This window comes from Citrobacter braakii (assembly GCF_002075345.1).
Taxonomy (GTDB): domain Bacteria; phylum Pseudomonadota; class Gammaproteobacteria; order Enterobacterales; family Enterobacteriaceae; genus Citrobacter; species Citrobacter braakii.
The window spans coordinates 1-115,343 of record NZ_NAEW01000001.1 but is presented as its reverse complement, the minus strand read 5'-3'; the positions used below and the strand labels follow the sequence as shown (position 1 = coordinate 115,343).

Here is a 115,343-nt window from a genome sequence, read left to right as displayed (position 1 = left end):
CTGACCACTTTTAACAGAATACGTATAATTTTACGTACGTAAACTTTTTTTGTAGCCAGATTCACCCCTCAGGTAATCTTCAGTTGAAAAATGCCACCTACAGATCGTAGGTTCCTTACGTATACCCACCAAAACCAAACAAGGAACCTCCATGTCAGCAAAAACACCAAAGAGTGACTGGGATTTAACCGCAACAGAACGTCTCCTCAAGGAGAAGAAACGTCTGGGTATCAGCGATGACGAAATGGCGAAGATACTAGGACTGGACTCATATTTTTACTATGTCGTTGCTGATGAAAAGCCGGACTTTAAAGTTTACGAAATGTCTGGTGAGGTGCAGGCAGCTCTCGATAACGCAGGCTTTGATCTCTTTTACGTACTGACAGGTGAAAACAATGGCGAAAACTATGAAATAATGTTGAGTGCCTTTAGTTATGCCATTGCTGATTTACCCATTGATGAGCAGATGGAAATGCGCGAACTGATGGAGCCTGTATATGAAAAACTGATGAAAGCTACAAATGGTGGGAAGCATTCAACTCATCACTGATAAAGGAAATCGCATGCAAGATGATTATCACCTGCCAGCAATAACCCGACTTGAGCGCGAGGCCCGGCTTCTGGGTATCAAAAAAACAAAGCTGGCTATGGCTCTGGGGCTAAGTGAGCGTGAGTATAACGATATCAGCGACGGCTGGGAGGTGATGAGTATGAGTCGTCTGACTCCGTATGTTTACAGTTTGTTTACTTCGATGAGAATAGATCTGTTTTATGTGCCGACGGGTGTATGTGGTGAAGGGCTATGCGCTGATTGCCGAAAGGCATTAATTCAAATGTATTAGCTCAGACTTGACCTGACACAGCTATGGTACAAACCTAAATCTAATCTGACAGGCAGGTCTGTGCCAAAAGCGGAAGTTTCAATCGTACTTTCAAATGGCCAAATTCTGTGAATCACAACAGATTTCAAACAGGTGGATAATTTTTCTTCAATCATAAACTCACCTTCCTAATGTCGTTAGCTTCTGTTATAAAAAACTTAACATCTAATAGAATAACGAATTATTAAAAAGGTCATCGATGAAAAAAACACGCTCTTCATTAAACCTTGGCATCACTCATTCTCTATTGTTCTATATGGCAGTGCTCGTCATCATGCCTCAGAGAGCGCCTCTATATCCCATTGTTATTTGGTTGGGTATGATTATTCTCAGTGGGCTAATTGTACACAATTATTGGAATAAAAAGTCATCCAATCAACTGGCCGTTCGCCTACGAAAGAATTATAAAAAAACGCAAGATGCGGCATTATTGTCGGCATTGCTATTCTTATTAACATGTATTTCCTTTAAAGTCATTAATTATATCGACACCATCATTCCAAGTGCATTAGTTTTTATGACGGCATTGTGTATGATATACACTATATCATCTCACATACAATCGTTCGATAACAAAGAAAAAAACATAGCCACTAAAGTAAAGATAGGAATTAAATACTCATGGCTAATCGTATCATTAATTTCATATTATCTTGCACGCTCGCTAATCTCCAATATATTTGATATTCCTTTTGATACCACAATCAATAAACTCATGACGGCAGTCTCAGCATTGCTTTTTATTTTTATATTCTATTATACCATTTACTTTATTTGCATTGCTTATTTAATATTCATAGCCCCAAAAATAAAAAAAGTAAAAGCAACACCATCTGATGACATTAGCTATTCAATGTCAGTTTTCGCTCCATTATTTTTTATTGGTTATATTTCATATATTGCATTTAGTATACAGACGTTTTCCATCATTAAATTCGGATTCGGATTTGCCATGGAGTATGACACGCGCGATACTTTCTTTTGCAATAATAAGTATATGTGGCTCAGCGAAAATTCTAAAGCTCGCTTTATGTTTATCGCTGAAGGAAATTATCGTGCATTAATACCTCACCGTGATGACTTTAGAATATCACGCTTGACCTGTACAAATAGTGAACCATTCTATTTACTAGTTACTGTACAAGATAAAAAAGATTTTATGTTAGAAGCTTTGGAAAAACAGGCAGAGATGCTTACTAGTGATCTAAAGACGGCGATATCACAGAATGTTCGATGACGATCTGAATCACCAAATTCTCGGTAGCCAACTTCCGTTTCTCGCTCAAAGCCGACTGTCAGATTTGATTGAGTGCTGCCAGTGAAAACCGTCAGTATCCCTTGGTAATCACACTAATACAATTCGAAAATAGCTAAATGATCTTCCACCTGATGAGCGTTTCCGAATGCAGTTTTTTGCATCCCGAATCCAGTTCAATATGTGAATAACCATCAACGCAAAAGAGGCCACGAAAGGCCCGTGAGCAATGTCGTAAAAACCTTCATAAACTGTTCTCCCTTTGTACATACCTGTCCATTTCCAGCTTAACGTCCAGTGCCATCAACATACCCTCGACAACACCCTCGGCCCCCTGTAATCGCTTACCTATAGTGCCATCCGAGCATGAATGTTGTCTGGCCAGTGCTATGAACGTCTTTCCCAATACGTAGTAATCAACCAGTAAGTCATGCTGGTCTTCACTGTTTTTTTTCAGCCGCGCCATACATCCGCTAATCACCATCGCGTCATCATCGCTGCATTGTGGACGGGATTTTACTTTGTTTGGTATCAGCCCCTTAAAGCCAGCGGCAATTGATGACCATACAACATCCTCACGGTTATTGGCGGCCCATGCGCCCCATCGTTCCAGAACCTCCTGAATATCGCGCATTATCACCCCTTAATCACCGCCGGAATTATCAGCCCACGGCGGGCAAGCTCAATCACTGTAAGCACTATCGCTTTATTCATTAGCCGCCTGCGTTCTTCTTTTTCCAGGTGGCAGCCGTTGTCAATTTCGTAATGACATTCCGGGCAAAGCGCAGCGGTGGCGCAATCATCGGTTTTCAGTCCCATGCCCTTTAATTCATTGCGATGGGCGACCTGCGTCCCCCACCTGCCACACAAGACGTATTGTTCTATCTGTCCCACTGCGTCCAACCAATTTTTGCTGCGATAAATCGTCTTCATCCCGCAAACTCCAGAAGCTGCATCGCCACGTTTTCTGCTTCCTGCTGTGATCTGAATTTGTGGCGCAGAATGAAATTCCATAAGACGTTGAAGACGTCCTTATACAACTGCCGGAACGTATCTTTATCCATCCTGGCGAATGCAATAGATTTTGGAGTTCTGCGGCGGGTATTATCAGGAAGGATAACCTCATCATAGTAACCAGCCTGGACAGTCACCCAGGCGCGATAAGGTTCAAATGACTTGAGCAATGCAACGTCCCTTGTACGTAACTGCCCTTCCATCAGCAGAAACTCATCAGCAGCAGCGGATAATACTTCGCCATAACGTTGACCGGACATCTCAACGAGATACCCGACGAAGCGATTTACCAGTTGAAGTTCATCCGGTGATAATGAGCCACCAGCAGGTGTCCAGCAGTCGAAGCCAAGCTGTAGCAGTTTGAAAAAACGTTTGTGGAAGGCGTAATTGCGTACACGTTTAAAATCAGCGTGTATCCACTCGCCAATTTTCACGGAATGCAGAAATTCGCCACTCTCCGGCGTAGCCGGGAGCAGTACCCCGGATGAGGTGTGCTTGACCAGTTGTAATTGCGCCATCGGGTTCTCCGGTGGCGCGACAGGTTGCCAGTTGTTCAGGCTGGCACAGGGATTATAAGCTAACTACTGCGGATTTGTCAGTGTTGCCGGAAGCCCGATTTTCCTGAGAGTTTCGTTAAATAACTCCGTCAGGTCATCACGGCGGATCACCAGCCAGCCGTTACGTTCAACCCAGAATTTGAAACTCTGGAAGGTACACACCACGGAGTCATCCGGAACCTTTTCCGTGGATTTTATATTGCCGTGCTCGTCCAAGTGGATAACCAGCGTGCGGGAGTCACCGAAAATCATGTCATTTTTCTGCTGGCGGATCTCTTCCTCCATGCGGTTAAACTCCGCAATGTAGGCTTCCTTAAACGCAGCCGCTTTTTTTCCCGTAAAGCCCATCACCAGAAAGACAAAGCCGTCTTTGGTCATTTCGTAGGCTTCTGTTTCGCGTTCGTCAAAGCCAGCTTGAGTGGTTATTGCGACGGTCGAAAAGTTGGCCGTCGTAAACGCAGGAGAACAATCAAGGCTCCGAATTTTCTCCAGAACGTGTTTATGCTGTTTACCAAAGAAATTTGCGACTGAAACTGAAGTGGTTACAGGACGGTTGTCGTGAATGGTTATCTCAGGGATAACTGTAGAGATAGGGCTAGTCATGATGACCTCGTTGATTTTTTCGAAGTACCACTATCGGAGTGGTGCCGGGAGGTTCGAAACGGCTCAACGAGACCGCGGACTTATTTCCCTTTCGGGTGTTGTATTCGTCGCCCTCCCGACATTAATCGGGGTGTGTTCGCGTAATGCGCCCACAGAATGACAGGCATAAAAAATCCAACACTATCGGGGTTGGTTTTGGCCGCGTTGAGAAGAGGTTTCGACGCCTCGTCTGGGAATAATACATGCTTCATTGGTATTGTAAAGTAACTTGCTATTGAAAAAGTCGAGCTGAAGGCTATAGGCTATTTTTGCGGCAATTTTACCGCAATAATCTAAGGTGAATGTTGATGAAAAAAATCGCAGCGATGATCCTGATTCTGGCATTTGGGGCAATGTCAGTGAATGCAATTGCTTGCCCTAAAGGTACGCACCCACATGGCGGTACAGGTTCACATCATAAGGGTGGAACTTGTTATTAGATTTAACTCAGGCCATTTTAATGGCCTGCTTAAAGGAATTTTATTGTGAAAAAAATAATATATCTTTTGTTATTAGCATCATTTCATACCTTCGCAATGGGTGAAAATATTTACGATTACAAAAATTTAATCGGTTACACAGTAATTGCTGTTAGCAAAATTGACGGTAACTTCGATGGTTGCGACTACAGAAAACCTATAGTACTGGAAAATGACATGGTACTAAGATGTAGTTCACTTGATTTTGGATATGCTTACTATCCTATGGTAGTAGTTCTTAGTAAAGATATGGGCAAAGGGTATTCCATCAAAACTATAATTGATAATAAAGTATATGACATGGAACCCATTCTAAAAAGCAACAAGCGCCATTAATGGCGCTTGTTTTTCAACTCTTGACTTATTAACTTAGCCTCTGCATATATCTGTTCATACACTCTCTTTGATCCACCTGAATCATGACCATCCAAACACATCTGATTATACTTTCCCAGAACATCGTCATGAAACGACCTGATAGACGCAAGAATATATTTATATTCTATTTTTGTTCCTTTCAACGCGTTATCCATAAGGCACATTTCTTTGAACTTAGCGGCATCACCATAGATTGCATCTGTCATCAACTTGGCGGTATGAAAACGCTCAGATAATGGAGAATACTCCCAAAAAGGGTTATCCCTTAAGATATCGTCCATGATTATTGCCGTTTCAAATTTTTGAGGATAAGATTCCTGCCAGGATGACAATTCAGGCACTGAATTAAATGCTTTAGCTAAGGTTTCCTTTTCATCCTCCTTTTTATTATTAGGTTCAGGAGTATAATTAATTTCAGATGCATGATTATCCTGATATTCAGAAGCCGGGCTATTTACTCTTTTTTTATCAACTAATGTCCATCCATTCCCCATCATACAATCAGAATAAATTTGATTCTTTGTATTTTCAGCCATAATAGCATTGGTTGTATTAAATCCCTGAACAAAACCAGAACCAAAGGCTGAATTATAACCATATGATGGTTGAATTTGATTTGAAGACACTCCTTGAGACATAGCGGTACAGTTTGCATTATCAGCATAAAATTGCTGAGTTGATTTTTCTGGATTATACCAAACTTTTTGAGCACACCCTGTCAGGGTCAGAAACAAAGGAATCAATATTATTCTCATGATTTTCTTCCTTAATTAATAATATCTGTTTCAGAAAACCACCCGCATCTCGTAAGTGTCAAGTCACACATAAAAGACACTAATAAAAGACTTTTAAAAGCACCTATGATAAGACTATACTGTATACCTTGAAAGAAAGGAGGTAATCATGACCTATCAGATACTGACCACTATCGCAGCCAGCATAACCGACCTGAAGCGTAACCCTATGGGAACCGTAGCTGACGGGGAAGGAAACGCCGTGGCAATTCTGAACCGCAACGAACCCGCATTTTACTGTGTACCCCCTGAACTTTACGCCTACTATATTGAGCTTGCTGAAGATGCTGAGCTTAATGCTATTGCTGATGAACGCATGAAAGATCCGGACATTGTGAGCGTTAATCTCGATGACCTATGAACTCAAATTTGAGCGCCGTGCTAAAAAAGAATGGGATAAATTAGGTCATCCGGTTCGTGAGCAGTTTAAAAAGAAGCTGGCTGAACGTCTCGAAAACCCACATATCCCTTCAGCGAGGCTTCATGGACGTCCTAATCGCTACAAAATAAAACTCCGTTCATCTGGCTACAGACTGGTCTATGACGTTATAGACGACAAGCTGGTGTTACTGGTTATCGTTATTGGAAAAAGAGCGGGTAACGAAGTCTATGAGTTAGCAGACGAAAGGTAGAGACGTTGAATGTTTACTATAAAACGACATGTAGCCCGTCAGGGGCAGGGAAATCTGGTGGGTACAGAACCATTGTTCAGTACAAAACTGCGGATGAGTAAAAAATACCGCAACGAAGCATATGCAGCCATTCATGAAACGATGGAGGCTCTACATGAAATTGGTGCAGTGGACAAGCAAACCATGCGCCAGTTTGATGAATCATGCCTGTCCCCCATCATTCCCATGACGCCGGAAAAAATCAGGGCATTGCGTGAGCGCGAGCATCTGTCACAACCTGTTTTTGCCCGTTATCTCAATGTCAGCAAAAACCTGGTATCTTCATGGGAGCGTGGAGTAAAAAAACCGGGAGGTCCGGCCCTGCGTTTGTTAACTGTCGTTGAGAAGAATGGAATACAGGCCATTATGTAAGCTATATTAGCCCAGCCCCGGGTTAGCGCTCTTGCGACATAGGGCCAAACCTAATCTGACAGTCCACTTTGAACGAGGAGCGGATCTTATATACACATCCCCATTAACTTGAGTATGCTCCTCTGTGAATTTGTTTCGAAAACGATGTCGCTGATGTATTTCATTCCCTGTTTTTTATAGAATCCTTGAGCACGTTCATTTTGCTCAAGAACCTCCAGCCATAAGAATTTTTTCCCATTACTTCGGGCAAGATCTATGACTTTACTGAACATTAGTTGACCATAATGTTGATTCGTTTTGGTTGGGGCAAGGTAGAGTTTGTCAAGTAAAACACCGCTGATGTCTGTATTCGGGATAGTTGCTTGCCAGGTCAGCTTGGCAAAACCAATAGGCTGATCGATTTCAGCTATATACCAGCTAATGTTTTCGTCATTAATATTCCGCTCAATAACAGATAGTGAATATTCACCCTCCAAATAATTATCAAGTTCTGATTCTGACTTCCACATATGCTTAAAGTACGCAGGATAGATGCGGTAGCCAAGCTCATTTAGTAATCCTGAATCGGCTAATGTTGCTTGTCGTATGATTAAAGACATGGGATAGACCCTTTCTTTATGAGAGAAAATTGATAATAAATTTATAATATATACTGCCTGTTAAGTCTACCTGTCCGTCCTGACAGCCTTTACCCTAAAACCTTGAATACTTAACCAGGCACAATAAAAGTGACAATCTTCATGTATTGCATGATTTATCCTGGATTTGTCGGTCTGTGATACTATCCTGTTTTAACCACATACCCGTGTTCTTTGGCTATTTCTTCTGCCAGTAGCACATCAGCGACACATCCGTATATACAGGTGGTCTGTATAAAAAAACCTTCACTTTCTTCCCGCAACTGAGGAATTCGCATCAACATCCTGTCCACCAGATTATTGTGTTTTCGTACGCTAAAAATGGTGCCGGTAATAATCAGCCTGGCTTCCATGCCAGCATCCTGATATTCAATTTTCATATGACCTCCGTAGTCAGTGTATTATGCCGTGCTCCGACCGACACTCAGGGCAGTCACACGGTTTATTCATCTCCTCCCTGAGCATCTCCAGTCCGGCAACAAACGAATCAGGAACATATGGCATTCGTAAAATATCGCTGGCGGCAAGCATGGATGAGTCCGTTATCCCTGCCGGACCATCCAGATAAAACGAAAGCAGCCTGCTGATTCCATCACCTCCTGTCGTTGATGTCCGGCTCACTAGAGCAGCAATGACCAGCGGCACTCCGTTTTCAACACAAACGTCGTGAAGCTCCTTGATTATCTCCTGGATTTTTTCGACAACTTCTGGAGGGGTGTTGATATCTATCATTGCTGCAACTCCTGTAGTAATCGGGTCATTCGGTTCAGTGTTTTTTCATGCTTTTTCGCAGCAATGACACTTTTCCGAACCAGTTCCGCCTGGTGTAACGCACTCCTGAGTTTACGGATAACGCGGGAGACCTCCTTCGGCGTGGGAAGCCTGGTACATCCCGGATGGCTCTCAGTGAGTACCAGGGGGGCTTTATCATCGACCTGCACCGTATCACTTTCAGTACTGGCGTCGATAGCACTCGTTACATACGGCGTGATTGCTGATTCAGATTCTTTCGGCACGTATTCACGCTCCGGAACGGCTTCAGGTGCTGAGGTCGTTTCAGGTATGCAGTACCTGAATTTACCATCCCGTTTAACACGGCTCAGGCGGCCTTTTCCGGTCGCGTTTGCCAGTGTAGCGACAACCTTGCGGGAGGTGACATCAAACATCGTCGCAAGGTCTTCCGCAGTAAGCGGGCCATTTTCACGGATAGCGTCAGTCAGTTGCTGTTCACCGATTTTAACAGTCATCTCCTTCGATGCTTCCGGCTTCAGCGTTCTGCACTTAACCGTTGTCGTCCGGGCTGGTGCAATACCGGACAGCAACCAGTAACCGTTCAGAAATGTCACCGTACCGATTTCCTGCTGTTCGTTCAGCATTTCAAGCGCGTCGCGGGGTTCGATCTTCATCCTTGCGGCAATTTCTCGTGCGCTGGCTTTTTCCATCGCTTTCAGTACATCGAGTACAGTTTCCATAGAATTTTCTCCTGAAAAATTATTTGTGTTGCCTGACGTGTTGCCGCCAGCTTTCCCAGCCAAAAATTACCCAGCGACCGCCGTTCATCCGTAGCCGGTCAGTCACCCGTTCGCCAGCCAGTTTTTTAAGACTGTCAAAGTTCATGTTGGTCAGTATCCCTACTGACTTCATCGACGCAGTACGCCTGTCGACAATCTGGTTCAGGATGACAAACTCGTTTTTCGTATCACGCTGCATACCAACTTCGTCGAGCACCAGCAGGTCAACATCGCAAAGCCCGGCCAGAAATGTTTCCTCGGATTTTCCCGCGTCGTAACAGGCCCTGACGCCCAGCATCACGTCAGCCAGGGTGACAATCATCACGGTCTTTCCCCGGGCCAGCAGACGATTTCCGATAGCCGCTGCCAGGTGATTTTTCCCGGTTCCCGTCGAGCCGCTGAACACGAAACTGGTAAAATCATCACCGCACAGGTTTTCCGCGATGGATTTTGCCTGGCTCAGTGCGTGGCGCTGTCCGTCGTTCTCCACCCGGTAGTTCGCGAACGAACACCTGCGGTACAGGTCCCGAATCCCCGAACGACCGAAAATTTTCTCCGCTCTCGACTGGCGGTTCTGGCGCTCGATTTCCTCGCAGCGTTTCCGGCCTTCGGCAAGCTGCCATCTGCGCCACTCCTCCGGTGTCCGGTACGGCGCGGAAGCAGCAGCGGACTTTGGAGCAAGATTCCTGATACGGGCCAGAATCCCGGTATCTGCGATGTTTTTCATGGCCTGTCATCCCCTGAAACCTGGTGGAATTTCGCTGTCCGGCGGCGGTATGTCCTGAATTCGTGCCGGACTGTCGCGGCCACGGTTGCCTCCCCGGTCCTGGTCTTTCGCCAGCCAGCCGGTGATAAATTTTTTGATGCCACGTGCGGTTTTCCGCCGTCGCTGGTCGCTCAGTAGCCATCCCCGCTGGTTACGCAGCACCTGCCGGACGTCAACCGCCGGATACAGCGCCTCAAACTCGGAAACCAGTGATTCGGTCACGGCGAACTCAGAACCGTCGTTCAGCGGCAGCCGGATAAACTCAGGGTCATCGGGACGGGGCATTTCAGGCACACCAGCGCTCAGAGGCCGACGCTCAGGTCCGGCATGGGCTGGTCTGGTGCCGTCGTGCAAATTCAAACCGCATGACTCCAGATTTTCTTCCGACGGCGGGGGGCTGATTTTTTCAGCACCGCGCAAGAGGTTTTGATCTTTTAGATCTGTTTCTTTATCTGGATCTGTATCTTTATTAGTTCCCTGTTTGTTGGCGTCCTGTTCAAACACAGAACCAACACCTGTTGAACATGTGTTACTTTCGCTGGCAGATTGTGTTTCCTTCCTGTTCCTTCTGGAATGAACAGATGCTTTTCCTGCCGCTGACCTTTTCGCTAAGGTTTCCCTGACCGAAGCAAGATCATCTTCTATGCGCTTGTGAACCCATTCCGTGCCGTTATCAATGAAAAACTCTCTCAACGACTCTTCTACGGCTCCCCAGCGCTCGTTGCTGACCCGTGCAATTTTCGCCAGCCTGTTTTTCGGTATAGCTCTTCCGGTCTGCCAGTAATTGAACATCAGCAGCAAATAAGCCCCATGTTCTTCGGTAGACAGATGCATCGTGTCTGCAAGATAATCAGCGATATAAAGCTGCATGTATGGAAGTGCCGCCATAACGCCTCGTTACGCTCTTTTCCGGGCGGTTTGAAACCATGAATAAATACCCACTGTCACACCTCTCCTTTTGGTGCCGAACCTCCTGCTGGTGCTAGCCTGCTGATCTCCCAACCAACAGAACCAAAGGAGGTTCGACAGTGAATTTTTGTGTAATCTATTTCGCGAGCGAAGAGGAGTTCATTTCGTTCTGGCAAGTAACCCCCAACGCCACACCAACTCCCTCATATGAAAGATGGCTGGCTTCCTTCGACTCCCAGGTACGACAAGCTAAAATGCAAGGGTTTACCGTCGTTAAAGTAAAGGCCGATATTGATGACTTTCTCGCCTTCTGCCGTGAAAGAAATATCGCACCCGACGGTAGCGCCAGAAGAAGCTATGCAGTGTATAAGGCAGGTTTCGATTCTTGACATCATCAGTTCTGCGGACATTGGCTTTTCCTACCGTTTGAAACATCGATCATTCTTCTTCTCCTCTGAAAAAGAGTTCCAGGCCGCCCTGTTCGCGGCCTTTTTCTCCTACGGATTACCCCTGCCGTAACGTAGCAGGGCCATCGCGAGCGCGATCTGCCTGTCTGCCTCCGGTCCCGGACAGAACGGCACGCAACAAATCGTCAAATGCACGGTTCAGTTCTTCCCGGGCGCGAATGACAGCCCGGTATTCAATGGAATCTGCAAACTCCATTCTCAGGCGCAGAAGTGGGGGGATCTCTTCAGATATGGCGGGAAGCAAAAGCTGAATTTTGCGGCGCTGCTCCGGTGTTTCGCCGGACAGCCAGCGATGAAATATATTTTGCTGGTTACGCCAGCTTTCATGACGCTGCTCAACCGGATCGGTAATAAGTGTGAGGGGCAGCTCTTTCCCGCCCTGTCGAATGTATGTCGCTGCGATCGTGCTGGCGACATCCTCCTGGCTGGATTCAGCCGCCCATGCGAGCAGCGCACACCGGATGTTTTCGTGCCTGATTATCATAAATCAACCTCCCGGCGCCGATTTACGGTAGCCTGTATTTCAGGAGGAAGCCCGTCAGTAGGGTTGGGGTAAGTGGAGCTATCAATTTCATGTGGCGTAACTCGCCAGCCGGTACTCTTGCTCCATAAAAGCGTGTTTCTGCCAGTTAGTCTGGCCCTGCCATTCAATACGTGGCTTACCATCCCCTGGCTGGCACCAACTTTATTGCCGAAATCTCGCTGACTTAAGCCAGAATTCCTCAAATATTCACCAAGCTTCATTAAAGTGTTCCTCGTTGTTCTGAGACACAATCAATAACATAGTTATTTTTATATGTAAATAACGAAGCTATTTCAAAATGATTAGCAATACTATTAGAATGTTGGATATGAAGAGAAAAAACTTATCTGAACAAGACATTGAAGCTGCACGCAGGCTAAAAGAAATCTGGAACTCTCGTAAGGATTCGTTAGGACTTACTCAGGAGCGAGCTGCTGAAATGATGGGTTTTACAACTCAGGGGGCGGTCAGCCACTACCTGAATGCCCAGACACCGCTAAACCTTGAGACAGTCCTGAAGTTTTCAGCCTTGCTGAGGGTTTCCCCTGAAGATATCAGACCTGATATGACAGGTCTGATTAATGTCGCACGCAAATATACTCCCGAAACCTCAAGTGAAGAGGATGCTGGTCAGCCTGAAACTGATATACAAAGCAGGGCAATGGCTACGTCAGTGTACAGAATGAAAAAGCTGCTGGAACAAACTGGCTGGAGCCAGTTCGAGCTGGCCCAACGCATGGGTATTAATTCGCACGTGGTTCAACAATGGCTCATCGGAAAAGCAGCCCCCAATCCTGTAAACCTTGACAAGCTGACTGAAATTACAGGGTATCCATCCTACTGGTTTATGTTGCCCCCAGAAGAAACAGATCAGATTTCTACACCTGATGCAATGAGGATTGGCCCTACTCAAAGAGCGCTATTAAGAGTATTCAACGCTTTTCCTAAAGAAGAGCAGGAAAAAATTCTAAACGAAATAACTGAGAAAAAAGAAACAATGGAAGCACTCGTTGCTCGCTGGATCAAGGCTCAGAAAAATAATCAGTCTTAACAACGACACAACGACAAATGCCCCATTTGATCTCTAGCAGAGGTGAGAATAATTATCAATAATGGTTATTATTCTCACCCTATATTTTTTCTCAAAAACGACCTCAATCACACTTATACCCTACCTGCTACTTGCCACCATGCCTCTCACAATGTATCCCCCCTCTCTTTCTGTTGCCCACACAAAATAAAAATAACATTGATATTGACAATAAAAATAGCGATGTTATTTTTAACTTAGCAACCCACCCTAACGGATGGGACAGTCAGCAAAACTGGCGCGACAGGTAAATGTTCCGCCGACGGGCGTAAAACGGATGAAGAGGGCCACTCAATGAACGAGACAGAACTGAAACACGTTATAGCCATGCTTCTGGAGGATGCAAAACGCCTGCAACAGGTAGAACTAAATGCAGGCACTGAGGCCCGCATATGGTTGGCTAATAAAACACTTAATTCATTCAGAGAGTTAAGCGGTTTTGCAAGAGGGTCAGGTATCTCTACCGAACACCAACTTTCTTAGCTAGCGCCAGCATAAAAATGCTGGCATATGCAGCAAATAAGTAGCAACAGAACTCCGTAAATGTAAGAAGCTGCTGCTCTTGCAACCAATGGTTAGAAGAGTTGGGACAATCAGCCCCGGAAGCAACCGGGAACACAACGCGAAAGCGCATTACGCACAACCTCTAACCTCATAAGGTTTGTCGTTAAATCCAATGCGATAGTGCGCTTCCGGTTGCGACCAGGACCGTGACATTGCTGTGTGTTGTGTTGGCGGTATCAGCATTTCCCTTGCTGATACCGTCCTTTTTAAAACGAATTTTGTAGTGCGGTGAATGCGGCTATGCGCACGCGACTCAGTTAAGAAGAACCTCGTGTTGGTTGTGGGTGTTTTGTAGTCGGCGCTAACTGTTAACTGGTTAACGTCACCTGGAGGCACCAGGCACCGCACCACAAAGTTCGTTGACGGTTTAACGAAGGTGAGAAAGATGATGGATGCAATGCTTGCGAAAGAAAATGGGTGGCGTTATAGTTCCCAGGCACCTCATAAAACGGGTGCCGGGATTGGAACCCCGTTGACGACCATAGCGCATAACCGCGCCTTTGCGGTTTTTTTATGCGTTAAGCACGGCCACATTCGCATTATGGTGGGGCGTGCAGGGCAGCCGCAAGGCTGGCCGGTTCCTATGGTCGCCGGTAGTTCCAACCCTGTACGTCTCACCACCTATGAGTTTGGAACCTCACGTGGTGAGTTTATAAAACTGACCATAGAGGATGCCATCATGGCTACTATCCCTGCCCTTTCTCACCCTCAAGTGACCGTTGAAAATGGTCGCGCCGTCACTACGTCTGTTGCGGTTGCTGAATTTTTCGGCAAGCTGCACAAAAACGTCATTCAAAAAATCGAAATGCTGGAATGTTCCTCTCAATTCACTGAGCTTAATTTTAAGCCCAGTGAATACACAGACTCAACCGGACGCAAGCTCCCGATGTACCAGATCACCAAAAACGGCTTCGTTTTTCTGGTGATGGGCTTCACAGGCAAAAGAGCCGCCGCGTTCAAAGAGGCTTACATTGCCGAGTTCGACCGGATGGAAAACGAACTGCGCCTTTCGTCAGGCCGCTTAATCAAGGGGGACTCCCGCACTGTTGTTGTCCACTTTGATGAAGCCGGAAATGTTACATCTACCGAACGAGTATCAGATGATGCAGTGGTGACAACTATCAGTCAGTTTAAATTCTGGATGGAGAAAAACGGCTGGCTGGTTATTCATCGCGACGATATACGGAAGATGACCGTTGAGCAATTAGTTTCGTTGAAATAATGCAGAACGTCAGGAGGGTTGATTATGATTACCCATCACTATGGAACCGATAATATTCCCCGCAAGGATGTTAAACCAGGCGCATTTGTAAAATATAAAGACCGTACTTATCTCGCGTCAGCAAATGTCACTAAGGGATTGTACATTAATAATGTTTACGAGAAGACCCTGATTAGAAGCGATGAAATTGAGGTTTATCTCAATCAGTATGGTAAACCACTCATGCGTAATGGTGACATATGAAAATCAAATGCGCCTATCATCTTTGTAATAAAGAGTTCGAAGAAAAAGAAGGTATAAACAAGCCACTTACGTTTATGCGGGGTGTTATCTATACAACCGAAAACAGAAAATATTGTAGTGAACAATGCGCCGAGCATGACCAGATGGCACATGAACTTTAATTACTGACCAATATATTTAAACCATGAAAACATGCCAGCAATGGCAGGGCTTCACTCAACCTGAAAAAGGAAACGGAAATGAAAAATAAAATACCTGAAGAATCTGTATTACAGGAACTCAAAAAGCTCACTACCCGTATATTTCAGATATGTGTTGAAAATAATATGCCAGTTGTTATTGGTTACTCATACGAGTTAAGCAGAAACGAAGATGGCTATTCAACAAACAAATCCATAACAGCATATGCAGATGAAAAAAAAGGAGCATGGAACTCCACGATAGCAGCCGCAGTCATGATGCTCAGAATGAAGGAGGTCCCTAAAAAAGCTATCCACGCGATGGCAGAAATGGCCGCCGCCTGTGAATTAGTTCGGGCAATGTCTGAGGATTCAGATTCAGAGGAAAAAAGCCTGCATTAAATGCAGGCAATTCCCCGGTTTTACATCCCGGCGATGCTGAGGCAGGCGGCCAGCCTTACCAACAGAGATATACCCAGTGAGCATTCGTAGAGGGACGTTCACTGTCTTCAATAATTTTAATCTTAATTGGGGTTAAAAAACAATGAGTGACAAAAAAGAAGATTTTGCACTGTACTGCCCTGTTAAAAATGAAGAAGCCAGAAAAAGACTTGGAATAAAAGCGGGCTTCTTCTGGGTTACAGTAAAAAAACTGTCAGTAGCTGTTTCCCGTTGTATCGCAGCAATGGACGATAAGGGTTATGACGAGGACGACTTTAAAAAACCCGTTCGTGTCAATTTCCCCGTCGTTAACGATCTGCCCCCTGAAGGCGTATTTGATACTGAATTCTGCAACCGTTACGAAAAAGGCGGTGACGACGGAATTACTATGATGCAGATCCCCGGCGCAGTTCCTGCCGACCAGTTCCACGAAAAACCAGTGGAAACGCCCTATACCAGCACCGCCGACAATACAGACACTGAAGCTGGCGATAATGTTACTGGCGATACTGTTCCCCTCCCCGCTTACGCTTATAACGTCAACGGCGAACTGATGTCAGAAGTTGAGAAAGATATGACGCAATCTGTCTCAGGGAAAAGTTTTGCGGTGCGCTTCAGGGCGAACTGGAAGCAGCCACAGTGTGTGACTGATGTGGCAATCTGGCGACTCCAGGAGATCAATGCCGAATTAATGGACCCTGCCGGCTATATGGCCGATATCGAGCTGGCATTATCAGACAAAGAGATTGCCTCAAGGCTGGATAAGCTTGAAATGCGGGATGTTCATTGTTACGCCCGCGATATCGAAAAGGTATTTCCTGAAAATAAACGCCCTGGTATTCAGCACGTCAGGGAGTTCACCAAAGCCTGGCTTGATACTGATTACATCGACCGCGGCCTGCTGGTCAAAGAGTGGCAAAACGGCAATCGCGTATCGTGCATCATCAAACCGACAGCTAACGACGCTCCAGAACCACAGAAAACCAAAGTCGTTGAGGCGATCGAGTCTGCCCGTCCGTGCCGTAGCGAAAAACCAACATTCAGGACGATTAACTATGAACTCGCCTGTGGTTTCTATGAAGATTTGGATCTGAATAGCCTGCGGCCTGCAATGGATTTTGCAAAACGTATTATTGCCGAAGACCGTGAAGACTGGAAACGCATGTCGGCTACAGTGGACATTATTCCCGATATCAAAGAATTTGACCGTCAGACCATTATTGACCTGGTACGCAAAGCCCCCGCTGCCGTTCATAGCGGCAGTCCGGAGCTGCGCCGCGCCTGGTGTGAAAGTTTTCTTGCGGTTCATGGTGTTCGCGATCCGGACTGGTACGAATATGTACCAGACGAAGCACCAACAACCCATGAAGAAAATGCAGCAAGGCTTCGTCAGGCGGGCAAATGTCTGCGGGATATTGAGGCAGGGAGATTTCAGTGTGATGAAGAAAAACCGCAACCGGCAGGCGAACTGGCAGATGAACCAGCAACGCCTGAAGCAGTGGAACAGGACACAACTGAACATCATCCGGACCCGCTGCCGCTGGAGAATGAGCCACCTGTAAGCCAGACAGAAGCAGGCTACCAGAAAATACGGGCAGAACTGCACGAAGCACGTAAAAACATTCCACCCAAAAACCCGGTTGATGTTGGTAAACAACTTGCAGCCGCGCGCGGTGAATATGTCGAAGGCATCAGCGACCCGAACGATCCGAAGTGGGTGAAGACAGAGACAAGCCCGCGGACCAATAAACCGGAAATGGTAACGAAAGTGGCGGATGGTATTTTCGACGTTACTGCACTGCTGCAAGATTCATCAATTCATGGCGAAAAACGGGTAGTGGAAACCGCCGTCAGCGAACCAGAAATGCCGGAAACAGAGCCAGTACAGCAATACATCTGGCCGGAATACTTCGAGCCGGGCCGTTATGAAGGCGTTCCGAACGATATTTATCATGCGGCCAACGGTATCAGTTCAACAATGGTAAAAGATGCACGGGTAAGCCTGATGTATTACGAAGGTCGCCACGTATCTAAAACCATCAAAAAAGAACGTTCAAAAGTACTGGATATGGGGAATCTGGTGCATGCACTGGCCTTACAGCCTGAAATTCTGGATGAAGAGTTCAGTATTGAGCCTGAAATCCCGGAAGGTGCGCTCACGACGACAGCGACTATCCGCGCTGTTATTGATGATTACAATAACGGTCTGCCGGTGATTCTCAGCGCGGACGATATCAAAAGATACCTTGATGAATATAACGCCACCCTACCACAGCCTGTTCCATTAGGCGATGACGTTGCTCAGACGGGTGAAAGCTACATGTCGCTACCTCCTGAATTCCAGCGCGTGGAAGAAGGACAAAAAGTCACGGCAGCTAAAATGAAGGCCTGTATCAAAGAGTATAACGCCACCCTGCCGCCGCAGATGAAAACCAGCGGCAGCCGCGACACGCTTCTTGAACAACTGGCAATCATCAATCCTGATCTCGTTGCGCAGGAAGCACAGAAGCCCCAGCCGCTGAAAGTATCCGGCGCCAAAGCAGATTTGATTCAGGCAGTGAAATCAGTCAGCCCTGAAACGGTCTTCGTCGACGAGCTGCTTGAGGCATGGCGCGAAAACCCCGGAGACAAAATCCTGGTTACCCGCCAGCAATATGCAACCGCGCTGGCTATCCAGTCGGCTCTCTACGCTCATCCGGAGGCTGGAAAATTACTACAGAACCCCACACGTGCCGTCGAAGTCAGCTACTTCGGCATCGATGACGACACAGGGCTGGAAATCCGTGTTCGCCCGGACGTTGAACTCGAGTATGAAGGGCTGCGCATCGGCTTCGACCTGAAAACAATCAGCATGTGGGATGTAAAGGAAGATGCCCTGAAATCACGGCTTCACCGTGAAATAACGATGCGAGATTACCACCTCAGCGCCGGTATGTACTGCAACGTTGCCGACCTGGACAAATTCGCGTGGATCTTCGTGAACAAAGACGAGGGCTATCACTGGGTAGCCGTGGTATGGGCTTCTGAATCACTACTGGAACTCGGAAAACTTGAGTATCACCGGACCATTCGCGCTATCGCCAACGCTATGGATACAGACGAATGGCCTGCGCCAGTCACCGCTGACTACACCGACGAGCTGAACGATTACGACCTGCGCCGCCTCGATGCGCTGCGTGAAATGGCATAAGGGGAAACAAAAATGTCCACTTCAATAGCTACAACTGATAATCAGACACAGAAAATAGACAATGTTTCTATCCTGACAAATGGCGAACTGTTTAACCGCCTGCGTACGCTTTCAGAGGTCATGGCTAACAGCGGTAATTTTGTCCCTGCTCACTTTCGCGGTAAACCAGACTCCTGCATGGCGGTCGTGATGCAGGCTGCACGCTGGGGCATGGACCCGTTCGCTGTCGCACAGAAAACTTTTATCGTGGGAGACTCCGGCGTCCTGGGTTATGAGGCTCAACTGGTTAACGCTGTTGTTAACAGCATGGCCCCTACTAAAGATCGCATTCATTTTGAATGGTTTGGTGCCTGGGAAAATATCGTAGGGCGTTTCGTGGAGAAAACCAGCTCCAAAGGAAATAAATATATTGCTCCGGGCTGGAGTCTGAACGATGAAAAAGGAGTTGGCGTACGCGCTTATGCCACGCTGAAGGGTGAGAGTGAGCCACGAGAACTTATTCTGATGCTCTCTCAGGCTCAGGTACGAAATTCAACACTATGGGCATCAGATCCCCGTCAGCAACTGGCCTACCTTGCAGTGAAGCGCTGGGCTCGCCTGTACTGCCCTGACGTTATTCTTGGCGTTTACACACCAGATGAACTTGAAGAGCGACAAGAAAAGATTATCAATCCCGACCAGGGTACTCAAAACATCACCATGCAGGACATTAATTCTGAGAGTGTATCAACTACAGCTAGCACACAGGAAGCGGCTACCAAAGTTGAAGCCATGGCTGATGAGTTACGTAATCGCATTGATTCAGCAAATACACTGGAATCGGCAACCGCCGTCGGCAACAGCATAAACGAGGCTAAGCCTCTTCTTGGTACGGCCCTCCATACCGAACTAAAAAATAAGGCCACCCGCCGCTATCACATGGTTAAGCATCGTGATCTGGTTGAGACAGCTATTAATTCTCTTCCGCAACCAGATGCACCAGAAGCAACTGCATGTTTCAAAGCAGTTGAAAAGGCTCTCACAATGGCAAAGCGTCATTTAGGCGACAAACTCTACGATAAGTACCGCATCAATCTCAACGATATGAAACCAGAATACATCACTGCATAACGGAGACTGGCGGTCACTGGCCGCCTGAAATAACGATGAATAAATGGAAGCGAGCCGAAATACTGATTGTTCGCCAGTGTGCCGGAACAATACGGGTAGCAGATATTGGCCGACTGATTGGCAGAACAGACGGCGCTGTACGTGCAAAAGCACGGGAGTTACATATCAGTTTGCGCCTGCGAGGGGACTATCACCAGTCAGTTAAATATCCAGGTTGCAATGTCGAGATGGCGCGGGAACTGCATAACAAAGGTGCCCGTCGCCGGGATATTGCCGAAATGCTGGGAATGCCACTCGGCATGGTTAACCAGTATGTCTATTTCGACAGGAGGGTTGGCTAATGAGCAAGCCTAAAACTCATACTGGCGTCATCGTCACCAAAGACGGTGAAAAAACAGTAAAAATACGTGAGACAGCAACAACCTGGTGTGTCGGACCCCGCGAGACATACGACAAATTTACCGGGTGTCGTGTAGGCGCACCGCTCACAAAGCGCCGACTGAAGCTGGAAAGCATTAAACCAATTGAAGGCGGTGCAGCATGACCATAGTGAGCATTCCGGATGATTGGCAGACATGCGAAAAGTTATCCGATGATTCTTACGTTGATAACGCTCTACGTGAACTGGTTGAGGACACAACAGGTGATAACGGTGTGCGTGTTGTTCAGTCGGTAATCAGAGCATTGCGAGATAGCGGATTGATACGCACTTACCCCGATCTGTCACAACCAGTAGATCCGCAGATTTCCGAATATGAGCAAATCATGCTTCAGGCTGGTTGGGTTATGGTGCCCATCGAACCAACTGACGAAATGATAGCGGCGGCGATGGAATGTGATGATGTGGTTTTCGACAGTAAAGATCCAACCGCATTCTGTGTTCAGTATCGGGAAATATATTGCGCGATGGTGGATGTTGCACCAAAACCGGAGGGAAATAACAGATGAACTGGCCTGACTCATTTTTATATGTCGGATAGCGTGGGCATTTGCATATGCAATAACGCGCATCTGAATAATTAATTAACGGTAAAAACGCTTTTAAACACCGCTCACGCGGCGGGATTCGTGCAGCCTGAAAACAGGAAAACAGCGTGGAAAAAATATTGTGTTACGCCTTAAACCGCATCGTCGAACTGGAAAATATGCTGCTGCCGGCAATTCCGGAAACCATCTGGCCTGCTGAGGTGGAGCTTATTTTTTCCCGTACTGAAGGGGCCGGAGATTTGCCAGTACATCACCAGCACAGACTGAAGCACCACATTAACCGTATGTGGCTGGAACACCTGCCTGTCCCGTCAATTGTTACCGCCGCTGAGGTGTTGTGTAAGGAAATGGAGAAATACGCGTGAATAACGAAATCATTGTGGATAATTTTGCTGGTGGTGGTGGCGCCAGTACCGGAATAGAAATGGCGATCGGTCGCAGCGTTGATATTGCCATCAACCACGACCCGAATGCTATTGCAATGCATACAACTAATCACCCCGACACGCTACATTATTGTGAGTCGGTTTTTACCGTTAAACCCAAAATAGTGACCGCTGGCCGTCCCGTCGCGTTGGTGTGGCTCTCTCCTGATTGTCGCCATTTTTCCAAAGCGAAGGGTGCAAAACCTGTTGAGAAATCAATTCGCGGACTGGCATGGATCGAGCTTCGCTGGGGGCTGGAAGTAAAGCCACGGGTAATGATGCTGGAAAACGTGGGCGAGTTCAGAACGTGGGGGCCACTGCTTGCCGGGGAAATGCGTCCTGATCCTGAGCGTACCGGAGAAACTTTTGAGGCGTTTATCGGCATGTTAACTACTGGCATTCCGGTGGATCATCCTGCGCTGGCGGAATGCTGTGAGTTTCTGGAAATCGATATTCACAGTGATCAGGCAAAGCGACTGGTCAACGGTCTGGGGTATACCGTTGAATACCGGGAATTACGCGCCTGTGATTATGGCGCGCCGACCATCCGTAAGCGGTTCTTCATGGTGGCGCGTTGCGACGGTCAGCCGGTTGTATGGCCGGAACCAACCCACGGCGATCCGAAATCAGAAGCGGTGAAATCGGGTCGCCTGAAGCCCTGGAGAACGGCGGCAGAATGCATTGACTGGTCAATTCCGGCACCGTCAATTTTCGGGCGCAAAAAGCCGCTGGCTGAAAATACGCTCAGGCGTATAGCGCGGGGTATCCAGCGATTTGTCATCGACAGTGAACAGCCGTATATCGTGCCATTCATTGTGAAATGCAATCACACCAGCAGCAAGAGTGAATACGACTGTTTTCGCGGTCAGGGTTTACAGGAACCGCTACAGACAATCACAAAAAAACACGGTTATGCCGTGGCAGTCCCTCATCTTACAAAATTCCGTACCGGCGCTACGGGGCAAAATGTCACAGACCCCGCGCCCACCATCACCGCAGGCACATCGACGCGACCGGGTGGAAACGGTCATGCACTGGGTATTGTTGAGGCCGCATTAACACCTTTTCTGGCTGGTAATGGTGGCAGCGAGTACCAGGCAAAACCGAGACCGCTGGATAAACCCGCACATACCATTCTGAAGCAGTCCCGTGCCTGCCTGGTCGCCCCGGTCATTACCCGCCAGTTCGGGGCCAGTATCGGTCATCGGGCAGACGAACCGGGCGCCACTGTCACCGCTGGCGGTGGCGGGAAAAGCCAGTTAACGACCGCCACGCTTATTCAGATGGGCTATGGAGAACGTCCCGGCCAACAGCCTCGCGTACTCCAGCTCGGAAAACCGCTGGGCACGGTCACTGCTGGCGGCGGTAAGTTTGCTATCACCAGCGCATTCCTGGCGAAACATTACGGAGGGAATTATACGGGGCCGGGCGTGGGACTGGATGATCCAACGCACTCAATAACAACGGTCGATCATCACGCTGTTGTATCCGCGCACCTTATGGTCAATAACACAGGACATGCTGGCGGCGCTGCTGATTCACCTGCTCACACCGTCACAACGGGAAACCATCATGCTGTAGTCGCATCCCACCTGGTCAAATTGCGCGGCACCTGCCGGGATGGGCAGCGTACTGACGAGCCGATGCCGACGGTCACAGCAGGAGGCCTGCATGTAGGTAATATCGAGACCAGCCTTGCTGTCGATGAGTACGACGAAGAACGCGCACAACAGGTACTGTCGTTCCTGCGGAAATATTGCGGAGAAGACTGCACTGGTCTGGTCACTGTCAGCGGCGTGGTTTACCGCATCGTAGATATCGGAATGCGGATGCTGCAACCGCGCGAACTCTACCGCGCACAGGGATTTCCGGACTGGTACATCATTGAGCATGATTTTCGTGGTGTGAAATATGCGAAGGACAAGCAAGTAGCGCGCTGTGGTAATGCCGTGCCACCACAGTTTGCTGAGGCGCTGGTGCGTGCGAATCTGCCGGAATTGTGCGTCAACGGGGAGGTAATTGCAGCATGAAGAAGCCTGTCTGTATGTTCTGCGGCGCCCCGGCCACCCTGCTTTGTGACGGGATCATCGGCTGGGATGCCGATGAGGACAAACACGGGCTCATGACAAAATGTCGTGGCATGTTCACCTGCGACGCACCAGTATGCCGGAGCTGCGCTACATGGCATGGCAACATATTTTTCGATGGAAAGATCCGGATGATGGATACACGCGACCTTTGTCCGCTGTGTCAGAAGCTGCACAAAGCAGGTGAACACATACGCGTTGCAGAACACAGGAAGCATTCTGCACTACCGCAACCGTGTCTTACCAAAGAGCAGGCTGCGATTATTCGCGCCGCACATTGGGCTGGGTTCGCTAACAGCTATACCAGAAGCATAGAAATACTGAAAGGTGGCGGGCAGCAAACCTTTGATTTTTGAACCTGATTATTAGTAATCAACCCCGATCGCTCGTCACACAGTATAGTTGACGGCGGTCATGCAGTAAGGAGACATGACCAATGTATAAATTCACATTGTCACCTTTGGAAATAGCAGAAATTACTGGCTATCAGCGTTACACCCACCAGCAGCGACAACTGCGATGTCACGGAATCCCATTTACTACAGATGGGAAAAACAGACCGATTGTTTTACGCAAACACCTGACACCAAACACGACTGAATTACCAAAGGTTGACGAGTATGTTGAAACTGAACCCAACTTCGACGCCATTTATGGGAAGACCACGTAAGAATCCGAAAGATAACCAACTGCCCCCACGTGTTACCAGAAATAAGTACAGTTACGTCTGGAAACCGAAGGGAACTAAACTCAGCATAACATTGGGAAAAATTAGTGATACCACCATGTCTAAAATCTGGCAACGCTATGAAGAAGAAAAGGCAAAACGTCATGATGTGATGACGTTTGCGAAATTATGGTCGAAGTTTCTGGACAGCCCAACATTCACCGAACTGGCCATTAGGACTCAGGATGACTACCGGCAACACCAGAAAAAGTTACTGGCGGTATTTGGGAAGATGAAAGCTGACGATATCAAGATAGAACAGGTTCGTATTTATATGGACAAGCGCGGAGTGACCAGCAAGAACCAGGCCAACCAGGAGGTATCGAGCATGTCTCGCGTATTTGGGTGGGGTTTTGAGCGGGGTTATGTCCGTAATAACCCATGCAAAGGGATTAGGAAATTTACTCTGGTTGATCGTGATGTCTATATTCCCGATGAGGATTACCTGGCAATTTATGAACATGCTCGCGTAGAGGTTCAGGTTGCAATGGAAATATCGTATTTGTGCGCGGCGCGCGAGGGTGACGTGTTTGATTTAAAGATTCCAGATCTCCGAGCTGATGGTATTTTCATTGAGCAGAACAAAACAGGCAAAAAGCAGATCAAGAAATGGACGCCACGTTTGCAGGCAGCCATCTCCCTAGCGAGCAAGCATTTTGCGAACAAGTCCGCAGCCGGTTACGTTATTCCCTCGCCCAGCGGTGGAAAAATGAATAAGAAAACGTTCAACACCTGGTGGAATAACGCTAAGAAGGCCGCAGCCTTGAAACTTGGCAGGCCGATTCAAGGAACTTTCCACGATATAAAAGCTAAGGCAATTTCAGATTATGAGGGAAGCAGTAAAGAGAAGCAGCTATTCAGCGGCCACAAGACAGAAAGCCAGGTAGTAACTTACGACAGGAAAGTGAAGTTATCACCAACTTTAGACGTCCCACCATTAGCTAAGGGAGATTAAAAAGTAATGTAATACAAAGAAACTCAATCCCACTGACGTGGGTAATGCAAATTTTGGCTTTAGGTTAGCGGGGTTGCACCGCTGACTGAGTTGACCACTAGCCCCATGATGGCGGTTGATACTGTGTCAAAAAATGATAAAACCATGATGTGTAGATTTTTATTCATATGCTTCTCCTTTTCCTCGATGTTTGTTAGCGCTAGATTGTTTTTGATGCAATAAAACACGTATAAAACGGTGAGGACGAGTAGCCAAAAGAGACAGGTAGGTACGCTGCCAACTAACCCTAGCTGCGCTAGCCTAAAGCCAAAAAATTGTACAAAAAAGCGATCGGCAAATGAAAATATACCAAGTGAATATACCAACACTATACCAACACCCCAAAAGCACAAGGGCTTACATTTCTGTAAGCCCTTGTTTTATTTGGCGGAAGCGTAGAGATTCGAACTCTAGAACCCTTTCGGGTCGCCGGTTTTCAAGACCGGTGCCTTCAACCGCTCGGCCACGCTTCCAATGAGGCGCACTATAAACATCCCGAACGGACCTGTAAAGCACCAATGCGTTCGTTTGCCTGAAAAACAGCCAAAATATTGTTAATCGACTGAAATAACAACAGATTGACCGTTTATTCAGCACAAATACTGGCTACAGCGCTTAATGTTTTTTGATGAACATATCTTTGGTGTAGTAATTTCCCCGGTTATCTGGCGCAAATCCTCCCACCCACGGCTTCACAAGATGCGTGCGGACATAGTGGTAAACCGGAATCGCTGGCACATCCTCTCCTAAAAGGTCTTCAGCCTGCTGGTAGTATTTGCCTCGCTCCTCCAGCGAAGATGCTTTCGCCGCCTTGCGCATCGCGTCATCAAAAGCGGGATTGCTGTACCTGGTGGTATTCTCGCTATCGCCGGTACGGAAAATATTGAGGAAACTTGAGGCATCATCATAATCGGCGATCCATGCGTAGCGCACGACGTCAAAATTACCGGTGTGCATGGTATCCAGCATGGTTTTCCATTCCTGATTTTGCAGCTTGGCTTCAACGCCGAGGTTTTTCTTCCACATTGACGATGCGGCAATGGCAATACGCTGGTGCGTTTCGAAAGTGTTATAGAGCAGATTTAGGCTAAGCGGATGCTCAGGGCCAAAACCAGCTTCAGCCAGCAGTTTCTTAGCTTCGGCAATGCGTTTTTCGAGCGGCCACGCCGCATATTCCGGCGCATGCAGTTGCACTCCCCCTATTTCCGGCTGGCTGATAACCCACGCCGCGCGTTGCCCCTGCCCCATCACCTTTTGTGCGATGATGTCTTTATCTAACGCCATATTCAGCGCCCGGCGCACGCGCGGGTCATTAAACGGCGCTCGAGTCGTATTGAACTGATAGTAATAGGTTGAAAGCTGAGGTGAGACATGGAGTTCATCGCCCATCGTCTTTTTCAACTGCGCGAACTGATTGACCGGGACGCTATACACAATGTCGATTTCGCCGGCCTTATAGCGGTTAACGTCTGCGGACTCTGAACTGATGGGCAAATAAGTGACCTTATCAATGACGGTGTGCCGATCGTCCCAATAATGCGGGTTACGCACGGCAACGATGCGCTCATTGACTACCCACTGCGATAACTTGTACGCCCCGCTGCAGACAAAATGTTCTGGCCGGGTCCACTTATCACCAAAGCGGCCGATCAGCACTTTATCCAGCGGAACCAGTGACGGGTGCGCCAGCATCGCCAGAAACGCCGCCGTTGGTTGCGTCAGGGTAATTTCCAGCGTGCTATCATCCAGGGCTTTAACCCCGATAGAGGCGGGATCTTTTTTCCCTTGGGCAATATCGAGGGCGTTTGCTACATGCATATTGCCCAGATACGAGGAATAAGGTGAAGCTGTTTGCGGTGAGACCAGACGCTGCCAGCTCCAGACGACATCCTGTGCGGTAATGGCAGACCCATCTGACCAGGTTATGCCCGGACGTAAATGAAAGGTCCAGACGGTGTTGTCTTTGTTCTCCCAGGACGCGGCCAGCCGGGGTTCGATAGACCCATCCGACTTTACCGCCACCAGTCCGTCGAACATATCGCTGATTAAATTAAATTCAACGTTGCTTTCGACTTTATGCGGATCCAGCGACGCTGGCTCACTGCCATTGTTTCTGACCAGTTCCTGTTTTTCTGCAAGTATTGTTCCTGCGGGAACATTTGCCGCCATCGCCACGCCGTTGATAGACATCAAACAGACAGCCAACAGCGTAAACGTCAATATCTTCGATTTATGTTGAATCATTCCCTTTACCTTATTGCTCTGTTTTATGTAGACACCGCTGTCACTGTCAGAGAGAAACAGGAATAACGCAATATTTTTCAGTTACCTGCCAGATATCTAACAGGCATTTTTACACATATAGTGCTAACATCTGATTCGGGAGCTTTTGTTGAAATAATATGCTTAAGCCTGGCGGGTTAAAATGCGTAAAGATGGGTAAAACCGCTGTGTCATTCCCCTTGATTTCATTATCCTCCATCATTAATTACATCTGTCATAAGAGAGTGACTCATGGATCGTATTATTAGTTCTTCACGCGATCGTACATCGCTACTCAGCACGCATAAGGTGCTGCGCAATACCTATTTCCTGCTCAGCCTGACGCTGGCGTTTTCGGCGCTCACTGCGACTGCCAGTACCATACTGATGTTGCCCTCTCCGGGGCTTATCCTGACGCTGGTGGGTATGTATGGTCTGATGTTCCTGACCTATAAAACGGCGGATAAACCGGTTGGTATTCTGTCAGCTTTCGCTTTCACCGGCTTCCTGGGCTACATTCTGGGACCGATCCTGAACACATACCTGTCTGCGGGCATGGGTGATGTTATCGCCATGGCTTTGGGCGGTACGGCGCTGGTCTTCTTCAGTTGCTCAGCCTACGTGCTGACCACGCGGAAAGACATGTCCTTCCTCGGCGGTATGCTGATGGCAGGGATCGTGGTGGTGCTGATTGGTATGGTTGCGAATATCTTCCTGCAGTTGCCGGCTTTACATCTGGCGATCAGCGCGGTGTTTATTCTGATTTCTTCAGGCGCAATCCTGTTTGAAACCAGTAATATCATCCGTGGCGGTGAAACCAACTACATCCGTGCCACCGTCAGCCTGTACGTTTCGCTGTACAACATCTTCGTCAGCCTGCTGAGCATTCTGGGCTTCGCCAGCCGCGATTAAGCAGCATCACTGATACGAAAAAAGAGAATGCCAATGGCATTCTCTTTTTTTATACCTTATTGACCCCGGCAGATATAGGTAGGATAGCGCCGGTCCTGAATAAGCCACACAGCAGGTGAAAGTTCAGAGATCGTCAGGTAGTAGCGTGAGGTCGGATAGGCGAAACTCCCCCATTGGGCATTCGGCGTATTGTCATTGTGGCGAAGCCAGGTTTTGGTGTAGGTCAATACAATGACGTTGTCATCGTCCCGCTGCTCCCACGTAAAGTCTACATCCCTGTCAACGATAAAATTTTGCCCGCCAGCTCTTGCCGCACCTTTATAGGTGGTCAACCCTGTACCGTCCCGATGAAAATAGAACTGAGCAAGGGCATTTACCTTCACCTCACTTGCTTTCCCTTCATTGCGCGTAAAGTTAAATTCTGTGCTGCAGGCCAGCACATCGCTTTTTCCCGTCGCGCCGCAATAGTAAAATAGCGCCAGCGCGCCGCCGACCAGGGCTCCGCCCAGTCCAAAAAGAAGCCTTATTTTCATTTTCCAGCCCCGTTTTTATAGCGAATGGTCTTGCACAGACGTGTTTTATTGACCGGGCAGGCCCCGATAAACAGTTCATCAGCAGTTGCAAGCGAAAAACGGGCGCTGAAAAAATAAATAGCATACTCCTCGCGCTCGCAAGCCACGTCATTGGCCTCCAGTCGCTCTGCTAATTTTGATAGCACTAACGGCCGTCCATGATCTTCGATAACCCAGATACTACAACGCGCGATTTTTTCCTGGACCGGCTTTAATTTCGCCGGAACAGTTATCTCCTGCGGGCGGCTAACGTAAAAGATCGCTCCCAACGGCACGGCAATCAATGCCCCTATTCTGAACCACTTTTTCAGGGATACTCGCCGGGGCAGAACGTCTTGTTGCGCTGAGGGGGGGTGCGGATCAACGGCTTGAATTTTCTCTCCAGGCTGAAAAATCACATCAGCATCAAAACGGAAACCATAGCGCGGGACAGTGACGATCAATTCGTGCCCCTCTCCCAGAGACTGGAAGCTTTTACGCAGTTCGCTTACCGCTTTATTGAGATTATTTCCTGATGGCGTAAAGCCAAATTCTTCCCACACGCGAGCGATCAATTCCTCCCGGCTTAAGTCGCGTCCTCGGTGTTTAATGAATTCCTGTAAAAGACGAACGGCTGGCGCCGAAAGTGTTAATACAGACTCGGGTTGTCCAACAAGACTTATTGCATGTGCTTCAGGATCAAATAACAACGAATTATTGCATATAAAAAACATCTTTTATTCTCGGCTGTTACCGCATGCTTTTTATTCCCTGGTACGTCGATATGAAAACCGCCCCCTGACCTGCTTATTTTTTCATCAGAAGGAATTTTCCTCCCATCCTTGGCCGCGGTATTTTCGCTTAACTATACAACCTTAAAGCCAGAAAAGCAGGATAAAAAACTGTATATAACGAGTTAACTAATACAAATTTTCACAAATCGCTGTTCTGGTTAAAGTTTCCCTGCCCTGAAGCGATACGAAAGCAGACGGTGTCCTGGTGTTAACGCGCCGCCTTTAAACTCAGAGCAGGCAGACTGATTGTGAAACAGAAAAAAAGAGTGAGCATGACAACCGCCTTTTATGTCGCCGCGCTGTCATTGCCATTTTTCTCAGAAATGACAATGGCCAATATGAGCGTGTATCCCATGGAGCTGAATGTAGACAGATCCGGTGCGGCGCAAATTAAGGTGGCTTCAAAAACGGATGATATTCAGTTCATTCGGGTGAGGCAAAAGAAAATTCTTAATCCCGGAACAGCCCAGGAAAAAGAAATTGACGTCGCTTCGTGGAAAGAAGGTGGCGTGGTGGTTACGCCCGAGAAATTTGCTCTGGCTGCAGGAGCGATGCGCGTTGTTCGTCTGGTATCGCTTATACCTCCGAAAAAAGAGACCACCTGGCGTGTCTATTTTGAAGGGGTAAAACAACCTGACAGCATTATTCCAGGCAAGGCAGAAACCCCTGCAGCAATGGCGACATTAGGTGTCAATGTGATCTGGGGCGCACTGGTCCACATTGCTCCAGAAGAAAACGTAATTTCACTGTCGATTGACCCTCGCCGGGGAACGTTAAAAAACAACGGCACATTGCGTGTGCCGCTCAGAGAGATTGGTATTTGTGATGCTGTTTCATCGTGTAAATGGATAAAAGAAGACGCGACGATTTATCCGGACACTGAACGGAAATTAAAAACGCTCACTATGAAACAGGGTCAGAAATATAAGTTCCGCTACTTCAACTGGGTGAATAAAACCGCTGAAGAAGCTGATTTACCCGTCGTGCAATAACACGACGGCACAGTAAAAACCCACGTAGTTTGTTTAAAGAGCCAAGGTGCTCATTTGTAAATATGGAGATATCAATGCGTAACTATATTAAACCTCTGATGATTGTTGCCGCGATGGCCTCGTCCTTTAGCGCGCTGGCGATTCAAAAAGATATTACCGTCAACGCCAGCGTTGACTCACAGTTGGATATGACTCAGGCCGATAACACGCCACTGCCGGCCAGCATCGACATGCAGTACCTGCCAGGTCGTGGGCTGGAAAGCTACCGTCTGAACACCAAGGTGTGGTCTAACTCCGCCACCAGCAATGTCAAAGTGCGCCTCGTTAGCGCAGCTAAGCTCACCAATATGGATGGCGACGAGACTGTACCGATGACGGTGATTCTGGGTGATAAAACACTGTCTACCACCGATGCCGAATTTACCGGAACTGAACTGTTCCCAGGCAGCATTGAAAACGGTTCAGCGGTACTGCCACTGACCATTTCTCAGACCACCAAAGGCATTCTGAAAACCGGTCAGTACAGCGGCGTTGTCAGCCTGATGCTGACGCAGGCGACGACCACGGAAGGCGGTGCGTAACACCACAGTACATAAGGGATAACGTCAGAGGGTGCCCACCCTCTGACGTCAGGATGATGTCGAGGCTTGGTCATGGCGTTTCACAGAAATACTCTCCTCTTAGTTGCTTTATTACCCGCATCCATCCAACTCGCCTGCGCCGAGATGGCCGTCCCGGCAGGTTTCGAAGATCTGGCGAAAACGCAGCGTCTGTGGATAGAGGTTAACCTCTATGGCGAATCGCTTGGCCTTTTTGAAACGGATATCACACTTGAATCGGTAAGTTTTGTCGCACCCGAAACCGTGGTCGCGGCTATCAAACGTCAGTTTAATGACGCTCCTGCCCTCGTTGCCACCGTGTCCGCAGCTCTCGCCGTTCCACTTGCCCGTAACGGCAACCTGGCGTGCAGCAGCAATGGCTCCGCAACGGGATGTGATTACATTGATACCCATCGTGCGGCCATTATCTATGATGAGAATAACGCGCGCATTAGTCTGTTTTTGGACAAGAAATTTCTGCCTAAACAGACCACAGAAAACCAGTGGTATCAGTCTACGCAGGGCACTGAGAATGCGTTGATCCATCAACAGAATATCAATTTTGTTGCCGACAGGGATTACCAGTCAGCCACCGTTCAGGGCAATGGCGCGTTGGCCATGACGCAGGACGGCTACTTTAATCTCGACTGGACCTGGCTGGGGCAGCGTTCAAGGCATCAGCAGCAACAAGAAATAACCGTCAACAATGCCTGGTTTCGCCAGGATATCTGGCGTCAGTACTATATTCAGTTAGGCGAGATGGATACCCGCGATCTGTTCAGTAATGCTGGTGGGAATATCAACCTCAGCCAACTGCCGCTGGGCAAAATTCGCGGCCTGCGCACAGGCTCGACAAGGGCATGGATCAATCCGGTTCAGCAGTCAAAGGGTACCCCCATCACCGTGCTGCTTTCCCATGATGCGCGTATTGACGCCCGCCGGGGCAATCAGCTGCTGGCCAGTTTTTATCTCAATGCCGGGGCTCAGACCCTGGACACGCGATCGTTCCCCGATGGGAGCTATACCGTGACGCTGTCCGTCTATGAAAATAACCGGCTGACACGTACCGAGCAGATACCGTTTACCCGCACCGGTATTACGCCGTTTGACCGCGTCGAGTGGTTCCTGCAGGCGGGCGAAACCGACAATAACAATCAAAACGATGAACGTAGCGCGGTCGCACAGGCGGGTGTCCGCCTGCCTGTCACTCCAACGCTGGCACTCACCAGTGGCGCAGCGATAAAGAAAAACCAACGTTTTCTGGAAAATGCACTCGACTGGAGTCGTGGTTTCAATGCGGGTCCGATCGATGGCGTACTCTCGACCCGGTTTAGCTACCTTTACGGCAGCGAAGGACAACGCGGCAATATTCAGCAAATCAGCTATAACGACGGCTTTTCACTGAGCTTCTATCGCAACGCGTTATCAGCGGAAAACTGCAATACCCGAAGCGCGGGATATGACGCCGTAAATGGCTGTTATCGAAGCCTGTCGGTGATGTTCTCCATCCCTGTCGGCACCTGGTACGCCAGCCTGGGATATTCGGATAACCGCAACGAAGGACGGTACGTTTCTCGTCGGGAACTCCCGGACAGTGACGATCGCCACGATGCAGGCTTGCCCTGGGAGTCGGTTTATATGACCCGCTCACGCACTCGGGCCTGGCAGGGTGGCTTGAGTACGGCTTTCAGCACGCGCGGTCTGAACATCAACAGCAGTATTAACCTTTTCATGCGTAACGATGACTCGCGCGAAGGTAGGGATAAAGGCGGCTACCTGAGCGTGAGTCTGTCAATGGCGCATAACCGTCAGGGCAATGCGACAAGCTATACCTCTCTGGGCGCGACATGGCAGCACCAGCAGCATGATAAAAACCAGCTGAGCTATAACGTGGCGCACAGCTGGTATGCCGACGCACGTGGTGAAAATGAGTATGGACTGAGCGCATCAGGTATTAACAGCGATTCACTCAATACCTCTGCCTACACGCGCCAGGGCGGACGATATGGCAACGGGAGCCTGACAGTCAGCGATGCCTGGGATCGTCAGGATCGGCGCCATACCCTGAGCAGCAGCGGCAATTACAACTCCACGCTTGCGCTGTCGCGCACTGGTCTGTGGCTGGGCCGTTGGAGCGACGGACGTCCTGCTTCAGCCATCGCGGTTAACGTTGCCACACCGGAAGATTCCCAGGATCCGAGCATTGCCGTGTCGCTGGATAACGGCGGCAGTGCAGACATTCCAGGCAATAGCCGCGCCCTCTTCGCCGTGCCGGGCTATCAGCAGACTACGTTGACGATTAACGAATCGCTGGATGTCTCGCGGGGTGCCAGCAGTGAAATCACACAAGGTTCAGGCAGCAGAACGTTATTTATGGTGCCAGGCAAACTGCTCCGCCGGGACGTGCAAACCACGGCAAGCTACACCTGGCTCGGCCAGTTAACTGACGAGCAACATTCGCCGTTTATCGGCGGCGTGCCACTGAACGTTAACGGCTGGAGCGACCTTGGCAACGGCGGGTTTAGCGCTCAAAGCGACGCTCTGCTGCATAACCTCTACCTGGTGCGTCAGCAGCAGTTTTATCAGTGCGAGCTGAATGTAAAGACTATGCGCGACGTCGTGCGTTACGTCGGGCCGATCCCTTGCCGGGAATTAACCTTCTCTGCCCTGCCGGATACTGTCCAGCAACAGGCACAGCTGATGCTCGCCGGACGATCGGTACCAACGGGTCCAACTGCCATGAATGCAGACAACGTCACAAAAGGGAAATGATGTGAACAAGCACTTAATTATTTTACTTTTTTTAAGCCTGTGGGCGGGTCAGACTCAGGCAGCGGCCCCTGCCGGAAGAAACACCAGCGTCGATATCAGCTTCGATCGCATGGCCCCCCCCGCGCGCTTTGATATCTGGGTTCATGAACCGAGCGGCTATGATGTCGCCGATCCGCAAAAGTGGGGACGTAATACTCTGACGTGTCTGTCCCGTACCGACTCCACAGTTGGCGCCTGCATGACCGCCCCGGCCTGGTTCACGGCGAACCCGGGGACACCTTATGCCATCAATTTACGTTTTACGCATGCCCTTACCAGCAAAACGGTGGATCTTAAGGTCTATGGCGACCACTACATGTTTTTCAATAATAAAGTCTTTACCTATCCCAGTTTTATCACGGGAGGGACAGAGATTGTTGCAAACTGGACCAGAGAACCCTACTTCGATTTCTATATCGTGAAAAGCGAACTGGAAAAGCTCGCTCTGCCGGGTATCTGGACCGCAACGCTGAGGCAGAATCTGCGTCAATGGGATAGTGGCAATTGCGGCGGGAACTTCGCTGACCCCAATACCGGATGTCCAGGCTATCGCGCCATTGCTAGCTGGCAGGCCACGATGCGCATTGAGGTTGTCGATCCGGGTAATCAGCAGATTTATCTGCCGGCATTTCCGCACTCAACGCCTATCGTTAACCTCAACCTGACCAACTTCCCGGGGCGGCCGGGTGGCAGTGAAATCCAGGGTGAAAACACGCTGGATATGTGCCTGTACGACGGCAAAAACAGTACCAGTACCCGCACTTATCTTCGGTTTGAGGACGACGGACTCCCCTCAACGGACCGTGCTGAAGAGGCATTTTCAATCCGGCGACGCGGCGGAAGTCAGACCGATGCGCGGGATCGTCTCGACTATCAGGTCTTCGTCACTAATCCCGTCACGGGCGCAACCGAAACCGTCGCCAACGGTAAAACCTTAGTCTGGCAAGGCACCAACGATCCGCAGCATCTGCGTCAGGTCGTCCTGCCCGGCGGACGTGAGAGCGTACTGTGCGTACCAGCCCCTATTGTTCTGAAAACCCCAGCGTTTGCAGCCAGCAGTAAAAACGCCGGGGATTACACCGGCACGCTACGCATCATCTACACACCCAGTACGTTATAAAGAGGCCGCCGTGAATTACGTCATTCTTGATAATAATCGTTTTTATGCCGAAGGGTTGCGCTACGCCCTTCTGCGCCGTAACGCTCACACTCAAGTTGAGAGTGGCGCGTTACAGTGGCACCGTTCGCTGTTGGCCTGCGACACCCTCGTTGTGCGTTGCCGCTTTTCCGTCGCGAGGACGCATCTGGCACTGGTCGACATTCTGCTTCAACTGGAGGCCAGGCGCTGGGAGGGAACGGTTTATCTGGTGTGCAATGAAAAAGGCTGGGCACTGGCCACGCATTTACGAAAGCGTTTTGCCACGCTGACCTTACATATCATTGATGACAGAATTGCCGTCGTGGATGCGGCGTATCTGCTTGCTAAAGAGCCCCGTCGGGTACGCAGTCTGAATTGCTGCCTGACTGGCATGGAGTTCAATGTTCTCGACAGGCTGGTTAACGGTCAATCGGTAAAACATGTTGCGCAAATGACGCAGATTAGCGAAAAACAGGTTTCGACGTATAAATGCAACGCGCTGAAGAAGCTTAATGCCAACAATCTGCTACAGCTACTTCTGTAGGTCGAGGTTTCTCACGCCGCCCCTTATTTGCTAAACTAAGGGCGGTTTTTACTTTATCGACAGAGCACTATGTTCATTTTTGCAGGCCATGAAATTGAGACCGATAGCGAAGGCTATCTGAAAGACACCACGCAATGGAGCGAGCCGCTGGCGGAGAAAATCGCCGAAAACGAAGGTATCGTTCTCTCCCCCGAACACTGGGAAGTGGTGCGTTTCGTTCGCGAGTTTTATCTGGAGTTTAATACCTCCCCCGCTATCCGCATGCTGGTAAAAGCGATGGCCAACAAGTTTGGCGAAGAAAAAGGCAACAGCCGTTATCTCTATCGCCTGTTTCCGAAAGGCCCAGCTAAGCAGGCAACTAAAATTGCCGGCCTGCCGAAACCGGTGAAATGTATTTAATAGCGGATACTAAATCCCTTTAGCTCGTCGCCAGGGCGGTGCGGTTCGCTGAGAACCCGATCAACCCTGGCGCTGCGCGGTCCCCCGGCTTTCAACCACTTCATCAGTTGTTCCACCCGCTCGCTTTCACCACAGGCGACAACTTCTACGCTGCCGTCATCCATATTCTTCGCATAGCCGGTCAACCCCAGCCGTTGCGCTTCATGCTGGGTGGTGTAGCGAAATCCCACCCCCTGAACCCGGCCATAGACCCAGGCGATGATGCAGACTTTCGACATTGCGGTTCTCCTTATCAACATAAATGAAAGAACAGGTACCGATGGACAGATGACCGGCAATCTCCTGATCTGTCCATAGATTAGCAGGGGATAACAGAATAAGTTGTCGCACCTGTTCAGTGAGATTAAACCGTCGCTCGATAAGCAGAGGCCCCGCCATACCATCATGCAGTAGCGCCAGACGCTGATGATTGACCTCATCATCTGTGCTACTCTACGCGCCATTTTATTTTAATGGTTTCAGGTTGGTACTTTCATCCAACCCGCGTCACTGTTTGTGAGAGGTTGCTCCGCATGACTGAATCTACAATTCCACATTATCCTCGTTTAGTGTTAGCCAAGGGGCGCGAAAAATCATTACTTCGCCGCCATCCATGGGTATTTTCCGGTGCTGTCGCACGTATGGAAGGTAAAGCCAACCTCGGTGAAACCGTTGATATTGTTGACCACCAGGGGAAATGGTTAGCGCGCGGTGCGTTTTCTCCTGCGTCGCAGATCCGTGCGCGCGTCTGGACCTTCGATAAGTCTGAATCCATCGACATTGATTTCTTTACCCGTCGTCTGCAGAAGGCGCAGACATGGCGTGACTGGCTGGCGAAAAAGGACGGTCTGGACAGCTACCGTCTGATCGCCGGAGAATCCGACGGCCTGCCAGGTGTCACTATTGACCGCTTCGGCAACTTCCTCGTATTGCAGTTGCTCAGCGCGGGTGCTGAATACCAACGCGCCGCGCTGATTAATGCTCTGCAAATTGTTTTCCCGGACTGCGCTATTTATGACCGTAGCGATGTAGCCGTGCGTAAAAAAGAAGGTATGGCGCTGACCCAAGGGCCCGTCACGGGCGAATTGCCGCCTGCTCTGCTGCCTATCGAAGAGCACGGTATGAAGCTGCTGGTTGATATTCAGCACGGTCACAAAACCGGCTATTACCTCGATCAACGCGATAGCCGCCTGGCGACGCGTCGTTATGTGGAAAACCAGCGTGTCCTGAACTGTTTCTCCTATACCGGCGGCTTTGCGGTCTCAGCATTAATGGGCGGATGCCGTCAGGTGGTCAGCGTCGACACCTCTCAGGAAGCACTCGATATTGCCCGCCAGAACGTGGAACTGAACAAGCTGGATCTGAGTAAAGCCGAGTTCGTGCGAGATGATGTGTTCAAACTGCTGCGCGCCTATCGCGATCGCGGTGAGAAATTTGATGTCATCGTGATGGATCCGCCGAAATTTGTCGAAAATAAAAGCCAGTTGATGGGCGCCTGCCGCGGTTATAAGGACATCAATATGCTGGCTATTCAGTTGCTGAACCCAGGCGGCGTACTGCTGACATTTTCCTGCTCCGGGCTGATGACGACCGATTTATTTCAGAAAATCATCGCTGATGCCGCAATAGATGCTGGTCGTGATGTACAATTTATAGAGCAGTTCCGTCAGGCCGCCGATCATCCGGTGATCGCTACCTACCCGGAAGGGCTGTATCTGAAAGGGTTTGCCTGTCGCATCATGTAACTTGAAAAGTGGAATATTACCCTTACATAGAGGGTATCTATTTCCCGGGAGGTGACTATGATTGCCAGCAAATTCGGTATCGGCCAGCAGGTCCGCCATTCCCTGTTAGGTTACCTCGGAGTGGTCGTGGATATCGACCCGGAATATTCGCTTGATGAGCCGTCAGCCGATGAGTTGGCGGTTAACAGCGAACTTCGCGCCGCTCCCTGGTATCACGTGGTGATGGAAGACGATAATGGTCTGCCAGTGCATACGTATCTGGCCGAAGCGCAACTGAGTAGCGAGCTACAGGAAGAACATCCGGAGCAACCGTCAATGGATGAACTGGCGCGCACAATCCGTAAACAGCTTCAGGCTCCGCGCCTGCGTAATTGATACTAATACAGGCCCGATGGCGCTTCGCTTATCGGGCCTGTGCGTTTCATCCGGCGACAGTCAAACTTTACTTCGCCAGTCCCAGTCGCGGGATCTCAATCGCCGGGCAACGATCCATCACCACCGTCAGCCCCGCATCACGCGCCAGCACGGCCGCCTGCTCGTTAATTACGCCAAGCTGCATCCATAGCGTCTTCGCGCCAATGGCGATAGCCTCCTGAGCGACGCCCCACGCCGCTTCAGAATTACGGAAGACATCGACCATATCCACTTTCTCTGGCACATCCGCCAGCGTTGCATAGCCCTGCTGCCCCAGCAGCATTTTCCCGGCAACCTTCGGTGAAACGGGAATAACGTGATAGCCCTGGTCGAGTAAATACTTCATCACGCGATAGCTTGGGCGATCGGGTTTATCGCTTGCGCCAACCAGTGCAATCGTGCGGGTAGATGTCAAAATGCCAGCAATATCGGTCTCTTTCATCGTTTTCCTCCAGGCTGTTTAACAAAGTGTACGACAAACCTGGCCCCGCAACCATTCATCCCATACTGGCGTATGAGAGCTAAACTCAAAAATATGTCTATATGTTAGTAAACGTGATTATCGAAAAATTTAGATACATGTTTGCAGCTATTTTCTGGACAGGAGAAACCTATGAAAGCCGGCATTGTGACAGCCTTAATTGCCCTGTGTTTGCCGGTAACCGTTTTTGCTACCTCATTACGCCTGTCTAATGATATTGACCTTTTGGTGCTGGACGGAAAAAAAGTTTCCAGCTCATTACTGCGTGGCGCCGACAGTATCGAGCTGGAAAATGGTCGCCACCAGCTCGTATTTCGCGTAGAAAAAACCATTCGCTTGTCCAGCCACGAAGAACGTCTGTATATTTCGCCTCCGCTGGTCATCAGCTTTGATACGCAACTCGTCAGCCAGGTTAATTTCCACCTCCCGCGTCTGAACAATGAGCGGGATACAGCGCATTTTGATGACGTTCCACGTGTGGAATTGCTGGATGGGGACTCCATGCCTATCCCCGTCAAGCTGGATATTCTGTCAATCACATCCACAGCGAAAATAGTGAATTATGAAATGGAAACTGAACGCTATAACAAAGCGGCTAAACATGCGTCATTACCGCAGTTTGCTACGATGATGGCCGATGACAGCTCGCTGCTTTCCGGGGTATCTGAACTGGATCGCGTGCCGCCTCAGTCGCAAACGCTAACCGAACAGCGCTTAAAATATTGGTACCAACAGGCAGACGCACAAACGCGAAGTAACTTTTTGCAATGGGCTCAGAAACAGCCTCCTTCATGACATTTATGTTCGCATACGCATTTTTTTTGTCTTTCTCTTGCAGCGTCAAGAGCTTCCAGTACTCTGTAACCAGGTTAACTTGGGAGCTGTACTATGGAATTAACAACTCGCACATTGCCAGCGCGTAAGCATATTGCGCTGGTTGCACACGATCACTGTAAAAAGATGTTGATGAGCTGGGTGGAACGCCACCAGCCGTTGCTGGAAAAGCACGTTCTGTACGCCACAGGAACAACGGGAAACTTAATCCAACGCGCAACGGGAATGGACGTCAACGCCATGCTGAGCGGTCCGATGGGGGGTGACCAGCAGGTGGGTGCGCTGATTTCAGAAGGGAAAATTGATGTGCTGATTTTCTTCTGGGATCCGCTGAACGCCGTACCTCACGATCCTGATGTCAAAGCCCTGCTGCGTCTGGCGACGGTATGGAACATTCCGGTTGCCACCAACGTGTCGACCGCCGATTTTATTATCCAGTCGCCAAACTTCAACGATGCAACGGACATCTTGATCCCAGATTACGCCCGCTATCTGGCAGAGCGCCTCAAATAAACGCAGGGCAGGCGGCAATTGCCGCCTGCTATTCAGGGTTTTCTTGCTACCGGAACATCCAGTTGTTTAAGCTCATCCACAAAGCACGACGGTGTTTCTTTATTAAACAGCAGCCATACCCGATGCCGTGCACGCGTTAGAGCCACATACAGCAAGCGTCTCTCTTCAGCATCCGGGAAATCCTCCACCGCCGGAAGCAACGCCTCTTCCATAATCGACTCGCGGGCCGGGGCGGGAAAACCGTCATTCCCATCATGAAGCCCCACAACAATAACGTAATCTGCCTGCTGTCCCTTACTGGCATGGATAGTCATGAAATCCAGCTGTAGCTTAGGCCAACGGGTAGCTGCTTTCTCCAGACTGGCTGGTTTCAGGTGATGGTATCGCGCCAGCACCAGAATTCTCTCTTCTGCCTTCACAAATCCCGACAGCTTATCCAGTAGCAGATCCAACTGGCTTTCATCGAGCAACGTGACGGCTTTTTTATCGCCTGCCATCAGACTGTTGAGCGGTTTCGTAAGCTGATGAGGGTTTTGCTGGATAAACTGGTTTGCGACTTCACCAATGCGGCTATTAAAACGGTAAGTCGTATCCAGATTACAACGGTCGCCCTCGCCGAAGTTTTGCTGGAATGCGGTGGTCAACGAAAGCTGTGCTCCGCTGAACCGGTAAATTGCCTGCCAGTCATCCCCTACGGCGAACAGCGTAGTGTGTGAGTTTTGCTTGCGCAGTGCGGCTAACAGGGCGGCACGCTGAGGAGAAATGTCCTGAAATTCGTCGACCAGAATGTGTTTCCACGGACTGATAAACCGGCCTTTTTCCAGAATGACAATGGCCTGATGAATCAACCCGGAAAAATCGACGGCATTCTCATCCTTCAGGGCGCCCTTCCAGGCCTTGAGCAGGGGAGACATCAGCTTAATGCGTTTACTGAACAGATCGCGAATCTCCTCCGGAGCATTGGCGATCATCTCCGCCTGCGCTCCGCCATGCATACGCATCAGGCTAACCCAACGATCCAGCCGGGAAGCCAGCCGGCGCTGTAATTTTTCGTCATCCCAGAAGTTACCTTCGGGTACAGACCACTGCATCTCTTCTTCTAACCATTGCCGCCAGCCTTTGGCCTGTGCCTTTTTCTCACTGCACTGTTGACGCCAGGTCGTGATAAAAAGTTTGCTACGCGCGGCAACATCATTTTCCAGCTTGCTAACCGTCGGGACTTTTTTGCTCCCCTGCGAAATAATGTGCAACGCCAGTGAATGAAACGTCCTCGCAGTGATCTCTTCCGTATGCAGACGTTCACGGATGCGATCGTCCATCTCCTGGGCCGCTTTGCGTCCAAACGCCAGCAGCAGGATTTGTTCCGCCGCCGCTTCCCCTCGCGCAAGTAGCCAGCCCGCACGGGCGACCAATACGGATGTTTTGCCGCTTCCGGCCCCCGCAAGAACCAGTAATGATTGTTCGCCGTTCACCACCGCCCGCGCCTGGGCCGGATTCAGCGGCGAGGACTCAATTTGCTGGAAAAAATCGGCATGTTCTTCCAGCATGGCATCGGTATACGCCTGGTTGTGCTGCAAGCGACAAGCTTCAATGTCCTTCAACCATGCCTGGCATTGACGTAACGCCTCACGGCAATTTTCAAATTCTTCCAGCCGGTTGATCGGGAGCGGCAATGCGGCAAAGGCGCGGCGGATCTGCTGCTGTAGCCCTGACGTCTGCTCGCGCGTCAGCCATTTATTCTCACTGGTGCGGGTGGCGATCGCCTCCAACTGCTGCTGTAAAACTCCCGCAGCGACGTCGCTCATTTCCTGACTCCACTGCTGCCAGAGCGAATTCAAATGGTGATGGAAGCGCTGGGTTTCAGCCCATTCTGTGCCGTGAAGACGAACCACCTTATCATCCGGGAGCACAAACTCCAGCTCACCCCATACCAGGCCGCGTTTACAATGAATAGCCAGTAACTGATTGAAGGGAATAAGATACTCGTGACGATCGCCGGAAACCTTAATCCCGGCATTGAGAATAACGGCCCGATCGTAAGGGTGTTGTGCCAGACGTTTTCCAAGAGAAGTTGCTTTCAGTTCCATAAGACTCAAGCGGATCCACACGAAGAGGTTTGCTTATCAGTGTAACCGCCAGAGAAAACGTGCTCCAGCCCAAAAAAACGTTACAATTGCCGAATTCACAGAAAACCAGAGTTAACCGAGGGTTTATGCGTACTGTTCTGAATATTTTAAATTTTGTGCTCGGGGGATTCGCCACCACCTTAGCCTGGTTACTGGCTACGCTGGTCAGTATTGTGCTGATTTTTACTCTCCCCCTGACCCGCTCATGCTGGGAAATTACCCGACTCTCGCTGTTTCCCTACGGTAACGAAGCGATTCATGTCGATGAGCTTAATCCAGCGGGCAAAAACGTCCTGTTGAATACCGGAGGCACCGTGCTCAATATTTTCTGGCTGATTTTCTTCGGCTGGTGGTTGTGCCTGATGCACATTGTCTCCGGTATTGCCCAGTGCATTACGATTATTGGTATCCCGGTTGGCATTGCGAATTTCAAAATCGCGGCGATTGCACTGTGGCCGGTGGGTCGCCGGGTAGTGTCAGTTGAAGTTGCTCGCGCAGCGCGTGAAGCCAACGCGCGTCGTCGCTTCGAATAATCAGGACCGATGGCCTTTATGTTAAGTCCTCTGCTCAAACGCTATACCTGGAACAGCACCTGGCTGTACTACGTGCGGATTTTTATCGCGCTTTGCGGCACAACAGCGCTGCCCTGGTGGCTGGGTGACGTTAAGCTGACCATCCCGCTCACGCTGGGTATGGTCGCTGCCGCGCTTACTGACCTGGACGATCGTCTTGCAGGCCGCCTGCGCAATTTGATCATCACGCTGGTGTGCTTTTTCATTGCCTCGGCCTCGGTCGAACTGCTCTTCCCATGGCCATGGCTGTTTGCCCTTGGGTTAACGCTTTCCACCAGCGGCTTTATACTGCTGGGGGGATTAGGGCAGCGCTATGCAACCATCGCCTTTGGCGCGTTGCTGATCGCCATTTACACGATGCTCGGCACCTCGCTTTACGATCAGTGGTATCAGCAACCGATCCTGCTGCTCGCGGGCGCCATTTGGTACAACCTGTTAACCCTGACCGGACATCTTCTGTTCCCTATTCGCCCGTTGCAGGACAATCTGGCGCGTAGCTATGAACAGTTAGCGCACTATCTGGAACTGAAATCGCGTCTTTTTGATCCCGACATAGAAGATGAAAGCCAGGCGCCGTTGTATGATTTGGCTCTTGCGAATGGGCAACTGATGGCGACCCTAAACCAGACAAAGGTGTCACTGCTGACCCGCCTGCGCGGCGACCGCGGACAGCGAGGAACACGTCGCACGCTACATTACTATTTTGTGGCGCAGGATATTCACGAACGCGCAAGCTCCTCGCATATTCAGTACCAAACGCTTCGCGACCATTTCCGCCACAGCGACGTGATGTTCCGCTTCCAGCGCCTGATGTCGATGCAGGGGCAAGCGTGTTCGCAACTGTCTCGCTGTATTTTATTACGCACGCCTTATCAGCACGATCCGCACTTTGAGCGCGTCTTCACCCATATTGATGCTGCACTTGAGCGCATGCGCGCGAGTGGTGAGCCTGCCGACCTGCTCAACACGTTGGGATTTTTGCTGTCAAACCTGCGGGCCATTGATGCCCAGTTGGCTACCATTGAGTCTGAACAGGCTCAGGTACTTTCGCGCAATGAGTCTGAAAATCAGCTTGCCGATGACAGCCCGCATGGGTTCAGTGATATCTGGTTGCGTCTGAGCCGTAACTTCACGCCTGAGTCCGCCCTGTTTCGTCATGCTGTTCGCATGTCGCTGGTGCTATGCGTCGGCTATGCCATTATCCAGATAACCGGAATGAACCACGGGTACTGGATCCTGTTGACCAGTCTGTTTGTCTGCCAGCCAAACTACAACGCCACCCGACATCGTCTGGCACTAAGGATTATCGGCACATTAGTCGGGATCGCCATTGGGTTACCGATCCTGTGGTTTGTACCTTCTCTCGAAGGGCAATTGATCCTTCTGGTGATCACCGGCGTGTTGTTTTTTGCCTTTCGTAACGTCCAGTACGCGCATGCCACCATGTTTATCACGCTGCTGGTGCTGTTGTGCTTTAACCTGCTCGGTGAAGGTTTTGAAGTTGCACTTCCGCGCGTCATCGATACGTTGATCGGCTGTGCCATCGCCTGGGCTGCTGTCAGCTTTATCTGGCCAGACTGGCGTTTTCGGAATCTGCCGCGAGTGATTGAACGGGCCACTGACGCTAACTGTCGTTATCTTGATGCTATTCTCGAACAATATCATCAGGGGCGTGATAATCGTCTGGCATACCGTATCGCCCGCCGTGACGCGCACAATCGTGATGCGGAACTTGCTTCGGTGGTGTCGAACATGTCGAGTGAACCGGATGTCACGGCCCAAACACGCGAAACGGCGTTCCGCTTGCTGTGTCTTAACCATACGTTTACCAGCTATATTTCCGCCCTCGGCGCACATCGCGAGCAGTTAACCAATCCTGACGTTCTGGCATTGCTGGATGATGCCGTCTGCTATGTAGATGATGCGCTTCACCATCAACCTGCTGATGAGCAGCGCGTATACCAGGCGCTGGAAGATCTGAAGCAGCGAATTCAGCATCTCGAGCCACGTCCGGACAGTAAAGAGCCGCTGGTCGTACAGCAAGTTGGGTTACTGATTGCCCTGCTCCCGGAGATTCGGCGATTACAGCAACAAATTGCTGTGCTGCCATCTAATACCCCGGTTCCGGCGTAAGAGAACTCACCCACTCCACCAGCTCCTGGCGACGCGTCGCCGGGAGCGCGGCTTCATGCACCCCGTCAACCGCTCCTTCAAGGGCATAGAGTATTTTTACCGTTAAGGCAGGGTTATTTTGCCGAAGTTTCAACCAGCACATCTGAGCTCCCAACGATCGCAATGTCCCCTCATCCTTAATTCCTGCTTCATTTAGCAAGGTCTCCAGATGAAACGTCATATTCGGTAATTCCCGCAGGCGATGTTGTGCAAAGCGACTCTGTTTTTCCTTAACGGCTGCATCGAGTGAAAATTGTGATAGCGACACTAACTGCTGCTGGTTCTGCCACAGGGTATCGTTCACCTGGTAATAATTGAGTACAACCGGACGTCCGCGCTTGATAAATGTTAGCCAGACAGGAGAATTTTTTACACAGTACTGGGCGCTCTGCTCACAGGCGCGAAGATATAACTCACCGCTGGCTACCATGGCAAAGACCGTATCACCAACCGTCAGACTATAGCCGCCAAACAGTGAGCGGTAGTGAATTGTTCCCAGAGAAGCCAGATATTCTTGTGATTTATAGATTCTTGCATAAGACTTTTCTTTCATAAAAATCCTTTTAAATCATAACGTAAGCAAATAATTTGCAGTAGCAGATCCGTTAATGACGAAAATAGGCAACTTATGCGTATGGGGCAAGATGAATTTTATTTTTCCCGTGATGATGACTAAAAATTGCGAACCTGTTTCCGAAAATAAGGTTGATCTTTATTGATGGCAGGGTTACTGTATATCCATACAGTAACTCACAGGGCTGGATTGATTATGTACACTTCAGGTTATGCAAATCGTTCTTCGTCGTTCTCTTCCGCATCGAGCAGCATTGCGCGCGTTTCAGCAGAGAACGCTACCGCTGGGCTTATCAGTGAAGTGGTCTATCGCGAGGACCAGCCCATGATGACGCAGCTCCTGCTGCTTCCCCTGCTGCAACAATTAGGGCAACAATCACGCTGGCAGCTGTGGCTGACGCCTCAGCAAAAATTAAGCCGTGAGTGGGTGCAGTCAGCCGGGCTTCCATTGACCAAAGTCATGCAAATCAGCCAGCTCTCCCCCTGCAATACGCTGGAATCGATGGTTCGTGCGCTGCGCACGGGTAACTACAGCGTCGTCATCGGCTGGTTGACAGAAGAATTAACCGAAGATGAACATGCCGAGCTGGTAAAAGCGGCAGATGAAGGTAATGCGATGGGGTTTATCATGCGTCCTGTTCGCGCTCAGTCACTTGCGGGGAGACAGCATTCCGGGCTAAAAATTCACTCGAATTTGTATCATTGAGTAAAATTAGGATTTATCCTGGAATTTTTTTTCATGTTTTAATTTGCCATTGAGCTGTAACGCGTTTTCCGGCTGAGGGCCTGTCTGAAGCGGTTTTCAGGAAATCTTCAGTACATTTATTCATCTATAAATGTTAAATATTGTGTATACAAGCCTTTTTTTTTCATATGCCTGACGGACTTCACACTTGTAAGTTTTCAACTACGTTGTAGACTTTACATCGCCAGGGGTGCTCGGCATAAGCCGCAGATATCGGTAGAGTAACTATTGAACTGGTCCCCGGGTGAAGGATTTAACCGTGTTATCTCTCTTCGGAGATATTCATGGCGAATTTTGGATGATAACGAGGCGCAAAAAATGAAAAAGACAGCTATCGCAATTGCAGTGGCACTGGCTGGTTTCGCTACCGTGGCGCAGGCCGCTCCGAAAGATAACACCTGGTACACTGGTGCTAAACTGGGCTGGTCTCAGTACCATGATATTGGTAACAACCAGATCAACAACGCTGGTCCTACCCACGAAAGCCAACTGGGTGCTGGTGCGTTCGGTGGTTATCAGGTTAACCCGTACGTTGGTTTTGAAATGGGTTACGACTGGTTAGGTCGTATGCCGTACAAAGGCTACACCGACGCTACCCATCAAAACGGCGCTTTCAAAGCTCAGGGCGTTCAGCTGACCGCTAAACTGGGTTACCCAATCACTGACGATCTGGACGTTTATACCCGTCTGGGTGGTATGGTTTGGCGTGCAGACGCTAAAAACAACGAAGGCTTCAAAGACCACGACACTGGTGTTTCCCCAGTATTCGCTGGTGGCGTAGAGTATGCAATTACTCCTGAAATCGCTACCCGTCTGGAATACCAGTGGACCAACAACATCGGTGACGCGAACACCGTTGGCGGTCGTCCGGATAACGGTCTGTTGAGCGTTGGTGTTTCCTACCGTTTCGGTCAGCAGGAAGAAGCAGCTCCAGTAGTTGCTGCTCCGGCTCCGGCTCCGGAAGTACAGACCAAACACTTCACTCTGAAGTCTGACGTTCTGTTCAACTTCAACAAAGCAACTCTGAAACCAGAAGGCCAGCAGGCTCTGGATCAGATGTACAGCCAGCTGAGCAACCTGGATCCGAAAGACGGTTCCGTAGTGGTTCTGGGCTTCACTGACCGCATCGGTTCTGACGCTTACAACCAGGGTCTGTCCGAGAAACGTGCTCAGTCCGTTGTTGATTACCTGATCTCTAAAGGTATTCCTTCTGACAAAATCTCTGCACGTGGCATGGGCGAATCCAACCCAGTTACTGGCAACACTTGTGACAACGTGAAAGCTCGCGCTGCACTGATCGACTGCCTGGCTCCGGATCGTCGTGTTGAGATCGAAGTTAAAGGTATCAAAGACGTTGTAACTCAGCCTCAGGCTTAAGTTATCGTCTTATGAAAAAACCCCGCTTTGCGGGGTTTTTTTTCACTTTTTATCAATCAAAGCAGGCCTGTACACAACACATTTAGCCATTCTGTGGTTATTCTTTTCCCAGCAGCGCCTGTAAATCCTGCTTCAAGGTCGACATTTTATTCGCGTACTTCTCTTTATGCTCTGCGTCTTCAATCAGTTGCACAATGGTTTCAGAAAGCGTTTTGCCGCGCCGCTGCGCAAGCCCCGCTAAGCGCTGCCAGACCATAAATTCCAGATCGATAGATTTCTTTCGCGTATGCTGATGCTCCGCGTTAAAGTGCCGCTTACGCCTCGCCCGTATGGTTTGTTTCATACGATTTAGCAGCGCAGAGTTCATGTGTTCTTCAATCCAGGTATTGACCCGAACCGGTTCATTTTCGAGGGTTAGCAACAAATCAACGGCTTCTTCGGCAGCGCTGGCCTCTACGTAACGGGTGATTAATTCCCCCTCACGATGCTTCTTCACCAGATACTTCCATTTCCAGCCGCTTTCAAGGTTTTCAAGTTGTTGATATTTCATTGCGATCTCAATGTTACCGTGTAACTCTTATCAGAATATCAGCTTTTTCAGCATCTGAAGAAAAGAATATCCAGCCTGTGAACTGTCGCGCGTCATCGCATTCGTTTCACAGCGCTTTCCACGTGTGCAGTGATGATGGTTACGGTATAATCTCGTTTTTTACAACAGACTAAAAAACATCAACTTTGACCATTACGAAACTTGCATGGCGTGATCTGGTTCCTGACACCGATAGTTATCAGGAAGTATTTGCACAGCCGCACGTCACTGACGACACCGATACCTTACTTAGTGATACTCAGCCACGTTTACAATTTGCGCTGGAGCAGCTTCTTCAGCACTGGACGACGTCTTCGTTCATGCTGGTAAAAGCGCCGGAGGAGCTTGAGTACATCAACCTTATTGCACAGGCCGCGCGGCCTCTGCACTCGGATGCCGGAAGTCTCACCGGAGGTCATTATGATATCTCCGGTCACACTATCCGCTATCGTGCAGCTGAGACAGCAGAAGACAATTTTGCGACATTAACCCAGGTAGTCTGCGCTGACTGGGTTGAAGCCGAACAACTGTTTGGCTGTCTGCGTCAGTTCAACGGCGAAATTACCCTACAGCCAGGCCTTGTGCATCAGGCCAACGGTGGTGTGCTGGTTATTTCGTTGCGCACGCTACTGGCCCAACCGCTGCTGTGGATGCGCCTGAAAGCCATTGTCAGCCACGAGCGTTTTGACTGGGTAGCTTTTGATGAGTCTCGCCCGCTGCCCGTCTCCGTTCCACCTATGCCGCTTAAACTCAAAGTGGTATTAGTCGGTGAACGTGAATCACTGGCAGACTTCCAGGACATGGAGCCGGAGCTGGCTGAGCAGGCTATTTATAGCGAGTTTGAAGATAATCTGCAGATAGTGGATGCCGAAACCATGACGCAGTGGTGTCAGTGGGTAACACATACCGCTACGCGCAACAATTTGCCCTACCCGGCCCCTGATGCCTGGCAAGTGCTGATCCGTGAAGCCGTTCGTTATACCGGCGAACAGGATACATTGCCGCTTAACCCGCTGTGGATCACCCGTCAGTTCAAAGAAGTGGCCCCGTTATGCGAGGGCGAAACCTGCAACGCTGAGCAGTTCAGCCTGATGCTAACCCAGCGTGAATGGCGGGAAGGTTTCCTCGCCGAACGAATGCAGGATGAGATCCTGCAGGAACAGATCCTGATCGAGACGGAAGGCGAGCGTATTGGCCAAATCAACGCCCTGTCGGTGATTGAATTTCCTGGTCACCCCCGCGCGTTTGGTGAGCCTTCTCGTATCAGCTGTGTGGTTCATATTGGCGACGGCGAATTTACGGATATTGAGCGCAAAGCCGAGCTTGGCGGAAATATTCATGCGAAGGGTATGATGATTATGCAGGCGTTCCTGATGTCGGAACTCCAGCTTGAACAGCAAATCCCCTTCTCTGCCTCGCTGACCTTTGAGCAATCCTACAGTGAAGTGGACGGCGACAGCGCGTCCATGGCAGAACTTTGCGCATTGATTAGCGCCCTCGCCGACGTTCCTGTTAATCAAAGCATCGCCATTACCGGTTCTGTCGATCAGTTTGGTCGGGCACAACCTGTTGGTGGTCTGAACGAGAAAATTGAAGGCTTCTTCGCCATCTGTCAGCAGCGTGAGCTGACAGGCACACAGGGCGTTATCATTCCTTCAGCGAATGTCAGACACCTGAGCCTGCAGCCCGCTCTGCTACAGGCCGTAGAAGAAGAAAAATTCACTATCTGGGCGGTGGACGACGTGACCGATGCGCTGCCACTGTTATTAAATCTGGTGTGGGATGGTGAAGGCCAGACAACGCTGATGCAAACTATCCAGGAGCGTATTGCTACGGCAACGCAGCAGGAAGGTCGTCACCGTTTTCCCTGGCCGCTACGTTGGCTGAACTGGATTATTCCGAACTGATCGGACTTGTTCAGCGTACACGTGTTAGCTATCCTGCGTGCTTCAATAAAATAAGGCTTACAGAGAACATGGTAGATAAACGCGAATCCTATACAAAAGAAGACCTTCTTGCCTCTGGTCGCGGTGAGCTGTTTGGCGCAAAAGGGCCACAACTGCCTGCACCAAGCATGCTGATGATGGACCGTGTCATCAAGATGACCGAAACCGGCGGCAACTTTGACAAAGGTTATGTTGAAGCTGAACTGGATATCAACCCGGACCTGTGGTTCTTCGGATGCCACTTTATCGGCGATCCGGTGATGCCGGGCTGCCTGGGTCTGGATGCCATGTGGCAGCTGGTTGGATTCTATCTCGGCTGGCTGGGCGGCGAAGGTAAAGGCCGCGCGCTGGGCGTAGGCGAAGTTAAATTCACCGGCCAGGTTCTGCCGACTGCGAAAAAAGTGACTTACCGCATTCACTTCAAACGCATCGTTAATCGTCGCCTGATCATGGGCCTGGCTGATGGTGAAGTGCTGGTTGATGGTCGTCTGATCTATACCGCAAACGATCTGAAAGTGGGTCTGTTCCAGGACACTTCCGCGTTCTAATCAAGGTCAGCTTAGCAGCCAGACATTAACGTCTATTCGTCTTGTCTGGTGGGCAAAAAGGCGAAACCTCCGCTCTGCGGAGGTTTCTTTTATCTAAAGAGACAGAATCAGGCCATTAAAACCCTATCCCCCATGGCTTCTCGCCAGCCTCCCAGCCAGTATGACCTCTGATTCAGCGTCTGATAGGGACACATTTCTTTTGAGCGTCCGGCAATGCCGGCCTGATATCCACGTTGATGTGCCCGTTCCAGGCGATCTCGTTTTTGTCTCTTCATGCCTCGTTTCCCTCATCTTTTGGGTCTGGTGGAAAAGAAAACAGTGATTACTAAGTGTGCAATCACACTAAAACGAATACCCCTAAACATCAGGCTCGTCAATGCGCAAAATTCACGCCAGTGTCATATTTGTGAGCTACCCGCAAAATCATTTGTACAAAAATAGTCTGTCAGAACAGCTATCTCCACGGCTAAAAAAATAAAAAAAACCGCCCCGGGCAATAAACCAGGGGCGGCATAATTTACAATTATTTAAGCTTAAGGGATGCGTTTCAGCTCTTGAGCCATTGCCGTCGCTTCCTGGCTCCAGGCGTTGGCCAGAACCTTCACCATCTCATCGTAGCCGTCTTTATTCTGTACAGCTTCGATGTGGAATGGACGCTTGATCAACTGCCCCTGGTGATTCAGCAGCCATTCACCGCTCACGATGACCTTACCATCGTACCGACCGTGGAAGCCGGTCACGGTAACGTTCAACGTGTCCTGAGTGCTTCCCAGCGGCTGCGAAGCGACAACCCAGCCAGGCAACTGCATACTGAGGTTCGTAACCAGGGTATTGCGCAATTGCTGATCTAATGGGCTGGCCCAGAGATTATTATTCGCTATCACATATTGCACATCGCTGGTCTGGTAAACCACCCCATTACCCGCCAGATAGTCCGGGACCGCAATCTGTTCAACCCACAGCAGACGGTTACCCTGGTTAGCTGAGCTCTGTACGCCCCCTTGCGCGATAGGGAGCTGGTAATAGCTTTTATTTTCTCCGCTGGAGCTGCATGACGTCAGCCAGACCGCCATCATCGCCACTAGCCACTTTTTCATTGTTTCGCCCTCTTCGGCTCTGGATCTTTTTTGTCCTTCGCTTCAAATACCAGCGCATTGCTCTTATCGTTCAACGTTTTCAGTACCGGTTGCAGTTCTCGCAGCACCTGATCAAGACGCTGCATATCCGCCACCATCTTGTTGTAGGCGGCGGACCCCGGCTGGAAGCCCTGCATACTACGGTTCAGTTCGCGCAGCGTGTTCTGCATATCCGCCGGAAGATCCTGCATCGACTGACTGGACGTGATCTTATTCATGTTGTCCAGCGTGGTTTGCAGATGCTTCATCGTACGCTGGCTTTCCGACAACGTATTGGTCGCCTGCTCAATCATCGGGTTCAACGGCAGATTGTTAATCTTATCCAGCGCTTCCATCAGTCGCTGCTGGATCTGCGCCAGACCACCGCTCACGGTCGGAATAATTTGATAACCGTTAAATTCGCGCACACCGGTAATCGGCGGTTCTTTCGGGTAGAAGTCGAGATCGACATACAGAGCGCCAGTCACCAGGTTCCCGGTTTTCAGCGATGCCCGTAATCCGCGTTTAAGCAATTCAGCCAGATGAGCGCCAACATCAGTATCTTCTCCCAGCTGTGCCTTCAGACGTTCTGGTTCGATACGTACCAGCACCGGAATACGGTAATCATTGTTGAAGACCTGACGCATATTCGGTGAGAAGAAAGGTACTTTGCTTACCGTACCCAAACGGATGCCACGGAATTCCAGTGGCGCGCCAGGCTGCAGGCCACGAATTGAATCTTTAAAGAACATCAGGTAATCAATATGATCGGTATACAGTGAATCCTGAATACTTTTTTGGTCGTCATAAAGATTAAACGCAGACTGCTGTGCGACCGGTTCGCCTTGTTCCAGCCCTTCTGGCACATCAAAACTTACGCCACCGCCAAACAGCGTGGAGAGAGAGCCCATTTCCACGCGCATACCTGCCGAAGTAAGATCCACGGCGATCCCACTGTCCTTCCAGAAACGCACATTGCTGGTCACCAGACGATCGTTAGGCGCATTGATAAATAGCTGGTAGCTAATCGTACGCTTTTGCGCATCAAATGTGCTGGTTTCAACCGAACCTACACGATAACCACGGAACAGAACCGGGTCGCCCGGGCTCAACTGACCGGCTTTTTTGCTGTCCAGAATCACACGGATCCCTTTCGCATCTGGCGGCGCCAGCGGCGGTGAATCCAGCAGTTGGTAATTTTCCAGCTTGCTGCCTTTATTGCCAGGCTGCAGTTCAATATAAGCCCCGGACAATAGCGTGCCGAGCCCACTGATACCTTCACGTCCAACCTGCGGCTTCACCACCCAAAAGACAGAATCTTTATGCAGCAGCTTTTCCATTCCGGAGTTAAGACGAGCTTTAATTTCCACATGGGTCAAATCATCAGTCAGGGTTGCGCTCTCGACGATACCGACATCCACGCTGCGGCTCTTAATCGTCGTTTTGCCCCCTTCAATACCTTCGGCATTGGTGGTAATCAGCGTGACTTGTGGCCCCTGATGACTGTAGTGATAAAACAGGACCCACGCGCCAATGAGGGCAGTGACTATAGGGAATATCCACACGGGCGACCAGTTTTTTACCTTTTGCACTTTGGCTTCCCCACTTTTAGATTCCATGCTGTCAGGACTCCTCATGATCTGGTTCACGGTCCCACGACAGACGGGGATCAAATGTCATCGCAGAAAACATTGTCATAATGACGACTAAAGCAAACATCAAAGCACCCATTGCAGGATAAATGTTCATTAACCCTCCCATGCGCACCAGCGCAGAGAGTACGGCAATTACAAAAACGTCGATCATTGACCAGCGACCGACAAATTCTACAACCTCGTAAATTAAATGCATTCGTTCACTGTCGCGTTTGCCGTGCCCTTTGGCATCCCAACACAGCCAGGCAATGGCGATCATTTTCAACGTCGGCACCATAATACTGGCGATAAAGATAACCGCAGCCACCGGGTAAGAGCCTTCGCTCCAGATTAAAACCACGCCCTCGAGTATCGTTGAAGGCAGCTTTGACCCGAGCAGATCGGTGATCATGATCGGCAGAATATTGGCAGGAAGATAAAGCATGATCGACGTAAACAGTAATGCCAATGTCCATTGCAGACTGTTTTTACGCCGCACATAACCTTTCGTCTGACAGCGTGGGCATACCAGCTCGTCTGCCGGAAGAATAGCGGTGCAGCAGGAACAGGAACGCAATCCTTGTCGGATGCCGGGCACACCAGGCTTTAATTCCTGCTTAATGGCTGGCATAGGGGCAATATCATCCCACAGCCAACGGCGATCCACACACTGAAAAGCCCGCAACTGGAGCATACAAAACATGCACCACGGGATGAAGCTGCTGCCCACGCCGATATCGCCGTAGGCCATCAGCTTAACAAAGCTCACCAGCACGCCCGCGAGGAAAATTTCTGCCATTCCCCAGCTTTTTAACTGAAACAAAATACGCGCCAGCCATGTTTTAAGCCGCTCAGGCATATGAACCCGATTCACCAACAGCAAAATGGTCAACAAGCAAAAAGCGGGAACCAACTGAACGAATAAGATAAAGAAGGTACCGAGGCTGGCGTAATCTTCCGAAAAGAGAACGCTGGGGATTTGCAGCAGCGTCACTTCGCTGCTCACCCCCGCAACATTCATATTCACAAAGGGAAAGAGGTTTGACAAAAGCAGCATAAATATTGCTGCTAACACATAGGCGGTAGGACGCTGCCGTGGCGCGTCCCACTCAACCGTTAACGTAGTGCCACATCGTGGACATGCCGCTTTCTGACCATGCTCAAGGCGAGGTAACGCCACCAGCATGTCACACTGCGAGCACAGAATATGCTTCGCGGCATGGTGATGTTCGCACATATGTGCTCCTTTAAATTATGCGCCGTTCTTCAAAGACTCAAGATACTCCCAGCGCTCAAAGGCTTGCTCAAGTTCTTGTTCAGCTTCGTTCAGATTAGCTAATACCTGTTGCGTTTGCTCATGCGGCTGACTGAAAAAAGCGGCGTCAGCTACCTGAGCTTGTAATGCTTCCAGTTTAGCTTCCAGTTCTTCAAGCAGCGCGGGGAGCAGCTCCAGTTCGCGCTGCAGTTTATAGCTTAGTTTGCTCGTGCTGCGTTTGACAATTTCTGCTTTAGGAGCAACGGTTTCCTCTGTTTTTTTCGCAACTGGCTGTTTAAACGCCACATACTGCGATTGCTGGCTGCGGGCATCATGATAACCGCCGACATAACGACCAATTTTACCGCCGCCTTCGAAGATCCAGCATTCGGTGACGGTATTATCCACAAACTGACGGTCGTGGCTCACCAGCAGCACGGTGCCCTGGTAGCTATCAATCAGCTCTTCAAGCAGTTCCAGCGTTTCGACGTCCAGATCGTTCGTTGGTTCATCGAGAATCAAAAGATTACTGGGTTTGAGAAAAAGACGCGCCAGCAGTAGGCGATTGCGTTCCCCACCAGAGAGCGCACGTACTGGCGTCATCGCCCGTTTCGGATGGAACAGGAAATCCTGGAGATAGCCCAGCACATGGCGAGGTTTACCGTTAACCAGCACCTCTTGCTTACCCTCAGCAAGGTTGTCCATCACGGTTTTATCCGGATCCAGTTCGGCGCGGTGCTGATCGAAATACGCCACTTCCAGCTTCGTGCCGACGTGAATGCGTCCGCTGTCAGCCTGAAGCTGACCTAACATCAGCTTCAGCAGCGTTGTTTTACCGCAGCCGTTAGGTCCAATTAGCGCAATCTTGTCGCTACGTTGCACCTGCGCGGAGAAATCTTTTACCAGTTGCTTTCCATCAACCTGGTAATCAACATTCTCCATTTCGAAGACAATCTTGCCAGAACGGCTCGCCTCTTCGACCTGCATCTTCGCCGTGCCCATCACTTCGCGACGTTCGCCACGCTCGCGACGCATGGCTTTCAGTGCCCGCACGCGGCCTTCATTACGGGTACGACGCGCTTTGATGCCCTGACGGATCCAGACTTCTTCCTGAGCCAGCTTGCGATCAAATTCCGCGTTTTGGAGATCTTCCACCCGCAGCGCTTCTTCTTTATCCAGCAGATACTGATCGTAGTTCCCCGGATAGGTCACCAGCTTGCCGCGGTCGAGATCGACAATACGCGTCGCCATATTGCGAATAAATGAACGGTCGTGGGAAATGAAAATAATTGTCCCATTGAAGGATTTCAGGAACCCTTCCAGCCAGTCGATAGTTTCAATATCCAGGTGGTTAGTTGGTTCATCCAGCAGCAGTACGCGCGGGTTGCTCACTAACGCGCGGCCCAGCGCCGCCTTACGCAGCCAGCCGCCCGAAAGCGAAGAAAGCGCGGCGTTAGGATCCAGTCCCAGTTGTGCCAGCACTTCATTAATGCGGCTTTCGAGCTGCCACAGATTATGGTGATCGAGCATTTCCTGAACCCGCGCCATTTCATTCAGGTTTCTGTCGCTGGGATCGGTCATCACCAGGCGCGAAATATCGTGATAACGCTTCAGATATTCAGCCTGTTCCTCAATACCTTCGGCAACGAAGTCATAGACGCTGCCCTCAACATTACGCGGCGGATCCTGCTGCAGACGCGCCACAACCAGGTCCTGCTCATAAATAATACGCCCGTCGTCAAGACCCTGTTCACGGTTGAGGATCTTCATCAGCGTCGACTTACCTGCGCCATTGCGGCCAACCAGACAGACGCGTTCGTTATCTTCGATATGCAGTTCTGCATTATCAAGAAGCGGCGCATCGCTGAACGACAGCCATGCACCATGCATACTGATCAATGACATTTATTTATCCTTTCAGGCTGCGGTAATCAGCCAGCAATTGTGGATCTGGCGGTTACGGGCAAAATCCTGGGAAAGCGTTTTTTGGGTGATTTCTTGTGCTTTTAATCCCAGTTCAGCCAGACCGTCGAGATCCATACGGAACCCACGCTTGTTGTTGGAGAACATGATCGTGCCGTCTTTACGCAGCAGACGTTTCAGATCTTTCATCAGCGCCAGATGATCGCGCTGTACATCAAACGAGTCTTCCATACGTTTTGAGTTAGAGAACGTCGGCGGATCGATGAAAATCAGATCAAACTGTTCATTGGCATCGCGCAGCCAGCCCAGGCAATCGGCCTGAATTAAACGGTGAGCGCGACCACTCAGGCCGTTCAGGCGCAGGTTACGCTCAGCCCACTCCAGGTAGGTACGCGACATATCAACCGTCGTGGTGCTACGCGCACCGCCCAACCCGGCATGAACGCTGGCACTGCCGGTGTAGGAGAACAGGTTAAGGAAATCCTTACCTTTACTCATCTGGCCCAGCATGCGGCGCGCAATACGGTGATCGAGGAACAAACCGGTATCAAGATAGTCTGTCAGGTTGACCCACAGGCGCGCGTTGTACTCGCTTACCTCAATGAATTCACCCTTCTCATTCATCTTCTGATACTGGTTCTTCCCTTTCTGGCGCTCACGGGTTTTCAGCACCAGTTTATTTGGCGCGATTTCCAGGACCGACAGCGTTGCGGCAATGATATCGAACAAGCGTTGACGTGCTTTTTGCGCATCGACCGTCTTCGGCGGAGCGTATTCCTGAACCACGACCCACTCACCATAACGGTCCACTGCAACGTTGTATTCCGGCAGGTCAGCATCATACAGGCGATAGCATTCAATTCCTTCCTGACGCGCCCATTTTTCCAGCTTCTTGATATTCTTGCGCAGGCGGTTGGCATAATCTTCCGCGACCGTGGCTGGCTTGCTGTCCGCAGTGGTCTCTGCAACGTGATAGTTTTTCTGTACGCAATCCAGCGGACCGTTTTTCGCTTTGAACTGCTTATCAGCACGCAATTGCAGGCTGCTGAGCAAATCCGGAGAGGCGCTGAACAGCGACAAATTCCAGCCGCCAAACTGGTTTTTCATCGTACGGCCCAGCAAGCTATGCAGGGCAATCAGCGCCGGTTCGCTATCCAGACGTTCGCCGTAGGGCGGGTTACTGATCACCGTACCATACGGTCCCTTCGGCAGTGGATTACTCAGTTTGGCGACATCTTTAACGTCAAATGTCATCAGATCGGCAATACCTGCGCGACGGGCGTTACTACGCGCTTTTTCAATCACGCGCGCATCGTTGTCGGAGCCATAGAAGTGCGAAGTATAGTCAGCAAGCCCCTTACGCGCACGCACCTGAGCTTCGGCTTTAACCTCTTGCCAGACGGCTTCATCGTGCTGTGCCCAACCGCTAAAGCCCCAGTACCCGCGATGCAGGCCCGGCGCGCGATCGGTTGCCCACATCGCCGCTTCAATCAGCAGCGTGCCGGAGCCGCACATCGGATCGAGTAACGGTGTGCCCGGCTGCCAGCCAGAACGCATAACAATAGCGGCGGCCAGCGTCTCTTTAATCGGCGCCTGACCCGCGCGATCGCGATAACCGCGCTGATGCAAACCGTCACCGCTCAGATCAAGTGCAATGCTGGCGGTATCTTTGTTCAACCAGACATTGATTCGCAGATCCGGAGATTCACGATCCACATTCGGACGCGGCAGATTTTTGCGGGTAAAGGCATCGACAATCGCATCCTTGACCTTCAGCGCGCCGTACTGGCTGTTACGAATGGTCTCGTTCAGGCCGCTAAAATGGACGGCAAACGTAGCACCAGGATTAAATATCTCTGTCCAGTCGATTGCCTGAACGCCGAGGTACAGATCAAGATCGCTGTAGACCTTGCACTCTCCCATCGGCAGGATAATGCGCGAGGCCAGGCGGCTCCACATCAGGCTCTGGTAAACAAGCCGCGTGTCGCCCTTAAAATGGACCCCACCCTGAACGACCTGACACTCCAGCGCGCCGAGGTTTTCCAGTTCAGTTTTTAACAGCTCTTCCAGCCCGCGGGCCGTACTGGCAAACAGAGAATTCATAATGTCACTTTTACTCCTAGAAAATTGCTGCGCATTATAGCTAATATGGGCTGTATGTCATAAAGTTGAAGGCTTATTTTCGTTCAAGGGGCTGTGCAGTGGTAACGTTGACCCGACTTTTTATTCATCCGGTTAAATCAATGCGTGGAATTGGACTCACGCACGCCCTGGCAGACGTGAGCGGTCTCGCCTTGGATCGTATATTTATGATTACCGAACCCGACGGGACGTTCATTACCGCCCGACAGTTCCCGCAAATGGTCCGCTTTACCCCTTCCCCTTTCCACGATGGACTTCATCTCACGGCTCCAGACGGCAGCAGCGCGCTCGTGCGATTCGCAGACTTCGCCACCCAGGATGCGCCGACAGAAGTGTGGGGAAACCATTTTACCGCGCGTATTGCACCAGCGGCTATCAACCTGTGGCTGAGCGGCTTTTTCTCCCGTGACGTGCAGTTGCGCTGGGTGGGTCCGCAACTGACACGCCGGGTGAAGCGCCACGCTGATGTTCCTTTGTCCTTCGCCGATGGTTATCCCTACCTGCTGGCCAACGAAGCATCTCTGCGCGATGTGCAACAGCGCTGTCCGGCAAGCGTCAAAATGGAACAGTTTCGCCCCAATCTGGTGGTTGCGGGGGCTGATGCCTGGGCAGAAGACACCTGGAAAGTGATTCGCATTGGCGACGTCATTTTTGATGTGGCAAAACCCTGTAGCCGCTGCATTTTCACTACCGTTAGTCCAGAAAAAGGCCAGAAACATCCGTCTGGCGAGCCGCTCGCCACGCTGCAAACCTTCCGGACAGCGGTGGATAACGGCGACGTTGATTTCGGCCAGAATCTTATCGCACGCAACAGTGGCGTTATTCGCGTCGGCGATGAGGTAGAAATTTTGGCAACCGGTCCCGCCAGAGCTTACGGTGCGGCGGAGCCAGATGATACCGCACTGGAACAACAACCCGATGCCACGGTACTTATTGACTGGCAGGGACAGACCTTTCGCGGAAATAATCAGCAGGTATTGCTTGAACAGCTGGAAAACCAGGGTATCAGGGTGCCCTATTCATGCCGGGCAGGAATTTGCGGATGCTGTCGAATTCGACTGTTGGAAGGCGAAGTTAGTCCGCTGAAAAAATCAGCGATTGGGGATGACGGGACGATTCTGTGCTGCAGTTGCGTTCCCAAAACGACAATCAGGCTGGAGAGTTAAACCGCCTGCTCAAGGCTGAAACTGTCGGCAATAACCTGCGGTTTCAGTCTGTCATTCATTATTTTAATCGCGTCGCCAAGCTGCATTGTGCGCCCGGCAATAACCACACCAGGTTGTGCAAGCAGACAAAGCGCGGCATTTTCACCCGGTTCAACCACTAACAGGTTTACCTGTTCATCCGTATCGCTTAAATCCACACAAGCAGCATCCCCCACGACTGGCGACCAGTTAATACCGTGTGCGACAAAGTGCCAGCTTTTTGGCATTTGCGGTTTAAGGTAACGAATCGCCACCAGCGCATTAAGCACCAGTTCCGCCTTTTGCTCTTTGGCTAAATCCAGGTAGCGACATTTTTCTTCAAAGGAAAAATAAAGCGCGGCGTCATCAACACAAAAACCCGACGGAGAAAATGCATCCGGAGTGAGCATTTTACGAGCAAAACGCGAACGGAATAACATGCCATTGGCTAAATCGAGCATCATACGATCGTGCTCTTCATCATAATACCAGCGCCAGTTATCGTCGGGTTTAATTCGCATCAGTTTCTCTCCTTTCCTTAATCATCACCATTACGACAGTATCCTTTTGCCGCTTCGTTTATTGCCTTAATAATAAAAGCTCAGAATGTTTAAATAAGCAACAGTAAAGGAATATAAAACAACCAGGGCCAGAAATAAAGCCCTGGATTGTGATTAAGGTAGCATTCAGATATTGGTGACGATTTCTTTAATCAACGGCGGGCCTTTAAAAATAAAGCCCGAATAAATCTGTACCAGAGAAGCACCGGCAGCTATTTTCTCACGCGCCGCGATTACTGAGTCGATACCTCCAACCCCAATAATCGGCAGCTGACCTTTTAATTCCTGAGACAACTGGCGAATAATTTCTGTACTTTTTAATTGTAACGGTCGACCGCTCAGGCCGCCCATTTGATCGCAATTTTTCATTCCCTGAACGAGAGAACGATCGAGAGTGGTGTTAGTCGCAATTACGCCATCAATATTATGACGAACTAAACTGTCAGCAACCTGGATCAGTTCTTCCACAGAAAGATCCGGTGCGATCTTAACCGCCACTGGAACATATTTATGGTGGATCGCTTGCAGATCATTTTGCTTATTTTTAATTGCCGTCAGAAGATCATCCAGCGCCTCACCATATTGCAGCGTACGTAATCCCGGCGTATTCGGTGAAGAGATATTAATCGCGATATAACCAGCATAAGCATAGACTTTTTCCATACAAATCAGATAGTCATCTTTGCCGTTCTCTACCGGAGTATCTTTATTCTTACCAATATTAATCCCCAGAATACCGTCAAAATGCGATTTTTTGACGTTCTCAACCAGGTTATCAACCCCCAGGTTATTAAACCCCATGCGGTTGATCAAACCTTCTGCATCGACCAGACGAAACAGACGTGGTTTATCATTACCCGGCTGAGGACGCGGCGTCACGGTACCAATCTCAATGGAACCAAATCCCATCGCGCCGAGCGCATCAATGCACTCCCCGTCTTTATCCAGTCCGGCAGCAAGCCCGAGTGGATTTTTAAACGTCAGCCCCATACAGGTAACCGGTTTTGCGGGTACTTTCTGGCGGACAAGCGCTTCGAGCGGCGTGCCGGTAATGCGACGTAATTGCTGGAATGTCAATTCATGAGCGCGCTCTGGATCGAGCTGGAAAAGGGCTTTACGAACGAAGGGGTAGTACATGAACTCTCCTGGATTCCCGGTGTGCAAACCGGGGGCGTATTATGTGCGATCGCGAGCAAAAAGGGAATTGACCTGCGGCAATAAATAGCAATCGTTTTCCTGCTTCCTCCTTTTTATTCATTTTTCAACTTTTCTATCCCGTATAAATCATTTCGATAAACAAAGTCTCTCTGCCAGACTGCACAAATTGTTATCAATGTTAATCAAAAGCAAACAATTGGTTATAAGGGGAGAATAAAATTATGCGCGTCATCACTCTGGCGGGAAGCCCACGCTTTCCCTCTCGCTCCAGCGCATTGCTGGAATATGCCCGAGAAAAATTGAACGGCCAGGATGTCGAAGTCTTTCACTGGAACCTGCACAACTTTGCCCCGGAAGACCTGATCTATGCCCGTTTTGACAGTCCGGCGCTGAAGACATTTATCGAACAACTACAGGATGCAGACGGGCTGATTGTCGCAACGCCGGTCTACAAAGCCGCTTACTCTGGCGCACTGAAAACGCTGCTCGATCTACTCCCCGAGCGGGCGCTGGAAGGAAAAGTGGTTTTGCCGCTGGCGACCGGCGGCAGCGTGGCGCATTTACTGGCCGTCGATTACGCGCTGAAACCGGTGCTGAGCGCGTTAAAGGCTCAGGAGATCCTGCACGGCGTGTTTGCCGATGATTCGCAGGTCATCGATTATCAGCATAAACCGCAGTTTACGCCCAACCTGCAGCAGCGCCTGGACAGTGCGCTCGACACTTTCTGGCTGGCGTTGCATCGTCGCGATCTCCAACTCCCGCAACTGAACGCCCTGCGAGGTGCCGCCCATGCTTAATCTGCTCAAGCGTCACACCTCATGGCTGGCATTTACCGGGCTGCTGTCACTGTCATCCTTGGTGCATGCCGCAGAATCGGCTCCGGATGCTCTGCGCATTGGGTATCAGAAAGGAAGCGTCAGTATGGTGCTGGCAAAAAGTCATCAGCTACTGGAGAAACGCTACCCACAGACCAAAATCTCGTGGATTGAGTTCCCGGCTGGACCGCAAATGTTGGAAGCACTCAATATCGGCAGTATCGATCTCGGCAGTACTGGTGACATTCCGCCAATTTTCGCCCAGGCCGCCGGAGCCGATCTGGTTTATGTGGGCGTCGAACCACCCAAACCGAAAGCCGAAGTGATTCTGGTGCCGAAAAATAGCCCGATCCAGAGCGTTGCGCAGCTCAAAGGGCATAAAGTCGCCTTCCAGAAAGGTTCCAGCGCCCACAATTTACTGCTCCGGGCGCTGCAACAGGCAGGGTTGAAATTTACCGATATTCAACCGACTTATCTGACCCCCGCCGATGCGCGAGCGGCCTTCCAGCAAGGAAACGTCGATGCGTGGGCTATCTGGGATCCCTACTATTCGGCCGCATTACTGCAAGGTGATGTGCGCGTGCTGAAAGACGGCTCAGACCTCAAGCAGACCGGTTCGTTTTATCTCGCTGCACGTCCTTATGCCGAAAAAAATAGCGCTTTTGTTCTTGGCGTACTGGATACCTTTAGCCAGGCGGATGCGTTAACTCTCAGCCAACGCCAGCAAAGTATTACTCTGCTGGCTAAAACCATGGGCCTGCCCGAGCCGGTAATTGCGTCTTATCTGGATCACCGTCCGCCAACCACCATTACGCCCGTCAGCGCCTCTGTTGCCGCCCTACAACAACAAACCGCGGATCTGTTTTATGACAACCGTCTGGTGCCGAAAAAAATCGATATTCGCCAGCGTATCTGGCAACCCACTCAGCAGGCAGGAGAAAAATTATGAGTCTGAACATGTTCTGGTTTTTACCCACCCACGGTGACGGTCATTATCTGGGGACGGAAGAAGGTTCGCGCCCGGTCGATCACGGTTATTTGCAACAAATTGCGCAAACAGCCGATCGCCTGGGATTTAGCGGCGTTCTGATCCCAACCGGTCGCTCCTGTGAAGATGCCTGGCTGGTCGCCGCGTCGATGATCCCGGTCACCCAGCGATTAAAGTTTCTGGTCGCGCTTCGTCCAAGCGTAACCTCGCCGACGGTCGCCGCCCGCCAGGCTGCGACGCTCGACAGACTCTCTAACGGCCGGGCGTTATTCAACCTGGTAACAGGCAGCGATCCACAAGAGCTGGCGGGTGACGGCGTGTTCCTTGATCACACCGAGCGCTATGAAGCCTCTGCTGAATTCACTCAGGTCTGGCGGCGTTTGCTGCAAGGTGAAACCGTGGATTTCAACGGCAAACACATTCATGTCCGCGGCGCGAAACTGTTTTTCCCTCCTGTACAACAACCCCGGCCACCGCTTTATTTCGGCGGTTCGTCTGATGTTGCACAAGATCTTGCTGCCGAGCAGGTTGATCTCTATCTGACCTGGGGCGAGCCACCTGAACAGGTGAAAGAGAAGATTGAACAGGTGCGGGCCAAAGCGGTGGCGCTCGGGCGCAAGATCCGCTTTGGTATTCGTCTGCATGTGATCGTCCGGGAGACAACGCAAGAGGCGTGGCAGGCAGCGGATCGTCTGATAGCCCATCTGGATGACGACACCATTGCCAAAGCCCAGGCCGCCTTCTCAAGAACGGATTCGGTTGGTCAGCAGCGAATGGCTGCACTGCACAACGGTAAACGCGACAAACTAGAAATCAGCCCGAACTTGTGGGCAGGAGTAGGACTGGTGCGCGGTGGCGCGGGTACCGCGCTGGTCGGAGATGGTCCGACGGTCGCGGCGCGTATCAACGAGTATGCCGCACTGGGAATCGACAGTTTTGTGTTGTCCGGGTATCCACATCTGGAAGAGGCATACAAGGTTGGCGAGCTGCTGTTCCCACATCTGGATGTCGCTATACCAGAAATTCCACAGCCGCAGCGCCAGCATCAACAAGGTGAAGCGGTGGCAAACGAATTTATCCCACGCAAAATCGCGCAAAGCTAAGGAGCCTGCTGATGGCAACGCCGAAAAACAGGTGGTTACTGCGCCTCGCACCCTGGTTTTTACCGGTTGGGTTGGTCGCGCTATGGCAGCTCGCATCATCAATGGGCTGGTTGTCCACCCGCATCCTGCCCTCTCCGGAGGGCGTTGTCGAAGCCTTCTGGACGCTTTCCGCCAGCGGCGAGCTTTGGCAGCATCTGGCGATCAGCTCCTGGCGCGCGCTGGTAGGCTTCTCCATCGGCGGATCGATTGGCCTGACGCTGGGACTGATTAGCGGTCTTTCGCGGTGGGGAGAACGCCTGCTGGATACTTCGGTGCAGATGCTGCGTAACGTGCCGCATCTGGCGCTGATCCCACTGGTGATTTTGTGGTTCGGCATTGATGAATCCGCCAAGATCTTTCTCGTCGCGCTGGGCACGCTTTTTCCGATTTACATCAACACCTGGCATGGGATCCGCAATATCGATCGCGGTCTGGTAGAGATGGCTCGCAGCTATGGGCTGTCTGGATTTTCACTGTTCATTCATGTGATCCTCCCCGGCGCCCTGCCCTCGATTATGGTTGGCGTGCGTTTTGCTCTCGGGCTGATGTGGTTGACGCTTATTGTCGCGGAAACCATTTCAGCCAATGCCGGCATTGGTTACCTGGCAATGAACGCCCGCGAATTTCTGCAAACCGATGTGGTCGTGGTGGCCATTATTCTCTACGCCCTGCTCGGCAAACTTGCCGACGTCAGCGCCCAATGGCTGGAGCGGATCTGGCTGCGCTGGAACCCGGCTTACCATGTGAAGGAGGCTACCGTATGAATACCGCTCGCCTAAACCAAGGCACGCCGCTTTTACTGAGTGCCGTGACGAAACAATACGCCGCCAATACGGTGCTCAATCAGTTAGATTTGCACATTCAGGCCGGACAGTTTGTTGCCGTGGTTGGCCGCAGCGGAGGAGGTAAAAGCACGTTGCTGCGTCTGCTGGCTGGGCTGGAGTCTCCCACCTCAGGTGCATTACTTGCCGGAACCACCCCGCTGGCAGAAATTCAGGAGGATACGCGAATGATGTTTCAGGATGCGCGTCTGCTACCCTGGAAGACGGTTATCGATAATGTGGGTCTGGGTCTGAAAGGTCACTGGCGCGATGCGGCCCGGGACGCGCTGGCCGCAGTTGGGCTGGAGAATCGTGCTCAGGAATGGCCTGCTGCCCTGTCCGGTGGACAAAAACAGCGCGTGGCCCTGGCGCGGGCATTAATTCATCGTCCCGGTCTGCTGTTGCTGGATGAACCCCTCGGTGCGCTGGATGCCTTAACCCGCCTTGAAATGCAGGAGCTGATTGTCTCTTTATGGCAAGAGCACGGCTTTACCGTACTGCTGGTCACCCATGACGTCAGTGAAGCGGTGGCAATGGCCGATCGCGTGTTGCTTATTGAAGATGGAAAAATCGGACTGGATTTAACGGTGGATATTGCGCGACCACGCCGGATTGGTTCGGTGCGTCTGGCCGAGCTGGAAGCAGAAGTGTTAAACCGGGTAATGCAGCGTAGCGAAACGGAACAGCCGATCCGCCGGCATGGATAAGCATTCAGAAAAATCAGGCCCAGTAAGCGCAAGCGCCACCGGGCCTTTTGCCGGATAGCGGCGTTACCGCCTATTCCGGCTTACAAAACGACAGGTCAACGTTTCAGGCTAACGCTTTGGTTACCTTCTCGAACAGATCGCCGGAGAGATTCTCCAGACCTTTCAGCTGTTCCAGCGCCGCGCGCATCTGCGTCTGACGTTTTGCATCATACCGTTTTAAGCGAATCAGCGGCTCAATCAGACGTGACGCCACCTGCGGGTTACGGCTATTGAGTTCAGTCAGCATGTCGACCAGGAACTGATAGCCGCTGCCATCTTCCGCATGGAATGCCGCCGGGTTGCTGCCCGCAAAGGCGCCAATCAGAGATCGGATTCGGTTCGGGTTACTCATACTGAAGGAACGGTGCTTCAGTAAGCCACGTACCGTTTCCAGCACGTTTCTGGCCGGGCTGGTGGATTGCAGGATAAACCATTTGTCCATCACCAGACCGTCATGATGCCACTTATCGTCATACTCCTGCATTAGCGTGTCGCGGCAAGGCAGTTGCGCCGCGACTGCCGCGGACAGCGCCGCCAGCGCATCGGTCATATTGTTTGCTTCACGGTACTGCTTGCTGACCAGCGTGTCGGCCAGATGGGTTTCACCAAAGGCCAGGAAACGCAGGCAGGCATTACGTAGCGTACGCTTGCCAATATCGGCATGCTCAACGCGGTACTCATCAAGATGATTAGCGTTATAGATGGCGAGGAATTCATCCGCCAGTTCGGCCGCCAGCGTGCGAGTTAACGCTTCACGTACTTCCGTTATCGCCACCGGATCGATGATGTCGAACAGTTCAGCAATTTCATTCACCGAAGGCAGCGTCAGAATCTCTGCCGCCAGCGCCGGATCGATTTTCTCATCCAGCAAAATCGCCCGGAATGCATCGGCCACGTGTACCGGCAGCGACAGCGGCTGTCCCTGCTGATGGCGGGCTACGTTGAGCTTAATATAGGTCGCCAGCAAGCTTTGCGCCGCGTCCCAACGAGAGAAATCGTTACGCGCATGACGCATCAGGAAGGTCAGCTGCTGATCGCTCCATTTGTATTCCAGTTTTACCGGTGCGGAGAATTCGCACAGCAGTGCCGGAACCGGCTGGAAGTAGACATTATCAAAGACAAACGTCTGCTCAGCCTGGGTGACATTGAGTACAGAATTCACCGGGTGCCCGCCTTTTTGCAGCGGGATCACTTTCCCTTCGTTGTCATACAACTCGAGGGCGAAAGGAATATGCAGCGGCTGTTTTTCGGCCTGATCCGGCGTGGCCGGCGTGCGCTGGCTGATAGTCAGCGTGTACTGCTCAGTGGATGGATTGTAGTCATCACGCACGGTCAGAATCGGCGTACCGGACTGACTGTACCAGCGGCGGAAATGCGATAGATCGACGTTGGACGCATCTTCCATCGCCTGCACGAAATCATCACAGGTTGCAGCGCTGCCGTCATGACGCTCAAAGTACAACTGCATCCCTTTCTGGAAGTTAGCCTCACCGAGCAGGGTGTGGATCATACGAATAACTTCAGCGCCCTTTTCGTACACGGTCAGGGTATAGAAGTTGTTCATTTCAATGACCATATCCGGACGGATAGGATGCGCCATTGGGCTGGCATCTTCGGCAAACTGCAGGCCGCGCATGGTACGCACATTGCTGATCCGGTTTACCGCGCGTGAGCCGAGATCGGAACTGAACTCCTGATCGCGGAACACGGTTAGCCCCTCTTTCAGGCTCAACTGGAACCAGTCGCGACAGGTCACGCGGTTGCCGGTCCAGTTGTGGAAATATTCGTGACCGATGACGCGCTCAATATCGAGGTAATCTTTGTCGGTGGCGGTATCGGTACGTGCCAGCACATATTTGGAGTTAAAGATGTTCAGACCTTTATTCTCCATCGCCCCCATGTTGAAGAAATCGACCGCGACAATCATATAAATGTCGAGGTCATATTCGAGGCCAAAGCGCTCTTCATCCCATTTCATGGAGTTTTTCAGCGAGGTCATCGCCCACGGCGCGCGGTCCAGGTTGCCGCGATCGACGTACAGTTCCAGCGCCACTTCACGCCCGGAACGAGTGGTAAAGGTGTCGCGCAGGACGTCGAAATCACCAGCTACCAGCGCAAACAGATAACACGGTTTCGGGAACGGATCCTGCCACTGTACCCAGTGACGACCATTTTCCAGTTCCCCCTGCGCCACACGGTTACCGTTGGAGAGCAGGAACGGATATTGGGTTTTATCGGCGATAATTTTGGTGGTAAAACGCGCCAGGACATCCGGCCTGTCGAGATACCAGGTAATATGGCGGAACCCTTCCGCTTCACACTGGGTGCACAGCGCGTCGCCGGACTTGTACAGTCCTTCCAGCGCGGTATTGGCCGCCGGGCTAATTTCATTCACGATACGCAGCGTAAAACGTTCCGGCAGTTGACTGATGACCAGAGCGCCCTCTTCTTCTTTATACTCTGCCCACGGCTCGTCGTTCACGTGGATCGACACCAGGGTCAGATCTTCACCATTCAGGCGCAGGGGCGCATCGGACGCGCCATGACGGACAGCCTGGCTCACGGCGGTGACCACGGTTTTTTCAGCATCCAGGTCAAAGGTCAAGTCAATATCAGTAATCTGGTAATCCGGCGCACGATAGTCGTGACGGTATTTGGCTTGTGGCTGTTGTGTCATAAAAAACCTTTAGCATCTTTGGTAGAGTCTCGGCTTCAGTCTATTCCTGTTGCGTAAATCGCGCTACGCAGAATGTTCATCTTTTCAGGCACAAACACCCTTTTTGCTACATTTTTATAACACGCGGCACGAATTGCCCTCGACCAGAAAGACAGCTTATGGTGTGATCGGGGTTCAATAAATCGCTAAACAAGGTATACTCCAGCGGTTTTCTTAGTTGTTTATTGTACTAAACGCTCCCGTGAGAGGATGCTACTGCGCACCTATGACACAATTCGCTTCTCCTGTTCTGCACTCGCTGCTGGATACAGACGCTTATAAGTTGCATATGCAGCAAGCCGTTTTTCACCACTACTATGATGTACAAGTAGCGGCTGAATTTCGTTGCCGTGGCGATGACCTGCTCGGTATTTATGCCGATTCTATTCGTGAGCAGGTGAATGCTATGCAACACCTGCGACTGCAGGAGGACGAGTACCAGTGGCTCTCCGGCCTGCCTTTCTTTAAAGCTGATTACCTCACCTGGTTACGTGATTTCCGCTATAACCCGGAACAGGTTTGCGTCACCAATGATAACGGTAAGCTGAACATCCGCTTAACCGGGCCGTGGCGTGAAGTGATCATGTGGGAAGTCCCGCTGCTAGCGGTTATCAGCGAGATGGTACACCGTTACCGTTCGCCCGAATCAGGCGTCCCGCAGGCACTCAATGAGCTGGAAAGCAAACTAGTAGAATTCTCTGCTTTAACGAAAGATGTCGATATGTCCCGCTTCCATCTGATGGATTTCGGTACGCGTCGTCGTTTTTCACGTGAAGTACAGCAGGCTATTGTTAAACGCCTGCAGCGAGAGCCCTGGTTTGTCGGCACCAGTAACTACGATCTGGCCCGCCGCCTGTCATTAACCCCAATGGGCACGCAGGCGCATGAGTGGTTCCAGGCTCATCAGCAAATCAGCCCTGAGCTTGCCACCAGCCAGCGCGTTGCCCTGGCCGCCTGGTTAAATGAATATCCTGACCAACTCGGCATTGCGCTGACCGATTGCATCACCATGGATGCGTTTTTACGCGACTTTGGCGTCGAGTTTGCGACCCGCTATCAGGGTTTACGCCATGACTCAGGCGACCCGGTGGAATGGGGTGAAAAAGCCATCGCCCATTATGAAAAACTGGGCATTGATCCGCTGAGCAAAACGCTGGTGTTTTCAGATAACCTCGATTTGAAAAAAGCGATTGAGCTCTACCGCCACTTCTCTTCTCGTGTGCAGTTGAGTTTTGGTATTGGCACACGTTTAACCTGTGATATTCCCCAGGTTAAGCCGCTCAATATTGTAATCAAGCTGGTGGAATGTAACGGCAAACCTGTGGCGAAGTTATCTGATAGCCCGGGTAAAACCATCTGCCACGATAAAGCGTTCGTGCGCGCGCTACGCAAAGCCTTCGATTTGCCGCATATTAAAAAAGCCAGTTAAACCTTCCAGGGAGCCAGTTTGGCTCCCTTTTCACGCTAATTTCCGAAATCTTTCACTCCAGCTACGAATTCTGCTTGTCTGATTGCAGATGCCAGGTAACATAGGTATCCCCCCATTACGGGTGGACATGTGTTTATATATCCGACTATTAACAGAGAGAATATTATGAGCGTTGTGCCTGTAGCCGACGTACTCCAGGGCCGCGTAGCCGTTGACAGCGAAGTCACCGTGCGCGGATGGGTGCGTACCCGCCGAGATTCAAAAGCTGGCATCTCCTTCCTCGCCGTTTATGACGGTTCCTGCTTTGATCCTGTACAGGCCGTCATCAATAATTCTCTGCCCAATTACAATCAGGACGTACTGCGCCTGACGACGGGTTGTTCAGTTATCGTAACGGGTAAAGTCGTTGCATCTCCTGGACAAGGACAGAGCTTTGAAATTCAGGCCACTGAGGTTGAAGTAGCCGGCTGGGTTGAAGATCCTGATACCTATCCAATGGCGGCTAAGCGTCACAGCATTGAGTATCTGCGTGAAGTGGCGCACATGCGCCCACGTACCAACATGATTGGTGCCGTCGCGCGTGTACGTCATACGCTGGCGCAAGCGCTGCATCGCTTCTTCCACGAGCAGGGTTTCTTTTGGGTATCGACTCCGCTGATCACCGCTTCCGATACGGAAGGTGCCGGTGAAATGTTCCGCGTGTCTACGCTGGATCTGGAAAACCTGCCGCGTAACGATCAGGGCAAAGTCGATTTCGACAAAGACTTCTTTGGTAAAGAAGCCTTCCTGACCGTTTCCGGTCAGCTGAACGGCGAAACCTACGCCTGTGCTCTGTCCAAAATTTATACCTTTGGCCCGACGTTCCGTGCAGAAAACTCTAATACCAGTCGTCACCTGGCAGAGTTCTGGATGCTGGAACCGGAAGTGGCTTTCGCCGACCTGAACGATGTTGCAGGCCTGGCTGAAGCGATGCTGAAGTACGCGTTCAAAGCCGTACTGGCTGAGCGTGCGGATGATATGAAATTCTTCGCCGAACGTGTCGACAAAGACGCGATTTCACGCCTGGAACGTTTCATTGAGGCTGACTTCGCGCAGGTGGATTACACCGACGCGGTAAGCATTCTGGAAAAATGCGGCAAACAGTTCGAAAACCCGGTTTACTGGGGTGTGGATCTGTCTTCTGAGCACGAACGTTACCTTGCTGAAGAGCACTTTAAAGCGCCGGTCGTCGTTAAAAACTACCCGAAAGATATCAAAGCGTTTTATATGCGCCTTAACGAAGACGGTAAAACCGTTGCAGCAATGGACGTACTGGCTCCAGGAATCGGTGAAATCATCGGTGGTTCTCAGCGTGAAGAGCGTCTGGACGTACTGGATGCCCGTATGCTGGAAATGGGTCTGAACAAAGAAGATTACTGGTGGTATCGCGACCTGCGTCGCTACGGTACCGTTCCACATTCCGGCTTCGGTTTGGGCTTTGAGCGTTTGATCGCTTACGTGACCGGCGTGCAGAACGTCCGTGACGTTATTCCGTTCCCGCGTACCCCGCGTAACGCCACGTTCTAACCCTGCATTTTTGATACAAAAGCCAGCATTGCTGGCTTTTTTTGTCACCGCTTCACGTTTTGGAATCCCCCTCCCGCGTTTAACACAACCCTTCGCCTTCCCCCTTCCTGTTACGTAATATTTCACCGCAACATATTTGAACAAAAAATAATCATCATTTTTATTGTGGATTAGCATTTCCTGATTAAATAGTACATTTTCTGACCATTTGCACAGCATTCCAGACGTCCAGAAATAGCCATCTGTAAAGCAGGAACTTTATGGCAGAACAGATAAAAAAGGAGGTTATCTAAATTAAATATAAGAAAATCATATAAATAGAAATAGAAGCGGTGATTTTTAGCGTACGCACATCTGAAATTTGAAGTTGTTCACAAAGTTGCACAAAAATAACATTTTGTTACACATTTTTTCTTTTTGAAACTAAATCTTTATATTTGTAGCACTTTGACGGTAGCGAAACGATAGTTTGAATGGAAAGATGCCTGTCAGACACATAAAGACACCAAACTCTCATCAATAGTTCCGTAAATTTTTATTGACGGAAATTATTGGCGGCAGTGGCAGGTGTCATATAAAAACCGATGAGGGTAATAAATAATGATGAAGCGCAATATTCTGGCAGTGGTTATCCCTGCTCTGCTGGTAGCCGGGGCAGCTAACGCTGCAGAAGTTTATAACAAAGATGGCAACAAGCTGGATGTATACGGTAAAACCGTAGGTCTGCACTATTTTTCTGATAACGCTGGCAACGATGGCGATCAGACTTATGCCCGTCTTGGTTTCAAAGGGGAAACTCAGATTAATTCCGATCTGTCCGGTTACGGTCAGTGGGAATACAACTTTGCCGGTAACAACTCTGAAGGCGGCAGCGACGCTCAGAACGGTAACAAAACCCGTCTGGCATTTGCTGGTCTGAAATATGCCGATCTGGGCTCTTTCGACTACGGTCGTAACTACGGTATCGTTTACGATGCCCTGGGTTACACCGATATGCTGCCAGAATTTGGTGGTGATACCGCGTACAGCGACAACTTCTTCGTTGGCCGTGTGGGTGGTGTTGCGACCTACCGTAACTCTAACTTCTTCGGTCTGGTTGACGGCCTGAACTTCGGTATCCAGTATCTGGGTAAAAACGAGCGTGATGGCAATACCGGTCGTTCTAACGGCGACGGCGTTGGCGGTTCTGTAAGCTACGAAATGGATGGCTTCGGGATCGTTGGTGCTTACGGTGCGGCTGACCGTACCAACGCGCAGGAAAACTCTTTCTACGCTAACGGCGGCAAAAAAGCTGAGCAGTGGGCAACCGGCCTGAAGTACGATGCTAACAACATCTACCTGGCGGCGAACTACGGTGAAACCCGTAACGCAACCCGCCTCTCCACTACCCAGAATGGCGTGACCACCAGCGGCTTCGCCAACAAAACGCAAGATTTCTTTGTTGTCGCTCAGTACCAGTTCGATTTCGGTCTGCGCCCGTCCATCTCCTACAACAAATCTAAAGCGAAAGACGTAGAAGGTGTAGGCAACGAAGATCTGGTGAACTACATTGAAGTAGGCGCAACCTACTACTTCAACAAAAACATGTCCACCTATGTTGACTACCAGATCAACCAGATCGATTCTGACAACAAACTGGGTGTGAACTCTGACGACACCGTAGCACTCGGTATCGTTTACCAGTTCTAATAGCAGACCTCTTTGTTAAATGCCTTAAAAACAGGACTTCGGTCCTGTTTTTTTATCTCTGCTAGCGGATTCTTGCGTCTTAAAAAAACACCTCGGCTTTTCGTCAGTAACGGTTGGCATTTTGTAAATCTACCGTTAACCTGATAGCGGACTTCCCTTCTGTAATCACTATGGAACCTCGTCATGTTTGAGAACATTACTGCCGCTCCTGCCGACCCCATTTTGGGTCTGGCTGATTTGTTTCGTGCCGATGACCGCCCAGGAAAAATAAACCTTGGGATCGGTGTATATAAAGATGAGACAGGTAAAACGCCGGTACTGACCAGCGTTAAAAAAGCCGAGCAATATATACTGGAAAATGAAACCACCAAAAATTACCTTGGCATCGACGGTATTCCAGAGTTTGGTCGCTGCACTCAGGAATTACTGTTTGGTAAAGAAAGTTCGCTTATCAACGACAAACGTGCGCGTACAGCACAGACTCCTGGCGGCACTGGCGCACTGCGTGTGGCCGCTGATTTTCTGGCAAAAAACACCTCAGCTAAACGCGTATGGGTGAGCAATCCAAGCTGGCCAAACCATAAGAGCGTCTTTAACTCTGCCGGTCTGGAAGTTCGTGAATACAACTATTACGATGCCGCGAACCACTCATTAGACTTTGATGCGCTGCTGGCAAGCCTCAGCGAAGCGCAGGCTGGCGACGTAGTGTTATTCCACGGCTGCTGCCATAACCCAACCGGTATCGATCCTACGCTGGAGCAGTGGCAAACGCTGGCTCAGCTTTCTGTCGAAAAAGGTTGGTTGCCGCTGTTTGACTTCGCATACCAGGGCTTTGCCCGCGGTCTGGAAGAAGATGCAGAAGGTCTGCGCGCATTCGCTGCGCTGCACAAAGAGCTGATCGTCGCCAGCTCCTACTCCAAGAACTTTGGTCTGTACAATGAGCGCGTAGGCGCCTGTACGCTGGTTGCAGCCGATGCTGAAACCGTCGACCGCGCGTTTAGCCAGATGAAATCCGTCATTCGTGCCAACTATTCCAACCCACCAGCACACGGTGCGTCGGTTGTGGCAACCATCCTGAGCAACGATGCCCTGCGCGCTATCTGGGAGCAGGAACTGACTGATATGCGTCAACGCATCCAACGCATGCGTTTGCTGTTTGTGAATACGCTGCAGGAGAAAGGTGCGAACCGCGACTTCAGCTTTATCATCAAACAGAACGGCATGTTCTCATTCAGCGGCCTGACCAAAGAGCAGGTTCTGCGTCTGCGTGAAGAGTTTGGTGTCTATGCCGTCGCTTCCGGACGTGTGAACGTAGCAGGAATGACGCCAGATAATATGGCGCCGCTGTGCGAAGCGATTGTCGCAGTACTGTAATCTATCGCGTACTAAAAAGGCCGCAATAGCGGCCTTTTTCATTTATCTGCGGTGTTACCAGACTGGCATTTCATCCTGCAGGAACGGATTATGTAGCCGTTCGTTGCCCAACGTCGAAAGTGGGCCGTGACCCGGAATAAACGTCACGTCATCGCCCAACGGCAACAGTTTACGTTTAATCGAATCAATCAATTGACTATGATCTCCGCGAGGAAAATCGCTGCGCCCAACGCCGCCTTTGAAAATCACGTCACCAGAAATCAGTAGCTTTGATTGTTCATCAAAGAAGACCACATGTCCCGGCGTGTGACCCGGGCAATGCAGTACCTGCAACGTCACGTTACCCACGCTTACCCGGTCGCCTTCATTCAACCAGCGATCGGGCGTCAGCGGCTCACAATCGCCCAGGCCAAACATGCGACTCTGAGCAGGAAGTCCTTGTAACCAGAACTCATCTTCTTTTTCCGGACCAATAACCGGTACACCATAATGCTGTGCCAGTTCAGCCGCCGCACCTACGTGATCAAGATGACCATGGGTGAGCAGGATCTGCATTAGCGTCAGGCCACTGGCATCGACTTCCTGTTTGATTTTCTCAGCATCGCCGCCGGGATCGACCAGCGCAGCCAGACGGGTTTGCTCACACCAGATTAACGAGCAGTTCTGGGCGAATGCAGTGACCGGAATAATACGATAGTTCATACGGCTCCTGTTTCATTAAGCTTATGGATCACCAATGACGCGCCGGTCCGGTGTCAATATGCACAAAGTTACTGCGTGGGTAGTATCCTACACCACCTGCGCGCATAGATAACGCAGCTTTGCGAATATTACTTAATGCGATGCCTTCAATATGGAAATCCATGGCCTGCCCTTTCGTGTGGTAGCTTTTCTTTGCCACACCGCGGCTGTGCGCACGTAATTCATTATTGGTATCAATAGAGCGGTAACCAGAAATAAGCTGTACGGGTTTACGCGTGCCCAGCAGGCCCTGCAGACGGAAGAGTTGATCGAACAATCCCGGATCGATGGATTTCACTTTATTCGCACGAAAATCACGGAAAAAGTGATTAAGTTTAGCTAATTCGTCCTGAATATAGCCCCTGCCATCAAAAAACTCTGCTTTTATTGACTCACCGGTATGCAGGTTATTCAGAGTCAAAATGCGCGGACGTGGGGTGGAGAGTGTAGCAAACGCAGGCGTAGGCAGGATGGCAGCGCCGAGGGCAATGCCACCAAGCGCCAGCAGTTTGCGGCGATTAGCGTCAAATTTGTCCATGGTTTTAAGGTCTACAAGGTCAATGTTATCGTATGTATGCTCTAGCGCACGCGGGAAACCTTATCTGGCTAAGTAGTCCACGTCAAGGCTCCCAACCCCAGGAAATACGGGGCTTGCAGCCATTTCGCCCCGTTTCCAGCATAACTTACGACAATTATTTTCCTCGAACTGCTTCATTTATCTGATTAATTGTTCAGCTTTTGACACAATTTGTGCACTGGATCGCGCTGTCTGATCGTAATTGTAAATATCTGTACGATACTGCGTGCGACCATCCGGGCCAACAAATGCGGTCAGATAGTAGAGGTTGACGGGGATATTCTGGCGAATATTCACGTACCTTGTATCCCCTTGCTTCAGGGCATCCGAGATGCGCGTATCATTCCACCCCGCATCCTGTAGCAGCATATTCGCCAGCTCAGATGCCTTGTTCACGCGCACGCAGCCGGAGCTTAACGCCCGCGAATCCTTCTGGAACAGAGTGTGGTTCGGCGTATCGTGCAGATAAATAGCATCCGAACTCGGCATATTGAATTTATAGCGTCCGAGCGAGTTACGCGCTCCCGGAGCCTGCTGGAAGCGGAACGGCAGATTGGAGGCGGTGATGGTGGCCCAGTCAACCTGCCACGGATCTATCGTCTCTTTGCTGTTCCAGCCGCGCATTACGGTATAGCCGTGACGCTCAAGATACCCTGGGTCATTCCAAACCTTAGGCAGAATATCCTTCCGGGCCAGCGTCGGAGGCACGTTCCACGGCGGGTTAACGACCACGTTATTCAGCGCACTGCTCATCATCGGCGTTTTACGATCGGGACGTCCGACGATAACGCGCGAGGCCAGCACCTGATTGCCGTTTTGATAATACACCAGCGAGTAGGCAGGAATATTCACCATGATACCGGTAGACAGCGTACCCGGCAGCAGGCGCAAGCGCTGAATATTTAACGCCAGCACGCCCGCACGTTGAGCGGGCGTCACGTTCAGCCAGTCACGCGTGGCTGGGCCAATCGCGCCATCGGCCCCAAGCCCCTGCCACGTCTGAAAACGCTTAACCGCGTCAACAAGTTCACGATCGTAAGCGCTACGGCCTTCTTTAGCAGCCGTACTGACAACAGACTCCAGCATCCCGGTGCGGCGCAAAATTTCACGCAGCGCAGGGATATCCTTACTCCACTCCCCCGGACGCAGCGTCGCGGTACTGGTCAGTTGCGGCCAGGGCCGCGTATCGCCCACCAGCTTGAGCAGCGATTCATGCATGGCTGCGTACTGCGGATGTTGCGGTGCCAGGCTGGCGACAAACGAAGTCAGTTGACCGTTATCCAGCGCGACTTGCCATTGGTTGATCACGGAAATCGGCGGCGTCGTCAGCGCATAGGGCTTATCGCTATAGAGCCAGCGATTGCCTTTGACGGGGATGTTGGCAATAAAGTGCAGATACCCCATCATCGCATCTGAGAGCACGATATCTCGCGCCTGACCGGTTACTGCTGGGTCAGTCAGTAGAGCAACCCAGGTGGTGAACTGCGGCTGAAAGCCGGCAATCGCCACTTCAGCTAACTGTTGCTGAAAGGCTTTTACCGCATCACGATTTTCCCACATCGGTTTCATTTCGCGTGCGGCATACAGCAGTTCCAGTTGGCTCATATAAACCGGTGTGAAGCCCGCTGGAAGTTGAGATTGTAATTCGGCGCGGGCTTTATCAACTGACACGCCCTCGGGCAGTGGTTGAATACCTGCCATGATAGCCGTCGCGGAAGATTGAGCCTGCGGCTGCGATAACGCTGTTGGCTGTTCACTGACGGTCGCTGAGCTATCGCCAGGGATCATTTCAGGCTCATCGGCCTGCGCATTGAACAGTGGAGCGAATGTTACGGCCAGGCACAAACTAATTGCCGACAGCCGACGACCACACATTTTATTAAGCAACATCCCTTGCCCCCTGTTTTTTTATCATACTTTGAGTAGCCAGGCCGTATGTCTTCCCCTTATTTTGGCGGGGCCGAACCTGTAAAACGCCAATACAAGCTGAAGTATGACGAGCAAGCCTGTGACGCGTTAGGCTTACCTTTAGTATATAAACATGAAAAAATTTTTGCCTAACCTAATGTAAAGAAGTTTAAAGAAATTACACCAGTTATTGAGAATTTCCGGAAAAAAAGAAGGCGGCCATTTAGCCGCCTTTTATTTAGCTTGCCTGCGAGGAGGCATCTTCGGTGCCTGGCAGCGGCTCAGGTAACTGAGGCGCAAACCCGCGCAGACCTACCACGTGAACGTGTTCGGTGTTCTGGAAGACTTTACGCACCAGTTTGTAGGTGGTGCCTTTCTCCGGGCTAATGTTTTCTGGGGCTGCGATAATCAGTTGCATTTGCAGACGCTCGCACAGTTCAAACAGAGTCGCGATAGAGCGTGCATCAAGTCGCGCAGCTTCATCCAGGAACAGCAGACGGCAAGGAGAAATATCTTTCCCGCGCAGTCTACGCCCTTCGTCTTCCCAGCTTTGCACAACCATCACCAGAATAGACATCCCGGTCCCGATCGCTTCACCGGTTGACAGCGCGCCAGATTCAGCACGCAGCCAGCCGTCAGAGCCACGGTTAACCTCAACTTCCATTTCCAGATAGTTACGGTAATCCAGCAGCTCTTCACCAATGGTTTGCGGCGTACGTTGCCCCATATCAATCTGCGGATTCAGACGCTGATACAACTTCGCCAGCGCTTCAGAGAAGGTCAGACGATTGCTGTTAAACAGATCCTGGTGCTGCTCATGCTGTTCGGAAAGTACGTCCAGCAAGGTAGCATGCGTCTCGCGTACGTTGACGTTCAGACGAACGCTGTTTACCTGGCCAAACGACACGCTTTGCAGCCCCTGGTTCAGCACGCGAATACGGTTCTGTTCGCGCTGAATGGTCTTACGAATGATATTCGCCACGCTGCGAGAGCTGATCGCCAGTTTCTGTTCGCGGGACGTTAATTCTTCCGTCAGACGGCTCAGCTCAATCTCCATCTGTTCGATCGCTTCAACCGGATCGTCGGTACGGATAATATCCTGGCGAATACGTTCACGCAGATGCTGATAAACCGCAACAAAGAACTGAATTTTACGCTCTGGGCGTTTTGGATCTTCAGACATGCGCAGTACATCGCGCAGGTGTTCGTTATCCGCAACCGCCAGGCGCAGCGCACCAAGCGCCTTATCCGACATCGAGCGCAGTTCATCACCGGAAAGATACGCCAGCTCCCGACGGTGCAGGCGGCGTTCAACGCCGTTATCTTTCACCATCCGCATCACCGCACACCATCCGGCTTTCGCGGTAACCACCTGCTCGCGCATTTCAAAATAATCACGTTCCAGCTTGCGCAGCCTGCGGGTCAGGTTTTCCATCTCCGCTTCGCAGAAGGTCAGCGCTTTTTCCAGTTGGTTACGGCGGGCACGGTTATTGCTGAGCTGCGCATGCAGTTCATCACGACGAATACGCGCGCGCTCTTCGGCACCGCTGTCCGCACGAACGCCAATATCCTGCAGTTCACGTTGTAAATCGTTAAGCAGCTCTTTTTTGGTGTCATAGGAGCTTTTCAGCGACGCCATGACCTGGTTGTACTGGCTTAACTGTGCGGCGTGACTGCGTAGCGCTTCACGGGCGCGGGTACGTTCGGCTTCCGCCTGTTCCAGGCGCTCACGCAGTTTTTCGTTCAGATCGCTGTTGCCGCTAAGCATTTCAGCAGAGTCGGAATAGCTAAAGTGCGCCCGGCGCTGCACCACTTCGGTCAGAGCAAAAGCTTGCTGACGCGCATCGCGCTGCATCTGCTGGGAATACGCGTAGTCTTCCTTCAGTTGTTCAAACTGCTCAGGGTCATTTTGCAGGACCGAAACAATCGGTTCCAGTTTGGCTAACTGGTTGCCATGTTGCTGTACAAAACGCGCCGCTTCCTGGGCTTCATCCAGGCGCTCACGAATTTCGTCCACGCGATCGGCCAGCGTGTCATCCGCCAGCAGATTCAAACGCGGGAGAAGGCGGTTAAGAGCAGAGACCCCCTCTTTCGCCTGCTCAAACTGCATACGGCTTTGCTGATTATCATTTTCATGATTGGTCAGCGCACGTTCCAGTTCAACGCGACGGCCATTCAGTTGGCGAATTTCCGCTTCCGGATCGGCTTCAAACGCCACCGACAAATGACTGCCAATGAAACGACTGAACGCCTGATGCAGACGCTGGGTTTTCTGGACGTCAAAGGAGAGCGTTGCGAAACGTTCAGACAGCCCTTCACGCTCGGCATGCAGGGTTTCGATACGGCTTTCGCGCGCTGCACGGCCAAAAATCGGCACCGTCGGGAAGCGGGAATAACGCCACTGACGCTCGGCGGTTTTCACCACTACCGCTTTTTCCAGCTCATCAACGCTGAAAACGCTGTCATCAAACGACTGCGGATCCCCTTCGATGAAATAGAGATCTTCCGGACAATCCGTCAGCCCTTCAAGCTGCTCGGTAATCAGCGTCAGATCCGGCACCACGATGGCATGACGCGAAGGACCGTACAGCGCAGAGAAGTACGGCGCATCTTCAAGGCTAACGTCGTCATAGATTTCTGACAGCAGAACGCCGCCGAAGCGCTCCGCCAGCGCGTTCAGACGCTGATCTTCCGCCCCGCCCGGCTGACTTAAACGTTCAATTTCTTCATCAACTGCATTTTTGCGCGCACCGACTTCATCACGCTCAACAATGGCTTCACGCTCGCGCTCCAGCAGTTGTTGCAGATACTCGGTCACATCCTGGCTTGAGGTAAACTCTTCGCCACACTGCTCGCTAAGCTGATTCAGGCTATTCTGCGCGGCCAGCCATACAGGCGCACGTTTCATCAGATGCTGGATACGAGACTGTAGCTGTTCCTGCTCCTGACGCAACGTCATACGCTGTTCGCTGGCAGAAGAGACGCTGTCCGACAAGGCGGCGATGCGTGCTTCCAGCTCCTGGTGCAGCGCTTCCAGCTCATCGATATCGAACTGTTTACCCTGACGCTTGCAGAATTCAGCCAGCAGACGCTCGGCGTCTTGCTGTTCGCGCAAACGCTGCTCCAGCTCGCTAAGTCGCATACGCAACGGCTGAACCTGTTCCGCCAGGTGGCGCTGTTCAACGCCTTCCCGTAGCAGTTCACGCGCCACGCTCCAGGCTTCACCACGCGCCAGCGGGCCATTGATAGCCGCCACCAGCTGATAAGCCTGTTCGAACTGGCTGTGCGCGGTTTGCGCCACGCTCATTTTTTGTTCCAGCGTCAGCAGTTTTTCAGTGGCTTCCTGCTCTTTAGCCTGGAAGGTTTCCAGCCATTCAGCAGCGCTGTCGGCGGTCAGATCCGGTAAGTGGCAGAGCTCTTTCGCCCGATTCAGCGCCTGGATCGCCTGGGTATATTGGATGGCTCGCGTTTGCTGGACGTCCAGCGCTTGCTGATAATCGGCAAGCTGGCTTTTCAGCTCATCCACTTCCAGTTCCGCGGCTTCTGCGCGGGCTTCGTTTTCATCCTGGCGGTCAACGGCTTCCGCGACCACCTCATTTTGTTCTTCGAGACGGACCTGCAGTTCTTCGAGATCCGCTTCGTAGCGTTCAATTTTTTCCTGCTGACGCAGCGCGGTTTGCACCAGATTCAGGTGATCGCTCGCGGCCTGGTAATCAGCTTCCAGATCGCCTTCCGCGCCGTTATGCTCGCCCAGTTCGCGCGCCATATCCACGTGCTTATACTGCTCCGCGGCCAGCTGCTTACGTGAAGTATGCAGCTCACGACGATATTCCAGCGCTTTATCAAGATGGATACGACGTTCGTTGGCGTGACGCATATAATCCGCGGCCACATAGTTGGTCGCTTCGCTGATCAAATGCTTAAACAGATCGCGGTCAGACTGAGTTACGCGAATCGCTTCCAGCGTCATGCGGTTTTCACGCAGCGCAGCTTCCATATCCTGGAAGGCTTTACGTACGCCGCTGTTTTCCGGCAGCAGGTAGTCACGCAGTGAACGGGTAATGGCACTGGAGATCCCGCCGTACAGCGAGGCTTCAATCAGACGATAGAATTTACTACGGTCAGACGCGGAACGCAGACGACGGGCGATGATGCCCAGATCGAACATCAGTGAGTGATAATCGGTGATTGAGTTGAACTGTTTAAACTGCACACCTTCCATCTCATCAAGCTTCTCTTTCAGCTCAGAGAGGGACAGCACGCGCGCCTGGCGTTCATTCAGCGTTTCCGTCACCAGTTGGGTTGGCTGCACCGACATCGGCAGCCCCTGAATGGCAAACGGTTTGATATCCACTTTACGATCGCGACCAGCAACCTGTTGCAAACGCACCCCCACGACCACGCGCTGATGGCGCGAGTTGAGGACGTCGAGCATTGAGTAACAGACGCCCGCTTTCAACTTACCGTGCAGGCCCTTATCACGTGAACCACTGGTTGCACCGGCTTCGGTGGTGTTACGGAAATGCAGCAGGGTTAAGTCCGGGATGAGCGCTGTAACAAATGCCGCCATGGTGGTGGACTTACCCGCACCGTTACCGCCGGACAGCGTGGTAACCAGTTCATCAAGGTCGAATGTACGGGCAAAAAAACCATTCCAGTTAATCAGCGTAAGTGAGCGAAATTTACCGCGTTCAATCATTATTCTTCTTCTCCACTGTCCGGCTGATTCTCTTCGGGCTCATCGTTGAGCTGCAGGCGGTTCTCGACCGGCATCGCTTCGCCATCACGAATTAAGCGACGCTGCGCTTCGCGCGGATCGTCACCGCTGCGCACATCCGCGCCAAAGCGGAAGACTGATTCCGTAATACGGAATTTGCTGCTGTCGTGACCCATAAACCACACCATGCCTAAACGGCGCAGACGGTTTAGCGAAGAACGAACTTTTTCCTGTAGCTTCTGGCGATCAACATCCGAACCGGTTGAACGGTTGTTCACCAGTTTCAGCAGCTTCGCTTCATCAGCCAGCGTTAGCAGCTCGTCGTACAACTCTTGCTGGGTAAAAATCCCTTCGTTCGCCAGGCGTTCCGGGCTGAGATAGAGATAGCAAAGAATTTTACCGACCATCATGTCCAGTTCAGACAGGACCGAACGGGGAATGAGCGTCGTTGAACGCGGGCGAAGGTAGAAGAACCCTTCCGGCGCACGGATCAATTCCACGTTATAGCGGCTGTAAAACTCTTCAAAATATTCCTGAAAATCCATCAGGAAGGCATGATTATCCAGTTCATCCAGACCGATATGGCGGCCCGAACGTAAGGCGCTGTCCAGCGCCGGAAATAACGGATTCGCCAGCGCCTGCGCCAGCTTTACCGGCATCACTTGTTCAATATTTGTCAATGACATGCGCCTGTACCTTGGCTCCGTAATCATTAATCGGCTGCCATTTGGCTGGCAGTCCGGTGAAGTCTGCTTGCGCTACGCCAAGGCGTACCGCCTGATCGATAACTATGCGCGCGACGTCGAAATGACGCGCACGTGGGTATTGCGCCAGATACTCGCGCACGACCAAACCGAGATCCAGTGGTGTTTGTCTGGATTTGTAGATAGCCAGCTGTTCTTCGATGATCGCCGCCAGCTGTTCACGGATCTCGTTAAATTCTTCATATTCCAGATCTTCCGGAAGCTCGCCGGTGACCTCTTCGTCACGCAGCACCATCTCTTCGTCACGCATATCCAGCAGACGATCGGCGTTGGCATAGGTTAGCGCCCACGGATCGTCAAAGTATGTCTGCACGGACTGGCGCAGACGCTGGGCAAAGACGCGGTTTTTATCCATATCGATCGCGGTACGGATAAACTTATGCACGTGACGATCGTAGCCGATCCATAAATCAATGGACTGCTGACCCCAACTGATAATGCGGTCGAGCTTACTTTGTAAGTCAAACACCAACCGATCGACGAAATGCAAATCGTCATGCGTCATCGTGGCGTCCTGGATGTGTAACAGGTGAGCCTGTAGCTTATCCCCCGCCGCTTCCAGCGTATCCTGCAGTTCACGCAGCGTACCAGACGTTTCAGAGAGCAGCAGTTCACAGCTGGAGATCGCCGCCCGCCAGTCTTTATTAAGCAACTGTGCGATGTCGTCTTTTACCTGCTGTTGCTGTTCATCCATGATGCGCTGGGTCAGATCGATACTGTCGAAAATCTCCGCCACCGAGTATTTCAATGGCGCGTAGACGTTGCGATGCCAGTGGAACTCATCGCCACCTTCCGCTGCCGCATCCGCCGCGCGCTTTAGTTCACCAGCAACAATCGACAGCTGCATTGAAAGACGTAGCGTAGAGAATTCACGCTGACGAATGTAGTAATCCGTGATGCCAATTCCCAATGGCGTTAAACGATATATAGCGTTGCCTTCCGCCTGCTCGCTGGTAAAGCGGTTCAGCAGACGTTGACGCACCATATCGTTGATCGCGTTGTTGGCGCGTACGCCGATGGTTTCGCTGGTTTGCTCAAACGCATCACTCACATGGCGGAACGCATCCACCAGCTCACCTTCACTCATCTCGCCGTCAAGTCGCTCACCGTTCAGGGTCGCGACCGCCAGCAGGAACGAAAGTCTGTCTACCGGCAGAGAGATGGAGAAGTCATTTTTTCTGGCCCAGGCAACCAGTTCGGGGACTGTCTGGGAAAATTCACTCATAAATTATCCTTGCATCTGCGGCTCGGGCCGAACTTTTAATCGCGGTGACATGAATATAGCGCCCAAGGCTGATATACGGTTCCTGGCGGCAATAGCGCGTTTCTAACTCAAGTAACATTTCAAAGTCGTCATGCTGTTTATGTTTATCTCGCAGATAATCATGAAACACGCGGACGCCCGTTTTACCGGTTATCTGCCAACCGATCTCGTCCAGCCACTGGTAGACCTGCCCCGGATCGCGCGGGTAGTCCGGTGAAAGCGTGCGCTTTTTACGTTTCGGCATCCCCACCTGCACATAGTCAAAGTTCCCTGCGACCATGTTATGCATCAACAGACCGTTAGCATTGTAGAACATTAACGACAGCGCGCCGCCAGGACGCAATACTGACCACAGAGTCTGCAACACGTTGACCGGATCTGTCACCCACTCCAGCACAGCATGAAACAATATCAGATCAACCGGGCTTTCCAAATGCGAAGCAACATCCTGAGCAGCGCATTGTATAAAATGCATGTTCCCGCTCACACCTTTTGCCTCTGCCGCCTGTTGCGCTCGGGCGATCATCTCGCCAGACAGATCGCATAATGTGACGAAATGTCCTCGTTCCGCCATTTTGATGGCCGTTTGCCCTTCACCACCACCGGCATCCAGAATGTGCAGTTTTTGCTCACCGAACGTTTCCAGTAATCGATCCAGATCCTGCCAAAGGATAGCCTGTCTTAAATGACCTTTGGTGGTGCCGTAAATGTTACGGGAAAACTTCTCTGCAATGTCATCAAAATTGCGATCCCGCATCGGGCTCTCCGCATACTGGCTTTAGGGTGACTAAGTAAAACCGCTATTTTGTCACACCCACGCCGAGAATGAACCTTCCTGGTGTAATATCCCTGCAGATCCCCTGCTGTATGGTTAAAAAAGGAACCAAAAAGGATGCTTTTTACGCTGAAGAAAGTGATTGGCGGTATGATGCTGCCGCTGCCACTGATGCTAATTATGATGGGTATTGGCCTGGCGCTGGTCTGGTTCAGTCGCTTTCAAAAAACAGGGAAAGTGTGTATTAGCCTGAGTTGGCTGGCACTGTTACTCCTTAGTTTACAGCCCGTCGCCGACAGACTGTTGAAACCGATTGAGGACAGTTATCCAACGTGGCAAGGTTCGCAAAAAGTGGAATATATTGTGGTGCTGGGCGGAGGGTATACCTGGAATCCGCAGTGGGCGCCGAGTTCAAATCTGATCAGCAACAGCCTTCCACGTCTGAATGAAGGTATTCGCCTATGGCGCGCAAACCCGGGATCGAAGCTCATCTTTACCGGCGCTGCCGCAAAGACGAATAACGTCAGTACCGCAGAAGCTGGCGCCCGAGTAGCGCAGTCGCTGGGGGTGCCAGCCGATGAAATCATCACCCTGGATCACCCCAAAGATACCGAAGAAGAAGCCGCGGCGGTAAAGAAGGCCATCGGCAATGCGCCGTTCCTGCTGGTAACCTCTGCCTCCCACTTACCGCGGGCGATGATCTTCTTCCAGCAGGCCGGCTTGCATCCGCTGCCAGCGCCAGCCAATCAGTTAGCGATTGATTCACCGCTTAATCCGTGGGAGCGCGCTATACCCTCCCCCGTTTGGTTGATGCACAGCGATCGCGTTGGTTACGAAACCCTGGGACGCATCTGGCAGTGGCTGAAGGGATCGGAACATTGACAGGAATGCTGCCTGATAAGGTGTTCACATGTTTATCATGCGAGCCACGGCAGCAATGATTTCGTTGCCAGGTCAAAGTTGGAACGATTAAAGCGTCCGGTGTTGACCAGTTGCGTCACTTCATCCCATAACACGTACAACCAGCGCCGCCAGATGAATGACTCCGCCACTGGCGCGCGCTGCAGGTATTGCCAAAGCAGGCTTTCCGCCAGCGCATTATCCATCAGGCGGAACAGTTCATATTCCCTTGGCGCCCACAGCATCAACCCCGGTCCCACCATAGCCAGAAGCTGATCGCTACGGGCATCTTTGAGCATGCTACGTAAACTGAAATTACCGTGGATCAGCACGCAGTTATCATTGAATCCTTCAAATAAGGCAGGCAAACACTCACGCGTGCGAAACAGGATCCGCTTGTCCTGCATCGTTAGTCCGGTATTGTTGAACTGATTTAACGTGGTCCACAGCACCTCAACCCGCTGACGATACCAGGATGGCCAGATATTCTCTTGCGTGTTATCCACCATTCCCACGCAACCAGCACTATCCTGCCGATGCCATGACAGCAGACCTTCTACGATCTGATCTTTTAAATGTTCCCAGCGTTCGGGCGTTCGGGCAGGCGCTTCCACCGGCACTCCACGTAAACGCTCAAGCAGTAGCACATCAGGACCGGGATGTTCCTCGTGGGTTAAGACCCCATAAATGACGGGCATACGCACCGTACCACTGCGCGCCAGCATGGAGGTTTTCCATGCCAACTGCTGCGCCATACCCGGCGTGGTGAAACTTCTCGCCATCAGTGGCATCGGATTTCCCTGGCTGTCGTACAGTGACCACAGGGCCGTATCCACTTTTTCATTCACGCATTCTATACGACTGAGTTTTTCACCCAACAGATGACTGAGTTCGGCACGCAACTGTTCCATTTCGGATTGCCCTCATAAATGCTACTGCTTTCATAATGAGCGTCGTGCAGACAGATGTCACCCGGATGAGATCAATTGATGAAAAGAAAAGTGGCGGGAAAGCGTAACGATATGACACTCCTCCCAAAAATTGGCGTCCTCAGGGGAGTGTCGTGAGAAAAACTAACGCATTTCGGCGCGAACGCGCTCAAGATCTTCGGCAGTGTCTACGCCGGTACCGGGTACTTCTTTTGCGACGGCAACATGAATTTTTTCGCCGTACCACAGCACACGTAGTTGCTCCAGCATTTCAATATGCTCAAGCGGGCTGGGCTGCCAGTTAACATAACGGCGGATAAAACCGGCGCGATAGCCGTAAATACCCAGATGTCGCAAGAAGGTGTCACCCACCGTTTCCAGGCTTTTAGCGAAACGGTCGCGATCCCACGGAATGGTCGCGCGTGAAAAATAGAGTGCATAACCTTCGGCGTCCAGAACGACTTTCACCGCATTCGGATTAAATGCCTCTTCCGCACTGTGAATCGGGGCAGCAAGGGTCGCCATACCGACCTGGCGCTGCGCCAGATTCTCAGCGACCTGGCGAATAATGACCGCCGGGATCATCGGCTCATCACCCTGTACGTTCACAATAACGGTATCATCGCTAAAGCCACATTTCTCGACGACTTCCGCCAGACGCTCCGTACCGGACTGGTGATCGGCGCGGGTCATGCATACTTCACCACCCACCGCTTCTACCGCGCGAGCGACATCTTCGTGATCGGTCGCAACAATAATATGTTCAGCGCCAGATTCACGCGCACGCTCCAGCACATGCACGATCATCGGCTTGCCATTGATATCCAGCAGCGGCTTGCCCGGCAAACGTGTGGACGCATAACGCGCAGGAATAATGACCACAAAACTCATGATTTACTCTCATCAGCAGTCAGAACGCGAGCTTCGGTTTCCAGTAACACGGGAATGCCATCACGCAGTGGGAAAGCAAGGTTATCCAGTTTACAAATCAGTTCCTGTTTTTCCTGGTTAAACCAGAGTTTGCCATTGCATACCGGGCAGGCAATGATTTCAAGCAGACGATGATCCATAGTTCCTCCAGATGGACCGGATTGTGAATCCGTAAATATTAACATAATCGCTTACCGTGCTGGGTCTATTTCCCAACCATGGCGTGCATCAGCAAATAAACCTTCAGGATAGCGTCCCAGCGTCACACGTGTTGCCTGCTGCCAGCGGGCAAAATCATCAATCGCCTGAAACAATCCTTTTTGCAGAGTAACCCCAGGTTTGACGCCATCCTGTAACCAGAGCGAAATCACTTCCAGTACGCCCGTTTTGCGGTGCATTTTGGCATCCATCCGCCCAACTAACTGTCCGCGATGCAGTAGCGGCAGGACGAAATAACCATACTGACGTTTCGGTGCTGGCGTGTAACATTCGAGCCGATAGCTAAAATCGAATAGCTGCTCTGCCCGTTTACGATCCCAGACCACCGGATCAAAGGGTGATAATACTGCGCTATGCGTCGCCGTTAATTTACCCGTCAATGCCTGCTCCAGCAGCGGCTGAAGGTGGCTATGCAGCCACAGGGTTCCTAACCCTTCGACATCGACAGGAATAATCTGTTGCTGCTGTGCACGTACGTTGCACCAGTTTTTTAGCGCCGGACGCTTCAGGCGATAGTAGTCTGCCAGCCATTGTTCGCGAAAAATCCCCAGACTGCGGGCGCTGTTATCCAGCATGAGGCTTTCAGCTTCTTCCTGTGAAAGCCGGTCGCGTTCATCATCCCAGTGCGGCATGACGCGATGGGTTAAATCATACACTCGCTGGAAATTACGCCGTTCCACCACCATCACTTTCCCGGCGGTGAACAGGCCTTCAAGATGACGCTTATGCGGTTTCCATGCCCACCAGCCGCTGGCCCCCTTGCGCAGATGCTCAAAATCGGCAGAGCGTACTGGTCCGTTATGCTGGATGTGCTGGAGCAGTTGCTCAATCTCATGCGCATGTTCTTTCATCCACTCCGCTTTATATTTCCAGCCCATTTTCTCCGGGGCCAGCATGCGGTGACGTATCAGCATAAAGTCGCTACGCGGCAAAAAGCAGGCCTCGTGCGCCCAGTATTCCATCAGTTCGCCCCGATGCAACGCGTCATCCAGCCACTGGGGCGAATAATCACCCAAACGACTAAACAGCACCAGGTAAGGGCTGCGCGCCACAATATTGATGGTATCGATTTGCAGTAACGACATGCGCGAAATGGTAGCAAGAATATCTGCTGGGGTTGCCCGACGGCGTGTTTTTTTCAGCAGCCCTTGAGCGGCAAGGTGAAGATGACGGGCATCCGTCAAAGAAAGACGCGGCAACGACATTTATGGCCTCATAAATGATTCGCTGCCGCAGCGTGAATCAGTTAGCGAGTCAGCGAGATTAAGCTATCCAGCAACATATCAGGCCGATCGCCTGACAAATGAGCGTCAACAGGTAAATACCACCAGTTTTCATCGGCAAATGCACGGCACTTAACCGCATCTTTTTCCGTCATCACCAGCGTTTGCCCGGCGTCTGCAAACGCACTGACGTCACTGTAGGTCAGAGACTGATGGTCTGCCAGCGCAATACTTTTTTGCACGCTGGCACCGCATGCTTCCAGCGTGGCAAAAAAACGCGGTGGATGGCCAATGCCCGCCATGGCGACAATATTGGACAGCTGCGACACATCGCGGCGTTCACCCGTACGTAAATTAACGGCCAGCCCCGGTTCAAGTCGCATAGGGATTTCCCCTGGCTGCGCAACGCCACCGTTAACGATAGTCGCATCCACCGATTTAAGCCGGCCTGCGCGTTCCCGCATGGGACCCGCGGGAAGCCACCAGCCATTGCCAAACCGACGTTCTCCGTCAATAACCACGATTTCAACATCTCGCGCCAGACGGTAGTGCTGTAGCCCATCGTCCGTCACAATCATCTGCACATCGTGTTGGGCCAAAATGGCTTTGACCGCATCCGATCTTACCGGGGATACCGCTACGGGCACGCCGGTACGTTGGGCGATCAGCACAGGTTCATCACCCGCTTCTGCCGTAGTGGTATCTGCGGTCAGTAACAGCGGGTAAGCAGCCGCTTTCCCGCCATAACCACGCGACACCACGCCCACGCGAATCCCACGTTGACGCAGTTGTTCAACCAGCCAAATCACCACTGGTGTTTTGCCATTGCCGCCCGCGGTCAGGTTTCCGACCACCACAACCGGGACTGGTGCACGCCACGCGCGTTTAATCCCAAGCTTGTAACATAAGCGGATCCCCCCGCTCACCAGGCCATACAGCCAGGAGAGCGGGAGTAACAGTCGCCACAGCGGCGACTCACCAGACCAGATTCGAGCGATCATTGACCGAATTGCATTTTATGTAATTGTGCATACACCCCACGCTGCTCAATCAGCTCGCTATGGGTTCCACGCTCAACAATAATACCGTCTTCCACCACGATGATTTCATCCGCCTGTTCAATGGTAGAAAGGCGGTGAGCAATCACCAGGGAGGTACGGTTTTTCTGAAGCTCATCCAGAGCAGCCTGAATCGCGCGTTCAGACTCGGTATCGAGTGCCGACGTTGCTTCATCAAGGATCAGAATCGGACTGTCACGCAACAAGGCGCGGGCAATAGCGATACGCTGGCGCTGACCACCAGATAGCAGGACGCCGTTTTCGCCAATCACCGTATCCAGGCCATTGTCCATCTTATTGATGAAATCCATGGCGTAAGCCATTTTCGCCGCTTTTTCGATCTGCTCACGGCTGTACAAATCGGTACGCGCGTAGGCGATGTTGTTGGCAACCGTATCGTTAAACAGGTGCACATTCTGCGAAACCAACGCGACCTGATCGCGCAAGGATGCCAGGGTATATTCACGTAGATCGTGTCCGTCCATTAGAATCTGCCCTTCATCAATATCATAGAAGCGCGTGATCAAGCTGGCGATGGTGGATTTCCCTGAACCCGAACGGCCAACCAGGGCAACGGTTTTCCCCGCTGGAATATTCAGGTTGATGTTGCGCAGCGCAGGTACTTCACGTCCCGGATAGGTGAATGTCACGTTGCGGAACTCGAGATTGCCGGTAGCGCGTTCGATTTCGCGTGTACCTTCATCTTTTTCCTGCTCGCTATCCAGAATCGTAAATAAGGTCTGGCAGGCCGCCATACCGCGCTGGAACTGCGCGTTGACGTTGGTCAGCGATTTCAACGGACGCATCAGCGCGATCATTGAGGAGAAGACAACCGTAATTGTCCCTGCAGTCAGGTTTTCCATTACGCTTGGGAAGCTGGCTGCATACAACACGAAGGCCAGAGCCAGAGACGCAATCAGCTGGATGATAGGATCGGAGATAGAAGAGGCGGAAACCATCTTCATGCCCTGCAAACGCATCTTATTGCTGACTTTATCAAAGCGCTTAGTTTCGACTTCCTGACCACCAAAAATCAGAACTTCTTTGTGGCCTTTCAGCATCTGCTCAGCACTGGTCGTAACCTGACCCATAGTGTTTTGCATATTTTTACTGATGCTACGAAAGCGCTTGGAAACCACACGGATTGCCACTGATACAATCGGTGCCAGCACAATCAGGATCAATGACAGCTGCCAGCTGTAATAAAACATCATGATAAACAGGCCAATAATTGAGGCCCCTTCACGTACCACCGTGATCAGCGCGCCGGAGGACGATGACGCGACCTGCTCTGAATCATAGGTAATACGTGACAATAGCGTACCTGTAGACTGTTTATCAAAAAAGGAGACCGGCATGCCCATCATATGGCCAAACAGGCGGCGACGCATGGTCATGACCACTTTGCCTGATACCCATGAGATGCAATAGCTGGAGACATAGCTGGTTAAGCCACGAACTATCATCAGTCCAATGACCACCAGCGGCATCCACAGCAGCACCGAGCGATCCGTTTTACCAAAACCATCATCCAGTAATGGCTTAAGGAGCGATAACATGAAGGTATCGCTGGCCGCGTTAAGGACTAACGCTATACCCGCCACGATCAGACCCGATTTAAAAGGCGCTATGGTTGGCCATAGTCGGCGAAACGTCTGCCACGTAGAGAGATCTTTATCGTTATGCATTCAAAAAACCAGCATTTGTTAGAATAGCCGCATATTCTACCCGTTATCCTCCGACACGCCAAACCACTGATGATACCAACGAGGTAAAATCTGATCCCGCAAGCTGTTTATTCGCCAGTTTTTTTGATAAAAATCCAGCGTAATCTGCCCCTGGTGTGGTGTATCCAGCCATTGATAATTTTGTTGCCGATAACGTTGCTTCACTTTCCTGGACGGGAGACGCCAGGCATTGTAACGGGATGCGGAGGCTAGCGCGGCCTGCCCGCCGACCCGCTGAATCAGCGCCTGCGATGATGAGGTATTGCTACCATGATGTGGAACCTGTATCACCGTAGACTGCAGATGCTGCCAGTAGTGACTTAGCATTTTTTGTTCAGCGGGAGACTCAATATCTCCGGTCAGCAGAATACTCTGATGCCCGTCATCGACCTTAACCACGCAGGAGTGGTTATTTCCCAGATCTTTATTTCCACGCACGGGCCAATGCGCACTAAAGGTTAACCCTTGCCATTGCCAGCGCTCCCCGCGTAAACACGGGAGATGCCCTTCCCAACCTAATGGGCTTCTTATCCATAGCGACGGCCAGGTTTGCTGCAGCGAGCGCAACCCGCCCCGGTGATCCATATGCTCGTGGCTTAAAATAACGCCTTCTGGCTCCAGGTTGTGCCAGCGTAACCAGGGAATAATCAGCTGTTGCGCGCTATCGCCTTCAGGCCATGCCAGACCGGTATCGTAAAGAATCGCTTTCCCATTGCGCGCAATTACCATCGCCAGCCCCTGCCCGACGTCCAGCATATGCACTTGCCAGACATCAGTACGTGGCGTTCGCCAGAACGGGGCGCTCAGTAAAAGGAGCACAGTGACGCAAACTACCGGTATAGTTCGCCACGCGTTCAGCCGATATGCGATGAGCAGGAGTCCGGGTACAAATGCAAGCCATTGCCAACGTGCATCAATATTGATCCACCCTTCAGGCAGGCTCCTGAGCCCCCAAAATAATAGCGCGAGGGAGCGATCCGCTAAATACCATAGATTCGACTCAATCATCGCCAGCCCGGTTAAATGCACGATCATGCCTGCTAATATCAACGGTACGGAAATAAACGTAACCAGCGGTACAGCAAACAAATTCGCCAGAAATGAGGTCAGGCTAAAACCGTGAAACATCGCGATTTGCACAGGCAGAAGCAGGAGCATAATTCCCAATTGCAAATGAGCAAGCGCCAGAAATTGGCGTCCAACGCGCGACAGCGGCCAATCCGGCATCGGAACCCATTGATACCAGAACAGCAGCGCCGCAACGGCAAAAGCAGACAACCACAGACTTTGTGAAAGAACGGCGACAGGATCCACCACCAGAATGGCTGCCAGACAGCAGATCCACACCGACCATCCACTCCACTGCCTGCCGCTGAGTTTTAGCCCTCCCCAGACCAGTAGCGCAACAACCGTACGTAATGCCGGGGGCTGTAGCCCCGTTAACCAGGCATAGAATGTTGCGCAGACGATCCCGCCAACTAACGGAACCTGCCAGCAAATCCATCTGGTTGGCATAAAAAATTGCCCCGCGCGAATTAATCCTGCTGCCAGAAGTGCGGCAAATGCAATATGCAGCCCGGAGATAGCCATCAAATGGGCCGTACCGGTATCACGCATAATGGTTTTCACCGCTTGTGATACGGACAAGCGCTCCCCCATTCCCAGGCCCAGTATAACCTGCTGCCAGGGATAGTCGGCGAGCGCGCTTTTCAACGAGGAGAGATACCGCGAACGCAAACTGCATTGTTGTGTGATAACCGAAGCCTGCAAAAATCTTCCCGTCAGCAGCTGGTGCTGCGCCAATGCGTAACGCTGGCTATCAAACCCGCCCTCGTTCAATTGACCGTGTATAACACGAACCTTCAACGTCATCGCCCATGTCTGGCCCGCACAAACGTTGCCGGGTAGGTACTGCCCATACAGAGTAATTCCGATGGCAGGAAATACTCGCTTCCCCTGCAGATGCGTGATCTGGCCGTAGTGCGTTGTCATATTATCGGTTCCGGTTATCCGCACGATGGCCTGCTGGCTTTTTGCAGGCAGCGTATTACCGGCCCACAGCGCATCTTTCGCAGCCTGAACTCCCCAAAGAAAAAATAGCAGGGTTAATCCGGCGAAACGTACAGGGCTGTGAGAAATAAGACAGAGCAGAATTGCCAGACCAAATATAACGCCGATGCACAGCATGTCAGGTAACGCAGGTAATAGCATAAGCGGGAGAATGCCGAATAATGCACTCGTACTAACCGTTGTTATTTTCATCAGTCACCTCCCTGTAGCAGGAAGTGTGCAGTAATGTTCGACGGTTGTCTGGTGCCAATTTAGCGTTATACGGTATGCATTCCGCTAACATTTAGCGGCGCTTGTAACGTGCAAATTAACTGGGATGGAGATTCCAGGATGGGCTGGCAGAAATGAAAAAAGCACCCATGCGGGTGCTTTTCTCGGCGTTAAGTCTCGCTAAAAACTTAACCGTAAATATTGGCGCGATCGCGCAGTTCTTTACCTGGTTTAAAGTGCGGAACGTATTTTCCTTCCAGGTCCACTTTATCGCCGGTCTTCGGATTACGTCCGGTGCGCGGTGCGCGGTAATGCAAAGAGAAACTGCCGAAACCGCGGATTTCAATACGCTCGCCCTGCGCAAGAGTCGAGGCCATATGTTCCAGCATCTCTTTAACTGCATCTTCAACCGCTTTCGCGGGAATATGAGGTTGCTGGGTTGCAAGTCTTTCAATCAATTCTGACTTGGTCATGATTCCTCCGGTTCCTTAAAGGCATAATTAGCTGCTGCATTGATTAAGGGCGGCCTTAGCCGCCCTTTGTCATTGATTACAGGACGAATCCTGTAATCTGTCAAGCTACTCGTCACCCTTTGTGCTGTTAACAGCACAAAGGATTTGGGAGCACTCGATATTACTCGCCTTTAGCTGCTTTGAAAGCTTCAGCCATTGCGTTGTTAGAGAAGTTAGCATCTTCCTGTTTGTTAACAGTTGCGATTGCATCTTTCTCATCAGCTTCGTCTTTAGCACGAACAGACAGGCTGATTGCGCGGTTCTTACGATCAACGCCGGTGAATTTAGCTTCAACGTCGTCGCCTACGCTCAGAACCAGAGTTGCATCTTCAACGCGGTCGCGGGAAGCTTCAGAAGCGCGCAGGTAACCTTCAACGCCGTCAGCCAGTTCTACGGTTGCGCCTTTAGCATCAACTGCAGTGACTTTACCGTTTACGATTGCGCCTTTCTTGTTCAGTGCAACCCAGTTATTGAACGGATCTTCTGCGAGCTGTTTAACGCCCAGAGAGATACGCTCACGTTCTGCGTCAACCTGCAGAACAACAGCTGCGATTTCGTCGCCTTTTTTGTATTCACGAACTGCTTCTTCGCCTGCAACGTTCCAGGAGATGTCAGACAGGTGAACCAGGCCGTCGATGCCGCCGTCCAGGCCGATGAAGATACCGAAGTCAGTGATAGACTTGATTTTACCTTCAACACGGTCGCCCTTGTTGTGGGTTTCCGCGAACTGCTGCCATGGGTTGTTTTTGCACTGCTTCAGACCCAGGGAGATACGACGACGTTCTTCGTCGATATCCAGAACCATAACTTCCACTACATCGCCAACGTTAACAACTTTGGACGGGTGGATGTTTTTGTTGGTCCAATCCATTTCGGAAACGTGAACCAGGCCTTCAACGCCTTCTTCGATTTCAACGAAGCAGCCGTAGTCGGTCAGGTTGGTCACGCGACCAGTCAGTTTGGTACCTTCCGGATAACGCTTAGCGATAGCTACCCATGGATCTTCGCCCAGCTGTTTCAGGCCCAGAGATACACGAGTACGCTCGCGGTCGAACTTCAGCACTTTAACAGTGATTTCGTCGCCAACGTTTACGATTTCGCTCGGATGCTTAACGCGTTTCCATGCCATGTCGGTGATGTGCAGCAGGCCGTCAACGCCACCCAGATCAACGAATGCACCGTAGTCAGTGAGGTTCTTAACGATACCTTTAACTTCCATGCCTTCCTGCAGGTTTTCCAGCAGCTGATCGCGTTCTGCGCTGTTTTCGGATTCGATAACGGCACGACGGGAAACAACAACGTTGTTACGCTTCTGATCCAGCTTGATTACTTTGAATTCAAGCTCTTTGCCTTCCAGGTGCAGCGTGTCGCGGACCGGACGAACGTCTACCAGGGAACCCGGCAGGAACGCGCGAATACCATTCAGCTCAACAGTGAAGCCACCCTTGACTTTGCCATTGATAACACCAGTAACGGTTGCAGCTTCTTCGTAAGCTTTTTCCAGCGTGATCCAAGCTTCGTGACGTTTAGCTTTTTCACGGGACAGCAGGGTTTCACCGAAGCCGTCTTCTACTGCATCCAGAGCAACGTCAACTTCGTCACCAACCTGGATTTCCAACTCGCCCTGGGCGTTTTTGAACTGCTCTGCCGGAATGGCGGACTCAGATTTCAGACCAGCGTCAACCAGTACTACGTCTTTGTCGATAGCAACAACAACACCACGAACGATGGAACCCGGACGGGTTTCGATTTCTTTTAAGGATTCTTCAAACAGTTGAGCAAAAGATTCAGTCATGTTTAATCTTCAGGTTTCATATTTAACGTCCACCTGGCTCCATGCCGGATGGGGTTGTTTAACATACCCGCTGTCAATCCATTGCAACGGGGGTACTGCAAATTCGGTCGCACTTAAGCGAGTGCCAGTTTTTGGCGCGCGTATTGTAACGCTTTTTCAATCACTTGCTCAATGCTTAATCGGGTTGAATCCAAAACTAAAGCATCAGCAGCGGGAACCAGCGGCGCTACAGCACGGTTACGATCGCGGAAATCGCGTTCTTCGATCTCGGCCAAAAGGCGTTCAAAGTTAACACTAAAGCCCTTTTCCTGCAACTGTAGCATACGTCTATGCGCACGTTCTTGCGAGGAGGCGTCCAGGAAAATTTTCACTGGTGCATCCGGGAACACCACGGTCCCCATGTCTCGTCCGTCGGCAATCAGGCCGGGCGCTTCACGAAACGCGCGTTGGCGGCGTAACAGCGCTTCGCGTACGCGAGGAAACGCAGCGACCTGAGATGCGGCATTCGCTACTTCCTGGGTGCGGATTTCGCCGCTGACATCTTCACCTTCCAGAATGACTTCCAGGTTGCCGTCCGTTGAGATAAAACGCACATCCAGGTGTGAGGCAAGCGGTACCAGAGCATCTTCAGATGTGACATCAACATGGTGATGCAACGCTGCGAGCGCCAGTACGCGGTAGATCGCGCCTGAATCTAACAGATGCCATTGCAATGCTTCCGCCATTGCCTTGCACAAGGTGCCTTTTCCTGCACCACTTGGGCCATCAATGGTAATAACCGGGGCAATTGCCGTCATCTTTTTCTCCTTAAACGGGCATACGTTAACGTGAACGCCGCGCATTATACGCGCCAACGCTAATAATCGTTAACACAGAGTGTAAAAACCCGATTAGTCTGTAACGATGTGAGGAAGAATTGCGCAATTATAGCGGGCTGGCGAGAAACCAGCCCGGAAGATGACACTGATTTACTTTTTATCTGCAGCGATGCGCTCACGAATATGCGGAGCGCGATCGTCAGATGTGAGGATCAGGCAGGTGTACTAATACGCGCCAACTGTTCGAAATAATCCGGGAAGGTTTTGGCGGTACATTTAGGGTCCAGAATGGTCACCGGCGTGTCAGACAACGCCACCAGCGAGAAACACATCGCCATGCGGTGATCGTTGTAGGTCGCGATCTCCGCAAACTGTAACGTCGCCGGTGGTGTGACACGAATATAGTCTTCGCCCTCTTCAACGATCGCGCCCACTTTACGCAACTCGGTCGCCATCGCGAACAGGCGGTCGGTCTCTTTGACGCGCCAGTTATAGATGTTACGTAAAGTCGTGGTGCCTTTAGCGAACAGCGCTGCCGTGGCTATGGTCATCGCCGCATCGGGAATATGGTTCATATCCATGTCTACCGCGTTCAGCTCACCGTGAGTACAGGCAATAAAGTCATCGCCCCAGGTAATGGCCGCGCCCATTTTTTCCAGCACATCAGCGAAGCGGATATCACCCTGCATACTGTTGCGGCCAATCCCGGTGACTTTTACCGTACCGCCTTTAATGGCTCCCGCTGCGAGAAAATAGGAAGCGGAAGAAGCATCGCCTTCAACCAGATATGCACCCGGTGACTGATACTGCTGCTGACCCTGCACAACAAAGCGCTGGTAGTTCTGATTCTCAATTTCAACACCAAACGTTTTCATCAGGTTCAGTGTGATATCAATGTAAGGTTTGGATACCAGCTCGCCTTTAATGGCGATCGTCGTATCCTGCGGCGCCAGTGGCGCAGTCATCAGCAGCGCAGTCAGGAACTGGCTGGATACGCTGCCGTCTACCTCAACCTGTCCCCCGGTAAAGCCACCGCGCAGACGTAAAGGCGGATAGTTTTCCTGCTCCAGGTATTCAATGTTGGCTCCGCCCTGGCGTAACGCATCAACCAGATGGCCAATCGGGCGCTCTTTCATGCGCGGCTCGCCTGTCAACACGATGTCATTGCTGCCCAGACATAGCGCAGCGGCCAGTGGGCGCATTGCTGTTCCGGCATTGCCAAGGAACAGTTCCACTGCGCCTTCGGCATGCAGCGCACCGCCATTGCCGATAATCTCGCAACGCGTACGGTCGGCAGAAAGGGTATAGCTAATTCCTAACGCATTCAGAGCATTAAGCATATGGCGGACATCATCGCTGTCCAGCAGGTTGGTCAGGACAGTGGTGCCATTTGCTAATGCAGCCAGCAGCAAAGCGCGGTTAGAAACACTTTTGGATCCAGGCAGATTGATGGTGCCATCCACCCGCGCAATGGGTTGTAACGTCAGGGATTCCATGAAACTCGACTCTCAAAAACAGACATAAAAACCCCACAGACTGGCTGTGGGGATGAAAATACAGCAGATTAACCGCGGCGGCGCTCGAAATCGACCATGAAATCGGTCAGCGCTTTTACACCTTCTAGCGGCATTGCATTGTAGATGGACGCGCGCATACCACCGACCACACGGTGCCCTTTCAACGCGTGCAGACCCGCAGCGAAAGACTCTTCCAGGAAGAGTTTATCCAGTGCGCTGTCAGCAAGCTGGAACGGTACGTTCATGCGTGAACGGTTCGATTTTGCCACGTCGTTACGGTAGAAATCGCTGTTATCGATTACGCCGTACAGCAGTTCCGCTTTTTGCTGGTTAATTTTATCCATCGCGTTAACACCGCCCTGCTCTTTCAGCCATTTAAAGACCAGGCCAGACAGATACCAGGCAAAGGTTGGCGGCGTATTGAACATGGAGTCGTTGTCATTCAGCACGGTATAGTCGAGGATTGACGGGCATGACACATGAGCCTTACCCAGCAAATCTTCACGTACGATGACAATGGTCAGCCCGGCCGGGCCGATGTTTTTCTGCGCCCCGGCATAAATTACGCCATAACGGCTCACGTCAAGCGGTGCAGAAAGAATGGTAGAGGACAGATCCGCCGTAACCACCACATTGCTGGCAAAATTCGGCGTTTCATCGATCGCAATGCCATCAATGGTTTCATTCGGGCAATAGTGCAAATACGCCGCGTTGTCAGAAAGCTGCCATTCGCTCATTGGCTTAACAGCGCGCAGTCCGTCAACGGTGACTTTGGCGTCGATAACGTTTGGCGTACAGTATTTTTTCGCTTCTTTAATTGCGCTGGCGGCCCAATAACCGGCATCAACGTAATCCGCCGTGGTTTTGTCACCCAGAATATTTAACGGGATACCCGCAAACTGCCCGCGCCCACCGCCATGGCAGAACAACACTTTATAGTTGGAGGGGATGCTGAGAAGATCGCGAAAATCCTGCTCCGCTTCCTCTGCGACCTGGATGAATTCTTTGCCACGGTGGCTAATTTCCATCACCGACGTGCCAAGACCGTTCCAGTCGCGAAGATCCTGTTGAGCCAGTTTAAGTACTTCTGCCGGTAACATTGCCGGACCTGAACTAAAATTGAAGACCTGAGCCATTTCCCCTCACCACGTTGTGTTGTTGTCCAATCAACATCCTGTCATTGGCGATAATCCGGTGACAGACATTGGTATAAGTTATTCCTGTGGATATCGGTTTTATCATTCAGTGACACGCGCCGCAATGGGTAAAACTGGCCAGGGTAAAAATGTGTCATTGGTCACACAACAGAATCTATCGGATTGACGGGTAAAAACCGAGATTTTCGCTGTCAGGTGACCCGTTTTGCCCGACTGGCCTTCGACCATTCTGGATTTGCACAGCGTGGACATAATTGATGATCTCCGGCGTTCATTTGCACCACTTCACTACACCGTATACAGGCATAGTCCCCAGCTTCAGGTATCACTTTAAATCGCTGTGTACAGCGTTTAGGCAAAATACTGAGCCCCGGCTTTACGTCTTCATCGGCAAAGAAATAGACGCTGATTTGCCCATTAGTCTCCAGGATGGCCAGTCTCACCTGTCCCAATTGCTCCACGCCGTTCAAACGCAATTCCATAAAGAATTCGAATTCCGTCATATTGGCGCTATTGAGCTTCGACCATGCCAGCTCGCCGTCCTCAATGATCACAACGGGCTTGCCCTCCAGCAAATCCTCCATTTTCTCGCTATGCGCCATCAGCCACATAACCAGCCGATACAGCACGGCAAGCGTAATAAAGACCACCAGCACCGGCAGCATCGGGACATCATCATAAAATGCCACGTCTCCCGCCGCGGATCCCAGCGTAAGGATAATCAGCACTTCAAAAAGCGACATCTGGCGTACGCCGCGACGTCCGGTGATTTTTAAAAACAGAAAAACCAATATAAAGGTATAGAGGCTGCGCAGAGCAACTTCTCCCAGAAAATCCATGGGCACCTTATCCAGTACCATTCGGTGTAAATCGAAAGCTTTCATTATTATGCTCTAAACGTGGTTGGCTGTAGGAAAGCATAGCTAATACTTTTATTTACGTCTGAACTCCGGCGACGATAGCGCCATTCATTTAAAACCCGTATCATTGCGCGCTTTCCGTACGACAAAAGTGATTTTCATGACGCAAACATTTATCCCCGGCAAAGATGCCGCTCTGGAAGACTCCATCGCTCGCTTCCAGCAAAAATTGCTCGACCTTGGTTTTCAAATTGAAGAAGCCTCGTGGTTGAATCCCGTCCCTAACGTCTGGTCTGTACATATTCGCGACAAAGAATGCGCGCTGTGCTTCACCAACGGTAAAGGCGCGACGAAAAAAGCGGCGCTGGCTTCCGCGCTGGGCGAATATTTTGAGCGTCTGTCGACTAACTATTTCTTTGCGGATTTCTGGCTGGGTGAAACCATCGCCAACGGCCCATTCGTGCATTATCCGAACGAAAAATGGTTCCCGTTGACTGAAGAAGACGACGTACCAGAAGGTCTACTGGATGCTCGTCTGCGTGCGTTTTACGATCCAGACAACGAACTGACTGGCAGCATGCTTATCGATCTGCAATCCGGTAATGAAGAACGTGGGGTCTGCGGCCTACCGTTTACCCGTCAGTCGGATAACCAGACCGTCTATATTCCGATGAATATTATTGGCAACCTGTACGTTTCTAACGGCATGTCTGCGGGTAACACCCGAAACGAAGCGCGCGTTCAGGGCCTGTCTGAAGTCTTTGAGCGCCATGTGAAGAACCGTATTATTGCGGAAAGCATCAGCCTGCCGGAAATCCCGGCCGAAGTCATGGCGCGCTACCCGGCAGTGGTGGAGTCCATCTCCAAACTGGAAGCGGAAGGTTTCCCAATTTTCGCCTACGATGGCTCGCTGGGCGGCAAGTATCCGGTGATTTGCGTTGTCCTGTTCAACCCGGCCAATGGTACCTGCTTTGCCTCCTTCGGTGCGCACCCGGATTTCGGCGTTGCGCTGGAGCGTACCGTCACTGAACTGCTGCAGGGCCGTGGTCTGAAAGATCTTGATGTCTTCACCCCTCCGACCTTTGACGACGAAGAAGTGGCTGAACACACTAACCTTGAAACTCACTTCATCGATTCCAGCGGCCTGATCTCCTGGGATCTGTTCAAGCAGGATGCTGACTATCCGTTCGTTGACTGGAATTTCTCCGGTACCACCGAAGAAGAGTTCGCCACCCTGATGGTCATCTTCAATGCTGAAGATAAAGAAGTGTATATCGCCGACTACGAGCACCTGAGCGTTTACGCGTGCCGCATTATTGTTCCGGGAATGTCTGACATCTATCCGGCTGAAGATCTGTGGTTAGCCAACAACGCCATGGGCGCCCATCTGCGTGACACTATTCTCTCGCTCCCGGGCAGTGAATGGGATAAAGAAGACTATCTCAATCTGATCGAACAACTGGATGAGGAAGGCTTTGACGACTTCACCCGCGTACGCGAGCTGCTCGGTCTGGCAACCGGTGCGGATAACGGTTGGTACACCCTGCGCATTGGCGAGCTTAAAGTGATGCTGGCGCTGGCCGGCGGCGACCTGGAGCAGGCGCTGGTCTGGACAGAATGGACGATGGAATTCAACTCCTCTGTCTTTAGCGCTGAACGTGCCAACTACTACCGCTGTCTGCAAACGCTGCTGTTGCTATCTCAGGAAGAAGATCGTCAGCCGCTACAATATCTGAACGCGTTTGTTCGCATGTACGGTGCCGAGGCGGTTGAAGCCGCAAGTGCAGCATTAAGTGGCGAAGCGCCGTTCTACGGGCTTCAAACTGTTGATAGCGATCTGCAGGCTTTCCCGGCGCATCAGTCTCTGCTGAAAGCTTACGAAAAACTGCAGCGCGCGAAAGCAGCACATTGGTCAAAATAGTGACAATCAGCCTGCGCTGAGTAGGCTAAAGGTATTGTCTGGGCTATATTACGGGGCGCTTAATGCGCCCTGTTTTTTATTTTGGTCAAATCAAAAAATAAATGTAAAAACAAGGTTAAATATTAGTAGTTGATATTAAGAAAATTAGCTTATTAATGTGGTTTTTTATCTCAATTACTCCATTTTAATTAACCGCCCCAGAGGAGACAGAAAGAAAAAATTCAACTCACTTTATAATTTTTAAAATTTATTTTTATTTGGATAATCAACAAGTTACACCGTAATCGCATAAAAACCATGCGCCTTACGGGCCTATAAGCCAGGCGAGATATGATCTATATCAAATTCTCATCTATAATGCTTTGTTAGTATCTCGTCGCCGACTTAATAAAGAGAGAGTTAGTGTGAAAGCTGACAACCCTTTTGATCTTATTCTTCCTGCTGCAATGGCCAAAGTTGCCGAAGAAGCAGGCGTCTATAAAGCAACGAAACATCCGCTTAAGACGTTCTATCTGGCAATTACTGCCGGTGTATTCATTTCAATTGCCTTTGTTTTCTATATCACCGCCACAACCGGTACCGGCACAATGCCTTTCGGCATGGCGAAGCTAGTAGGTGGTATCTGCTTTTCCCTGGGGCTGATTCTCTGCGTTGTCTGCGGTGCAGACCTCTTCACCTCAACCGTACTGATTGTCGTAGCGAAAGCCAGTGGTCGCATCACCTGGGGCCAATTGGCTAAAAACTGGCTTAACGTTTATGTCGGCAACCTGATTGGCGCCCTGATCTTCGTGTTACTCATGTGGCTTTCTGGCGAGTATATGACCGCTAACGGCGCGTGGGGTCTCAACGTCCTGCAAACAGCCGACCACAAAGTGCACCATACTTTTGTTGAGGCGGTAAGTCTTGGCATCCTGGCGAACCTGATGGTGTGTCTGGCAGTATGGATGAGCTATTCGGGTCGCAGCCTGATGGACAAAGCGTTTATCATGGTATTACCGGTCGCAATGTTTGTTGCCAGCGGTTTTGAGCACAGTATCGCAAACATGTTTATGATCCCTATGGGTATTGTAATTCGCGATTTCGCCACCCCGGAATTCTGGACCGCTGTTGGGTCTTCTCCGGAGAATTTTTCTCACCTGACCGTGATGAATTTCATCACCGATAACCTGATTCCGGTTACGATCGGCAACATTATCGGCGGCGGTTTGTTGGTCGGGTTGACATACTGGGTCATTTATCTGCGTGGTAACGATCATCATTAATCTGATGATGCCCATTACACGCAGTAAATAAAAAATCCACTTAAGAAGGTAGGTGTTACATGTCCGAGCTTAATGAAAAGTTAGCCACAGCCTGGGAAGGTTTTACCAAAGGTGATTGGCAGAATGAAGTAAACGTCCGTGACTTCATTCAGAAAAACTACACTCCGTATGAGGGTGACGAGTCCTTCCTGGCTGGCGCAACTGATGCGACCACTGCACTGTGGGACAGCGTGATGGAAGGCGTTAAACAGGAAAACCGCACTCACGCGCCTGTTGACTTTGACACCTCCGTTGCTTCTACCATCACTTCTCACGACGCTGGCTACATCAACAAAGCGCTCGAGAAAATTGTTGGTCTGCAGACTGAAGCTCCGCTGAAACGTGCGATCATTCCGTTTGGCGGCATCAAAATGGTTGAAGGTTCCTGCAAAGCGTACAATCGCGAACTGGACCCGATGCTGAAAAAAATCTTCACCGAATACCGCAAAACCCACAACCAGGGCGTATTCGATGTTTACACCAAAGACATTCTGAACTGCCGTAAATCCGGTGTTCTGACTGGTCTGCCAGATGCCTATGGCCGTGGCCGTATCATCGGTGACTACCGTCGCGTTGCGCTGTACGGTATCGACTACCTGATGAAAGACAAATACGCTCAGTTCGTCTCTCTGCAGTCCGATCTGGAAAACGGCGTAAACCTGGAAGCCACTATCCGTCTGCGTGAAGAAATTGCTGAACAGCACCGCGCACTGGGTCAAATCAAAGAAATGGCTGCTAAATATGGCTGCGATATCTCTGGTCCGGCAACCAACGCTCAGGAAGCTATCCAGTGGACTTACTTCGGCTACCTGGCCGCGGTTAAATCTCAGAACGGCGCAGCAATGTCCTTCGGTCGCGTATCCACCTTCCTGGATGCCTACATCGAACGTGATATCAAAGCAGGCAAAATCACCGAGCAAGACGCTCAGGAAATGATTGACCACCTGGTCATGAAACTGCGTATGGTTCGTTTCCTGCGTACCCCTGAATATGATGAACTGTTCTCCGGTGACCCGATTTGGGCAACTGAATCTATCGGTGGTATGGGCGTTGATGGCCGTACTCTGGTTACCAAAAACAGCTTCCGCTTCCTGAATACCCTGTACACCATGGGTCCTTCTCCGGAGCCGAACATCACCGTTCTGTGGTCTGAAAAACTGCCTCTGAACTTCAAGAAATTCGCCGCTAAAGTGTCCATCGACACCTCTTCTCTGCAGTACGAGAACGATGACCTGATGCGTCCGGACTTCAACAACGACGACTACGCTATCGCTTGCTGCGTAAGCCCGATGGTTGTTGGTAAACAAATGCAGTTCTTCGGTGCGCGTGCAAACCTGGCGAAAACTATGCTGTACGCAATCAACGGCGGCGTTGATGAAAAACTGAAAATGCAGGTTGGTCCTAAATCTGAACCGATCAAAGGCGACGTTCTGAACTTCGACGAAGTTATGGAGCGCATGGATCACTTCATGGACTGGCTGGCTAAACAGTACGTCACTGCACTGAACGTTATCCACTACATGCACGACAAGTACAGCTACGAAGCCTCTCTGATGGCGCTGCACGACCGTGACGTTATCCGCACCATGGCGTGTGGTATCGCTGGTCTGTCCGTTGCTGCTGACTCCCTGTCTGCAATCAAATATGCGAAAGTTAAACCGATTCGTGACGAAGACGGTCTGGCTGTCGACTTCGAAATCGAAGGCGAATACCCGCAGTTTGGTAACAACGACTCTCGCGTTGATGACATGGCGGTTGACCTGGTAGAACGTTTCATGAAGAAAATTCAGAAACTGACTACTTATCGTAACGCTATCCCGACTCAGTCTGTTCTGACCATCACCTCTAACGTGGTTTATGGTAAGAAAACCGGTAACACCCCAGATGGTCGTCGTGCTGGCGCGCCGTTCGGACCGGGTGCTAACCCAATGCACGGTCGTGACCAGAAAGGTGCTGTTGCCTCTCTGACCTCCGTTGCTAAACTGCCGTTTGCTTACGCTAAAGATGGTATCTCTTACACCTTCTCTATCGTTCCGAACGCGCTGGGTAAAGACGACGAAGTTCGTAAGACCAACCTGGCTGGTCTGATGGATGGTTACTTCCACCACGAAGCGTCCATCGAAGGTGGTCAGCACCTGAACGTGAACGTCATGAACCGTGAAATGCTGCTGGATGCGATGGAACATCCGGAAAAATATCCGCAGCTGACCATCCGTGTTTCTGGCTACGCAGTACGTTTTAACTCCCTGACTAAAGAACAGCAGCAGGACGTTATTACTCGTACCTTCACTCAGACCATGTAATTGGTTTTGACTGAAATCGTACTTTAAAAAGCGTACAATAAAGGCTCCACGTAAGTGGGGCCTTTTTAATAGCCTGCTTTGTCAGCTATCTATACTTATGGATAGCAGCCAAAACAGACTCGACACAGTTAATAACTGTGCACTAACACTGGCCCCGGATGGGCCACACCTGGAGAAACACCGCAATGTCAGTTATTGGTCGCATTCACTCCTTTGAATCCTGTGGCACTGTTGATGGCCCGGGCATCCGTTTTATTACCTTCTTCCAGGGCTGCCTGATGCGCTGCCTGTATTGTCATAACCGTGACACATGGGATACGCACGGCGGCAAAGAAGTCACCGTCGACGAGTTAATGAAAGAGGTCGTGACCTACCGCCACTTTATGAACGCCTCCGGTGGCGGTGTGACAGCGTCCGGTGGCGAAGCTATCCTGCAAGCTGAATTTGTACGCGACTGGTTTCGTGCCTGTAAAAAAGAAGGTATTCATACCTGTCTGGATACCAACGGTTTTGTTCGCCGCTACGATCCGGTGATCGATGAATTGCTGGAAGTCACTGACCTGGTGATGCTCGATCTCAAACAGATGAATGATGAAATCCATCAGAATCTGGTGGGCGTATCTAACCATCGTACGCTTGAGTTCGCACGTTACCTGTCCAATAAAGACATCAAGGTGTGGATCCGCTACGTCGTTGTGCCTGGCTGGTCTGACGATGACGACTCCGCGCACCGCCTGGGCGAGTTTACCCGCGATATGGGCAACGTAGAGAAAATCGAACTGCTGCCATACCATGAGCTGGGCAAACACAAATGGGTGGCAATGGGTGAAGAGTACAAACTTGACGGTGTTAAGCCACCGAAAAAAGAGACCATGGAGCGCGTGAAAGGCATTCTTGAGCAGTATGGTCATAAAGTAATGTACTAAGGTATGACGACCACGGCGTCGCAGCGCTCTGCTTGAGTAGCGCGACGCCAACGTTCGATGCCTACGACATAAAATATTCTGAAAGTTTATTGGTCACGCTTTCAATAGAGAAAATACGTTTCTGGTGTGCTTTACGACACTGCACGTAACGCTCATCCTGCTCTTCCAGAGCACTGAGTATGCGATCCGCCACCATCATCGCACCAGCAATTTCAGCAAAACCAGACTCACCTTCCCCCTGTAATGCAACCGCCGCCTGCAAATTCCAGTCAGAAAGCCGATTTAATGGCGCAAACGATCCGCGAGTTAACGAGAGAATTTTTATGCCTTGTTCCTTCGCTAGCGTCAGCGACTGCATCATATCGGTAGAGATTTGTTCTGTATGAATAACAATAATCCCTGTTTTTTGGCTGTCCGCCAACGGAGAGATAGCCGCCGGATAAAACCGGTCGATATAACTGGCTATTTTCCCCATCTGCACCAGATTGATTTGCAGGAATAACGCCACCGGCACCGCAGTACCTACCGCATAAATTGCAATATTACTGAGCTGATTTAACCAGGTCGCAACCGCCTGCAATTCTTTGCTGTCGATGATGGCATTGCTGTCACAAACGCTTGCCAGTACCGCCGCCGTCTCCTCACTTCCTCCATCATTCGGCCGTGCAGCTCCTTGCTCCAGTGCAAGAGCCGTTCTGAAATCAGAAAACCCCTTAAAACCAAAGGCACGGCAAAAACGAGTGATACTCCCCTCACTGGTATCAATAGAATCAGCCAGCTCGGTTATCGTATGCCGCATCACAAAATCAGGATTTTCAGTGATAAAACGCCCTACCTTTTCCAGGATCGGACTCAGTTCTGAAGCCCCATTTCTTATGTTAATCAATAAATTAGTATCTATCTGACTCATTTTTCGCCTTTTTGCACAAAATGCAAATGCTGTCACATACTTTGCCCGGCTTTGCGATAATAATTTTTATCGCACCAATGATAATTAAAAATAATTATTTTTACAAACAGGAGAACGTCTAATGAAAGGTCTGATCGTCTGTCGTACCGGTATGGGCAGTTCGCTAATGCTGAAAATCAAAGCCCAAAAAGTCATCGATAAACATGGCTGGGATATCGATCTTGAACACGATGTCCTGTCAGGGCTACGAACCTGGCAAAACATCGACTTCGTGATCACCATGAGCGACCTGACCGATGAGGTAGAAGCCGCCGGGTTCAGAGCAATCGGTATCACCGATCTGATGAACAGCGAAGAAATGGAATCTGCGCTCACCAGCGTTGTTCAAAACAACTAACCTCTCCGGGGGAAATATGGATCTCCTAAAGTTCATTGTATTCGACATTTTGGGTGTAACCCCACTTTTAGTTGGCTTTATTGCGCTAATTGGTTTGCTTATCCAGCGTAAACCCATCGAAAAAGTGCTTTCAGGTACCTTTAAAACCATCGTCGGATTTCTGGTATTTGCCGGCGGAGCAGGGATTGCGGTGACATCCTTAGGTAATTTTCAGACCTTATTCAGCGATGGATTCGGTCTGAAAGGTGTGATGCCGTTAGCCGAAGCGTTAACTGGGCTGGCACAAACCAAGTTTGCCATGTGCGTTTCACTCATCATGGTCGTTGGTTTCGGCTGGAACTTGTTTTTTGCCCGCGTAACACCGTTCAAATACATCTTCCTGACGGGCCAACATAATCTGTATCTGTCTGCCCTCTTAACCGTTACGCTTAAGGCGCTTGGCTACAGCGATGTAACAACAATTATCGTCGGCTCCATACTGCTGGGGCTTGCGGCCTGTGTCTATCCAGCTATCGCTCAGCCGTGGATGCGTAAGATTACCGGTAATGATGAAATCGCGATGGGTCATTACGTTACTCTGGCCTACGCGCTATCGGGATGGATCGGTTCGAAAGTGGGCGATCCTAAGCAGTCAACAGAAAAGCTAAATCTTCCCGGATGGTTGGGGATTTTTAAAGACTACATCGTCTCCGTGTCCATCTCTGTCAGTATTTTCTATTACATCGCGGCGCTTGCCGCAGGCGAAGAAGCGGTAACGGCCGCCGCCGGTGGAATGCATTGGCTGGTTTATCCGCTATTCCAGTCACTCACATTTACCGCATCGCTTTATATCATCATCACCGGCGTTCGCTTGCTGTTGTCAGAAATAGTCCCGGCATTTCTGGGCATCTCTGAAAAGTTTATCCCGAACGCCAAACCCGCACTGGATTGCCCAGTCGTCTTTCCGTATGCCCCAACCGCCACCGTTTTAGGTTTCATCTCTTCCTTTGTGGGTGGATTGGTGGTTATGGGGGTACTCGCATTAATTGGGCAAACGGTCATTATCCCCGTCGCCATCCCCTACTTCTTCATTGGTGCTACCGCCGCCGTCTTCGGTAATGCGTCAGGAGGCTGGAAAGGGGCCATCGCCGGTAGCTTTGTCACTGGCATATTAATTGGTATTGGCCCGGCACTCATCTATCCCATCATGGAGTCGGTTGGATTGTCCGGTACTAGCTTCCCGGAGACAGATTTTGTCGCCCTCGGCTTAGTGGTTTATTACATCGGCAAAATGTTGCCCTGATAAGGAATGAACATGAATATTGACGAATTGAAATCCCATGCGCTGGCTGCTCGCCGGGATATTGTCACCATGATTTATGAATCAGGCATTGGCCATCCTGGCGGTGCATTGTCCATCATCGACATTCTGACCTGGATTTACGATCAAGAGGTGGACTTCTCCTGCGCCCCTCGCGCTCGCGTGGTCATGAGCAAAGGTCATGCGGTTGCTGCTCAGTACGCCATGCTGCATCAAAAAGGCAAAATTGAGCGCAGCGAATTTAATACTTTTCGACAAATTAACTCACGTTTACAGGGGCACCCTAGCATCAAATCTCTGCCCGAAGTCGATGCAACAACCGGCCTGCTGGGCCAGGGATTATCCATTGCCTTTGGTATGTCGGCGGCCAAAAAACAGCGGGGGGAATCACAGCGCGTTTTCGCCATCATTGGCGATGGCGAAATGCACGAAGGGCAAATCTGGGAAACGCTACAGCAGGCAGGCCATATGAAGATGGATAACCTGGTGGCGATTATTGACTACAACGGTTTTTCCTCCCACGACCCCGTTAATCAGGTGGTGAATCTGGAACCTCTGGCCGACAAAGTGCGTCTTTTCGGCTGGCACGTACTCGAACTCCATAACGGTAACGATATGCATCAGGTTGCCGACACGCTGATGCTTTCACGCCATCTGAAAGGAAAACCTGTCGCCATTATTGCGCATACCACCAAAGGCAGTGGCGTTAGCTATATGGAAAATAACGGTGACTGGCATTCAAAAACCCCAACCACCGAACAATATCAGCAGGCTATGGAGGAGTTGCAGTGATGAAAGCCCCACGTGATGAAATTGGTAACGCACTCATTGCCCTGAAAAAAAAGGGCTATCCCATTGTCGCCATTGATAGTGATTTAGCCAGCTCCACCCGCACTGACCAGTTCCAGGCCGTCTATCCAGACGCTTTCTTTGAAATGGGTATTGCGGAAGGATCGGCAATGAGCTTTGCCACTGGCCAGGCGTTGGAAGGAAATATTCCGTTCTACGTTAACTTTGCGATGTTTGTGACAGGCACCGCCTGGACTCAACTGCGCCAGGCGTGCTACGCCAAAGCTAACATTAAATTAGTTGGTAGCCACCCAGGAATGGATGATGGACCTGACGGCGCATCGCATCATGCGCTGGAAGATCTGGCCCTGACGCGCGTACTGCCGGGGCTCACAATTCTAACGCCTGCCGACGCTGAAGAAGTTGAGTCCGCATTTGAACAGGCAGTAAACATTCCCGGTCCGGTCTATATTCGCGTAGCCCGAGAACCGATGCCCGTGCGCGATAAATCTGCCGTTCCGCGAGTGACCGATATCGCCGCCGTGGAGGACTCAGGCAATGACTTCGCCATTCTCTATGAAGGGACCGTTCTGGAGCAGGCAAGCGCAGGTTATGTGCAGCTGTGCGCCCAGGGAAAACGTGGCAAGCTGATTCACGTCGCTATGCTAAAACCGTTTAACCGCCAGCGCTTTCTGCAACTGATTGCCAACTGCCCGCAGATCGCAACGATTGAAAATCACACGATCACCGGTGGGCTTGGTGGACAGGTTGCTGAAGTATTGGCGGAGGAAGGATTAACCACGAGATTAATCCGACTGGGGACACAAGATACGTTTACGGAATCAGGCAATAGCCGCCAGTTGAAAGAGAAATACGGTATTTCGGCGACCGCACTCTTTGAAGCCCTCAGATAGTTCGGGTTGGCAGACCGCAATGCGGTCTGCTGCTCTGAAATAAGGAGAACACAATGACATCTGCGCTATTTTCTGCCTGTCAGTTTCGTGAACAATGCCGATCCTGGCAGGAGGCCGTGACGCTGGCTTGCCAGCCTCTGGAAGAACTGGGCGCGATTACGTCCGCCTACGCACAGGCAATCATCCGTGAAACAGAACAACTGGGTCCGTGGTACATCTTAAGCCCTGAGTTTGCCCTGCCGCACGCTCGTCCGGAAGAAGGAGTGATAAGCAGTGAGACACATTTGTCGCTCTTGTGTCTGAAAGAGGCGGTGCCTTTTCCTGGGCATCCAGATGTGCGGTTAATTATTGTCCTGGCGGCTGCCAGCAGCACCCGACATATTGAAATGATTCAAAAACTGGTTTGCTGGCTGGATGAAGGGGAGCATTTACAACAGCTGACGAGTATGACCAGTCAGGCGCAACTTCACTGCACGCTGAAAGCATGCGAATACCTCGCAACTTCCGGCATACCCGCAATGGGAAAATGAGTCACGGTATGCAAACATTTTGCCTTGCATACCGTCTGGCGCGCTTTATACGTGAGCCACCGGAGTCGGTGTATGTCTGGCGCTACGCAACAACATCAGCAGATAAATAAACGATACGCTGGCGATCATAATGAATAACAGATTATCGGAATAATTCTGCATCAGCATTGCGGTGAATGAAGGACCAAGCAGGCTGCCAACGGTATAGCTTAATAACAATGCCTGATTCATGGCGACCAGCTGATGATGTTCAACCTTTTCACAGGCCCAGGCCATCGCCACCGGATAGAGGGTAAAACCTGCCGCACCCAACATAAACAACGCAGGCGCCATCGCCGCCTGATTCAGCATGGCAATACTTCCGACGATAACCACGAAGACCTGGACGCGTAAAACCAGCAGGCGCCCCAGCTTGTCTGCCAGGCGGCCAATCGGCCATTGCCCCAGAATACCGGCGCTAACCAGAACCGCCATCCAGAAACCAATGCTGGCGTTGCTCACCCCTTGATGGTTGAGATACAGCGGCATCAGGCCATACAAAGACCCCAGCACAATCCCGGAAATAATACAGCCGTTAACGCCCAGACGCGCCTGCCGCAGCTTCAGCATGGAGGTAATAGGAGTAGACTGCTGTTCATCACCCTGCTGATTGGCAATGCGCGTAAAGAGCAATGGCAAAACACCAGCCAGGATCGTACCCGTCACCCACGGCAGGACGTTCATCAATTCTGTTGATACTTTACTAACCAGTAGCTGGCCTAAAAACGTCCCCACGTAATAGATCATCATATAGGCGGCAAGCAAGCGTCCGCGATTACGCGAATTCCCGCTGCACATCAGCGCACTTTCCACTACCACCCAAATCATGGCGCAGCCAACACCGGCGATAAAACGCCAGGTCATCCAGCTCCAGAACCCCACCATAACCCCCAGGCCGATACAGCCCGCGGCAAAAATAAGCGAGGCAATGTAATAGCTGCGATTAAAACCAAGGTGTTTTATTAAATACCCGGTCAGCAACGTCCCTACCAGATTGCCGGTAAAGTAGGAAGAACTCACCACACCTACCTGCCAGGTTGGCAGATTTTCATGGGCGAGCCAAAGCGGGACGAGCGTGTTTAACACGGCGATCGCCAGGGTCAGCAGAAGCAGCCCGCACAGCAACAGCATGACGGGACGGGTATAGATGGACATGAATAAAAACCGTGAGGAAGTTCAAATTTCATGCGCATCATGCCACTGCCAAAAACATTGTCAATCGGCGCAATCAAAGGGCTGAAGCGCTTTCCGGACGATCGATTTGCATTACTGATTCTTAATGTGAATAGATAAAAAACACAAAAACACATCTGCTTGTTTTTATTGATCTAAAACAAAAATCTCGCGTTGCGTTCAGTCGAAAAATTTCATGGACTCCCCTTACTTTTATTTCTTACTAAACTCTATGCGGGATGCAGATCTGCATTGTCTTCAAAATAGAACAGTGAGTTCTTATTTAGGTATCTAATCCATATATCGTTCTTTCTGTAGACTTAAACTCATCAAATTTCCCCCACTGATGCTGAACAGGAGAAATATCATGACTAAACCTTACGTAAGACTTGATAAAGATAATGCGGCAGTACTGCTGGTCGACCATCAGGCTGGCCTGCTCTCTCTGGTTCGGGATATCGATCCCGATAAATTTAAAAACAACGTGCTTGCCCTCGGCGACTTAGCAAAATACTTCAAACTCCCAACCATTCTGACAACCAGTTTCGAGACAGGACCAAACGGGCCACTGGTACCGGAACTGAAAGCTCAATTTCCCGATGCGCCTTATATTGCTCGCCCCGGAAACATTAACGCGTGGGATAACGAAGATTTCGTGAAAGCAGTGAAAGCGACCGGTAAAAAACAGCTGATTATTGCCGGTGTCGTGACGGAAGTTTGCGTTGCTTTCCCTGCGCTCTCGGCTATTGAAGAAGGTTTTGATGTCTTTGTCGTAACCGATGCGTCAGGTACGTTTAATGAAATTACTCGCCATTCAGCATGGGATCGAATGTCCCAGGCCGGTGCTCAACTGATGACGTGGTTTGGTGTCGCATGTGAGTTGCATCGCGACTGGCGCAACGATATCGAAGGTCTGGCGACGCTGTTCTCTAATCACATTCCTGATTATCGCAATCTGATGACCAGCTACGACACGTTAACTAAACAGAAGTAAATAAATATCCTCCGGCATAGCCGGAGGTTTTTCGGATGCGCCTATAAGGCTCTGTTACCAGCCGCGCCCTAACAGGCGCATACGATCTGACATTTGCATCAGACTTCGTTACTTACGGCCCGTAAA

General features: G+C 50.8%; 112 protein-coding genes, 1 tRNA gene and 1 pseudogene. 61 read left to right on the top strand and 53 right to left on the bottom strand.

Annotation, left to right across the window (positions count from 1 at the left end):
- The first annotated feature begins 151 nt into the window (after window positions 1–151).
- From BZK42_RS00605 to BZK42_RS00595, 3 genes are all read left to right on the top strand, one after another.
- Complete coding sequence (locus BZK42_RS00605) at window positions 152–550, top strand: hypothetical protein (protein WP_080858548.1); 399 nt, start codon at window positions 152–154, stop codon at window positions 548–550.
- A gap of 13 nt (window positions 551–563) precedes the next feature.
- Window positions 564–842 carry a hypothetical protein gene (locus BZK42_RS00600; RefSeq protein ID WP_080858547.1) on the top strand — a complete coding sequence of 93 codons (279 nt, stop codon included), beginning with the start codon at window positions 564–566 and terminating at the stop codon, window positions 840–842.
- Between the two features lie 238 nt (window positions 843–1,080).
- Complete coding sequence (locus BZK42_RS00595) at window positions 1,081–2,118, top strand: hypothetical protein (RefSeq protein WP_080858546.1); 1,038 nt, start codon at window positions 1,081–1,083, stop codon at window positions 2,116–2,118.
- A 262-nt stretch (window positions 2,119–2,380) separates the two neighbouring features.
- On the opposite strand, the gene BZK42_RS00590 is transcribed toward BZK42_RS00595, so the two are convergent.
- The 4 genes from BZK42_RS00590 to BZK42_RS00575 form a co-directional block, all read right to left on the bottom strand.
- Window positions 2,381–2,770, bottom strand: coding sequence for an antiterminator Q family protein (locus tag BZK42_RS00590; RefSeq protein ID WP_080858545.1), 390 nt, complete (start codon window positions 2,768–2,770; stop codon window positions 2,381–2,383).
- A 2-nt stretch (window positions 2,771–2,772) separates the two neighbouring features.
- Entirely contained in the window at window positions 2,773–3,069 is a 297-nt protein-coding gene (locus BZK42_RS00585; RefSeq protein ID WP_080858544.1) for a hypothetical protein, read from the bottom strand.
- Window positions 3,066–3,668, bottom strand: coding sequence for a DUF1367 family protein (locus BZK42_RS00580; RefSeq protein ID WP_080858543.1), 603 nt, complete (start codon window positions 3,666–3,668; stop codon window positions 3,066–3,068). The genes BZK42_RS00585 and BZK42_RS00580 overlap by 4 nt, the downstream gene beginning before the upstream one ends.
- A 63-nt stretch (window positions 3,669–3,731) precedes the next feature.
- Window positions 3,732–4,310 carry a Rha family transcriptional regulator gene (locus tag BZK42_RS00575; protein ID WP_080858542.1) on the bottom strand — a complete coding sequence of 193 codons (579 nt, stop codon included), beginning with the start codon at window positions 4,308–4,310 and terminating at the stop codon, window positions 3,732–3,734.
- A gap of 524 nt (window positions 4,311–4,834) precedes the next feature.
- Between BZK42_RS00575 and BZK42_RS00570 the strand changes: the two genes are divergently transcribed.
- On the top strand, window positions 4,835–5,164 hold the full coding sequence (locus BZK42_RS00570; protein WP_080858541.1) for a hypothetical protein: 330 nt from the start codon (window positions 4,835–4,837) through the stop codon (window positions 5,162–5,164).
- Here BZK42_RS00570 and BZK42_RS00565 read toward each other — a convergent pair.
- Window positions 5,161–5,961, bottom strand: a complete 801-nt coding sequence (locus BZK42_RS00565) for a hypothetical protein (protein WP_080858540.1) — start codon at window positions 5,959–5,961, stop codon at window positions 5,161–5,163. The genes BZK42_RS00570 and BZK42_RS00565 overlap by 4 nt on opposite strands.
- A gap of 148 nt (window positions 5,962–6,109) precedes the next feature.
- Here BZK42_RS00565 and BZK42_RS00560 point away from each other — a divergent pair, with 148 nt between their 5' ends.
- From BZK42_RS00560 to BZK42_RS00550, 3 genes are all read left to right on the top strand, one after another.
- Complete coding sequence (locus BZK42_RS00560) at window positions 6,110–6,361, top strand: type II toxin-antitoxin system Phd/YefM family antitoxin (protein WP_080858539.1); 252 nt, start codon at window positions 6,110–6,112, stop codon at window positions 6,359–6,361.
- Entirely contained in the window at window positions 6,351–6,632 is a 282-nt protein-coding gene (locus BZK42_RS00555; RefSeq protein ID WP_080858538.1) for a type II toxin-antitoxin system RelE family toxin, read from the top strand. Before BZK42_RS00560 ends, BZK42_RS00555 begins: the two co-directional genes overlap by 11 nt.
- Before the next feature lie 93 nt (window positions 6,633–6,725).
- On the top strand, window positions 6,726–7,043 hold the full coding sequence (locus BZK42_RS00550; protein WP_080858801.1) for a helix-turn-helix domain-containing protein: 318 nt from the start codon (window positions 6,726–6,728) through the stop codon (window positions 7,041–7,043).
- 86 nt (window positions 7,044–7,129) lie between these two features.
- Here the strand turns inward: BZK42_RS00550 and BZK42_RS00545 are convergent, their stop codons facing one another.
- The 6 genes from BZK42_RS00545 to BZK42_RS29155 all read right to left on the bottom strand — a co-directional run bounded on the left by BZK42_RS00545 (window position 7,130) and on the right by BZK42_RS29155 (window position 10,846).
- Complete coding sequence (locus tag BZK42_RS00545; RefSeq protein WP_080858537.1) at window positions 7,130–7,642, bottom strand: GNAT family N-acetyltransferase; 513 nt, start codon at window positions 7,640–7,642, stop codon at window positions 7,130–7,132.
- Window positions 7,643–7,824: 182 nt separating this feature from the next.
- Window positions 7,825–8,061, bottom strand: a complete 237-nt coding sequence (locus tag BZK42_RS00540) for a hypothetical protein (protein ID WP_023222359.1) — start codon at window positions 8,059–8,061, stop codon at window positions 7,825–7,827.
- Window positions 8,062–8,074: 13 nt separating this feature from the next.
- Window positions 8,075–8,413 carry a hypothetical protein gene (locus BZK42_RS00535; RefSeq protein WP_080858536.1) on the bottom strand — a complete coding sequence of 113 codons (339 nt, stop codon included), beginning with the start codon at window positions 8,411–8,413 and terminating at the stop codon, window positions 8,075–8,077.
- A complete protein-coding gene (locus BZK42_RS00530) occupies window positions 8,410–9,153 on the bottom strand; it encodes a DUF1627 domain-containing protein (protein ID WP_080858535.1) in 744 nt (247 codons plus the stop codon). Before BZK42_RS00530 ends, BZK42_RS00535 begins: the two co-directional genes overlap by 4 nt.
- 19 nt (window positions 9,154–9,172) lie before the next feature.
- A complete protein-coding gene (locus tag BZK42_RS00525; RefSeq protein ID WP_080858534.1) occupies window positions 9,173–9,919 on the bottom strand; it encodes an ATP-binding protein in 747 nt (248 codons plus the stop codon).
- A gap of 6 nt (window positions 9,920–9,925) precedes the next feature.
- Complete coding sequence (locus BZK42_RS29155; protein WP_249025114.1) at window positions 9,926–10,846, bottom strand: YdaU family protein; 921 nt, start codon at window positions 10,844–10,846, stop codon at window positions 9,926–9,928.
- Window positions 10,847–11,161: 315 nt separating this feature from the next.
- On the opposite strand from BZK42_RS29155, the gene BZK42_RS28110 reads away from it, so the two are divergent.
- Complete coding sequence (locus BZK42_RS28110; protein ID WP_143329686.1) at window positions 11,162–11,386, top strand: hypothetical protein; 225 nt, start codon at window positions 11,162–11,164, stop codon at window positions 11,384–11,386.
- Here BZK42_RS28110 and BZK42_RS00510 read toward each other — a convergent pair.
- Window positions 11,372–11,818 carry a toxin YdaT family protein gene (locus BZK42_RS00510; protein ID WP_080858532.1) on the bottom strand — a complete coding sequence of 149 codons (447 nt, stop codon included), beginning with the start codon at window positions 11,816–11,818 and terminating at the stop codon, window positions 11,372–11,374. The genes BZK42_RS28110 and BZK42_RS00510 overlap by 15 nt on opposite strands.
- Before the next feature lie 337 nt (window positions 11,819–12,155).
- On the opposite strand from BZK42_RS00510, the gene BZK42_RS29545 reads away from it, so the two are divergent.
- The 15 genes from BZK42_RS29545 to BZK42_RS00415 all read left to right on the top strand — a co-directional run bounded on the left by BZK42_RS29545 (window position 12,156) and on the right by BZK42_RS00415 (window position 25,077).
- A complete protein-coding gene (locus BZK42_RS29545; RefSeq protein ID WP_346190197.1) occupies window positions 12,156–12,908 on the top strand; it encodes a helix-turn-helix domain-containing protein in 753 nt (250 codons plus the stop codon).
- Window positions 12,909–13,896: 988 nt separating this feature from the next.
- Window positions 13,897–14,733, top strand: a complete 837-nt coding sequence (locus BZK42_RS00480; RefSeq protein ID WP_080858528.1) for a Rha family phage regulatory protein — start codon at window positions 13,897–13,899, stop codon at window positions 14,731–14,733.
- Between the two features lie 24 nt (window positions 14,734–14,757).
- Entirely contained in the window at window positions 14,758–14,976 is a 219-nt protein-coding gene (locus tag BZK42_RS00475) for a hypothetical protein (protein WP_080858527.1), read from the top strand.
- Complete coding sequence (locus tag BZK42_RS00470) at window positions 14,973–15,137, top strand: YdaE family protein (RefSeq protein ID WP_080858526.1); 165 nt, start codon at window positions 14,973–14,975, stop codon at window positions 15,135–15,137. Before BZK42_RS00475 ends, BZK42_RS00470 begins: the two co-directional genes overlap by 4 nt.
- 78 nt (window positions 15,138–15,215) lie before the next feature.
- Window positions 15,216–15,557 carry a hypothetical protein gene (locus tag BZK42_RS00465; RefSeq protein ID WP_080858525.1) on the top strand — a complete coding sequence of 114 codons (342 nt, stop codon included), beginning with the start codon at window positions 15,216–15,218 and terminating at the stop codon, window positions 15,555–15,557.
- 142 nt (window positions 15,558–15,699) lie between these two features.
- Window positions 15,700–18,786: a RecE family exodeoxyribonuclease gene (locus tag BZK42_RS00460; RefSeq protein ID WP_080858524.1), complete on the top strand. Its 3,087-nt coding sequence runs from the start codon at window positions 15,700–15,702 to the stop codon at window positions 18,784–18,786.
- Window positions 18,787–18,798: 12 nt separating this feature from the next.
- Window positions 18,799–19,896, top strand: coding sequence for a RecT family recombinase (locus tag BZK42_RS00455; protein WP_080858523.1), 1,098 nt, complete (start codon window positions 18,799–18,801; stop codon window positions 19,894–19,896).
- A gap of 35 nt (window positions 19,897–19,931) precedes the next feature.
- A complete protein-coding gene (locus tag BZK42_RS00450) occupies window positions 19,932–20,237 on the top strand; it encodes a hypothetical protein (RefSeq protein ID WP_023222582.1) in 306 nt (101 codons plus the stop codon).
- On the top strand, window positions 20,237–20,440 hold the full coding sequence (locus tag BZK42_RS00445; RefSeq protein ID WP_023222583.1) for a hypothetical protein: 204 nt from the start codon (window positions 20,237–20,239) through the stop codon (window positions 20,438–20,440). Before BZK42_RS00450 ends, BZK42_RS00445 begins: the two co-directional genes overlap by 1 nt.
- Entirely contained in the window at window positions 20,437–20,844 is a 408-nt protein-coding gene (locus BZK42_RS28105; protein WP_143329685.1) for a hypothetical protein, read from the top strand. Before BZK42_RS00445 ends, BZK42_RS28105 begins: the two co-directional genes overlap by 4 nt.
- Before the next feature lie 146 nt (window positions 20,845–20,990).
- Window positions 20,991–21,248, top strand: coding sequence for a hypothetical protein (locus BZK42_RS00435; RefSeq protein ID WP_080858522.1), 258 nt, complete (start codon window positions 20,991–20,993; stop codon window positions 21,246–21,248).
- A complete protein-coding gene (locus BZK42_RS00430; protein WP_080858521.1) occupies window positions 21,245–23,338 on the top strand; it encodes a DNA cytosine methyltransferase in 2,094 nt (697 codons plus the stop codon). Before BZK42_RS00435 ends, BZK42_RS00430 begins: the two co-directional genes overlap by 4 nt.
- Window positions 23,335–23,751 (top strand): hypothetical protein, encoded by a 417-nt coding sequence (locus BZK42_RS00425; RefSeq protein WP_080858520.1) that lies wholly within the window; start codon window positions 23,335–23,337, stop codon window positions 23,749–23,751. The genes BZK42_RS00430 and BZK42_RS00425 overlap by 4 nt, the downstream gene beginning before the upstream one ends.
- 80 nt (window positions 23,752–23,831) lie before the next feature.
- Window positions 23,832–24,065: a DUF4224 domain-containing protein gene (locus tag BZK42_RS00420; RefSeq protein WP_080858519.1), complete on the top strand. Its 234-nt coding sequence runs from the start codon at window positions 23,832–23,834 to the stop codon at window positions 24,063–24,065.
- Entirely contained in the window at window positions 24,049–25,077 is a 1,029-nt protein-coding gene (locus BZK42_RS00415; protein ID WP_080858518.1) for a tyrosine-type recombinase/integrase, read from the top strand. The genes BZK42_RS00420 and BZK42_RS00415 overlap by 17 nt, the downstream gene beginning before the upstream one ends.
- Before the next feature lie 424 nt (window positions 25,078–25,501).
- On the opposite strand, the gene BZK42_RS00405 is transcribed toward BZK42_RS00415, so the two are convergent.
- Window positions 25,502–25,589 (bottom strand) — tRNA-Ser (locus tag BZK42_RS00405).
- A 142-nt stretch (window positions 25,590–25,731) separates the two neighbouring features.
- The gene (locus tag BZK42_RS00400; RefSeq protein WP_080858516.1) at window positions 25,732–27,360 is read right to left on the bottom strand and encodes an ABC transporter substrate-binding protein; all 1,629 of its coding nucleotides are present in this window, start codon (window positions 27,358–27,360) and stop codon (window positions 25,732–25,734) included.
- A 270-nt stretch (window positions 27,361–27,630) separates the two neighbouring features.
- Between BZK42_RS00400 and yccA the strand changes: the two genes are divergently transcribed.
- Window positions 27,631–28,290 (top strand): FtsH protease modulator YccA, encoded by a 660-nt coding sequence (gene yccA / locus BZK42_RS00395; RefSeq protein WP_080858515.1) that lies wholly within the window; start codon window positions 27,631–27,633, stop codon window positions 28,288–28,290.
- 56 nt (window positions 28,291–28,346) lie between these two features.
- Here yccA and BZK42_RS00390 read toward each other — a convergent pair whose 3' ends face one another.
- On the bottom strand, window positions 28,347–28,823 hold the full coding sequence (locus tag BZK42_RS00390) for a hypothetical protein (protein WP_019076424.1): 477 nt from the start codon (window positions 28,821–28,823) through the stop codon (window positions 28,347–28,349).
- Entirely contained in the window at window positions 28,820–29,575 is a 756-nt protein-coding gene (locus BZK42_RS00385; RefSeq protein ID WP_049042089.1) for a winged helix-turn-helix domain-containing protein, read from the bottom strand. The genes BZK42_RS00390 and BZK42_RS00385 overlap by 4 nt, the downstream gene beginning before the upstream one ends.
- A gap of 308 nt (window positions 29,576–29,883) precedes the next feature.
- On the opposite strand from BZK42_RS00385, the gene BZK42_RS00380 reads away from it, so the two are divergent.
- The 6 genes from BZK42_RS00380 to tusE all read left to right on the top strand — a co-directional run bounded on the left by BZK42_RS00380 (window position 29,884) and on the right by tusE (window position 36,118).
- On the top strand, window positions 29,884–30,627 hold the full coding sequence (locus tag BZK42_RS00380) for a fimbrial protein (protein WP_047359363.1): 744 nt from the start codon (window positions 29,884–29,886) through the stop codon (window positions 30,625–30,627).
- Window positions 30,628–30,701: 74 nt separating this feature from the next.
- Complete coding sequence (locus BZK42_RS00375; protein WP_016152497.1) at window positions 30,702–31,208, top strand: CS1 type fimbrial major subunit; 507 nt, start codon at window positions 30,702–30,704, stop codon at window positions 31,206–31,208.
- A 72-nt stretch (window positions 31,209–31,280) separates the two neighbouring features.
- Window positions 31,281–33,998, top strand: coding sequence for a TcfC E-set like domain-containing protein (locus BZK42_RS00370; protein WP_080858514.1), 2,718 nt, complete (start codon window positions 31,281–31,283; stop codon window positions 33,996–33,998).
- A gap of 1 nt (window position 33,999) precedes the next feature.
- Complete coding sequence (locus tag BZK42_RS00365; RefSeq protein ID WP_080858513.1) at window positions 34,000–35,157, top strand: CblD like pilus biogenesis initiator family protein; 1,158 nt, start codon at window positions 34,000–34,002, stop codon at window positions 35,155–35,157.
- Between the two features lie 10 nt (window positions 35,158–35,167).
- Window positions 35,168–35,719: a LuxR C-terminal-related transcriptional regulator gene (locus BZK42_RS00360; protein WP_016156140.1), complete on the top strand. Its 552-nt coding sequence runs from the start codon at window positions 35,168–35,170 to the stop codon at window positions 35,717–35,719.
- 69 nt (window positions 35,720–35,788) lie between these two features.
- Window positions 35,789–36,118, top strand: coding sequence for a sulfurtransferase TusE (tusE, locus tag BZK42_RS00355; RefSeq protein WP_016152493.1), 330 nt, complete (start codon window positions 35,789–35,791; stop codon window positions 36,116–36,118).
- Here the strand turns inward: tusE and yccX are convergent.
- The gene (gene yccX, locus BZK42_RS00350; protein ID WP_016152492.1) at window positions 36,115–36,396 is read right to left on the bottom strand and encodes an acylphosphatase; all 282 of its coding nucleotides are present in this window, start codon (window positions 36,394–36,396) and stop codon (window positions 36,115–36,117) included. The genes tusE and yccX overlap by 4 nt on opposite strands.
- Before the next feature lie 34 nt (window positions 36,397–36,430).
- A pseudogene (locus tag BZK42_RS29140) lies at window positions 36,431–36,577 on the bottom strand (AraC family transcriptional regulator); the annotation flags it as partial.
- Window positions 36,578–36,690: 113 nt separating this feature from the next.
- Between BZK42_RS29140 and rlmI the strand changes: the two are divergent.
- Together rlmI and hspQ are read left to right on the top strand one after the other, a co-directional pair.
- Window positions 36,691–37,902 (top strand): 23S rRNA (cytosine(1962)-C(5))-methyltransferase RlmI, encoded by a 1,212-nt coding sequence (rlmI, locus tag BZK42_RS00340; RefSeq protein WP_053388962.1) that lies wholly within the window; start codon window positions 36,691–36,693, stop codon window positions 37,900–37,902.
- Window positions 37,903–37,959: 57 nt separating this feature from the next.
- The gene (hspQ, locus tag BZK42_RS00335; RefSeq protein ID WP_016152490.1) at window positions 37,960–38,277 is read left to right on the top strand and encodes a heat shock protein HspQ; all 318 of its coding nucleotides are present in this window, start codon (window positions 37,960–37,962) and stop codon (window positions 38,275–38,277) included.
- 67 nt (window positions 38,278–38,344) lie between these two features.
- On the opposite strand, the gene BZK42_RS00330 is transcribed toward hspQ, so the two are convergent.
- Window positions 38,345–38,758, bottom strand: a complete 414-nt coding sequence (locus BZK42_RS00330) for a CoA-binding protein (protein ID WP_016152489.1) — start codon at window positions 38,756–38,758, stop codon at window positions 38,345–38,347.
- Window positions 38,759–38,929: 171 nt separating this feature from the next.
- Here BZK42_RS00330 and csgI point away from each other — a divergent pair, with 171 nt between their 5' ends.
- Both csgI and mgsA read left to right on the top strand, forming a co-directional pair.
- The gene (gene csgI / locus BZK42_RS00325; protein ID WP_019076417.1) at window positions 38,930–39,592 is read left to right on the top strand and encodes a curli synthesis inhibitor; all 663 of its coding nucleotides are present in this window, start codon (window positions 38,930–38,932) and stop codon (window positions 39,590–39,592) included.
- 93 nt (window positions 39,593–39,685) lie between these two features.
- On the top strand, window positions 39,686–40,144 hold the full coding sequence (gene mgsA, locus BZK42_RS00320; protein WP_016152487.1) for a methylglyoxal synthase: 459 nt from the start codon (window positions 39,686–39,688) through the stop codon (window positions 40,142–40,144).
- Between the two features lie 32 nt (window positions 40,145–40,176).
- Here mgsA and helD read toward each other — a convergent pair whose 3' ends face one another.
- Complete coding sequence (gene helD, locus BZK42_RS00315; RefSeq protein ID WP_019076416.1) at window positions 40,177–42,231, bottom strand: DNA helicase IV; 2,055 nt, start codon at window positions 42,229–42,231, stop codon at window positions 40,177–40,179.
- A gap of 125 nt (window positions 42,232–42,356) precedes the next feature.
- On the opposite strand from helD, the gene BZK42_RS00310 reads away from it, so the two are divergent.
- The gene (locus tag BZK42_RS00310) at window positions 42,357–42,803 is read left to right on the top strand and encodes a YccF domain-containing protein (RefSeq protein ID WP_016152485.1); all 447 of its coding nucleotides are present in this window, start codon (window positions 42,357–42,359) and stop codon (window positions 42,801–42,803) included.
- Between the two features lie 18 nt (window positions 42,804–42,821).
- On the top strand, window positions 42,822–44,975 hold the full coding sequence (yccS, locus tag BZK42_RS00305; protein ID WP_016152484.1) for a YccS family putative transporter: 2,154 nt from the start codon (window positions 42,822–42,824) through the stop codon (window positions 44,973–44,975).
- Here yccS and BZK42_RS00300 read toward each other — a convergent pair.
- A complete protein-coding gene (locus tag BZK42_RS00300; protein WP_016152483.1) occupies window positions 44,953–45,567 on the bottom strand; it encodes a TfoX/Sxy family DNA transformation protein in 615 nt (204 codons plus the stop codon). The genes yccS and BZK42_RS00300 overlap by 23 nt on opposite strands.
- A gap of 216 nt (window positions 45,568–45,783) precedes the next feature.
- Here BZK42_RS00300 and sulA point away from each other — a divergent pair, with 216 nt between their 5' ends.
- Together sulA and ompA are read left to right on the top strand one after the other, a co-directional pair.
- Window positions 45,784–46,293 (top strand): SOS-induced cell division inhibitor SulA, encoded by a 510-nt coding sequence (sulA, locus tag BZK42_RS00295; protein ID WP_019076414.1) that lies wholly within the window; start codon window positions 45,784–45,786, stop codon window positions 46,291–46,293.
- 357 nt (window positions 46,294–46,650) lie between these two features.
- A complete protein-coding gene (ompA, locus tag BZK42_RS00290) occupies window positions 46,651–47,709 on the top strand; it encodes a porin OmpA (RefSeq protein WP_046275731.1) in 1,059 nt (352 codons plus the stop codon).
- Window positions 47,710–47,806: 97 nt separating this feature from the next.
- Here the strand turns inward: ompA and matP are convergent, their stop codons facing one another.
- Entirely contained in the window at window positions 47,807–48,259 is a 453-nt protein-coding gene (matP, locus tag BZK42_RS00285) for a macrodomain Ter protein MatP (RefSeq protein WP_016152480.1), read from the bottom strand.
- Window positions 48,260–48,444: 185 nt separating this feature from the next.
- On the opposite strand from matP, the gene BZK42_RS00280 reads away from it, so the two are divergent.
- Entirely contained in the window at window positions 48,445–50,205 is a 1,761-nt protein-coding gene (locus BZK42_RS00280) for an AAA family ATPase (protein WP_080858512.1), read from the top strand.
- A 68-nt stretch (window positions 50,206–50,273) separates the two neighbouring features.
- Window positions 50,274–50,792 (top strand): bifunctional 3-hydroxydecanoyl-ACP dehydratase/trans-2-decenoyl-ACP isomerase, encoded by a 519-nt coding sequence (fabA, locus tag BZK42_RS00275; protein ID WP_003035875.1) that lies wholly within the window; start codon window positions 50,274–50,276, stop codon window positions 50,790–50,792.
- A 107-nt stretch (window positions 50,793–50,899) separates the two neighbouring features.
- On the opposite strand, the gene rmf is transcribed toward fabA, so the two are convergent.
- The 6 genes from rmf to rlmKL all read right to left on the bottom strand — a co-directional run bounded on the left by rmf (window position 50,900) and on the right by rlmKL (window position 58,822).
- Window positions 50,900–51,067, bottom strand: a complete 168-nt coding sequence (gene rmf / locus BZK42_RS00270; protein WP_003035871.1) for a ribosome modulation factor — start codon at window positions 51,065–51,067, stop codon at window positions 50,900–50,902.
- 258 nt (window positions 51,068–51,325) lie between these two features.
- Entirely contained in the window at window positions 51,326–51,889 is a 564-nt protein-coding gene (gene pqiC, locus BZK42_RS00265; protein ID WP_080858511.1) for a membrane integrity-associated transporter subunit PqiC, read from the bottom strand.
- The gene (gene pqiB, locus BZK42_RS00260) at window positions 51,886–53,526 is read right to left on the bottom strand and encodes an intermembrane transport protein PqiB (protein ID WP_003836843.1); all 1,641 of its coding nucleotides are present in this window, start codon (window positions 53,524–53,526) and stop codon (window positions 51,886–51,888) included. The genes pqiC and pqiB overlap by 4 nt, the downstream gene beginning before the upstream one ends.
- 4 nt (window positions 53,527–53,530) lie before the next feature.
- Window positions 53,531–54,778, bottom strand: coding sequence for a membrane integrity-associated transporter subunit PqiA (pqiA, locus tag BZK42_RS00255; protein WP_046275734.1), 1,248 nt, complete (start codon window positions 54,776–54,778; stop codon window positions 53,531–53,533).
- Between the two features lie 15 nt (window positions 54,779–54,793).
- Window positions 54,794–56,701 carry an ABC transporter ATP-binding protein gene (locus tag BZK42_RS00250; protein ID WP_016152476.1) on the bottom strand — a complete coding sequence of 636 codons (1,908 nt, stop codon included), beginning with the start codon at window positions 56,699–56,701 and terminating at the stop codon, window positions 54,794–54,796.
- A 12-nt stretch (window positions 56,702–56,713) separates the two neighbouring features.
- Entirely contained in the window at window positions 56,714–58,822 is a 2,109-nt protein-coding gene (gene rlmKL / locus BZK42_RS00245; RefSeq protein WP_047359370.1) for a bifunctional 23S rRNA (guanine(2069)-N(7))-methyltransferase RlmK/23S rRNA (guanine(2445)-N(2))-methyltransferase RlmL, read from the bottom strand.
- A gap of 98 nt (window positions 58,823–58,920) precedes the next feature.
- Between rlmKL and BZK42_RS00240 the strand changes: the two genes are divergently transcribed.
- On the top strand, window positions 58,921–60,027 hold the full coding sequence (locus tag BZK42_RS00240) for a YcbX family protein (RefSeq protein ID WP_047359371.1): 1,107 nt from the start codon (window positions 58,921–58,923) through the stop codon (window positions 60,025–60,027).
- On the opposite strand, the gene zapC is transcribed toward BZK42_RS00240, so the two are convergent.
- Window positions 60,024–60,566: a cell division protein ZapC gene (zapC, locus tag BZK42_RS00235; RefSeq protein WP_016152473.1), complete on the bottom strand. Its 543-nt coding sequence runs from the start codon at window positions 60,564–60,566 to the stop codon at window positions 60,024–60,026. The genes BZK42_RS00240 and zapC overlap by 4 nt on opposite strands.
- Window positions 60,567–60,731: 165 nt before the next feature.
- The gene (gene pyrD / locus BZK42_RS00230; RefSeq protein ID WP_016152472.1) at window positions 60,732–61,742 is read right to left on the bottom strand and encodes a quinone-dependent dihydroorotate dehydrogenase; all 1,011 of its coding nucleotides are present in this window, start codon (window positions 61,740–61,742) and stop codon (window positions 60,732–60,734) included.
- A gap of 242 nt (window positions 61,743–61,984) precedes the next feature.
- On the opposite strand from pyrD, the gene ssuE reads away from it, so the two are divergent.
- From ssuE to ssuB, 5 genes are read left to right on the top strand one after another with little or no spacing between them, the layout of a single operon-like run.
- Window positions 61,985–62,560 carry an NADPH-dependent FMN reductase gene (ssuE, locus tag BZK42_RS00220; protein WP_016152471.1) on the top strand — a complete coding sequence of 192 codons (576 nt, stop codon included), beginning with the start codon at window positions 61,985–61,987 and terminating at the stop codon, window positions 62,558–62,560.
- Window positions 62,553–63,527 carry a sulfonate ABC transporter substrate-binding protein gene (locus BZK42_RS00215; protein ID WP_080858510.1) on the top strand — a complete coding sequence of 325 codons (975 nt, stop codon included), beginning with the start codon at window positions 62,553–62,555 and terminating at the stop codon, window positions 63,525–63,527. Before ssuE ends, BZK42_RS00215 begins: the two co-directional genes overlap by 8 nt.
- Window positions 63,524–64,669 carry an FMNH2-dependent alkanesulfonate monooxygenase gene (gene ssuD / locus BZK42_RS00210; protein WP_080858509.1) on the top strand — a complete coding sequence of 382 codons (1,146 nt, stop codon included), beginning with the start codon at window positions 63,524–63,526 and terminating at the stop codon, window positions 64,667–64,669. The genes BZK42_RS00215 and ssuD overlap by 4 nt, the downstream gene beginning before the upstream one ends.
- Before the next feature lie 11 nt (window positions 64,670–64,680).
- Window positions 64,681–65,472 (top strand): aliphatic sulfonate ABC transporter permease SsuC, encoded by a 792-nt coding sequence (ssuC, locus tag BZK42_RS00205; protein WP_016156130.1) that lies wholly within the window; start codon window positions 64,681–64,683, stop codon window positions 65,470–65,472.
- Window positions 65,469–66,236, top strand: coding sequence for an aliphatic sulfonates ABC transporter ATP-binding protein (ssuB, locus tag BZK42_RS00200; RefSeq protein ID WP_016152467.1), 768 nt, complete (start codon window positions 65,469–65,471; stop codon window positions 66,234–66,236). The genes ssuC and ssuB overlap by 4 nt, the downstream gene beginning before the upstream one ends.
- A gap of 103 nt (window positions 66,237–66,339) precedes the next feature.
- On the opposite strand, the gene pepN is transcribed toward ssuB, so the two are convergent.
- Window positions 66,340–68,952 (bottom strand): aminopeptidase N, encoded by a 2,613-nt coding sequence (gene pepN / locus BZK42_RS00195; RefSeq protein ID WP_016152466.1) that lies wholly within the window; start codon window positions 68,950–68,952, stop codon window positions 66,340–66,342.
- Between the two features lie 265 nt (window positions 68,953–69,217).
- Here pepN and pncB point away from each other — a divergent pair, with 265 nt between their 5' ends.
- The 4 genes from pncB to aspC all read left to right on the top strand — a co-directional run bounded on the left by pncB (window position 69,218) and on the right by aspC (window position 75,049).
- A complete protein-coding gene (pncB, locus tag BZK42_RS00190; RefSeq protein ID WP_016156127.1) occupies window positions 69,218–70,420 on the top strand; it encodes a nicotinate phosphoribosyltransferase in 1,203 nt (400 codons plus the stop codon).
- 165 nt (window positions 70,421–70,585) lie between these two features.
- A complete protein-coding gene (gene asnS / locus BZK42_RS00185) occupies window positions 70,586–71,986 on the top strand; it encodes an asparagine--tRNA ligase (protein WP_016152464.1) in 1,401 nt (466 codons plus the stop codon).
- Window positions 71,987–72,586: 600 nt separating this feature from the next.
- Entirely contained in the window at window positions 72,587–73,675 is a 1,089-nt protein-coding gene (gene ompF, locus BZK42_RS00180; RefSeq protein ID WP_003035828.1) for a porin OmpF, read from the top strand.
- Window positions 73,676–73,858: 183 nt separating this feature from the next.
- Complete coding sequence (aspC, locus tag BZK42_RS00175; RefSeq protein WP_016152462.1) at window positions 73,859–75,049, top strand: aspartate transaminase; 1,191 nt, start codon at window positions 73,859–73,861, stop codon at window positions 75,047–75,049.
- A gap of 54 nt (window positions 75,050–75,103) precedes the next feature.
- Here aspC and BZK42_RS00170 read toward each other — a convergent pair whose 3' ends face one another.
- The 7 genes from BZK42_RS00170 to cmoM form a co-directional block, all read right to left on the bottom strand.
- Window positions 75,104–75,751, bottom strand: coding sequence for an MBL fold metallo-hydrolase (locus tag BZK42_RS00170; RefSeq protein ID WP_003035823.1), 648 nt, complete (start codon window positions 75,749–75,751; stop codon window positions 75,104–75,106).
- Window positions 75,752–75,779: 28 nt separating this feature from the next.
- The gene (gene mepK, locus BZK42_RS00165; protein ID WP_016152461.1) at window positions 75,780–76,328 is read right to left on the bottom strand and encodes a peptidoglycan L,D-endopeptidase MepK; all 549 of its coding nucleotides are present in this window, start codon (window positions 76,326–76,328) and stop codon (window positions 75,780–75,782) included.
- Between the two features lie 177 nt (window positions 76,329–76,505).
- A complete protein-coding gene (ldtD, locus tag BZK42_RS00160) occupies window positions 76,506–78,257 on the bottom strand; it encodes a L,D-transpeptidase (RefSeq protein WP_016152460.1) in 1,752 nt (583 codons plus the stop codon).
- Window positions 78,258–78,513: 256 nt separating this feature from the next.
- Window positions 78,514–82,974 (bottom strand): chromosome partition protein MukB, encoded by a 4,461-nt coding sequence (gene mukB / locus BZK42_RS00155; protein ID WP_080858508.1) that lies wholly within the window; start codon window positions 82,972–82,974, stop codon window positions 78,514–78,516.
- Window positions 82,974–83,678 carry a chromosome partition protein MukE gene (gene mukE, locus BZK42_RS00150; protein WP_016152457.1) on the bottom strand — a complete coding sequence of 235 codons (705 nt, stop codon included), beginning with the start codon at window positions 83,676–83,678 and terminating at the stop codon, window positions 82,974–82,976. The genes mukB and mukE overlap by 1 nt, the downstream gene beginning before the upstream one ends.
- On the bottom strand, window positions 83,659–84,981 hold the full coding sequence (mukF, locus tag BZK42_RS00145) for a chromosome partition protein MukF (protein WP_016156123.1): 1,323 nt from the start codon (window positions 84,979–84,981) through the stop codon (window positions 83,659–83,661). The genes mukE and mukF overlap by 20 nt, the downstream gene beginning before the upstream one ends.
- Window positions 84,974–85,777, bottom strand: coding sequence for a tRNA uridine 5-oxyacetic acid(34) methyltransferase CmoM (cmoM, locus tag BZK42_RS00140; RefSeq protein ID WP_080858507.1), 804 nt, complete (start codon window positions 85,775–85,777; stop codon window positions 84,974–84,976). The genes mukF and cmoM overlap by 8 nt, the downstream gene beginning before the upstream one ends.
- A gap of 135 nt (window positions 85,778–85,912) precedes the next feature.
- Here cmoM and elyC point away from each other — a divergent pair, with 135 nt between their 5' ends.
- Window positions 85,913–86,677: an envelope biogenesis factor ElyC gene (elyC, locus tag BZK42_RS00135; protein ID WP_049269627.1), complete on the top strand. Its 765-nt coding sequence runs from the start codon at window positions 85,913–85,915 to the stop codon at window positions 86,675–86,677.
- 35 nt (window positions 86,678–86,712) lie between these two features.
- Here the strand turns inward: elyC and BZK42_RS00130 are convergent, their stop codons facing one another.
- The 13 genes from BZK42_RS00130 to BZK42_RS00065 all read right to left on the bottom strand — a co-directional run bounded on the left by BZK42_RS00130 (window position 86,713) and on the right by BZK42_RS00065 (window position 101,744).
- Window positions 86,713–87,606, bottom strand: a complete 894-nt coding sequence (locus BZK42_RS00130) for a YcbJ family phosphotransferase (RefSeq protein ID WP_016156120.1) — start codon at window positions 87,604–87,606, stop codon at window positions 86,713–86,715.
- Window positions 87,607–87,768: 162 nt separating this feature from the next.
- Complete coding sequence (gene kdsB / locus BZK42_RS00125) at window positions 87,769–88,515, bottom strand: 3-deoxy-manno-octulosonate cytidylyltransferase (RefSeq protein WP_080858506.1); 747 nt, start codon at window positions 88,513–88,515, stop codon at window positions 87,769–87,771.
- Window positions 88,512–88,694: a protein YcaR gene (gene ycaR / locus BZK42_RS00120; RefSeq protein ID WP_003035793.1), complete on the bottom strand. Its 183-nt coding sequence runs from the start codon at window positions 88,692–88,694 to the stop codon at window positions 88,512–88,514. Before ycaR ends, kdsB begins: the two co-directional genes overlap by 4 nt.
- Window positions 88,695–88,745: 51 nt before the next feature.
- Window positions 88,746–89,978, bottom strand: coding sequence for a winged helix-turn-helix domain-containing protein (locus BZK42_RS00115; protein ID WP_080858505.1), 1,233 nt, complete (start codon window positions 89,976–89,978; stop codon window positions 88,746–88,748).
- 41 nt (window positions 89,979–90,019) lie between these two features.
- Window positions 90,020–90,997, bottom strand: coding sequence for a tetraacyldisaccharide 4'-kinase (lpxK, locus tag BZK42_RS00110; RefSeq protein ID WP_016152450.1), 978 nt, complete (start codon window positions 90,995–90,997; stop codon window positions 90,020–90,022).
- Entirely contained in the window at window positions 90,994–92,742 is a 1,749-nt protein-coding gene (gene msbA, locus BZK42_RS00105; RefSeq protein ID WP_046275669.1) for a lipid A ABC transporter ATP-binding protein/permease MsbA, read from the bottom strand. Before msbA ends, lpxK begins: the two co-directional genes overlap by 4 nt.
- A gap of 36 nt (window positions 92,743–92,778) precedes the next feature.
- Window positions 92,779–95,043, bottom strand: coding sequence for a ComEC family protein (locus BZK42_RS00100; protein WP_080858504.1), 2,265 nt, complete (start codon window positions 95,041–95,043; stop codon window positions 92,779–92,781).
- A 206-nt stretch (window positions 95,044–95,249) separates the two neighbouring features.
- On the bottom strand, window positions 95,250–95,534 hold the full coding sequence (gene ihfB, locus BZK42_RS00095; protein ID WP_003035780.1) for an integration host factor subunit beta: 285 nt from the start codon (window positions 95,532–95,534) through the stop codon (window positions 95,250–95,252).
- A gap of 160 nt (window positions 95,535–95,694) precedes the next feature.
- A complete protein-coding gene (gene rpsA / locus BZK42_RS00090) occupies window positions 95,695–97,368 on the bottom strand; it encodes a 30S ribosomal protein S1 (protein WP_003035776.1) in 1,674 nt (557 codons plus the stop codon).
- A gap of 113 nt (window positions 97,369–97,481) precedes the next feature.
- The gene (cmk, locus tag BZK42_RS00085; protein WP_016152447.1) at window positions 97,482–98,165 is read right to left on the bottom strand and encodes a (d)CMP kinase; all 684 of its coding nucleotides are present in this window, start codon (window positions 98,163–98,165) and stop codon (window positions 97,482–97,484) included.
- A gap of 233 nt (window positions 98,166–98,398) precedes the next feature.
- Complete coding sequence (aroA, locus tag BZK42_RS00075; RefSeq protein ID WP_046275667.1) at window positions 98,399–99,682, bottom strand: 3-phosphoshikimate 1-carboxyvinyltransferase; 1,284 nt, start codon at window positions 99,680–99,682, stop codon at window positions 98,399–98,401.
- Window positions 99,683–99,750: 68 nt separating this feature from the next.
- Window positions 99,751–100,839, bottom strand: a complete 1,089-nt coding sequence (gene serC, locus BZK42_RS00070; RefSeq protein ID WP_016152445.1) for a 3-phosphoserine/phosphohydroxythreonine transaminase — start codon at window positions 100,837–100,839, stop codon at window positions 99,751–99,753.
- Window positions 100,840–101,051: 212 nt separating this feature from the next.
- Complete coding sequence (locus BZK42_RS00065) at window positions 101,052–101,744, bottom strand: DUF421 domain-containing protein (protein ID WP_016156114.1); 693 nt, start codon at window positions 101,742–101,744, stop codon at window positions 101,052–101,054.
- Between the two features lie 136 nt (window positions 101,745–101,880).
- On the opposite strand from BZK42_RS00065, the gene ycaO reads away from it, so the two are divergent.
- The 4 genes from ycaO (at window position 101,881) to pflA (ending at window position 108,171) form a co-directional block, all read left to right on the top strand.
- Entirely contained in the window at window positions 101,881–103,641 is a 1,761-nt protein-coding gene (gene ycaO / locus BZK42_RS00060; protein WP_046275666.1) for a 30S ribosomal protein S12 methylthiotransferase accessory factor YcaO, read from the top strand.
- A 404-nt stretch (window positions 103,642–104,045) separates the two neighbouring features.
- Entirely contained in the window at window positions 104,046–104,903 is an 858-nt protein-coding gene (focA, locus tag BZK42_RS00055) for a formate transporter FocA (RefSeq protein WP_003831909.1), read from the top strand.
- A 59-nt stretch (window positions 104,904–104,962) separates the two neighbouring features.
- The gene (pflB, locus tag BZK42_RS00050; RefSeq protein ID WP_016152441.1) at window positions 104,963–107,245 is read left to right on the top strand and encodes a formate C-acetyltransferase; all 2,283 of its coding nucleotides are present in this window, start codon (window positions 104,963–104,965) and stop codon (window positions 107,243–107,245) included.
- 185 nt (window positions 107,246–107,430) lie between these two features.
- On the top strand, window positions 107,431–108,171 hold the full coding sequence (pflA, locus tag BZK42_RS00045) for a pyruvate formate lyase 1-activating protein (protein ID WP_003035751.1): 741 nt from the start codon (window positions 107,431–107,433) through the stop codon (window positions 108,169–108,171).
- 61 nt (window positions 108,172–108,232) lie between these two features.
- Here the strand turns inward: pflA and BZK42_RS00040 are convergent, their stop codons facing one another.
- Window positions 108,233–109,081 (bottom strand): MurR/RpiR family transcriptional regulator, encoded by an 849-nt coding sequence (locus tag BZK42_RS00040; RefSeq protein WP_047359385.1) that lies wholly within the window; start codon window positions 109,079–109,081, stop codon window positions 108,233–108,235.
- Window positions 109,082–109,202: 121 nt separating this feature from the next.
- On the opposite strand from BZK42_RS00040, the gene BZK42_RS00035 reads away from it, so the two are divergent.
- The 5 genes from BZK42_RS00035 to BZK42_RS00015 are packed head-to-tail and all read left to right on the top strand — an operon-like array spanning window position 109,203 to window position 113,011.
- Window positions 109,203–109,478, top strand: coding sequence for a PTS sugar transporter subunit IIB (locus BZK42_RS00035; RefSeq protein WP_016152439.1), 276 nt, complete (start codon window positions 109,203–109,205; stop codon window positions 109,476–109,478).
- A gap of 16 nt (window positions 109,479–109,494) precedes the next feature.
- Window positions 109,495–110,760, top strand: coding sequence for a PTS ascorbate transporter subunit IIC (ulaA, locus tag BZK42_RS00030; protein WP_046274698.1), 1,266 nt, complete (start codon window positions 109,495–109,497; stop codon window positions 110,758–110,760).
- 12 nt (window positions 110,761–110,772) lie between these two features.
- Window positions 110,773–111,570, top strand: coding sequence for a transketolase (locus BZK42_RS00025; protein WP_047414121.1), 798 nt, complete (start codon window positions 110,773–110,775; stop codon window positions 111,568–111,570).
- Window positions 111,570–112,481 (top strand): transketolase family protein, encoded by a 912-nt coding sequence (locus tag BZK42_RS00020; protein ID WP_080858503.1) that lies wholly within the window; start codon window positions 111,570–111,572, stop codon window positions 112,479–112,481. Before BZK42_RS00025 ends, BZK42_RS00020 begins: the two co-directional genes overlap by 1 nt.
- 53 nt (window positions 112,482–112,534) lie before the next feature.
- Entirely contained in the window at window positions 112,535–113,011 is a 477-nt protein-coding gene (locus BZK42_RS00015; protein ID WP_046274696.1) for a PTS sugar transporter subunit IIA, read from the top strand.
- A gap of 45 nt (window positions 113,012–113,056) precedes the next feature.
- Here BZK42_RS00015 and BZK42_RS00010 read toward each other — a convergent pair whose 3' ends face one another.
- The gene (locus BZK42_RS00010; RefSeq protein WP_046274695.1) at window positions 113,057–114,205 is read right to left on the bottom strand and encodes an MFS transporter; all 1,149 of its coding nucleotides are present in this window, start codon (window positions 114,203–114,205) and stop codon (window positions 113,057–113,059) included.
- A gap of 385 nt (window positions 114,206–114,590) precedes the next feature.
- Here BZK42_RS00010 and ycaC point away from each other — a divergent pair, with 385 nt between their 5' ends.
- Entirely contained in the window at window positions 114,591–115,217 is a 627-nt protein-coding gene (ycaC, locus tag BZK42_RS00005; protein ID WP_016152433.1) for an isochorismate family cysteine hydrolase YcaC, read from the top strand.
- Window positions 115,218–115,343: the final 126 nt, after the last annotated feature.

Coding starts and splice junctions, on each gene's coding strand:
- BZK42_RS00605 (WP_080858548.1), top strand. CDS start 152: ATGTCAGCAAAAACACCAAAGAGTGACTGGGATTTAACCGCAACAGAA.
- BZK42_RS00600 (WP_080858547.1), top strand. CDS start 564: ATGCAAGATGATTATCACCTGCCAGCAATAACCCGACTTGAGCGCGAG.
- BZK42_RS00595 (WP_080858546.1), top strand. CDS start 1,081: ATGAAAAAAACACGCTCTTCATTAAACCTTGGCATCACTCATTCTCTA.
- BZK42_RS00590 (WP_080858545.1), bottom strand. CDS start 2,770: ATGCGCGATATTCAGGAGGTTCTGGAACGATGGGGCGCATGGGCCGCC.
- BZK42_RS00585 (WP_080858544.1), bottom strand. CDS start 3,069: ATGAAGACGATTTATCGCAGCAAAAATTGGTTGGACGCAGTGGGACAG.
- BZK42_RS00580 (WP_080858543.1), bottom strand. CDS start 3,668: ATGGCGCAATTACAACTGGTCAAGCACACCTCATCCGGGGTACTGCTC.
- BZK42_RS00575 (WP_080858542.1), bottom strand. CDS start 4,310: ATGACTAGCCCTATCTCTACAGTTATCCCTGAGATAACCATTCACGAC.
- BZK42_RS00565 (WP_080858540.1), bottom strand. CDS start 5,961: ATGAGAATAATATTGATTCCTTTGTTTCTGACCCTGACAGGGTGTGCT.
- BZK42_RS00560 (WP_080858539.1), top strand. CDS start 6,110: ATGACCTATCAGATACTGACCACTATCGCAGCCAGCATAACCGACCTG.
- BZK42_RS00555 (WP_080858538.1), top strand. CDS start 6,351: ATGACCTATGAACTCAAATTTGAGCGCCGTGCTAAAAAAGAATGGGAT.
- BZK42_RS00550 (WP_080858801.1), top strand. CDS start 6,726: ATGAGTAAAAAATACCGCAACGAAGCATATGCAGCCATTCATGAAACG.
- BZK42_RS00545 (WP_080858537.1), bottom strand. CDS start 7,642: ATGTCTTTAATCATACGACAAGCAACATTAGCCGATTCAGGATTACTA.
- BZK42_RS00540 (WP_023222359.1), bottom strand. CDS start 8,061: ATGAAAATTGAATATCAGGATGCTGGCATGGAAGCCAGGCTGATTATT.
- BZK42_RS00535 (WP_080858536.1), bottom strand. CDS start 8,413: ATGATAGATATCAACACCCCTCCAGAAGTTGTCGAAAAAATCCAGGAG.
- BZK42_RS00530 (WP_080858535.1), bottom strand. CDS start 9,153: ATGGAAACTGTACTCGATGTACTGAAAGCGATGGAAAAAGCCAGCGCA.
- BZK42_RS00525 (WP_080858534.1), bottom strand. CDS start 9,919: ATGAAAAACATCGCAGATACCGGGATTCTGGCCCGTATCAGGAATCTT.
- BZK42_RS29155 (WP_249025114.1), bottom strand. CDS start 10,846: ATGGCGGCACTTCCATACATGCAGCTTTATATCGCTGATTATCTTGCA.
- BZK42_RS28110 (WP_143329686.1), top strand. CDS start 11,162: ATGACTTTCTCGCCTTCTGCCGTGAAAGAAATATCGCACCCGACGGTA.
- BZK42_RS00510 (WP_080858532.1), bottom strand. CDS start 11,818: ATGATAATCAGGCACGAAAACATCCGGTGTGCGCTGCTCGCATGGGCG.
- BZK42_RS29545 (WP_346190197.1), top strand. CDS start 12,156: ATGATTAGCAATACTATTAGAATGTTGGATATGAAGAGAAAAAACTTA.
- BZK42_RS00480 (WP_080858528.1), top strand. CDS start 13,897: ATGATGGATGCAATGCTTGCGAAAGAAAATGGGTGGCGTTATAGTTCC.
- BZK42_RS00475 (WP_080858527.1), top strand. CDS start 14,758: ATGATTACCCATCACTATGGAACCGATAATATTCCCCGCAAGGATGTT.
- BZK42_RS00470 (WP_080858526.1), top strand. CDS start 14,973: ATGAAAATCAAATGCGCCTATCATCTTTGTAATAAAGAGTTCGAAGAA.
- BZK42_RS00465 (WP_080858525.1), top strand. CDS start 15,216: ATGAAAAATAAAATACCTGAAGAATCTGTATTACAGGAACTCAAAAAG.
- BZK42_RS00460 (WP_080858524.1), top strand. CDS start 15,700: ATGAGTGACAAAAAAGAAGATTTTGCACTGTACTGCCCTGTTAAAAAT.
- BZK42_RS00455 (WP_080858523.1), top strand. CDS start 18,799: ATGTCCACTTCAATAGCTACAACTGATAATCAGACACAGAAAATAGAC.
- BZK42_RS00450 (WP_023222582.1), top strand. CDS start 19,932: ATGAATAAATGGAAGCGAGCCGAAATACTGATTGTTCGCCAGTGTGCC.
- BZK42_RS00445 (WP_023222583.1), top strand. CDS start 20,237: ATGAGCAAGCCTAAAACTCATACTGGCGTCATCGTCACCAAAGACGGT.
- BZK42_RS28105 (WP_143329685.1), top strand. CDS start 20,437: ATGACCATAGTGAGCATTCCGGATGATTGGCAGACATGCGAAAAGTTA.
- BZK42_RS00425 (WP_080858520.1), top strand. CDS start 23,335: ATGAAGAAGCCTGTCTGTATGTTCTGCGGCGCCCCGGCCACCCTGCTT.
- BZK42_RS00420 (WP_080858519.1), top strand. CDS start 23,832: ATGTATAAATTCACATTGTCACCTTTGGAAATAGCAGAAATTACTGGC.
- BZK42_RS00415 (WP_080858518.1), top strand. CDS start 24,049: ATGGGAAGACCACGTAAGAATCCGAAAGATAACCAACTGCCCCCACGT.
- BZK42_RS00400 (WP_080858516.1), bottom strand. CDS start 27,360: ATGATTCAACATAAATCGAAGATATTGACGTTTACGCTGTTGGCTGTC.
- yccA (WP_080858515.1), top strand. CDS start 27,631: ATGGATCGTATTATTAGTTCTTCACGCGATCGTACATCGCTACTCAGC.
- BZK42_RS00390 (WP_019076424.1), bottom strand. CDS start 28,823: ATGAAAATAAGGCTTCTTTTTGGACTGGGCGGAGCCCTGGTCGGCGGC.
- BZK42_RS00385 (WP_049042089.1), bottom strand. CDS start 29,575: ATGTTTTTTATATGCAATAATTCGTTGTTATTTGATCCTGAAGCACAT.
- BZK42_RS00375 (WP_016152497.1), top strand. CDS start 30,702: ATGCGTAACTATATTAAACCTCTGATGATTGTTGCCGCGATGGCCTCG.
- BZK42_RS00370 (WP_080858514.1), top strand. CDS start 31,281: ATGGCGTTTCACAGAAATACTCTCCTCTTAGTTGCTTTATTACCCGCA.
- tusE (WP_016152493.1), top strand. CDS start 35,789: ATGTTCATTTTTGCAGGCCATGAAATTGAGACCGATAGCGAAGGCTAT.
- yccX (WP_016152492.1), bottom strand. CDS start 36,396: ATGTCGAAAGTCTGCATCATCGCCTGGGTCTATGGCCGGGTTCAGGGG.
- rlmI (WP_053388962.1), top strand. CDS start 36,691: ATGACTGAATCTACAATTCCACATTATCCTCGTTTAGTGTTAGCCAAG.
- hspQ (WP_016152490.1), top strand. CDS start 37,960: ATGATTGCCAGCAAATTCGGTATCGGCCAGCAGGTCCGCCATTCCCTG.
- BZK42_RS00330 (WP_016152489.1), bottom strand. CDS start 38,758: ATGAAAGAGACCGATATTGCTGGCATTTTGACATCTACCCGCACGATT.
- csgI (WP_019076417.1), top strand. CDS start 38,930: ATGAAAGCCGGCATTGTGACAGCCTTAATTGCCCTGTGTTTGCCGGTA.
- mgsA (WP_016152487.1), top strand. CDS start 39,686: ATGGAATTAACAACTCGCACATTGCCAGCGCGTAAGCATATTGCGCTG.
- helD (WP_019076416.1), bottom strand. CDS start 42,231: ATGGAACTGAAAGCAACTTCTCTTGGAAAACGTCTGGCACAACACCCT.
- BZK42_RS00310 (WP_016152485.1), top strand. CDS start 42,357: ATGCGTACTGTTCTGAATATTTTAAATTTTGTGCTCGGGGGATTCGCC.
- yccS (WP_016152484.1), top strand. CDS start 42,822: ATGTTAAGTCCTCTGCTCAAACGCTATACCTGGAACAGCACCTGGCTG.
- BZK42_RS00300 (WP_016152483.1), bottom strand. CDS start 45,567: ATGAAAGAAAAGTCTTATGCAAGAATCTATAAATCACAAGAATATCTG.
- sulA (WP_019076414.1), top strand. CDS start 45,784: ATGTACACTTCAGGTTATGCAAATCGTTCTTCGTCGTTCTCTTCCGCA.
- ompA (WP_046275731.1), top strand. CDS start 46,651: ATGAAAAAGACAGCTATCGCAATTGCAGTGGCACTGGCTGGTTTCGCT.
- matP (WP_016152480.1), bottom strand. CDS start 48,259: ATGAAATATCAACAACTTGAAAACCTTGAAAGCGGCTGGAAATGGAAG.
- fabA (WP_003035875.1), top strand. CDS start 50,274: ATGGTAGATAAACGCGAATCCTATACAAAAGAAGACCTTCTTGCCTCT.
- rmf (WP_003035871.1), bottom strand. CDS start 51,067: ATGAAGAGACAAAAACGAGATCGCCTGGAACGGGCACATCAACGTGGA.
- pqiC (WP_080858511.1), bottom strand. CDS start 51,889: ATGAAAAAGTGGCTAGTGGCGATGATGGCGGTCTGGCTGACGTCATGC.
- pqiB (WP_003836843.1), bottom strand. CDS start 53,526: ATGGAATCTAAAAGTGGGGAAGCCAAAGTGCAAAAGGTAAAAAACTGG.
- pqiA (WP_046275734.1), bottom strand. CDS start 54,778: ATGTGCGAACATCACCATGCCGCGAAGCATATTCTGTGCTCGCAGTGT.
- BZK42_RS00250 (WP_016152476.1), bottom strand. CDS start 56,701: ATGTCATTGATCAGTATGCATGGTGCATGGCTGTCGTTCAGCGATGCG.
- rlmKL (WP_047359370.1), bottom strand. CDS start 58,822: ATGAATTCTCTGTTTGCCAGTACGGCCCGCGGGCTGGAAGAGCTGTTA.
- zapC (WP_016152473.1), bottom strand. CDS start 60,566: ATGCGAATTAAACCCGACGATAACTGGCGCTGGTATTATGATGAAGAG.
- pyrD (WP_016152472.1), bottom strand. CDS start 61,742: ATGTACTACCCCTTCGTTCGTAAAGCCCTTTTCCAGCTCGATCCAGAG.
- ssuE (WP_016152471.1), top strand. CDS start 61,985: ATGCGCGTCATCACTCTGGCGGGAAGCCCACGCTTTCCCTCTCGCTCC.
- BZK42_RS00215 (WP_080858510.1), top strand. CDS start 62,553: ATGCTTAATCTGCTCAAGCGTCACACCTCATGGCTGGCATTTACCGGG.
- ssuD (WP_080858509.1), top strand. CDS start 63,524: ATGAGTCTGAACATGTTCTGGTTTTTACCCACCCACGGTGACGGTCAT.
- ssuC (WP_016156130.1), top strand. CDS start 64,681: ATGGCAACGCCGAAAAACAGGTGGTTACTGCGCCTCGCACCCTGGTTT.
- ssuB (WP_016152467.1), top strand. CDS start 65,469: ATGAATACCGCTCGCCTAAACCAAGGCACGCCGCTTTTACTGAGTGCC.
- pepN (WP_016152466.1), bottom strand. CDS start 68,952: ATGACACAACAGCCACAAGCCAAATACCGTCACGACTATCGTGCGCCG.
- pncB (WP_016156127.1), top strand. CDS start 69,218: ATGACACAATTCGCTTCTCCTGTTCTGCACTCGCTGCTGGATACAGAC.
- asnS (WP_016152464.1), top strand. CDS start 70,586: ATGAGCGTTGTGCCTGTAGCCGACGTACTCCAGGGCCGCGTAGCCGTT.
- ompF (WP_003035828.1), top strand. CDS start 72,587: ATGATGAAGCGCAATATTCTGGCAGTGGTTATCCCTGCTCTGCTGGTA.
- aspC (WP_016152462.1), top strand. CDS start 73,859: ATGTTTGAGAACATTACTGCCGCTCCTGCCGACCCCATTTTGGGTCTG.
- BZK42_RS00170 (WP_003035823.1), bottom strand. CDS start 75,751: ATGAACTATCGTATTATTCCGGTCACTGCATTCGCCCAGAACTGCTCG.
- mepK (WP_016152461.1), bottom strand. CDS start 76,328: ATGGACAAATTTGACGCTAATCGCCGCAAACTGCTGGCGCTTGGTGGC.
- ldtD (WP_016152460.1), bottom strand. CDS start 78,257: ATGTTGCTTAATAAAATGTGTGGTCGTCGGCTGTCGGCAATTAGTTTG.
- mukB (WP_080858508.1), bottom strand. CDS start 82,974: ATGATTGAACGCGGTAAATTTCGCTCACTTACGCTGATTAACTGGAAT.
- mukE (WP_016152457.1), bottom strand. CDS start 83,678: ATGTCATTGACAAATATTGAACAAGTGATGCCGGTAAAGCTGGCGCAG.
- mukF (WP_016156123.1), bottom strand. CDS start 84,981: ATGAGTGAATTTTCCCAGACAGTCCCCGAACTGGTTGCCTGGGCCAGA.
- cmoM (WP_080858507.1), bottom strand. CDS start 85,777: ATGCGGGATCGCAATTTTGATGACATTGCAGAGAAGTTTTCCCGTAAC.
- elyC (WP_049269627.1), top strand. CDS start 85,913: ATGCTTTTTACGCTGAAGAAAGTGATTGGCGGTATGATGCTGCCGCTG.
- BZK42_RS00130 (WP_016156120.1), bottom strand. CDS start 87,606: ATGGAACAGTTGCGTGCCGAACTCAGTCATCTGTTGGGTGAAAAACTC.
- kdsB (WP_080858506.1), bottom strand. CDS start 88,515: ATGAGTTTTGTGGTCATTATTCCTGCGCGTTATGCGTCCACACGTTTG.
- ycaR (WP_003035793.1), bottom strand. CDS start 88,694: ATGGATCATCGTCTGCTTGAAATCATTGCCTGCCCGGTATGCAATGGC.
- BZK42_RS00115 (WP_080858505.1), bottom strand. CDS start 89,978: ATGTCGTTGCCGCGTCTTTCTTTGACGGATGCCCGTCATCTTCACCTT.
- lpxK (WP_016152450.1), bottom strand. CDS start 90,997: ATGATCGCTCGAATCTGGTCTGGTGAGTCGCCGCTGTGGCGACTGTTA.
- msbA (WP_046275669.1), bottom strand. CDS start 92,742: ATGCATAACGATAAAGATCTCTCTACGTGGCAGACGTTTCGCCGACTA.
- BZK42_RS00100 (WP_080858504.1), bottom strand. CDS start 95,043: ATGAAAATAACAACGGTTAGTACGAGTGCATTATTCGGCATTCTCCCG.
- ihfB (WP_003035780.1), bottom strand. CDS start 95,534: ATGACCAAGTCAGAATTGATTGAAAGACTTGCAACCCAGCAACCTCAT.
- rpsA (WP_003035776.1), bottom strand. CDS start 97,368: ATGACTGAATCTTTTGCTCAACTGTTTGAAGAATCCTTAAAAGAAATC.
- cmk (WP_016152447.1), bottom strand. CDS start 98,165: ATGACGGCAATTGCCCCGGTTATTACCATTGATGGCCCAAGTGGTGCA.
- aroA (WP_046275667.1), bottom strand. CDS start 99,682: ATGGAATCCCTGACGTTACAACCCATTGCGCGGGTGGATGGCACCATC.
- serC (WP_016152445.1), bottom strand. CDS start 100,839: ATGGCTCAGGTCTTCAATTTTAGTTCAGGTCCGGCAATGTTACCGGCA.
- BZK42_RS00065 (WP_016156114.1), bottom strand. CDS start 101,744: ATGAAAGCTTTCGATTTACACCGAATGGTACTGGATAAGGTGCCCATG.
- ycaO (WP_046275666.1), top strand. CDS start 101,881: ATGACGCAAACATTTATCCCCGGCAAAGATGCCGCTCTGGAAGACTCC.
- pflB (WP_016152441.1), top strand. CDS start 104,963: ATGTCCGAGCTTAATGAAAAGTTAGCCACAGCCTGGGAAGGTTTTACC.
- pflA (WP_003035751.1), top strand. CDS start 107,431: ATGTCAGTTATTGGTCGCATTCACTCCTTTGAATCCTGTGGCACTGTT.
- BZK42_RS00040 (WP_047359385.1), bottom strand. CDS start 109,081: ATGAGTCAGATAGATACTAATTTATTGATTAACATAAGAAATGGGGCT.
- BZK42_RS00035 (WP_016152439.1), top strand. CDS start 109,203: ATGAAAGGTCTGATCGTCTGTCGTACCGGTATGGGCAGTTCGCTAATG.
- ulaA (WP_046274698.1), top strand. CDS start 109,495: ATGGATCTCCTAAAGTTCATTGTATTCGACATTTTGGGTGTAACCCCA.
- BZK42_RS00025 (WP_047414121.1), top strand. CDS start 110,773: ATGAATATTGACGAATTGAAATCCCATGCGCTGGCTGCTCGCCGGGAT.
- BZK42_RS00020 (WP_080858503.1), top strand. CDS start 111,570: ATGAAAGCCCCACGTGATGAAATTGGTAACGCACTCATTGCCCTGAAA.
- BZK42_RS00015 (WP_046274696.1), top strand. CDS start 112,535: ATGACATCTGCGCTATTTTCTGCCTGTCAGTTTCGTGAACAATGCCGA.
- BZK42_RS00010 (WP_046274695.1), bottom strand. CDS start 114,205: ATGTCCATCTATACCCGTCCCGTCATGCTGTTGCTGTGCGGGCTGCTT.
- ycaC (WP_016152433.1), top strand. CDS start 114,591: ATGACTAAACCTTACGTAAGACTTGATAAAGATAATGCGGCAGTACTG.